104 protein-coding genes and 1 tRNA gene (1 of these 105 cut by a window edge) are annotated in these 111937 nt (G+C 64.8%); 44 read left to right on the forward strand and 61 right to left on the reverse strand.

What is annotated here, in order from left to right:
• The 6 genes from FG99_RS32645 to cyoE form a co-directional block, all read left to right on the forward strand.
• Positions 1-224, forward strand: a 224-nt coding sequence (locus tag FG99_RS32645) for a hypothetical protein (protein ID WP_218187151.1), incomplete at its 5' end; no start/stop codon positions are given.
• A 1160-nt stretch (positions 225-1384) separates the two neighbouring features.
• Positions 1385-2311, forward strand: coding sequence for a ubiquinol oxidase subunit II (gene cyoA, locus FG99_RS21340; RefSeq protein WP_009617601.1), 927 nt, complete (start codon positions 1385-1387; stop codon positions 2309-2311).
• A gap of 8 nt (positions 2312-2319) precedes the next feature.
• Positions 2320-4296, forward strand: a complete 1977-nt coding sequence (cyoB, locus tag FG99_RS21345) for a cytochrome o ubiquinol oxidase subunit I (RefSeq protein WP_009617603.1) — start codon at positions 2320-2322, stop codon at positions 4294-4296.
• Positions 4297-4299: 3 nt separating this feature from the next.
• On the forward strand, positions 4300-4929 hold the full coding sequence (cyoC, locus tag FG99_RS21350; RefSeq protein WP_009617605.1) for a cytochrome o ubiquinol oxidase subunit III: 630 nt from the start codon (positions 4300-4302) through the stop codon (positions 4927-4929).
• The gene (gene cyoD / locus FG99_RS21355) at positions 4929-5267 is read left to right on the forward strand and encodes a cytochrome o ubiquinol oxidase subunit IV (protein WP_009617607.1); all 339 of its coding nucleotides are present in this window, start codon (positions 4929-4931) and stop codon (positions 5265-5267) included. Before cyoC ends, cyoD begins: the two co-directional genes overlap by 1 nt.
• Before the next feature lie 10 nt (positions 5268-5277).
• Positions 5278-6165, forward strand: coding sequence for a heme o synthase (cyoE, locus tag FG99_RS21360; protein ID WP_043272262.1), 888 nt, complete (start codon positions 5278-5280; stop codon positions 6163-6165).
• Between the two features lie 384 nt (positions 6166-6549).
• Here the strand turns inward: cyoE and FG99_RS21365 are convergent, their stop codons facing one another.
• The 3 genes from FG99_RS21365 to FG99_RS21375 form a co-directional block, all read right to left on the reverse strand.
• A complete protein-coding gene (locus FG99_RS21365) occupies positions 6550-7848 on the reverse strand; it encodes an NAD(P)/FAD-dependent oxidoreductase (protein ID WP_043272263.1) in 1299 nt (432 codons plus the stop codon).
• 46 nt (positions 7849-7894) lie between these two features.
• Positions 7895-8068: a DUF3094 family protein gene (locus tag FG99_RS21370; RefSeq protein WP_009617611.1), complete on the reverse strand. Its 174-nt coding sequence runs from the start codon at positions 8066-8068 to the stop codon at positions 7895-7897.
• A gap of 69 nt (positions 8069-8137) precedes the next feature.
• Positions 8138-8767 (reverse strand): DUF1780 domain-containing protein, encoded by a 630-nt coding sequence (locus tag FG99_RS21375; RefSeq protein WP_009617612.1) that lies wholly within the window; start codon positions 8765-8767, stop codon positions 8138-8140.
• Positions 8768-8899: 132 nt separating this feature from the next.
• Between FG99_RS21375 and FG99_RS21380 the strand changes: the two genes are divergently transcribed.
• The 4 genes from FG99_RS21380 to FG99_RS21395 all read left to right on the forward strand — a co-directional run bounded on the left by FG99_RS21380 (position 8900) and on the right by FG99_RS21395 (position 10831).
• Positions 8900-9316 carry a GNAT family N-acetyltransferase gene (locus tag FG99_RS21380; protein ID WP_043272264.1) on the forward strand — a complete coding sequence of 139 codons (417 nt, stop codon included), beginning with the start codon at positions 8900-8902 and terminating at the stop codon, positions 9314-9316.
• Between the two features lie 2 nt (positions 9317-9318).
• Complete coding sequence (locus FG99_RS21385) at positions 9319-9795, forward strand: hypothetical protein (RefSeq protein ID WP_043272265.1); 477 nt, start codon at positions 9319-9321, stop codon at positions 9793-9795.
• Positions 9792-10508 carry an energy-coupling factor ABC transporter permease gene (locus FG99_RS21390; protein WP_009617616.1) on the forward strand — a complete coding sequence of 239 codons (717 nt, stop codon included), beginning with the start codon at positions 9792-9794 and terminating at the stop codon, positions 10506-10508. The genes FG99_RS21385 and FG99_RS21390 overlap by 4 nt, the downstream gene beginning before the upstream one ends.
• 107 nt (positions 10509-10615) lie before the next feature.
• The gene (locus FG99_RS21395; protein ID WP_043272266.1) at positions 10616-10831 is read left to right on the forward strand and encodes a hypothetical protein; all 216 of its coding nucleotides are present in this window, start codon (positions 10616-10618) and stop codon (positions 10829-10831) included.
• A gap of 6 nt (positions 10832-10837) precedes the next feature.
• Here FG99_RS21395 and FG99_RS31505 read toward each other — a convergent pair whose 3' ends face one another.
• From FG99_RS31505 to pilB, 7 genes are all read right to left on the reverse strand, one after another.
• Positions 10838-11113 carry a type II toxin-antitoxin system RelE/ParE family toxin gene (locus tag FG99_RS31505; RefSeq protein WP_024128153.1) on the reverse strand — a complete coding sequence of 92 codons (276 nt, stop codon included), beginning with the start codon at positions 11111-11113 and terminating at the stop codon, positions 10838-10840.
• The gene (locus FG99_RS21405) at positions 11113-11307 is read right to left on the reverse strand and encodes a type II toxin-antitoxin system RelB family antitoxin (RefSeq protein WP_009617620.1); all 195 of its coding nucleotides are present in this window, start codon (positions 11305-11307) and stop codon (positions 11113-11115) included. Before FG99_RS21405 ends, FG99_RS31505 begins: the two co-directional genes overlap by 1 nt.
• 265 nt (positions 11308-11572) lie before the next feature.
• Positions 11573-11782, reverse strand: coding sequence for a DNA gyrase inhibitor YacG (gene yacG, locus FG99_RS21410; protein ID WP_043272268.1), 210 nt, complete (start codon positions 11780-11782; stop codon positions 11573-11575).
• Positions 11779-12387 carry a dephospho-CoA kinase gene (coaE, locus tag FG99_RS21415; RefSeq protein ID WP_009617624.1) on the reverse strand — a complete coding sequence of 203 codons (609 nt, stop codon included), beginning with the start codon at positions 12385-12387 and terminating at the stop codon, positions 11779-11781. Before coaE ends, yacG begins: the two co-directional genes overlap by 4 nt.
• A gap of 73 nt (positions 12388-12460) precedes the next feature.
• On the reverse strand, positions 12461-13333 hold the full coding sequence (locus tag FG99_RS21420; protein ID WP_043272269.1) for a prepilin peptidase: 873 nt from the start codon (positions 13331-13333) through the stop codon (positions 12461-12463).
• Positions 13334-13335: 2 nt separating this feature from the next.
• Positions 13336-14553 carry a type II secretion system F family protein gene (locus tag FG99_RS21425; RefSeq protein WP_043272270.1) on the reverse strand — a complete coding sequence of 406 codons (1218 nt, stop codon included), beginning with the start codon at positions 14551-14553 and terminating at the stop codon, positions 13336-13338.
• Positions 14554-14556: 3 nt separating this feature from the next.
• A complete protein-coding gene (gene pilB, locus FG99_RS21430; protein ID WP_043272271.1) occupies positions 14557-16260 on the reverse strand; it encodes a type IV-A pilus assembly ATPase PilB in 1704 nt (567 codons plus the stop codon).
• 231 nt (positions 16261-16491) lie between these two features.
• Between pilB and FG99_RS21435 the strand changes: the two genes are divergently transcribed.
• The 8 genes from FG99_RS21435 (at position 16492) to FG99_RS31530 (ending at position 24513) form a co-directional block, all read left to right on the forward strand.
• Positions 16492-16911 (forward strand): pilin, encoded by a 420-nt coding sequence (locus FG99_RS21435; RefSeq protein WP_043272272.1) that lies wholly within the window; start codon positions 16492-16494, stop codon positions 16909-16911.
• 66 nt (positions 16912-16977) lie between these two features.
• On the forward strand, positions 16978-18936 hold the full coding sequence (locus FG99_RS21440) for a hypothetical protein (protein ID WP_043272273.1): 1959 nt from the start codon (positions 16978-16980) through the stop codon (positions 18934-18936).
• A complete protein-coding gene (locus tag FG99_RS30860; RefSeq protein ID WP_051879110.1) occupies positions 18926-19780 on the forward strand; it encodes a glycosyltransferase family 2 protein in 855 nt (284 codons plus the stop codon). Before FG99_RS21440 ends, FG99_RS30860 begins: the two co-directional genes overlap by 11 nt.
• Before the next feature lie 68 nt (positions 19781-19848).
• The gene (locus FG99_RS31510) at positions 19849-21135 is read left to right on the forward strand and encodes an oligosaccharide flippase family protein (protein WP_081884690.1); all 1287 of its coding nucleotides are present in this window, start codon (positions 19849-19851) and stop codon (positions 21133-21135) included.
• A gap of 8 nt (positions 21136-21143) precedes the next feature.
• On the forward strand, positions 21144-21890 hold the full coding sequence (locus FG99_RS31515) for a methionine biosynthesis protein MetW (RefSeq protein ID WP_081884691.1): 747 nt from the start codon (positions 21144-21146) through the stop codon (positions 21888-21890).
• A complete protein-coding gene (locus FG99_RS31520; protein WP_081884692.1) occupies positions 21877-22854 on the forward strand; it encodes a glycosyltransferase family 2 protein in 978 nt (325 codons plus the stop codon). The genes FG99_RS31515 and FG99_RS31520 overlap by 14 nt, the downstream gene beginning before the upstream one ends.
• Positions 22851-23243 (forward strand): FAD synthase family protein, encoded by a 393-nt coding sequence (locus FG99_RS31525; RefSeq protein ID WP_081884693.1) that lies wholly within the window; start codon positions 22851-22853, stop codon positions 23241-23243. Before FG99_RS31520 ends, FG99_RS31525 begins: the two co-directional genes overlap by 4 nt.
• A 28-nt stretch (positions 23244-23271) precedes the next feature.
• On the forward strand, positions 23272-24513 hold the full coding sequence (locus tag FG99_RS31530) for a CDP-glycerol glycerophosphotransferase family protein (protein WP_083369931.1): 1242 nt from the start codon (positions 23272-23274) through the stop codon (positions 24511-24513).
• Between the two features lie 4 nt (positions 24514-24517).
• Here FG99_RS31530 and FG99_RS31535 read toward each other — a convergent pair whose 3' ends face one another.
• The 3 genes from FG99_RS31535 to FG99_RS21455 are packed head-to-tail and all read right to left on the reverse strand — an operon-like array spanning position 24518 to position 28069.
• On the reverse strand, positions 24518-25600 hold the full coding sequence (locus FG99_RS31535) for a glycosyltransferase (RefSeq protein ID WP_081884695.1): 1083 nt from the start codon (positions 25598-25600) through the stop codon (positions 24518-24520).
• Positions 25597-26778, reverse strand: a complete 1182-nt coding sequence (locus FG99_RS21450; RefSeq protein ID WP_141766055.1) for a glycosyltransferase family 4 protein — start codon at positions 26776-26778, stop codon at positions 25597-25599. The genes FG99_RS31535 and FG99_RS21450 overlap by 4 nt, the downstream gene beginning before the upstream one ends.
• Positions 26762-28069 (reverse strand): nucleotide sugar dehydrogenase, encoded by a 1308-nt coding sequence (locus FG99_RS21455; RefSeq protein WP_043272276.1) that lies wholly within the window; start codon positions 28067-28069, stop codon positions 26762-26764. Before FG99_RS21455 ends, FG99_RS21450 begins: the two co-directional genes overlap by 17 nt.
• 171 nt (positions 28070-28240) lie before the next feature.
• On the opposite strand from FG99_RS21455, the gene FG99_RS21460 reads away from it, so the two are divergent.
• Positions 28241-28316: transfer RNA gene (locus tag FG99_RS21460), tRNA-Thr, on the forward strand.
• 236 nt (positions 28317-28552) lie between these two features.
• Here the strand turns inward: FG99_RS21460 and FG99_RS21465 are convergent.
• The 12 genes from FG99_RS21465 to FG99_RS21510 form a co-directional block, all read right to left on the reverse strand.
• Complete coding sequence (locus FG99_RS21465; RefSeq protein WP_043272277.1) at positions 28553-30907, reverse strand: hypothetical protein; 2355 nt, start codon at positions 30905-30907, stop codon at positions 28553-28555.
• Positions 30908-30916: 9 nt separating this feature from the next.
• Positions 30917-31399, reverse strand: coding sequence for an HK97-gp10 family putative phage morphogenesis protein (locus tag FG99_RS21470; RefSeq protein ID WP_043272278.1), 483 nt, complete (start codon positions 31397-31399; stop codon positions 30917-30919).
• 70 nt (positions 31400-31469) lie between these two features.
• Entirely contained in the window at positions 31470-31814 is a 345-nt protein-coding gene (locus FG99_RS31540) for an HNH endonuclease (RefSeq protein WP_081884696.1), read from the reverse strand.
• Positions 31815-31823: 9 nt separating this feature from the next.
• The gene (locus FG99_RS21480; protein WP_043272279.1) at positions 31824-32024 is read right to left on the reverse strand and encodes a hypothetical protein; all 201 of its coding nucleotides are present in this window, start codon (positions 32022-32024) and stop codon (positions 31824-31826) included.
• 158 nt (positions 32025-32182) lie between these two features.
• Positions 32183-33409 carry a phage major capsid protein gene (locus tag FG99_RS21485; protein WP_177330915.1) on the reverse strand — a complete coding sequence of 409 codons (1227 nt, stop codon included), beginning with the start codon at positions 33407-33409 and terminating at the stop codon, positions 32183-32185.
• A 170-nt stretch (positions 33410-33579) separates the two neighbouring features.
• Positions 33580-34311 (reverse strand): hypothetical protein, encoded by a 732-nt coding sequence (locus FG99_RS32190; RefSeq protein WP_156060092.1) that lies wholly within the window; start codon positions 34309-34311, stop codon positions 33580-33582.
• Positions 34312-34430: 119 nt separating this feature from the next.
• Positions 34431-34823, reverse strand: coding sequence for a hypothetical protein (locus FG99_RS31545; protein WP_218187152.1), 393 nt, complete (start codon positions 34821-34823; stop codon positions 34431-34433).
• A gap of 53 nt (positions 34824-34876) precedes the next feature.
• The gene (locus FG99_RS21495; protein ID WP_156060093.1) at positions 34877-35113 is read right to left on the reverse strand and encodes a helix-turn-helix domain-containing protein; all 237 of its coding nucleotides are present in this window, start codon (positions 35111-35113) and stop codon (positions 34877-34879) included.
• Positions 35114-35200: 87 nt separating this feature from the next.
• Positions 35201-35494 (reverse strand): hypothetical protein, encoded by a 294-nt coding sequence (locus tag FG99_RS21500; protein WP_043272282.1) that lies wholly within the window; start codon positions 35492-35494, stop codon positions 35201-35203.
• The gene (locus FG99_RS21505; RefSeq protein ID WP_043272283.1) at positions 35491-35760 is read right to left on the reverse strand and encodes a hypothetical protein; all 270 of its coding nucleotides are present in this window, start codon (positions 35758-35760) and stop codon (positions 35491-35493) included. The genes FG99_RS21500 and FG99_RS21505 overlap by 4 nt, the downstream gene beginning before the upstream one ends.
• Complete coding sequence (locus FG99_RS32935) at positions 35757-35885, reverse strand: hypothetical protein (RefSeq protein ID WP_256204891.1); 129 nt, start codon at positions 35883-35885, stop codon at positions 35757-35759. Before FG99_RS32935 ends, FG99_RS21505 begins: the two co-directional genes overlap by 4 nt.
• A complete protein-coding gene (locus FG99_RS21510) occupies positions 35882-36082 on the reverse strand; it encodes a helix-turn-helix domain-containing protein (RefSeq protein ID WP_043272284.1) in 201 nt (66 codons plus the stop codon). The genes FG99_RS32935 and FG99_RS21510 overlap by 4 nt, the downstream gene beginning before the upstream one ends.
• Between FG99_RS21510 and FG99_RS32195 the strand changes: the two genes are divergently transcribed.
• Positions 36081-36776, forward strand: coding sequence for a hypothetical protein (locus tag FG99_RS32195; RefSeq protein ID WP_156060094.1), 696 nt, complete (start codon positions 36081-36083; stop codon positions 36774-36776). The two genes, FG99_RS21510 and FG99_RS32195, sit on opposite strands and share 2 nt — an antisense overlap.
• Here the strand turns inward: FG99_RS32195 and FG99_RS21515 are convergent.
• Positions 36773-37987, reverse strand: coding sequence for a site-specific integrase (locus FG99_RS21515; protein WP_043272285.1), 1215 nt, complete (start codon positions 37985-37987; stop codon positions 36773-36775). The two genes, FG99_RS32195 and FG99_RS21515, sit on opposite strands and share 4 nt — an antisense overlap.
• Positions 37988-38305: 318 nt before the next feature.
• Between FG99_RS21515 and FG99_RS21520 the strand changes: the two genes are divergently transcribed.
• From FG99_RS21520 to FG99_RS21540, 4 genes are all read left to right on the forward strand, one after another.
• Positions 38306-39379, forward strand: a complete 1074-nt coding sequence (locus tag FG99_RS21520; protein WP_043272286.1) for a diguanylate cyclase — start codon at positions 38306-38308, stop codon at positions 39377-39379.
• Positions 39380-39625: 246 nt separating this feature from the next.
• A complete protein-coding gene (locus FG99_RS21530; protein WP_043272288.1) occupies positions 39626-39877 on the forward strand; it encodes a type II toxin-antitoxin system HicA family toxin in 252 nt (83 codons plus the stop codon).
• Complete coding sequence (locus tag FG99_RS21535) at positions 39874-40215, forward strand: type II toxin-antitoxin system HicB family antitoxin (protein ID WP_043272289.1); 342 nt, start codon at positions 39874-39876, stop codon at positions 40213-40215. The genes FG99_RS21530 and FG99_RS21535 overlap by 4 nt, the downstream gene beginning before the upstream one ends.
• 65 nt (positions 40216-40280) lie before the next feature.
• Positions 40281-40508 carry a DUF433 domain-containing protein gene (locus tag FG99_RS21540; protein WP_043272290.1) on the forward strand — a complete coding sequence of 76 codons (228 nt, stop codon included), beginning with the start codon at positions 40281-40283 and terminating at the stop codon, positions 40506-40508.
• A gap of 188 nt (positions 40509-40696) precedes the next feature.
• Here FG99_RS21540 and FG99_RS21545 read toward each other — a convergent pair whose 3' ends face one another.
• From FG99_RS21545 to nadC, 3 genes are all read right to left on the reverse strand, one after another.
• Entirely contained in the window at positions 40697-41893 is a 1197-nt protein-coding gene (locus FG99_RS21545) for a type II toxin-antitoxin system HipA family toxin (protein ID WP_043272291.1), read from the reverse strand.
• On the reverse strand, positions 41893-42144 hold the full coding sequence (locus FG99_RS21550) for a helix-turn-helix transcriptional regulator (RefSeq protein WP_043272292.1): 252 nt from the start codon (positions 42142-42144) through the stop codon (positions 41893-41895). Before FG99_RS21550 ends, FG99_RS21545 begins: the two co-directional genes overlap by 1 nt.
• A 294-nt stretch (positions 42145-42438) precedes the next feature.
• The gene (gene nadC / locus FG99_RS21555) at positions 42439-43287 is read right to left on the reverse strand and encodes a carboxylating nicotinate-nucleotide diphosphorylase (RefSeq protein ID WP_043272293.1); all 849 of its coding nucleotides are present in this window, start codon (positions 43285-43287) and stop codon (positions 42439-42441) included.
• Positions 43288-43557: 270 nt separating this feature from the next.
• On the opposite strand from nadC, the gene FG99_RS21560 reads away from it, so the two are divergent.
• From FG99_RS21560 to FG99_RS33335, 4 genes are all read left to right on the forward strand, one after another.
• Complete coding sequence (locus FG99_RS21560) at positions 43558-45840, forward strand: DUF1631 domain-containing protein (protein ID WP_043272294.1); 2283 nt, start codon at positions 43558-43560, stop codon at positions 45838-45840.
• An 861-nt stretch (positions 45841-46701) separates the two neighbouring features.
• A complete protein-coding gene (gene ampD / locus FG99_RS21565) occupies positions 46702-47262 on the forward strand; it encodes a 1,6-anhydro-N-acetylmuramyl-L-alanine amidase AmpD (RefSeq protein ID WP_043272295.1) in 561 nt (186 codons plus the stop codon).
• Positions 47259-48098 (forward strand): regulatory signaling modulator protein AmpE, encoded by an 840-nt coding sequence (gene ampE / locus FG99_RS21570; protein WP_009617658.1) that lies wholly within the window; start codon positions 47259-47261, stop codon positions 48096-48098. The genes ampD and ampE overlap by 4 nt, the downstream gene beginning before the upstream one ends.
• Before the next feature lie 1477 nt (positions 48099-49575).
• Positions 49576-50280, forward strand: a complete 705-nt coding sequence (locus tag FG99_RS33335; protein WP_370311529.1) for a methyl-accepting chemotaxis protein — start codon at positions 49576-49578, stop codon at positions 50278-50280.
• Positions 50281-50644: 364 nt separating this feature from the next.
• Here the strand turns inward: FG99_RS33335 and FG99_RS21580 are convergent, their stop codons facing one another.
• Entirely contained in the window at positions 50645-51424 is a 780-nt protein-coding gene (locus tag FG99_RS21580; protein WP_043272547.1) for a TatD family hydrolase, read from the reverse strand.
• Positions 51425-51429: 5 nt separating this feature from the next.
• Complete coding sequence (gene cra / locus FG99_RS21585; protein ID WP_043272548.1) at positions 51430-52422, reverse strand: catabolite repressor/activator; 993 nt, start codon at positions 52420-52422, stop codon at positions 51430-51432.
• A 228-nt stretch (positions 52423-52650) separates the two neighbouring features.
• Here cra and ptsP point away from each other — a divergent pair, with 228 nt between their 5' ends.
• From ptsP to FG99_RS21600, 3 genes are read left to right on the forward strand one after another with little or no spacing between them, the layout of a single operon-like run.
• Entirely contained in the window at positions 52651-55527 is a 2877-nt protein-coding gene (gene ptsP, locus FG99_RS21590; RefSeq protein WP_043272297.1) for a phosphoenolpyruvate--protein phosphotransferase, read from the forward strand.
• Positions 55527-56489, forward strand: coding sequence for a 1-phosphofructokinase (gene pfkB / locus FG99_RS21595; protein WP_051879115.1), 963 nt, complete (start codon positions 55527-55529; stop codon positions 56487-56489). Before ptsP ends, pfkB begins: the two co-directional genes overlap by 1 nt.
• 14 nt (positions 56490-56503) lie before the next feature.
• A complete protein-coding gene (locus FG99_RS21600; protein ID WP_043272298.1) occupies positions 56504-58231 on the forward strand; it encodes a PTS fructose-like transporter subunit IIB in 1728 nt (575 codons plus the stop codon).
• A 275-nt stretch (positions 58232-58506) separates the two neighbouring features.
• Here FG99_RS21600 and FG99_RS21605 read toward each other — a convergent pair whose 3' ends face one another.
• From FG99_RS21605 to arnB, 8 genes are read right to left on the reverse strand one after another with little or no spacing between them, the layout of a single operon-like run.
• Positions 58507-59883, reverse strand: coding sequence for a UDP-glucose dehydrogenase family protein (locus FG99_RS21605; protein WP_043272299.1), 1377 nt, complete (start codon positions 59881-59883; stop codon positions 58507-58509).
• Between the two features lie 17 nt (positions 59884-59900).
• On the reverse strand, positions 59901-60356 hold the full coding sequence (arnF, locus tag FG99_RS21610; RefSeq protein WP_043272300.1) for a 4-amino-4-deoxy-L-arabinose-phosphoundecaprenol flippase subunit ArnF: 456 nt from the start codon (positions 60354-60356) through the stop codon (positions 59901-59903).
• The gene (gene arnE, locus FG99_RS21615; protein ID WP_043272301.1) at positions 60353-60697 is read right to left on the reverse strand and encodes a 4-amino-4-deoxy-L-arabinose-phosphoundecaprenol flippase subunit ArnE; all 345 of its coding nucleotides are present in this window, start codon (positions 60695-60697) and stop codon (positions 60353-60355) included. Before arnE ends, arnF begins: the two co-directional genes overlap by 4 nt.
• Positions 60694-62340: a lipid IV(A) 4-amino-4-deoxy-L-arabinosyltransferase gene (gene arnT / locus FG99_RS21620; RefSeq protein ID WP_043272302.1), complete on the reverse strand. Its 1647-nt coding sequence runs from the start codon at positions 62338-62340 to the stop codon at positions 60694-60696. Before arnT ends, arnE begins: the two co-directional genes overlap by 4 nt.
• Positions 62337-63221 (reverse strand): 4-deoxy-4-formamido-L-arabinose-phosphoundecaprenol deformylase, encoded by an 885-nt coding sequence (gene arnD, locus FG99_RS21625; RefSeq protein ID WP_167543660.1) that lies wholly within the window; start codon positions 63219-63221, stop codon positions 62337-62339. Before arnD ends, arnT begins: the two co-directional genes overlap by 4 nt.
• Positions 63218-65221: a bifunctional UDP-4-amino-4-deoxy-L-arabinose formyltransferase/UDP-glucuronic acid oxidase ArnA gene (arnA, locus tag FG99_RS21630; protein WP_043272304.1), complete on the reverse strand. Its 2004-nt coding sequence runs from the start codon at positions 65219-65221 to the stop codon at positions 63218-63220. Before arnA ends, arnD begins: the two co-directional genes overlap by 4 nt.
• On the reverse strand, positions 65218-66231 hold the full coding sequence (arnC, locus tag FG99_RS21635) for an undecaprenyl-phosphate 4-deoxy-4-formamido-L-arabinose transferase (RefSeq protein ID WP_043272305.1): 1014 nt from the start codon (positions 66229-66231) through the stop codon (positions 65218-65220). The genes arnA and arnC overlap by 4 nt, the downstream gene beginning before the upstream one ends.
• A 4-nt stretch (positions 66232-66235) precedes the next feature.
• On the reverse strand, positions 66236-67375 hold the full coding sequence (arnB, locus tag FG99_RS21640) for a UDP-4-amino-4-deoxy-L-arabinose aminotransferase (protein WP_043272306.1): 1140 nt from the start codon (positions 67373-67375) through the stop codon (positions 66236-66238).
• A 360-nt stretch (positions 67376-67735) separates the two neighbouring features.
• Between arnB and FG99_RS33105 the strand changes: the two genes are divergently transcribed.
• From FG99_RS33105 to FG99_RS21660, 4 genes are all read left to right on the forward strand, one after another.
• On the forward strand, positions 67736-69751 hold the full coding sequence (locus FG99_RS33105) for an aminotransferase class I/II-fold pyridoxal phosphate-dependent enzyme (RefSeq protein ID WP_043272307.1): 2016 nt from the start codon (positions 67736-67738) through the stop codon (positions 69749-69751).
• Between the two features lie 71 nt (positions 69752-69822).
• Positions 69823-70611 (forward strand): transporter substrate-binding domain-containing protein, encoded by a 789-nt coding sequence (locus FG99_RS21650; RefSeq protein WP_043272308.1) that lies wholly within the window; start codon positions 69823-69825, stop codon positions 70609-70611.
• Positions 70612-70662: 51 nt separating this feature from the next.
• Positions 70663-71373 (forward strand): ABC transporter permease, encoded by a 711-nt coding sequence (locus FG99_RS21655; RefSeq protein ID WP_009617684.1) that lies wholly within the window; start codon positions 70663-70665, stop codon positions 71371-71373.
• 10 nt (positions 71374-71383) lie between these two features.
• Positions 71384-72133, forward strand: a complete 750-nt coding sequence (locus FG99_RS21660) for an ABC transporter permease (RefSeq protein ID WP_043272309.1) — start codon at positions 71384-71386, stop codon at positions 72131-72133.
• Here FG99_RS21660 and FG99_RS21665 read toward each other — a convergent pair.
• Positions 72130-72753: a TetR/AcrR family transcriptional regulator gene (locus FG99_RS21665; protein ID WP_009617686.1), complete on the reverse strand. Its 624-nt coding sequence runs from the start codon at positions 72751-72753 to the stop codon at positions 72130-72132. The genes FG99_RS21660 and FG99_RS21665 overlap by 4 nt on opposite strands.
• Before the next feature lie 104 nt (positions 72754-72857).
• Between FG99_RS21665 and FG99_RS21670 the strand changes: the two genes are divergently transcribed.
• The gene (locus FG99_RS21670) at positions 72858-73871 is read left to right on the forward strand and encodes a M14 family metallopeptidase (protein ID WP_043272310.1); all 1014 of its coding nucleotides are present in this window, start codon (positions 72858-72860) and stop codon (positions 73869-73871) included.
• A 341-nt stretch (positions 73872-74212) separates the two neighbouring features.
• Here the strand turns inward: FG99_RS21670 and FG99_RS21675 are convergent, their stop codons facing one another.
• Positions 74213-75796 carry a peptide chain release factor 3 gene (locus FG99_RS21675; protein ID WP_043272311.1) on the reverse strand — a complete coding sequence of 528 codons (1584 nt, stop codon included), beginning with the start codon at positions 75794-75796 and terminating at the stop codon, positions 74213-74215.
• Between the two features lie 113 nt (positions 75797-75909).
• The gene (locus FG99_RS21680; RefSeq protein ID WP_043272312.1) at positions 75910-77181 is read right to left on the reverse strand and encodes a cation:proton antiporter; all 1272 of its coding nucleotides are present in this window, start codon (positions 77179-77181) and stop codon (positions 75910-75912) included.
• A gap of 654 nt (positions 77182-77835) precedes the next feature.
• Here FG99_RS21680 and FG99_RS21685 point away from each other — a divergent pair.
• Positions 77836-78999, forward strand: coding sequence for a type III PLP-dependent enzyme (locus FG99_RS21685; RefSeq protein ID WP_009617704.1), 1164 nt, complete (start codon positions 77836-77838; stop codon positions 78997-78999).
• Between the two features lie 803 nt (positions 79000-79802).
• Here FG99_RS21685 and FG99_RS21690 read toward each other — a convergent pair.
• The 3 genes from FG99_RS21690 to FG99_RS21700 all read right to left on the reverse strand — a co-directional run bounded on the left by FG99_RS21690 (position 79803) and on the right by FG99_RS21700 (position 83185).
• The gene (locus FG99_RS21690; protein WP_043272313.1) at positions 79803-81593 is read right to left on the reverse strand and encodes a phosphoethanolamine transferase CptA; all 1791 of its coding nucleotides are present in this window, start codon (positions 81591-81593) and stop codon (positions 79803-79805) included.
• Positions 81594-81708: 115 nt separating this feature from the next.
• Complete coding sequence (locus tag FG99_RS21695) at positions 81709-82503, reverse strand: tetratricopeptide repeat protein (protein ID WP_043272314.1); 795 nt, start codon at positions 82501-82503, stop codon at positions 81709-81711.
• Between the two features lies 1 nt (position 82504).
• Entirely contained in the window at positions 82505-83185 is a 681-nt protein-coding gene (locus tag FG99_RS21700; protein WP_043272315.1) for a Fe2+-dependent dioxygenase, read from the reverse strand.
• A gap of 203 nt (positions 83186-83388) precedes the next feature.
• Here FG99_RS21700 and FG99_RS21705 point away from each other — a divergent pair, with 203 nt between their 5' ends.
• The gene (locus FG99_RS21705) at positions 83389-85638 is read left to right on the forward strand and encodes a TonB-dependent receptor (protein WP_043272316.1); all 2250 of its coding nucleotides are present in this window, start codon (positions 83389-83391) and stop codon (positions 85636-85638) included.
• Between the two features lie 90 nt (positions 85639-85728).
• Positions 85729-88272, forward strand: coding sequence for a PepSY domain-containing protein (locus FG99_RS21710; protein WP_232244747.1), 2544 nt, complete (start codon positions 85729-85731; stop codon positions 88270-88272).
• A 60-nt stretch (positions 88273-88332) separates the two neighbouring features.
• On the opposite strand, the gene lpxO is transcribed toward FG99_RS21710, so the two are convergent.
• The gene (gene lpxO / locus FG99_RS21715) at positions 88333-89232 is read right to left on the reverse strand and encodes a lipid A hydroxylase LpxO (protein WP_009617712.1); all 900 of its coding nucleotides are present in this window, start codon (positions 89230-89232) and stop codon (positions 88333-88335) included.
• A gap of 144 nt (positions 89233-89376) precedes the next feature.
• On the opposite strand from lpxO, the gene FG99_RS21720 reads away from it, so the two are divergent.
• Genes FG99_RS21720 through FG99_RS21730 form a run of 3 tightly spaced genes read left to right on the forward strand, consistent with a single transcriptional unit; the run spans position 89377 to position 91723 of the window.
• Complete coding sequence (locus tag FG99_RS21720; protein WP_043272318.1) at positions 89377-90132, forward strand: 5-oxoprolinase subunit PxpA; 756 nt, start codon at positions 89377-89379, stop codon at positions 90130-90132.
• Positions 90129-90806 carry a 5-oxoprolinase subunit PxpB gene (gene pxpB, locus FG99_RS21725; protein ID WP_043272319.1) on the forward strand — a complete coding sequence of 226 codons (678 nt, stop codon included), beginning with the start codon at positions 90129-90131 and terminating at the stop codon, positions 90804-90806. The genes FG99_RS21720 and pxpB overlap by 4 nt, the downstream gene beginning before the upstream one ends.
• Positions 90803-91723 (forward strand): 5-oxoprolinase subunit C family protein, encoded by a 921-nt coding sequence (locus FG99_RS21730; RefSeq protein WP_141766142.1) that lies wholly within the window; start codon positions 90803-90805, stop codon positions 91721-91723. The genes pxpB and FG99_RS21730 overlap by 4 nt, the downstream gene beginning before the upstream one ends.
• On the opposite strand, the gene FG99_RS21735 is transcribed toward FG99_RS21730, so the two are convergent.
• Positions 91720-92202, reverse strand: coding sequence for an Lrp/AsnC family transcriptional regulator (locus FG99_RS21735; protein ID WP_009617716.1), 483 nt, complete (start codon positions 92200-92202; stop codon positions 91720-91722). The two genes, FG99_RS21730 and FG99_RS21735, sit on opposite strands and share 4 nt — an antisense overlap.
• Positions 92203-92339: 137 nt before the next feature.
• Between FG99_RS21735 and FG99_RS21740 the strand changes: the two genes are divergently transcribed.
• A complete protein-coding gene (locus FG99_RS21740) occupies positions 92340-92966 on the forward strand; it encodes a LysE family translocator (protein WP_043272320.1) in 627 nt (208 codons plus the stop codon).
• Positions 92967-93193: 227 nt separating this feature from the next.
• Here FG99_RS21740 and FG99_RS21745 read toward each other — a convergent pair whose 3' ends face one another.
• The 9 genes from FG99_RS21745 to FG99_RS21780 form a co-directional block, all read right to left on the reverse strand.
• The gene (locus tag FG99_RS21745; RefSeq protein ID WP_043272321.1) at positions 93194-94165 is read right to left on the reverse strand and encodes a peptide ABC transporter ATP-binding protein; all 972 of its coding nucleotides are present in this window, start codon (positions 94163-94165) and stop codon (positions 93194-93196) included.
• Positions 94165-95136 carry an ABC transporter ATP-binding protein gene (locus FG99_RS21750; RefSeq protein WP_009617719.1) on the reverse strand — a complete coding sequence of 324 codons (972 nt, stop codon included), beginning with the start codon at positions 95134-95136 and terminating at the stop codon, positions 94165-94167. Before FG99_RS21750 ends, FG99_RS21745 begins: the two co-directional genes overlap by 1 nt.
• Positions 95133-95300: a hypothetical protein gene (locus FG99_RS32200; protein ID WP_009617720.1), complete on the reverse strand. Its 168-nt coding sequence runs from the start codon at positions 95298-95300 to the stop codon at positions 95133-95135. Before FG99_RS32200 ends, FG99_RS21750 begins: the two co-directional genes overlap by 4 nt.
• Positions 95301-95311: 11 nt before the next feature.
• Positions 95312-96223 carry an ABC transporter permease subunit gene (locus tag FG99_RS21755; RefSeq protein WP_009617722.1) on the reverse strand — a complete coding sequence of 304 codons (912 nt, stop codon included), beginning with the start codon at positions 96221-96223 and terminating at the stop codon, positions 95312-95314.
• A gap of 10 nt (positions 96224-96233) precedes the next feature.
• Positions 96234-97244 carry an ABC transporter permease subunit gene (locus FG99_RS21760; RefSeq protein WP_043272322.1) on the reverse strand — a complete coding sequence of 337 codons (1011 nt, stop codon included), beginning with the start codon at positions 97242-97244 and terminating at the stop codon, positions 96234-96236.
• Positions 97245-97308: 64 nt separating this feature from the next.
• Entirely contained in the window at positions 97309-98892 is a 1584-nt protein-coding gene (locus FG99_RS21765) for an ABC transporter substrate-binding protein (protein ID WP_043272323.1), read from the reverse strand.
• A gap of 10 nt (positions 98893-98902) precedes the next feature.
• On the reverse strand, positions 98903-100282 hold the full coding sequence (locus tag FG99_RS21770) for an OprD family porin (RefSeq protein ID WP_043272324.1): 1380 nt from the start codon (positions 100280-100282) through the stop codon (positions 98903-98905).
• A 145-nt stretch (positions 100283-100427) separates the two neighbouring features.
• A complete protein-coding gene (locus tag FG99_RS21775; RefSeq protein WP_043272551.1) occupies positions 100428-102029 on the reverse strand; it encodes an ABC transporter substrate-binding protein in 1602 nt (533 codons plus the stop codon).
• Positions 102030-102250: 221 nt separating this feature from the next.
• A complete protein-coding gene (locus FG99_RS21780) occupies positions 102251-102814 on the reverse strand; it encodes a helix-turn-helix domain-containing protein (RefSeq protein WP_009617731.1) in 564 nt (187 codons plus the stop codon).
• A gap of 182 nt (positions 102815-102996) precedes the next feature.
• Between FG99_RS21780 and FG99_RS21785 the strand changes: the two genes are divergently transcribed.
• On the forward strand, positions 102997-104214 hold the full coding sequence (locus FG99_RS21785) for a M24 family metallopeptidase (protein ID WP_043272325.1): 1218 nt from the start codon (positions 102997-102999) through the stop codon (positions 104212-104214).
• A gap of 295 nt (positions 104215-104509) precedes the next feature.
• On the opposite strand, the gene FG99_RS21790 is transcribed toward FG99_RS21785, so the two are convergent.
• From FG99_RS21790 to FG99_RS21810, 5 genes are all read right to left on the reverse strand, one after another.
• A complete protein-coding gene (locus tag FG99_RS21790; protein WP_043272326.1) occupies positions 104510-105898 on the reverse strand; it encodes an OprD family outer membrane porin in 1389 nt (462 codons plus the stop codon).
• Between the two features lie 265 nt (positions 105899-106163).
• Positions 106164-107546: an OprD family porin gene (locus tag FG99_RS21795; RefSeq protein WP_043272327.1), complete on the reverse strand. Its 1383-nt coding sequence runs from the start codon at positions 107544-107546 to the stop codon at positions 106164-106166.
• A gap of 877 nt (positions 107547-108423) precedes the next feature.
• A complete protein-coding gene (locus FG99_RS21800; RefSeq protein ID WP_141766141.1) occupies positions 108424-110049 on the reverse strand; it encodes an ABC transporter substrate-binding protein in 1626 nt (541 codons plus the stop codon).
• Between the two features lie 33 nt (positions 110050-110082).
• Positions 110083-111684 carry an ABC transporter substrate-binding protein gene (locus tag FG99_RS21805; protein WP_043272328.1) on the reverse strand — a complete coding sequence of 534 codons (1602 nt, stop codon included), beginning with the start codon at positions 111682-111684 and terminating at the stop codon, positions 110083-110085.
• Between the two features lie 199 nt (positions 111685-111883).
• Positions 111884-111937: the 3' end of an SIMPL domain-containing protein gene (locus FG99_RS21810; RefSeq protein WP_043272329.1), read on the reverse strand. The gene runs 660 nt beyond the window's last position; the window shows 54 of its 714 coding nt (coding positions 661-714); the start codon falls outside the window, past its right edge; the stop codon is at positions 111884-111886.

The raw sequence follows: 111937 nt of genomic DNA on the forward strand, positions 1-111937 counted from the left end.
CTTTTAACCAATTGGTCGTAGGTTCGAATCCTACACGACCCACCATCTTCCAGCCGGTCGCCCAGGTGAACGGCAATCGAAAAGCCCGCAGTCTCGTTGAGATTGCGGGCTTTTTCGTTTTTCGGTATGAAGTTTGCCTGGTGCTGGGATTTGTAGGAGCGAGCTTGCTCGCGAACCGGCCGGTGACTTCTGCGCTCGGGTTCAACTCCGTCCCCTCTCCCTAACCCTCTCCCTGAAGGGAGAGGGGACTGTTCGGAGTGCGTGGGTATTCCTGAGTTAGCCGGCAGCGCCGAAGGTTTCCAGCTGAAACCATTCCTCCTCGCGGCACGGACAAGCCCCCTCTCCCTTCAGGGAGAGGGCTGGGGAGAGGGGCTCTTGAGAACCCGTCCGGTATCCCTCCATTCGCGAGCAAGCTCGCTCCTACGAAGAGCTGAACCATCCCTCCAGTGCCGGCTGGTGCGACTGAAACCTCGCTGAAATACAAAACCAATCACGCTGTCATTTCGCCGGGCTAATGTTTTTCGCCGTTTGTACTCATCGCGAAATCAGTCATATCCGGCCGGATTTTGCCCAGTCAAAAACGGCCACGCCGTTAGAATCTGAAACGCTTTTCCCGCCCGAATCGCTTGCTGCGGCGATGTGTCGCACTCTGCGCAGGGCGTTTGCGACAGCTTTTCCAGCTCTCTTGATCGAGATCATTTCCAGCCTTGCGAGGTTGTTCTAGGGCACCTCGACAAGGCACCTTCCGATGCGGCTGGATGCCGCGCCAGCCGGGGCATTCAGCCCTCCTGGCGAGGGCTTTCGGAGGGCTCCGGAAAGCGCCTTTCAAACCTTGCATTTCCTGTGGGAATTGCTCGTTTTTCGAGCACTCGCGGCGGCCACTCTTAACCCTGGCGAGATAATGTCTTGTTAAAAATGAGACCGTCAGGCCTTGCCAGTGGTTTCTGAAATGTCTTGTAATATCGCCCGCCCATTCCTGACCCCATAGCGCCTCGGTTCCAGCGTCGCAGAACCTTGGCAGGCACCCGCCGCAGGCGGTGCTGGAATAACAACGAGGGGCTGACTGTGGTGGGTTTCCGCTCAACAACGAGTAGGGCAATCCGCTCGTGAACAGGTGTCGGCCAGGCAGGCTTCCGAGGAAGCGGCAGGGCAGGCGCCAACACGCTGAATAACACGGAACGAATCAGCACACGGATCGGTTTCGCTACGCGAAAGCCGGGCTGGGTTCCTTTTGCCTTGTTTTCTTGCAGCGCCGATTCGCTACCCCATGGATCCACTAAGACGTCTCGCCTTGGAAGGCGCGGCGGGCAGTTCGTCGAGCATGAACCCTGCGTGGGTAAATCTCATGGGCGGTGTAGCTATGTTCATCCATTAAGGCCGCAAGATGAAAATAGACCAGTACTCTGGATACCTGAAGAGATTGTCCGTGCTGCTCCCCCTGCTCTCGCTGGGTGGCTGCAACATGGTCCTGTTCGACCCCAAGGGGCAGATCGGCGTCGACGAGAAGTCGCTGATCATCACCTGCACCCTGCTGATGCTGCTCGTGGTGGTGCCGGTCATCGTCATGACCCTGGCATTCGCCTGGAAATACCGCGCTTCCAACACCAAGGCCACCTACATGCCCGACTGGGCGCACTCCACCCGCATCGAGGTGGTGGTGTGGCTGGTGCCCTGCATCATCATCGCCATCCTCGGCTGGCTGACCTGGGAATCCACCCACAAGCTGGACCCCTATCGCCCGCTGGATTCCGACGTCAAGCCGATCACCATCCAGGCCGTCTCGCTGGACTGGAAATGGCTGTTCATCTATCCGGAACAGGGCATCGCGACCGTCAACGAGATCGCCTTCCCGAAAGACACCCCGGTGAACTTCCAGATCACCTCGGACACCGTGATGAACTCCTTCTTCATCCCGCAACTGGGTAGCCAGATCTACTCGATGACCGGGATGCTGACCAAGCTGCACCTGATCGCCAACGAAGAAGGCGTGTTCGACGGTATCTCCGCGAACTACAGCGGCAGCGGCTTCTCCGGCATGAAGTTCAAGGCCATCGCCACTTCCGAGCAGGGCTTCCAGGACTGGGTCGCCAAGGTCAAGTCCGCCCAGGCCGGCCTCACCGAGGAAGGCTTCCCCGAGCTGGCCAAGCCGAGCGAGAACGTTCCGGCTACCTACTTCTCCTCGGTCACCCCGGACCTGTTCCAGCACATCCTGACCAAGCACGAGCGTGCCGGTCTGGCCATGGGCAAGGGCAAGGCCGAGCACGCCGAAGGCGAAGCAGAATCGCAATCCAATCCGAGTATCCAGGAGTAACCGCGCAGATGTTCGGGAAACTGACTCTGTCGGCCGTGCCTTATCACGAGCCGATCATCATGGTCACGCTGGCGGTCGTTGCCCTGTTGGGCATCGGCGTCTTCGGCGCGATCACCTACTACCGCAAGTGGACCTACCTGTGGACCGAATGGCTGACCTCCATCGACCACAAGAAGATCGGCGTGATGTACATCATCGTCGCCCTGATCATGCTGCTGCGCGGCTTCGCCGACGCCATCATGATGCGCGGCCAACTGGCCCTGGCCGAAGGCGCCAACCACGGCTTCCTGCCGCCTGAGCACTACGACCAGATCTTCACCGCGCACGGCATGATCATGATCATCTTCATGGCCATGCCCTTCATGACCGGCCTGATGAACCTGGCCGTGCCGCTGCAGATCGGCGCCCGCGACGTGGCCTTCCCGTTCCTGAACTCCCTCAGCTTCTGGCTGCTGGTGGTCAGTGCGATGCTGGTCAACGTGTCCCTGGGCCTGGGCGAATTCGCCCGTACCGGCTGGGTGGCCTACCCGCCGCTGTCCGAGCTGGCCTACAGCCCGGGCGTGGGTGTGGACTACTACATCTGGGCCTTGCAGATATCCGGCATGGGTACGCTGCTGACCGGTATCAACTTCCTGGTCACCGTGTTCAAGATGCGCACCCCGGGCATGAAGCTGATGCAGATGCCGATCTTCACCTGGACCTGCACCTTCGCCAACATCCTGATCGTCGCGTCCTTCCCGATCCTGACCGCGGCCCTGGGCCTGCTGTCGCTGGACCGCTACCTGGACATGCACTTCTTCACCAACGAGCTCGGCGGCAACGCCATGATGTACATCAACCTCTTCTGGGCCTGGGGCCATCCTGAGGTGTACATCCTGATCCTGCCGGCCTTCGGTATCTTCTCCGAAGTCACCGCCACCTTCGCCGGCAAGCGTATGTTCGGCTACACCTCGATGGTGTGGGCGAGCGCCGCGATCACCTTCCTCGGCTTCACCGTGTGGCTGCACCACTTCTTCACCATGGGTTCGGGCGGCGACGTCAACGGCTTCTTCGGCGTTGCGACCATGCTGATCTCCATCCCCACCGGGGTGAAGCTGTTCAACTGGCTGTTCACCATCTACCGTGGCCGCCTGCGCTTCGACACCCCGATCCTGTGGACCCTGGGCTTCATGATCACCTTCACCATCGGTGGCATGACCGGCGTTCTGCTGGCTATTCCGGGCGCTGACTTCCTGCTGCACAACAGCCTGTTCCTGATCGCCCACTTCCACAACACCATCATCGGTGGCGCGGTGTTCGGCTACCTGGCCGGCTTCGTCTTCTGGTTCCCGAAAGCCTTCGGCTTCAAGCTGGACGAGAAGTGGGGCAAGCGTTCCTTCTGGTGCTGGCTGGTCGGCTTCTACATGGCCTTCATGCCGCTGTACATCCTCGGCTTCATGGGCATGACCCGTCGCCTGAACCACTACGACAACCCGCTGTGGAAGCCGTACCTGGTGGTGGCGTTCTTCGGCGCCGTGCTGATCCTGTTCGGCATCCTCAGCCAACTGATCCAGCTGTTCGTCTCCATCAAGAATCGCAAGCAACTGGCCGACGTGACCGGCGACCCGTGGGGCGGCCGTACCCTGGAATGGTCCACTTCCTCGCCGCCGCCGTACTACAACTTCGCCGAGCTGCCGGTGGTGCGTGATGTCGACGCCTTCCACGAAATGAAGCAGAACGGCCGCGCCTACCAGGCCCCGGCCTCGTACAAGCCGATCCACATGCCGAAGAACACCGCCGCTGGCTTCTCCATCGCGCTGTTCGCCTTCATCTTCGGCTTCGCTGCGATCTGGCACATCTGGTGGCTCGCGGGCATCGGCTTCGTCGGCATGATCGCCTCCGTCATCGTGCGCAGCTACGTCACCGACCTGGACTACTACGTCCAGCCGGACGAGATCGAGCGCATCGAGAACCGCCACTTCCAGCAACTCGCCAAACAGGTCTGATCCATGTCTACGGCAGTATTGAGCAAACACTCGGTCGCCCACGAAGCGGGGCATGACCACGATCACGAACACCACGACGCGGGTGGCATGACGGTCTTCGGCTTCTGGCTGTACCTGATGACCGACTGCATCCTGTTCGCCAGTGTCTTCGCCACCTACGCTGTGCTCGTCGGCCATACGGCCGGCGGCCCCAGCGGCAAGGACATCTTCGAACTGCCCTACGTGGCCGTCGAAACCGCGATCCTGCTGATCTCCAGCTGCACCTACGGCCTGGCCATGCTGGCCGCGCACAAGGGCGCCAAGGCCAAGGCCATCGCCTGGCTGGGCGTGACCTTCCTCTGCGGCGCCGCGTTCATCGCGATGGAAGTCAACGAGTTCCATCACCTGATCGTCGAAGGCTTCGGCCCGAGCCGCAGCGCGTTCCTGTCGTCCTTCTTCACCCTGGTCGGCATGCACGGCCTGCACGTGACCGCAGGCCTGCTGTGGATGCTGGTGCTGATGGCGCAGATCGGCAGCCGTGGCCTGACCGCGCAGACCAACACCCGCATGATGTGCCTGAGCCTGTTCTGGCACTTCCTGGACATCGTCTGGATCTGCGTATTCACAGTCGTCTACCTGATGGGGGCCGTGTAATGAGCGCCGCTGCACACGACAACCACGGCGCCGGCCACGGCAGCCTGGGTTCCTACGCAATCGGTTTCGTGCTGTCGATCATCCTCACCGCGATTCCGTTCTACATGGTCATGGATGGCGGCTTCACCCGCCACGCGACCATCCTCACCATGGTTATCCTCGGCCTGGTGCAGGTGGTGGTGCACCTGGTGTGCTTCCTGCACATGAACATGTCCTCGGAAGGCCGCTGGAACGTGATGGCGTTCATCTTCACGGTGATCGTCATCCTGCTGGTGGTGGGCCTGTCGCTGTGGATCATCTTCAGCGCCGATGGCCTGATGATGCCGATGGTGAACTGAGGCTGACGACGTGAAGCTGAAGCGTTATCTCCTGGTGACCAAGCCGGGCATCATCTTCGGCAACCTGATCGCCGTGGCGGGGGGCTTCTTCCTCGCCGCGCGCGGCAGTGTCGACCCGATGCTGCTGCTGGCGACGGTGATCGGGCTGTCGCTGGTGGTGGCCAGCGGGTGCGTGCTGAACAACTGCATCGACCGCGACATCGACCGCCACATGGAGCGGACCCGCGGCCGCGTGACCGTGACCGGGCAGATCTCGCTGAAGGCCGCCCTGGCCCACGGCGTGGTGCTCGGCCTGGCCGGCTTCGGCCTGCTGCTGTGGAAGACCAACCTGCAGGCGACCCTGATGGCGGCGTTCGGCTTCGTGGTCTACGTCGGCTTCTACAGCCTGTGGCTCAAGCGCACGTCGATCTACGGCACCCTGGTGGGCAGCCTCTCCGGGGCCATGCCGCCGGTGGTGGGCTACTGCGCCGCGGCCGGTCATTTCGACATGGGCGCCGCGGTGCTGCTGCTGATCTTCTGCCTGTGGCAGATGCCGCACTCCTACGCCATCGCCATCTTCCGCCTGAACGACTACAAGGCGGCGGGTATCCCGGTGTGGCCGGTGGCGCGCGGCATCGAAGCGACCAAGCGGCAGATCCTCTACTACGTGCTGGCCTTCGGCGCCGCCACCCTGCTGCTGACCGTGACCGGCTTCGCCGGCTACGGTTACCTGGTGGTGGCCCTGGCGGTCAGCGCCTGGTGGCTGTTCATCGCTGTGTCGGGCTTCCGCGCCGAAGACGATCGCCTGTGGGCACGCAAGCTGTTCGCGTTCTCCATCATCGCCATCAGCGTGCTGAGCCTGATGATGTCGATCGACTTCCAGGGCCTCCCGGCCCCGGCGTTGGTCGCCGCGCTCTAAGGCAAGCCAGTGGTACGAAAAAGCCGCCTCTCGGGGCGGCTTTTTCATGCCTGGAAAAACATCGCGAACGTTACGCTGCGATCGCGCACGGCTTTTCGTAGGAGCGAGCTTGCTCGCGAACAATAGGCCCACCGCCGAACCCTCCTGTAGGAGCGCGCCCTGCGCGCGAATCGCGGGCAGGGCCCGCTCCTACAGGGAGCACGGGGCGGATCGCGGATGAATCCGCTCCTACAGGCGTACGGGCCCCCTGGCGTAGGATGGCGTTGAGCGAAGCGATACCCATCACCACGACCGCATGGGTTTCGTAAACTCAACCCATCCTACGAAAGGTGCCTCGGCGTAGGGCGCATAACCGTTCGCGGTTATCCGCCGTTTCCCGGCGCGTCAATGCAACTTCAACCGCGGCTCGGTGCTGCGCCCGATGCGGTCGCCGATCATCATCAGCGCCGTGCGGGTGAAGCCATACAGCGCCATCTGGTGCATGCGGTACAGCGAGATGTAGAACATCCGCGCCAGCCAGCCTTCCAGCTTCACGCTGCCCATCAGGTTGCCCATGAGATTGCCCACGGCGCTGAAGCGCGACAGCGAGATCAGCGAGCCATAGTCGGTGTAGCGGTACTCCCCCAGCGGCTTGCCCTCCAGGCGCGCCACCAGCGACTTGGCCAGCAGCGAGGCCTGCTGGTGCGCGGCCTGGGCACGAGGCGGCACGTTGCGTTCGCTGCCGTCGCCGAGCGGGCAGGCGGCGCAGTCGCCGAAGGCGAAGATGTTCTCGTCGCGGGTGGTCTGCAGGGTCGGGCGCACCACCAACTGGTTGATGCGGTTGCTCTCCAGGCCATCCAGGTCCTTCAGCAGGCTGGAGGCGCGGATGCCGGCGGCCCAGACCTTGAGGCTGGCAGGGATGAACTCGCCGCTGGCGGTCTTCAGGCCCTCGGCGGTCACCTCGCTGACCGGCGAGCCGACCATCACCCGCACGCCGAGCTTCTCCAGAGTGCGGTGCACCGGCTGGCTGATGCGCTCGGGCAGCGCCGGCAGCACGCGCGGGCCGGCCTCGATCAGGGTGATGCGCATGTTCTCCGGCTGGATGCCGGTCAGCCCGTAGGCCGCCAGTTCCTGCGCGGCATGGTGCAGTTCGGCCGACAGCTCGACGCCGGTGGCGCCGGCGCCGACGATGGCCACGCTGATCTGGTCGTCCTCGCCCTGGCGGGCATGGGCGCGCAGGTAGTGGGTGAGCAGCTGTTTGTGGAAGCGTTCGGCCTGCTCGCGGGTGTCCAGGAAGATGCAGTGCTGCGCGGCCCCGGCGGTGCCGAAGTCGTTGGTGGTGCTGCCGATGGCCAGGACCAGGGTGTCGTAGTCCAGGGTGCGCGCCGGCAGCAGCTCGCGGCCGTCCTCGTCGAGGGTGGCGGCCAGCTGGATGCGTTGGGTCGCACGGTCCAGCCCGCTCATCCGGCCGAGCTGGAACTGGAAGTGGTTCCATTTCGCCTGGGCGACGTAGTTCAGCTCATCCTCCGAGGAGTTGAGCGAGCCGGCGGCCACTTCGTGCAGCAGGGGTTTCCAGATGTGGGTGAGGTTGGCGTCGACCAGGGTGACCTGGGCGCGGCCCTTCCTACCCAGGGTGCGGCCGAGACGGGTCGCGAGCTCCAGCCCGCCGGCGCCGCCGCCGACGATCACGATACGATGGGACATGGGACGTACTCATAGCTAGGGAATCCTGTGCGGGCCGGCGGCGCTGCTAATGCGCGAGGTAGGCCAGGAGGCGGCTGAGCAGTCCCAGGACGATGACCACGAGGGTGAGCCCGGCCATCATCAGCCAGGGCTTGAAAGGTGCACGCTCGACTTGGTGAACGGGCGAGCTGAGGTACTGCTCGACCTTCTGCTGGTCTTCGGGGCTCAAGCGACTGGGCATGGGCGGCCTCCGTTTCTAATGCCGAGCATTCTAGTCGGCTGTTGGCTCGCGCTCAATCCGACCCGGCGGTCAGAGCCCGACACCGTTGTCCAGCAGCACCACGCGGCCGAGCTGGTCGCGCAGGAAGTCCGGGGCGTCGTCGTGGGCGAAGATCACCCGGGCGAAGTTCGGCCCCACCAGCGACAGCGAACGCCAGCCCTGGCGCAGGAACTCGGTGGGCGGCGGAAAAGGGGTGTTGAAGTCCGGCGTTTCGCGCTTGAGGCTGACGAAGGCGAGCAGGTCCAACTCGCCCGGGTCGATGCCGCGCTCGCTGTAGTTGTGCGCCTTCTTGCGCAGGGTCGGCGCCAGGCGCCGCTGCAGCTCGGCGCAGTTGATCCGCCTGGGCTTCTGCTCGCGACGGATCAGCTGGCGCAGGCTCTGGGCCAGGCGCCGGCGCTGCAGTTCGTCGCGCCATTCCTCGTTGAGCCGGCGGCCCTCGTCGAGGACGAAGAACACCTCGAAACAGGCATCGCGAAACAGCACGTCCGGCGGCTGCTGTTCCGGCGCGATGAACTCGTCCTGGCGAAAGGGCACCTTGAGCGTCTGCAGCAGGCGCTCGCAGGCCCAGCATTCCCGGTCCCACTTGCGCGCGTTGGAGAGGAACTCATTGGCCAGTTCCGCCTGGCGCCGGAGCAGGTGCAGGTAATCGGCTTCATTCATATCAACAGCTTAGCCGCTGCTGGCGCTTCGTTCCTGCTGCGACATGGCGCCTCACCCCGCGGCCGGGCAAAAGCGGCGGAATCGGCGGCGCCCTGTGTACACTGTGGCGATCCTTCCCCGGAGCCCTTCAGCATGTTCCTGCGCAGCGCCTCGACCGCCGACCACCCGCGGCTCATTGCCCTCTGGGAACGCACGCCGGGCATCCAGCTGCGCCGCGACGACGAATTCGAACCCTTCGCCGCCTACCTGTCGCGCAACCCCGATCTCAGCCTGGTGCTTGAGGCCGAGGGGACGCTGATCGGCAGCCTGTTGGTCGGCCACGACGGCCGCCGCGGCTACCTGCAGCACCTGGTGGTGGATGCGCCCTACCGGGGCCGCGGGCTGGCCCGGCGGATGCTCGACGAGGCCCAGGCACGCCTGGCGCGGCTGGGCATTGGCAAGTCCCACGTCTTCGTCCTGCGCGACGCGCCCGAAGCGCTGGCCTTCTGGGAGTGCCAGGCCGGCTGGGGACGGCGCGACGACATCCTGGTCTATTCCGCCGGAGCCTGAGCATGAACATCAGAAGAGCCTGCGCCGCACTGTTGCTATCCCTGGTCCCGCTGCTGGCCCTGGCCGCCGGCGAGGAGGGCGCCCCGGCGGGCTGGACGCTGCTCGACCAGTACGACAAGCCCTACACCCAGAACGATGACCTGAAGGTCCTGCTGGTGGCGCGCGACATGGCCGGCGGCAAGTTGGTGAAGGCAGCATTGGAAGGGCGCCCGCAAGGTTACCTGGAGCAACGCCACGCGGTCTTCGTCGCCGACATCAGCCGCATGCCCTCGCTGATCTCCAGGATGTTCGCCGTGCCGGCCATGCGCGACTACAGCTACCGCGTGCTGCTCGACCGCGAGCCGCGGGTGGCCAGCCACTTCCAGGTGCCGGAAGACAGCGTGCTGTGGATAAGCCTGCAGCAGGGCAGGGTGGTGGCCAGTCAGGCCTATTCCTCGGCGCCCGCGCTGCGCGAGGCGCTGGAGCAGGTCGCCAAGTGATAGCCGCGCAACTGCTCTCGGAAGAGAGTCTGACCCTGGGCTGGGCGATCTACCTGCCCGCGCTGGCGCTCGCCGCGTGGCGCGCGCCCTGGGTGGAAATGGTCAGCGACTTCCGCCGCCAGCACCTGGTGTTCGGCACCATGCTGGCGTTGTTCCTGCTGTGGCTGGTGCGCCGGGACTTCGCTTCGGGGCTGTCGTTCCATTTCATCGGCATGACCGCGGTGACCCTGCTGCTGGACTGGCCGCTGGCGCTGCTCGTCGGCCTGGTGGCGCAGCTCGGCCTGTGCCTGCTGGGGCGCCAGGACTGGGTGGCGATCGGCGTCAACGGCGTGCTGCTGGTGCTGGTGCCGGTGTTCATCACCGAAATGGCAGCGCTGTTCGTCGAGCGCCGCCAGCCGCGCAACCTGTTCGTCTACATCTTCTGCTCGGGCTTCTTCCCCGCGGCGCTGGCGGCCCTGTGCTGCATGCTGCTGGGCCTGGGCCTGCTGTGGGTCGACGGCATCTTCCCGATGCCGCCCTGGCTGGACGACTTCATCGGCTACCTGTGGCTGATCATGTTCCCCGAGGCCTTCATCAACGGCACCGTGGTCACCGGCCTGGTGGTGTTCTACCCGGACTGGCTGGAAACCTTCAACCGCACCCGCTACCTGCAGGCACCCTGGAAGGAAGAGAAGAAGGAAGAGGGCAAGGACGACGAGGATGAGCCGCGTTGATGACAGCCAATTCGCCGCTGTCATCCTTTTCCTCGGATTGATCCAGGTCAGTTCGCCGTGATCGCCACGCCGGGACACTCTGCTGCCCCACAGCAATGGAGAACGGCATGAGCATTCACAGTTGGGCCGAACAACGTCTTCACGAACTGCTGCTGGAAGCCGAAGCGGCGGGCATGGACACGCAACTGGTCCTGCGCGCCCTGCTCAGCTCGGTGGTGCGGGCCAACGCCCAGGTCCGCACGCAAGAAGACCTGGCGCACGAACTGCACTTCCTCGCCGAGAACCTCGACGAGGAGCGTGACTACGCGTTCATGCGGCCGTGAAGACGATCAGGGATATTCCTGGCGCGAATGCAGGACGCTGACTACTTCGATGCATTCAGCGTCGATCCGGTAAACCAGGATGTAGTTGGGGTGGATCACGACTTCTCGTGTGCCGGGTACTCGTCCATGACGGTAAAGGTAGGGATGCTGGGCCAACGGCAGCACGGCAGACTCCACGCGTTCCTTGAGGCGCCTTGCTGCTTGGGGATCCTCGTTGGCTATATAGGCGAGAATGGTCGCGAGGTCATCACTGGCACTCCTGCGCCAGATGATCGATAGCACTAGTCGTTGCCCTGGCGCCGGGCTTCGGCCTGGGCAATGATGGCGTCCATGTCGACCATTACCTCGTCATGGGGACGCCCTGGTTGGTTGTCTGTAAGGGACTTCTGCACCTTTTGGCGGAACCAGCGATCATGGCTGGCTGCCTGCTCCGGGGTTTCGAACTCGGAGACTATGGGGGAAAGTCGGGCGCTCATGATTCGGGCCTCTGCTGCAATTCTCGTCAGTCTACACCCCGGCGTGGGCCAGGGCGCAACCGTGAAGTCTCTGGTTGGTTCGTAGGAGCAACAGTCTTGCCGACTGCGCCGAGATGCTCTTTGTAGGATGGGTTGAGCTTGCGAAACCCATGCGGTCGCGGTGATGGGTATCGCTTCGCTCAACACCATCCTACGGGGGAAGGTGTAGGAGCGGATTCATCCGCGATGCCGGCCAACAGGCCGGCCCATCCAACTCGGCGAACCCTCAATGCCCCCGCAGCGGCGGGGCATCCAACTCCCCGGAGAACACATCGTCCTCCAGATCGTTGCCGGGAATCGCATGCTCCTCGGCGGCCCAGGCGCCCAGGTCGATGAGCTTGCAGCGCTCGGAACAGAAGGGGCGGTAGAGGCTCTTGGCACTCCACTCCACCGGGGCGCCGCAGGTCGGGCATTCAACGGTCAGGGGCTGGCTCATGGGCGTCCTCCGCGCAGGCTGAGATAAAAGTCGTGCAGGCGCTCCACTTCGCGCTGCAGGTGGCCGAGATCGCGGTCGTTCAGCAGTATGTCATCGGCATGCTTGAGGCGGTCGTCGCGCTGCGCCTGCGCCTGGAGAATGGCGCGCACCTGTTCCTCGGAAACGTTGTCCCTGCGCACGGTGCGCTCCAACTGCAGGTGCTCGGGCGTGTCCACCACCAGCACCCGCTGGGCCATGCGATGCTGCCCGGATTCCACCAGCAACGGCGAAACCAGGATGGCATAGGGCGACTCGGCCTGCGCCAGGTTGCTGGCGATCTCCTGGCCGATCAGCGGGTGCAGCAACTGCTCCAGCCAACGGCGTTCCTCCGCGGACTGGAAGATGCGCTCGCGCAGGGCGGCGCGGTTCAGGGTGCCGTCGGGCTGCAGCATGGCTTCGCCGAAGCGCTCCACGATGCTCGCCAGCGCCGGCCGGCCGGGCTCGACGACCCAGCGCGCGGCATGATCGGCATCCACCATGTGCACGCCAAGGTTGGCGAAGTGGGCGGCGGCGGCGCTCTTGCCGCTGCCGATGCCGCCGGTGAGGCCAAGGATCCAGGGTTTCATCGTACTCCTCGCGCCAGGCTCCCCGTCGCCCCGCGAACACGGGGGCCCGGGCGAGCCAGCGTTCGAGCAGGAGCTACCGGAAACCGGCGAACTGCAGATAGGTAGTGGTTATTTGATCACCCCAGAGCAGCGCAATCCAGCCGGCGATGGCCAGATAGGGCCCGAAGGGGATCGGCGTGCTGGTCTCGGCATTGCGCAGGCGCAGCAGAATGAGGCCCAGCACGGCCCCGACCAGGGACGAGAACAGAATGGTCAGCGGCAACACCTGCCACCCACCCCAGGCGCCGAGCATGGCCAGCAGCTTGAAGTCGCCATAACCCATGCCTTCCTTGCCGGTCAGCAGCTTGAACAGCCAGTACACCGACCACAGGCTCAGGTAACCGAACACCGCACCCCAGAGCGCATCGCCCAGGCTGGCAAAAAGCCCGAAGTAATTGACGATCAAGCCTAGCCAGAGCAGCGGCAGCACCAAGGCATCCGGCAGCAACTGGTGGTCGACGTCGATCAGGCTCATGGCCAGCAGCCCCCAGGTCAGCAACAGCATGGCCCCGGCCTGCCAGGTAAAGCCGAAGTGCCAGGCAACGAAACCGGAAAGCAGGGCGGTGGCCAGCTCGACCAGCGGATAACGCGCACTGATCGGCGCCTTGCAGGCCGAGCACTTGCCGCGCAGGGCCAGGTAACTGACCACGGGGATATTTTCCCAAGCGTGTATCTCATGGCCGCAATGAGGGCACTGGGAGTTGGGCAGGACCAGGTTGTAGGTGGCCTTTTTCTCGGGCTGGGGCAGGGAAAGCGCATCACGTGCCTGCTGTTGCCATTCCAGTTCCATCATCTTCGGCAGGCGGTGGATAACTACGTTGAGGAAGCTGCCGATCAGGAGACCGAGCAGGGCGGCGCATAAAACAAAGGCCAGCGCGTGGCTGGCCAGGAAGTCGAGTACAGGCATGCTTAGACGACGGAGCCCAGTTGGAAGATGGGGAGATACATAGCGATGATCAGGCCGCCAACCAGTACGCCGAGAACTGCCATGATCATGGGTTCCATCAGGGTGGTGAGGTTGTCGACGGCGTTGTCGACTTCTTCTTCGTAGTAACTGGCGACTTTATCCAGCATCGAATCCAGGGAGCCGGATTCTTCGCCAATGGCTGCCATTTGCACTGCCATGCTGGGAAAGACCCCAGTGGTTCGCATGGAGAAGTTGAGCTGGGTGCCTGAAGAAACGTCTTGCTTGATTTTGTTTACTGCATTGCGGAAGACCACGTTGCCGGTGGCACCGGCAACCGAGTCCAGTGCTTCCACCAAGGGAACGCCAGCGGCGAATGTGGTGGATAGCGTCCGTGCATAACGGGCCACGGCGGATTTGTAGACGATGCCGCCGACAATCGGTAGTTTCAGAATGCCGCGATCAACCGAGTCCCGGAATTTTTCCGACCGTCTATGGGCCTCTCTAAGAGCGAAGGCAATGGCGAACAGCGCTATCAGTACAATGAACCACCACGCCTGTAAGGCCTCAGATAGACCAATAACCATCTGTGTAAAGGCGGGAAGCTCGGCTCCAAAGTTAGCAAAAACAGACTGGAACTGGGGAACTACCTTAATCAAAAGAATTGCTGAAACTACAACGGCTACAACTACAACGGCGATGGGATAAGTCATCGCCTTCTTGATCTTGGACTTCAGGGACTCAGTCTTTTCTTTGTAGGTTGCTACTCGGTCCAGCAGTGTTTCCAATGCACCAGACTGCTCACCTGCATCCACAAGGTTGCAATAAAGATCATCGAAATATTGCGGTTTCTTGCGCAATGAGTTGGCCAGGCTATTACCAGCAGCGACCTCCTGCTTGATGTCTTCGACCAGCTTCCTCATGTTGGGATTGTCGAAGCCCTCAGCGATGATGTCGAAGGATTGCAACAGGGGAACACCCGAGCCCATCATGGTAGCCATCTGCCGAGTGAACAAGGCGATGTCCATGGGCTTGATCTTCTTGCCCTTGCCCAGCAGCGAAATGCCTTTCTTGCGTACCTTGGTCGGGTTGATACCTTGCTTGCGCAATTGTGCCTTGACCAGCGCAGTGTTGGTGCCGGAAAGCTCCCCTTTTACCTTCCCGCCCTTGCGATCCGTACCCTCCCAGGTAAAGACGCTCATCTTCAGTGCTTTTTCCGCCATGGATTAATCCTTGGTCACGCGGTTGACTTCCTCGAGGCTGGTAATGCCTTGCATGGCCTTGAGCAGGCCCGAGGTACGCAGGTCATTGAAGCCTTCCTTGCGGGCTTGCTCCGCGATCTGAATGGAGTTGCCTTCCTCCATGATAATCCGCTGCAGCGCCGGCGTGATTTTAACCACTTCATAAATCCCCACGCGGCCCTTGTAGCCGTTCTTGCAATTTTCACACCCCACGGGGGAATACAGCTTGAAGCTGCCGATCCTGTCCTCCGGGAAGCCTTCGTGGAGGAGGGTTTCGTTGGGGATGTCGTGTTCCTTCTTGCAGAGCGAGCAGAGCTTACGGGCCAGGCGTTGGGCAATGATCAGGTTGGTGGAGGTGGCCAGGTTGAAGGAGGCAACGCCCATGTTCAGCAGGCGCGTAAGGGTTTCCGCGGCACTGTTGGTGTGCAAGGTGGACATCACCATGTGGCCGGTCTGTGCGGCTTTGATGGCAATCTCGGCGGTTTCCAGGTCGCGGATCTCGCCGACCATGATCACGTCCGGGTCCTGGCGCAGGAAGGCGCGTAGCGCCTGGGCGAAGTCCATGCCTTGGCGAGGATTGACGTTGACCTGGTTGATGCCTTCCAAGTTGATCTCCACTGGGTCCTCGGCGGTGGAAATATTGATGTCCGGGGTATTGAGGATATTCAGACCGGTATAAAGGGAGACCGTCTTGCCCGAGCCGGTGGGACCAGTCACCAGGATCATGCCTTGGGGCTGCTTGAGAGCCTCCAGATAGAGTTCTTTCTGGTTTTCCTCATACCCCAGCGCATCAATGCCCATCTGCGCGCTGGCTGAATCGAGGATCCGCATTACGATCTTTTCGCCCCATAGTGTGGGTAGGGTATTGACGCGGAAATCGATGGATTTGGACTTGGATACCCGCATTTTGATACGGCCGTCCTGAGGCTTGCGCCGTTCGGAAATATCCAGGCCGGCCATTACCTTGAGGCGTGCAGAAATCCGACTCGCTAGTTGAATTGGTGGCTTGGCTACCTCATGCAGCATGCCGTCGGTGCGGAAACGTACCCGATAGATCTTCTCGTAGGGTTCGAAGTGCAGGTCGGAAGAGCCCCCCTTGATGGCGTCCAGCAGCATTTTATTGACGAAGCGCACCACTGGCGCATCGTCTGCGTCGCCGCCGATGGCCTCCTCCTTGCGGTCGGCTTCCCCGCTTTCGATATCCAGGCCTTCCAGATCGACATCGCCCAGGTCGTCTAGTCCTCCGGTGGCGCTTTCGAAAATCTTCTCGATCGCGTCTCCGAGTTTGTCGTCCTCAACCAGGATTGCTTCGGTGGTCAGGCCTGTACTGAATTGGACATCAGTGATGGCTTGGTGATTGGTTGGATCGGAGATGCCGACAAACAGCTTGTTGCCACGACGCCACAGAGGAATGACTCGATGCTGGCGAACCAGTTTTTCGCTGATCAGTTCCCTGGGGATGCCTTCCTTGTCTATGGCCCCTAGATCGCAGAAGGCTATACCGAACTGATCCGCCGCCAGTTCGGTCAGTGGCCGGCTTTTGACCAGCTTGTTCTGCACCAGGTAGGTCACTAACGAAAGCTTGTTTCGATGAGCCTGCTGTTGGGCCTGCTGGGCGCTTTTTTCATCCAGCAGCTCAGCAATTACCAATTGGCGGGCGAGACCGGAAAGCACGGCTTGATCGTTCATTGGGAGGAATATACGAGTTGATTTGGATAGGTCTTATAACGCACGGGCGCGATGGTGCCAAATACCCACCACTGGGGGTGTCATTTTTTGTCAGAACATGCCCTCAGGAGGCGTCCTTTTCTTGAGTCTATGTCTGTAGGTCTTAGCCTTCGGCGCGTGTCGGTATCTGGCACGATCTGTGCTTTTTTTCTGACAGGTCGATAGACCTCTTCCCATTTCAAGGAGAGTTTCATGAAGGCTCAAAAAGGTTTTACCCTGATCGAATTAATGATCGTCGTTGCGATCATCGGTATTTTGGCTGCTATCGCCCTGCCGGCGTATCAGGACTACACCAAGCGTTCTCATGTGGCTGAAGGTCTGTCTCTGGCCGGCGGTGCCAAGGCTTCCGTGACTGAGTTTTTCTCTTCCCAAGGCAAGTTCCCGCCGTCTCAGACTTCCGCTGGTTTGGCTGCCGCTTCTGACATCAAAGGTAATGCTGTCAAGTCGGTAGGGGTGACAGCTAATACCGGCCTTATCACTATTACCTTCAACGACAAGGTTGATGATGGCAAAACTCTGCTGCTGAGCCCGACTACCAGTTCTGGCTCCATTACTTGGAAATGTAAAGGTGGCACCGTAGAGACCAAGTATCGTCCGGCTAGCTGCCGTTAATTCTTGGCTTTTGCTGTATGAACGCCCACCTCTTGGTGGGCGTTTCCATATTTTGGATTCATTACGATGCGCCTGATGTCTCGCCATCTTCCTTTGGCTATGCTTCTGCTGATTATGGGGCTGGCGGTCTTCTGCTATTCCCCAGGATTGAAAGGCGGCTTTCTCTTCGATGATTTCCCTAATCTCAGTGATCTTTCCGCCTACGGTGGAGTAGTGGACTGGGAAACCTTCAAAAGCTTCGTGTTCAATGGCTGGTCTGGTCCCAGTGGGCGTCCAGTTGCATTGGCTAGTTTTTTATTGAATGACAATGCATGGCCCAGTCAAGGGGCCTATTTTAAAACTACGAATCTTCTAATTCATTTGCTGTGCGGCTTGTTTTTGTGTTGGTCTACTTTTCTTTTGCTGCGCTTGTATGGCTATTCAAGTCGTAAGGCAGAATGGATTGCCATTCTTACTTGTGCATTCTGGCTGCTACATCCGTTCTTTGTTTCTACTACCCTTTATGTTGTTCAGCGGATGGCACAGTTGGCTGCGTTGTTCAGCCTTGTTGGTGTGGTTGGTTATTTGAAGGGGCGATTGGCGCTGCAGCAGGGGCTTGTCAAGCAAGGGTACTGGTTGATGAGTATCTCGCTCATCCTGGGGACTGTGCTGGCAACTTTGAGTAAAGAGAATGGTATACTTCTGCCGCTTCTTATAGGAGTGATTGAGTTTTGTAATCCGAGTCAAAATAGGCTTGATTGGCGCTGGCGGTTGCTTTTCATTTGGGCGCCTTCGCTTCTCGTTATGGGCGTCCTGCTGAGTTACCTGAATCTTTCGGCGGCACCATGGCCTAATCGCTCCTTTAATCAGGTTGAGCGCTTATATAGCGAATGTCGTATCGTTACCGAGTATCTAGTTAACCTGATAGCTCCGCGTATAGAGGGGCGCGGGTTGTTTCAAGATGGTTTTTCGGTGTCTAGCTCGCTATTGCATCCGCTATCAACGCTTTACTCTCTCTTGTTATTGCTCTGCTTGTTTGCTCTGGCCTTATTGGTGCGTAGACGTATTCCTGTGCTGGCCTTGGCAATTATTTTCTTCTTTTGCGCACATATAGTGGAATCGACCCTCATTGGGCTTGAGTTATATTTTGAGCATCGAAACTATCTGTCTGCACTATTCTTGTTTCTTCCGTTGGCATTGTTCATCGTTTGGTTGAAAGATAAAATCAGTGTCTCCATCTCTGTATTAATGGCTGCATCGATAATCTTATTGTTAGCCAGTATGACTTGGCAGCGCGCGGAACTGTGGGCTGATACTGATCACCTGGAAATGTACTGGGCGAACAACACTCCGGAATCCCCTAGAGCACAGAGCACAATTGCCTGGCGTTTGAATCGGCTTGGCCGAGGAGATGATGCTCTTGTATTTATTGATCAGGCTTCAAAGCGTCTACCCGATAGTGCTCTGTTGACCATCAACTGGCTACTGCTGCGAGTTGAGCAAGGAATCGCTATTGACGCAGACTTCCAGGCTGCTGCGCTCCGCCTTTCGCAACAGCCTTTTGATGCTCAGGCAGTTAGGGGAATGCGTTCACTTGCTGAAGTTATTGCTCGCGAAAGAAGTCTGGCCCGCTATCGCGAGCCCAGCGTGGAACTTTTGGAACGTATGGAAGCCAGTTCTCGTTATGGGCGCTTTGCACTTTTCCGCCGACTGACGCCATATCTGAAAGGGAAGTTGCTCCTGTCGCAAGGGAAGCGCCAGCAGGCATTGGCGAACTATTCCCTTGCTATTAGTCGCTACAATGACACCGACGCAGCCATGATGATGGTCGCAGAGGTGGCTAGTAGCGGTTATGCAATGGGCGCTTTGCAGTTGCTGGATCAAGCAGAGAAAGTCTATCGACAGCAACCAATTTTCAAGCTTAAAAGGTCTCCTCAAATATATGAGGCGGAGTTCGAGCGCGTGCGTGCTCTTATACTTGAGTCCACCCAGGTGCAGTCGCCGTACTCAGAATTTCATCCAATAGGAATTGTCGATGAAACTTAGTGTTGTTCTTCCGGCGAAGAATGAGTCGGAGGCAGTCGCTGCTGTGGTTGGTGGTGTTCGAAAGTTGTATGCTGATGCAGAGATTATCGTAGTTGACGATGGTTCTACCGACGCTACCGCTAAAGTTGCTGAAGAGGCTGGTGCTAAGGTTATCCGGCATTTATATTCGAAAGGAAATGGTGCGGCGATCAAGTCGGGGGCAAGACAGGCCAGAGGTGAGGTTATTGTTTTCATGGACGCTGATGGCCAGCATTCCCCATCGGATATTCCGAGGTTGCTAGAGGCGCTGGAAGAGGGCCATGACATGGTGGTCGGTGCGCGTCAAAGCGGTTCTCAGGCCAGTATGGGGCGGGGGTTGGCTAATGGCTTCTATAATAGCCTGGCTACCTACATGACCGGGCATCGTGTCGAGGACCTGACTTCTGGGTTTCGTGCCGTGAGGGCGAAAAAATTTAGGGAGTTCCTTTATCTCCTACCAAATGGTTTTTCCTATCCCACTACCTCGACTATGGCGTTTTTCCGGGCAGGCTATTCAGTTATTTATGTTCCCATCCATGCTGCGAAAAGGGTTGGAACTAGCCATATAAAGCCATTCAGGGATGGCGTGAGGTTTTTGCTAATAATTTTCAAGATCGGCACGCTTTATTCGCCCTTAAAGCTGTTTGCTCCCATCGCGGCTCTGATAATGGCCTTGGCGACATTTTGGTATGGATATACCTATGTTGCACATGGGCGCTTCACCAATATGAGTGCTCTTCTCTATACTGGTGGAGTAATGATATTCCTGATGGGGCTGATTTCAGAGCAAATCACAGCGCTTATGTATAAGGATTCGTCAGAGTAGGAGCGGGCTGTTTCGTGCGCCGATGAGCGGATGAGAGATCTGTCGTGCTTGGTAAGGTGTTACCTTTCATGAGCAAGGGATTACAGAGAGAAGGTGACTCATCCTCTGGGTGGGAAGCACCATTGCGTGCTGCATGGCTGGGCACATTGCTGAAGCTGCTTTCAGCTGCTACGGCGTTCTGCTCCAGTATCGTTTTTGCTCGTGCCTTGGGAGCGAGTGAATTTGGTATGTATTCCTTCGTCAATGCATGGGTGTCGTTACTTGCGATCCTGGCGGGACTTGGTTTTCCCCAGTATCTGATTCGAGAGGGCGTACGAGCCCCGCACAGTCTAGGTTGGATGCGAGTTTTTGCTGATCATCGGACTTCTCTGTGTGGTGGAGGATGCGGCCTCATACTTATTATATTCAGCACGTTCGCTCTGCCTGGATTCGATAAAAATATCTTCCTGGCTGCAGCACCGTTGCCGTTGCTCTTGGGATTGGGCAGTGTCCGTCAGGCATTGTTGCAGGCTCAAGGCTGGCTGGTACGTAGCCAATGGCCGTCCTTGCTTCTGATACCGGCAACATCCTTTCTTCTCTGCTCAGCTTTATGGTTGTTGCAAGGTATGGTGAGTGCCGCGCAGCTTATGTCGATTTCGACAATTTCTGCGGCAATGGCTTTATGTGTCAACCACTTGCAGCTTCGTCAGGCTTTATCTCCTAACGCGAAACAGGAGGTTGCCACACTGCGAGTTGGGCAGGCCTTTCCATTTATGCTGCTGGCTTGTACTTATTTTCTTTCCAGTCGAATCGACCTGATTATGCTGGGGATCAACAGCAAGCCGCAGGTGTTAGGAATATATAGTGTTTCCTCCAGAGCTGCAGAGTTGCTGGTTTTTTTGAGTATGGCTTCGGTCACAGCGGTGGCCCCAAGTTTTGCTCGGCTCTTGGCGTCGGGGAAAAAGAATGAGTTGCAATTACTAGTGACATCGTTGGGGCGACGACTAACTCTGTTGACAGTGCCGCCGGCATTGATCATGTTTATTTTTGCTTCTCAATTGGTGCCATTAATTTATGGGCACAGCTATGCCGAGGGGGCGACCATCTTACAGATATTGGTTGTTGCCCAGCTCATTGCTGTGCTTGGTGGCCCTCTAGGGACTTTGCTAAATATGTCGGGTAACGAGAAATCTCACCTGTTTGGTGTGGTGTCGGGCGTTCTATTGAATGTCCTGCTCAATACTTTATTGGCTCCGTATTACGGAGGCATTGGCGCGGCTGTCGCAACCTGCAGCAGTATTCTGTTTTCACGTATTATTCTACTGCTACAAGTTCGCCGGCGACTGGGCATACGGCCTACGGTCTTGGGGGTTTGAGGCGTCTAATGAAAATCTTCAAAAAAATACCAGTGCTCCGGGTTCTTCATAGATATTGGCGTGAGATCACCCGTCCGGCTCCATTGCAGGAGTTTGAGGACTATGACACCTACTGGCAGATGCGGGTCCGGGAGCAGCGTACCGCCAAAGAGATGGATCGGTATCGCCTGATTGCCAGCGTATTACCGGTCAATGCATCTGTTTTGGATATCGGTTGCGGTGAAGGGAGCTTTTTACGCTACTTGTCGCGCAACCGCCCGGACTGTAAGGGGAGTGGAGCGGATATTTCCATTTCTGCTCTAGAGGAGTTAACTGCTTCGGGTATTAGTGTGACTAGAATCGATCCGCAGCGGCGACTCGTAGAGCAATTAGCCGGAAGCTGGGATGTTGTTGTATTAATGGAGGTGATTGAGCATGTTGTCGATGCGGAGGATCTGGTTCGGCAGGTTATCGAACTCGGGCCGCGTAGGATTTTTATAACGATTCCCAATGCCGGTTTTCTATTGCATCGACTCAGGTTATTGTTCGGCGGTCGATTTCCTATTACTACGATAGTTTATCACATGCGCGAACATATTCGCTTTTGGACGGTAAAGGATTTCGAGCAGTGGGCGGATGTATTGGGAATGCATATTCATACTTGCCGGGCTCAGGTGGACAGACCCGACAGACTGGTACGCTGGCTCAGCAACTGGCATCCCGCACTGTTTGCGGCCCAGGTTGTTTATGAGCTAAGTCCTAATGTCCGGGGCTAACCGTTTGACTAAGGAAAATTCCCGGGGGCGGGTGTCAGTGGTGATGCCTGCTTACAATGCCGCAACTACTGTACTCGCCGCGGTTGAGTCTGTGCTGATGCAGACCTACCAAGATATCGAAATAATTATCTGTGACGACGGGTCAACCGACGATACCCGGCAGCGCCTTCAATCATTGTCCGACTCTAGAGTTCGGCTCTTATATAACGATAGAAACTGCGGGCCAGGTATTTCCAGGAATCGGGCCATAGATGTATCTAACGGGCGCTGGCTTGCATTTTTAGATGCTGATGACCAATGGATGCCGCAGCGTCTGGAAAGGTTGGTTGAGGCAGCAGGTGATGAGGTCTGTGCCATAGTCTTCGACGATATCCTTGAATGCCTCTCTACTGCTCATGGTTTGAGGCCTTGGCGGCGTATGCGTGGGCCAAAAGCCTTTGGCGCCGGGCTTGAGGTTCAAGTGCAGGATATTCCTGGCGCAGCCTGGGCTGGCTCTTCTCGGCTGTTGATAAAGCCTCTGATTTCCCGTGCAATGCTAGAGTCCTCAGGTGTGCGCCAAGGAGGCAGGCCCTATGCCGAGGACTCGGAGTTTATTTTTCGATTGCTGGCCGCAGGAGCATTTTTGCGATATGTGCCCGAGCCGTTGTATCTGTATCGTGTGCTGTCTATGTCGGCCAGTTCGGATCAGTCTCGTCACGCTCATATGCGAGAGCTTCTTGATTCGGCGCTGGGGTGGTTTGTCGATAGACCGGATATGTATATGGCCATACGGCGTCGCCTTGCGCTGGAGGTTCGCTTGGAGGCCTATTTCCTATTTCTATGGGCTTGCCAGTCCCGGAACTTCTGTTTGGCAGGACGTTTGTTCTTTCGACGGCCGGTTGCTGTTGCGTTGGAGTTCTCGCGCAGATTCATGCGGGAAGCGCCCGTTTGGGTTTCAAGATCATTATCCAAGGTAAGTAAGTGAAGAAAACAGTCATCACTTTTGGGACCTTCGATGTCTTGCATGTTGGACATCTAAATCTCCTTGAGCGCGCCGCAAAACTGGGGGAGCGCTTGATTGTCGGCGTTTCGACCGATGCTCTGAATATCTCGAAGAAAGGGCGTCATCCTGTATATGCTGAGGATGAGCGTGTCAGATTGGTTCAGGCGTTGCGCTGTGTTGATGAAGTGTTTCTCGAGCACTCCTTAGAGGAGAAGTTGGAGTACGTTCGAGAGTATCGTGCTGACATACTGGTCATGGGCGATGATTGGTTAGGGAGGTTCGATTGGCTGTTGCCTTGGTGTGAGGTTATTTATCTGCCACGCACGCCGTCGATCTCTACAACAGAAGTGATCGAACGTATACGTACTTAGCCCTGCTTCTCGTCGAGGTAATCTCTTGATGTTTCGCAAAGCGATTTTTGCAGCAGGCGCTGTATTATTGGCGCTATTATCTAGGGTTTTTGCCTATCCACTCACATTAGTGGTACCTCGTGATGCATTCAGTGTCCTCGTTTTAGGGCGTGAGCACGGAAAATTCTTGGACAATGCCAAGCATTGTTTCTGTTACTTGCAGGATAATGCGGCGGGATGGCGTTGTGCGTTTCTGACTGAATCAAACGCCACCGCATCCATGCTACAAAGGCAGGGTATTGATGTATTGCGCTATCCGAGTTGGCCAGCATTTATTAGATTGCTCCGTACCGGCATTTTGGTGGTCGACTCCATGGACTATGGAGAACATGGACGGATAGGGTTGATTCGTGGTGCTCGCGTCATCCAATTGTGGCATGGCGCACCACTGAAGGAGATTGAGCTGGATCTTCATCATCGTCGTTTGGCTCGGCTATCGCCGCTGAAACGATGGCTGGTGATCGTATACAAAAGCGTCTTGGGACGGTATCGAAGGACCGATCTGTTGGTCTCCACGTCCGAATATTTTACCGAGCAGGCATTCCGTCGGAGCTTTCACGCGAAGAGCATTCTAGCTCTGGGTTACCCAAGGAACGATGCCATGCTCGACCCCCAAAGACAGTCTGGTGGTTTGGTAAATTGCAATGTGGATGTCGTAGCGCGACAGCGAATTCATGCACACCGCGAGTCGGGTGGCAAGGTCATAGCCTATATGCCGACTTTTCGTAAAAACAAAATCTCTCCCTTTGAAACTGGCCACATGGACTTGCAGCGACTATCCATTTTTTGCGAGCGTGTTGGTGTCTTGTTCGTACTAAAGCTACATCCGCTCATGCATGGGCGTTATAGGATGGAAAACTCTCCCTTCTTGGTAAATATCGATCCTGATTCGGATATTTATCCTCTCTTGGCTAGTGTCGATATTCTGATAACTGACTATTCATCGATCTACTTCGATTTTCTTCTACTTAATCGCCCTGTTGTTTTCTATCCATATGATTTGGATGAGTATCTGCGAGACGACAGGTCTCTTCTCTTCTCTTATCCGGAAATGACTCCGGGAGCTCATGCACATACGTTTGATGATTTGCTTGCTTGTCTGGAGGAGCAGGTTGTCGGCGTCGATGAGTATGTGGAAAAACGGGAACGGGTCTTACGCCTCACTTTTGACCATCGTGATGCTGCTGCATCAGTTCGTCTGCTTAAGCACTTAGGTTCGATGTCGTTATGAGGTATCAGCGTATAGGCAGCTCTCGAAGGACCCTCTTGGCAATGTGTTGCCAGTTCATTTCCAGCGGCGAGCTAGCCAATATCGGCGTCATAAGCTGTTGGGCTATGCTCGTGGCTAGACTAGTAGGGTCATTTGGAGTTGCTAGTACATTTTCGAGTTGCAGGGCTTGTGTCGGAAAGTTTTTCGTAAAGTTTGGTGTTCGGGTTGCTGCGATAGGAATCTGAACAGCTAGATATTCAGCAATCTTACAGGATGAGGCCATGTCCAAGAAACTGGAGTTTCTATAGGGTAGAGAGAGTACATTACAGCAGTTGAGTGCTATAGCTACTTTTTCATGAGGAATGTTGCCTAGATAGTCAATCCAGCTGGCGCTTATATTTAAGTTGGCAGGTTTTTCTCCTGCTAGGAGTAAGCGAATTTCAAGGCCGTTTGAGCGGAGATAATGGATTGCAGTGAGTAAGTCAGTTAGACCTCGATCTGGCTCCATACTTCCGAAGTAGCCTACATATAATGATTGCGTGTTGAGTTTCAAGGCTCTTCGACAATAAGCGCGGCATCTTGGATGGAATATTCCAGAATCGATACCGTTCGGGGCTATGCTGAATGTGGCTTTTGGGCTTTGATGTGGAGTGGTCTCGACGGCCAACGCTGTGCTAGCAAAGAGTAGATGGTCTGAATTCTTAACTAGAAATTTGAATGGATCGATACCTATAAGCTTGTGGTATCCAGAAAAGGTGGTGTACTTGTCGTAAATATCGAAAGTAAATCCTGCACCGCTCAGGCGAGCAATAATGTACCCCAGAAGTCCGATATAGCAGTCGCCGCTGGCAACTACATTTCGTGGTCTACGTTGCAGGCTGCTGAGTAGGTGCTTCAGGCTATGCAAGCTGAAGACCGGGAATGAATGAATTTTCAGGCTCTGGTGATGCTCGCTGATCCGTTCCTTGGTGTGATAGTCGATCAGCCAGAGATTAACTTCCATGCCAGCTTCTGCCCAGAACCGCGGAAGCTGGTAAATTCTACCGAATTGGTCCTTCAGAGCATCTCTGTTGGTATAAAAGCGCTTGCCGATGAAGAGTGTGCTCATGATCGGCGCGAGGGAGTGGATAACTCAAGTTGATCGAGCACATTTCTGCCAAATTTCTCCCAGGCGAAGGTTGCACTATGACGCAAGCAGGCGGCACGCATACTGCCAGGTGACTTTATTACGCGAAGAGCCAACCGGGCCAGGCATTCATAGTCCTCGGGTGGGGCCAGGTAACCCGACTCTCCCTCAGCGACAGCATCTGTAATGCCTCCCGTGGCGAATGCTACAGTGGGTACACCGTTGGCTGCCGCTTCGATCGCTACCATACCGAACCCTTCCGTATCATTGGGAATATGACGAACAGGAAAAATGTGCGCGATCGCTGATTGGTATGCAGTGAGCAACTCGTCCATATCAGTGATCTGCCCGATTAGCCGAACATGGTTGGCAACACCTGCAGTTCGTGCTGCTTCTTCAATGCTTTCGGCCGTCTGGATATGAGCGTGAAGAGCATCACTTGGGACTGAGCCTACTATCAATAGGAGTACATCCGGGCGCTCGGCGACGATACGAGGAAGTGCCAACTGTACAAATTCGCGCAATCCCTTTCGAGTGCTAAGTCGGCCGACTGAGATGAGCACATTTCTCCCCTCGAGATTGTACTTTGCCCTGAAGTTTTTCAGTTTATCGTTAGAGCTTGGGGGCGCAGGCACCGTTACACCGGGATGTACTAAGCCGATACGGTGTTGGCTGATTCCTGCTAAACGAGCAAACTCCGCAGTAGAGTGGCTATTCGCGATTATGCGGTCCATCCGTCGAAGTGCAGGAAGCCACAATGCTCTGTAGATTGGGTTTTGGATTGTGACGTCCAATCCATGTACATACGCCACTGCCTTTGCGCCACAGGTTCGGGCGGCTAGTAGGGCAATCGGAGCCGTAAGGCCACTGCCAGCCATGATGATATGGGGACGCCATCGCCGAGCAGTGGATAGCGCTTGCCTGAATGCAGTTAGGAGGAAGCGCCAGAGCGGTCGTAGTGGCACTGGGTTGAAGATGGTATTGCTTGGCGCCAATACGGCCGCGTCATGTGGGCCGATGGTCACAACCTGCTCAGTCTTGGCTAGCTCTTGGATAAGATGCCAATTCAGGCGCTCCATACCGCCCACTAAAGGAGGGAGATTGCGGGTGATTAGGAGAATCTTCCAACCTCTACGCATTTGCTCAGGCACTGATGACATTGGCCGCCCCGGTTAGACGTCCACGGGTATCGACTAACAAGGGTGAGTGCTTCTGCAGCAGTTCGTAGTCGAAGGTATCGTGATCGGTTGTTAGTACCATGCAATCGAAGCCTCGCAAGCTTTGTTGCGTTAGCTCCACTGATTCGAGGTCAAATGAGTAGTCCCGTTTGCGTGGAAACTTGGGCACGTGAGGATCTGAGTACTCCACATGTGCTCCTTTGCTCTCCAGTAAAGACATGATTTCCACGGCGGGAGACTCACGCGTATCGTCAATATTCTTTTTATATGCTAGGCCTAGCACCAGAATGCGGCTGCCCTTGATAGCTCGGCCACGGTCGTTGAGAGCGTCTGCAACCTTCTGGACGACCCAATGCGGCATGTAATGATTGATTTCGCCGGCCAGCTCGATGAAGCGGGTGTTGATGCCGTATTCCTTTGCTTTCCAGGTCAAGTAGAACGGATCAATGGGGATGCAGTGACCGCCGAGACCGGGGCCGGGTGTATAGGGAACGAAGCCGAAGGGTTTGGTCGCCGCTGCGCGGATCACCTCATGGATGTCGATTTTCATCTTGTCGCAGACGATCTTCATCTCATTGACCAAGCCGATGTTCACTGCTCGGTGGATATTCTCGAGCAGCTTGGTCATTTCCGCCACTCGTGGGCTGCTGACAGGCACTAGCGTCCTGATGGCATAAGCATAGGCCGCCTGCCCCAGCTCAAGGCAGAGAGGGGTTTGCCCCCCAATTACCTTGGGAATGTCACGGGTGCCGTAGGTGGGGTTACCTGGGTCTTCCCGTTCCGGAGAAAAGACCAGCGCGCAGTCTACTCCGGGTTCGAAACTGCGTTCGCGAAGGCGGGGGAGGAGGACTTCCTCGGTGGTGCCGGGCCAGGTCGTGCTTTCCAGGCTGAGCAGTTGGCCTGCGCGGAAGTGCGGCAGGATGGCTTCTACTGTGTTCACCACGAAGCTCAGGTCCGGCTCATGGTGACGATCGAGGGGGGTTGGAACACAAATTATCAGTACGTCGGCCTCTATGCTGCGAGAGAAGTCGTCCGTTGCCTCGAAGCCGGTTTGTAGGGCTTGGGTAATCTGATCGGCTCCCAGTCGCTCAATGTAGCTCTGACCTGCATTGAGCTTGTGGACCTTTTCCGCATCAACGTCGAAACCTATGACCCGTACACCAACCTCGGCAAACCGGAGCGCCAACGGCAGGCCAACGTAACCAAGTCCATAGATACCGACAGCAAAGTCGCCGTTAGCGATTTTCTGACGGAGCAGGCCTAGCGCATTCATATCCGAATTCCTAAGGGGATCGACGCACTATTCTGTCGGACTTTGTCCTGTGGAGGAAACGTGGCGTGGCCGCGCGCGGAAAACTGTGATGGTGCTCTCGCCAGTGCCGGTTCACTGATAAATTCAGAGCAATTGATTTGGCTTTTTTAGAGTGCTAGCTTACGCCGCGCCGCCGGTGTAGCTCAGTCGGTAGAGCAGCTCATTCGTAATGAGAAGGTCGGGGGTTCGATTCCTCTTACCGGCACCAGTAAAACCGGGCCTTTCAGCCATTCAGTACCTTGCACCTTCAGACGCTGTGGGTGCAGGGTGGGTGCAAAAGGCCTAAAAAAGCCCCGCTCTGATTCGTTCAGGCGGGGCTTTTTCTTTCCAGTGACCGCCTCAGCTATACCTCCCGGCCGCATCGACTGCGGAGCAGCGGACTGACCGGCGAGAAGTCATAACCCTCTCGCAAGGCGCAGGGAAGGTCTGCGGGATACTCGATCACTATCCACCTCTCCGCTTCAGTGAATATGGGGCTTCAACTGCCTTTGGATACTTTCCAGTTCCAGACGCCATCTTCCCAGCAAAATCATCCTCGACTCTATCAAGAATGATCTTCATGGTGTTGCCATCTATCTCTTGACGGGCACGCATCGGCTCGCCGTTATTGATTACCTGGATGTTTGAATAGCCGGATGTTCCAGCCTGAACTCGATCAAGCGTCTTATCGAGTTTGGCGCTGGTAGATGCGGTGGTTACTCGCTCTCCCTTCTGCAGGAGCCAGGTGCCGGTTTCAGGTACTGCGTCAATGCCGTCGTGGGCCATGCCGATAGCGGCGATGTTCCCGACTATGCTGGCTGTCTCTGCCGCTACCGTGGCCATCGCTGCCAGGTTCAGCGGGAAAGGATTCGCGGCAGCCAGGGCGATACCCTCCTGAATGGCGACGGCAGCTCGGGCAATGGCGATGCCCTTCTCTACGGCGAACATTGCCTTGTAGATCCCTGAGGATTCGCCAGCATAGGACTTGGCCATTTCTGCCAGGCTGCCGAAGGTACTCTCCGCAGCTGATATCTGGACGAGTTGGCGGTTCCTTTCGATGTTCGCCAATGCGTCTTCGTGCTGGCGCTTCAGATCAAGCTCCTTGGCATCCCACTCGGCATTGAGGTCGGCGCGCGCTTCACGATTTTTATCCAGCATTTCGAGCTGTTGTTCGTACCATTTCTCCAGCTCTTCCTGTGCCTTGTCCACCTTCATCAGTTCCCCGGCCGGACCGGCAACCGAGGCATCCACGCCGCCGAAATCGGGGGCTTTCGTGAAGGCCGCATTTACTGCCCGAGCTGCTTGAGTGTGTCGCTCGGAATCGCTGAGGTCGGGCATCGCGTCGATGATCTTCAGCCGCTCCTTGAGCTGGTCATTGAGCTTCTCCTCCTCGGTGCGCAGATCGGCGACCAGGCTCTTGTAATCCTCCTGTTCCTTGGCGTGCTTCTCGAAGGCGGCGACGGTATCCAGATAGGCCTTGGCCTGGCTGATCTGGGCCTCGGTCGCGCCATCCAGGGCTAGCTTGTAGATCGTCTGCTGGTCGGCCGTCATGCCCAGCGTTGCGGCCTGGAGCTTCAGCGCCTCGATCTGGGAATTGATGGCGTCCGCTGCTTGCTTTGCTGCCAGGGCCTGATTGGCGGCGTTCTGGTCGAACACGATGCCGGCGTTGGTGCCATTCTTCTGCAGCAGTTCCATCAGCTCGGCAATCTCCTTGACCTTGTTACTCGGCTGATTGGAGATCGGTGTGTTGAAGCTGGTGATCAGGTCGGCATAACCGTTGGCCAGACCGTCGAACTTCACCCCGGCATCGGTCAGAACCTTCTCGATCTCGTCGAAGTTCTGCCACGTCCGATAGAAGCGCGCCGGCGGCACGAACTTCTCCCAGTAGGACGAGCCTTTCATCGAGGCGTCATCCAGGTCGGAGAGTGTTTTCAGGCCGGTGTAAAGCATGTGAACGCCAGCCACGGCGCCGACCGCTCCCTTGGCCAAGGTGGTGAAGCTCGCGGCCAGGTCATCCGAGACGGAGCGGCTCAGCGTGCCGTTGATGGCGGTGTCGCTCAGCTTGCCAGCGAAGTTGGAGAGGACCGGCAACAGGGCCTTCTCGATCTGATTCTTCATGCCGGCCGAGCTCTTCTCGATGAGCCAGATGGCGGCATTCAGTTCGTTGGCCGACTTGATCGTGTCGTTGTCGAGAACGGCGCCAGCAGCAGAGGCGGTATCGGCCAGAGTCTTGAAGCCGGCAGCGTTGTTCTTCAGCAGGGGCAGGAGCGCAGTGGCGTCACTCGCAATTGCCTCTAGGTAGAAGGTCATATCCTGCTGACTGGCGCCAGCCTTCTCCAGGCTGGACACATACAGGCCCAGGGCCTGGGGGCCAGAGAGCTTGCGGAACTCATCGGCGGTAACGCCAACCTTGGGCGCCACATTGTCGAAGAAGTCCTTCAGCGCGCCGCCCTTGGTATTCAGGAAGTCGCCGACCTTATCGTTCACATCCTTGAAGATGTCGGCGAGCTTGTCCTGCTCGACGCCCATCGTCTCGGCGGCCAGGGCATACTTCTGGAATTCCGTCGTACTGGCGTTGGCTACCTGGGAGAGCCGCGTTATCTCGGCCGCGGATTTGACGGTGCTCAGCGTCAGCGCGGTAAGGCTGCCTGCCGCGGCAACGGTGAAGCCGCCGATTGCCTTGCCGGCCGCCTCGGCGTTCTTCCTGATGTTCTGCATGCGCTGCTGGGCGTCACGCTCCGCCTTGCTCAGGGGGCCGGTGAAGCCGCCAGTCTTGGCAATGAGGTCCAGCGTGAGTTGTCCGAGGGATCGGCTGGCCATTGGGGCCTCCTATTGGGCGAGCTTGTCGATGGCCTTGTTCAGCTCGACAGCCATGGTTTCGGTGACGTTCTCGGTGTTCTCTTCAAGGGCCGGGCGCATGAAGGGCTGGGCGGCCTGATGCTCGGTGCCGAACTCCATGAACCGCCAGTACCAGGTGTCGCCACCCGGGTTTTCCTTCAGGTTCTTCTTGCCGATCAGGCCACCCGCCTTGGCATTCTGAGCGCCGCCCAGGACACCCACCCGCATGACCACACCGCCCACGGCCTTGCTGCGCCGGCTGGACTCCTGGACGACGATGTTCTTGGCGATGTTCTCGGCGGTCTTGGGGTTGTCGGTGGGTTTGACGCGAGCCTTGGCGTCATCCTTGACGATGTTCATGGCCTTGCGCGCTGCGCGCCGAAGGTAGGTGCGCTCCAGCTTTGGCCCCAGCTCGCGGAGCTTTTTCATGATCTCGTCGAGGCCTTTGAGATTCACTTCGAATGCGTCGGCCATAGGGCCTCCTGAACCTGAATTCTGTGGAAATGAAAGCTCTTAGGGGCGGGCGGTCTGGAAGCCAGAGTCCTCAAACTTTCACCCCGCCCTCCCGTTGTTTGTTGCCGAAGCCGCCGTCTTCGCTCGCCGTTTTGGCCGAGTGACAGGGCTTGCAGAGGCCTTGCCAATTCGACTCGCTCCAGAACAGCAACTGGTCGCCCTTGTGTGGCCTGATATGGTCAACCTCGGTGGCCAGCTTGATCTTTCCATGGCGCTCGCACTCAGCGCACAGTGGATTGCGTGCGAGGAAGGCAGCGCGAGCCTTCTGCCATTTGTAGCCATAGCCACGTTGAGCAGCAGTGCCACGTGCAGAGCGAGGCTTGTGCTTCTGGACCGTGCTGCTGCTGGCGCTGTGCGAGCGAGGAAGGTCAGGCATGGCAGGCACTCAGTAGTTCGGATTGACAATCGGCGGATTGGCGCGCAGGTGTTCCAGCGCGTCGGCGTGGCTCATACCGCGGGACAGCAAGTCATCGATCTCACGACGCAGGCGATCACGCTGGCTTACTTCATGGAGCAGGGCGCGAGCGTGGGCGATGGTGTTGAGTGCGCGCTGTACGTGCTTGGGCAGTTCGTTGGTGGTGGTCATTGGTTCTCTCCCGAGTATTGGTAAAAGGCCCGCCTGGCGCGGGCCTAGTGCCTGATCACTGCGATCCTCCTTACAGCTCAGGCTGCGGCGGTTTTCTTGACCGTGGCACTCACCGCTAATCCACGCCGAGCCCGTCGCGAGACAGGCCCGGCCTGCTATCAGCTGCTGGTGGCGTCTTCCAGGTCCACCAGGTAGATGGCTTGGCCATCGAGGACTTCCAGGCCGGCACGCAGTTCACCCAGGATCAGCACCAGATTGCGGGTGAAGTAGTCCTTGTGGCTGTTGCTCACCATCACGCTGGCGGCTTCACGGTCCAGGACGGTGATGTACGCTGTGTCGAGTACCAGCACCTGACCCTGCGGGATCTTGCTGCTAGTCACGACAGGGCTGTTCCACAGCGTCATGCCGGCCGGGGAGAGCGGGCTGCCGAACTGGTAGTTGCCGTCGGCGTCCTTGGTGATACCCAGCTTCAGCCAATCCCACACGTTCATCACGATGACATTCGGGTTGTAGCCGTTGGCGCGCATTGCGGTGACGGTCTCGCCGATGCGGTCGGCGGGCGTGGTGGTAAGCGACGGAACCATCACTGTGGCCAGGTGCAGAAGGCCCTCGATGTCGTCGCCACCCTGGCCGTTCAGGATGTGGTCCTCCAGCTTGCTCATCACCTTGGAGCGGATCACCAAGTCGATTTGGCTCTGCAGGGCGCCGTTGTCAGACAGAACCTGCTTGGACGCGGTGGTATGACCGGCCACGGTGATGACGTCGGCACGGACCAAGGTGCCCTCGAAGTCCAGTTCAGCTTTCTCGTCGCCTTCCTTGACCTGCTGGGCAGCATCGCCGGTTACGTTCAGGCGGACGTGCTCAACGGCATCGCTGGTGGTCGGGCGGGACGGCAGCACCTGGATCAGGCTCAGAGGTGGCAGTGCCGGGCCGACGATGCCGGAGCGTTCCGGGTTGCTCGGCATGGTGCTGCTGTTCGAATCGCCGCGGCCTTCGGTGACGATGGCGCGGATGCTGGCGCTGAGCTTGGTACGAGCGGTGCCGTGGTTCCATTCCTTCAGCGCGGCGAAGGCGGTGGACTCACCCAGGGAGCGGACGACCTCGCCGGACACGTCGCGCAGGGTGCCGTGCTGACGCTGTTGGCCGTCACCACCAGCCAGGAAGGACTGTTCCAGGGCCAGCAGTCGGGAATTCACTTCAGCGCCGTGCTGCTTGATGGCTTGGTTGCTTTCGGTGAAGACCTTGATGGTTTCGCTCAGGTCATTCCCCAGGGCGCTGACCTCTTCGCTAATGGCCGCCAGAACACGGGGATCGGCAGCGCCGCCAGCATTCAGATGGGCACGCAGTCGGCTGGTTCGAGCAGCAACGGTCTCATGGATGGGCATATCAGGGACTCCAGTCAGATAGGGAGATGGGCTTTCACCCGTCCCGCCAGCGCCAAGCATGACGGAGCCCCAGCGCCAAGCATGAGGCCATGGCAACCAATCTACGCGCGCGCCAATCCCCTGATCTACTGGTGATTTTTGGTGTTTGTCCCGTTCTGTCCCATGCCGTTTCAGAGCCTTAACTCATCCGACGAACGGTATTTGAATCGAGCATTGAGCGGATCGAGATACCCGGAATCCCGGGGATTTAAATACCTCGAATCAGAGGGATTTAAAGGTGAGGTGGGGTCACTTTTGACGCCGGATTTTCCGGTATCAGCCATCGTCACCAGGCGTACACGTTTCGTTCTGGAAGGAACTGGGCTCGCTTCCCTTTCAAAAGGAAGCGAGGGCAAGGCGCGCTGGCGGCGGCGTTGTGGAGCGGTTTTCTCTCCTGAATGAGGATCAAGCTTACTTCCTCTAAAGCCGGGATTCCGACCTTTAGGAAAAGGTGAGGATCTGCACACTTTCCAATCCGGGGCGGAAACCCGGAAGAAACCCAGCCGGTTAGCACTGGGTTCCAAGTTCCGTTTGAAACGGCAGTTCGGAAGGGTAGCATTTGAAATGCGGATCTTTGGAACGACTGGCGGCCGGTTGGCCTGCTTCGCCCCACTGTGGCGAAAACGCCTCACTGAGACCAAATCGCCACACTGGGCCGCTCCCTGTGGACGCTTCACCGCCCGCGTTTCAAACGCCACCAGTGGGCTAACACCAGATCTGGCGTTTGCTAACTCTTCCAGCCAGCAGAATTGGCACCCAAATTTGCGCACCGCGGGGGCCGCGCGCACTTCTGAGCCCTCTTTGGAGCTGTAGAAGAGGTCAGAGAAGAATCGGTAGGAGGTGGTTAAGTAGGAGTGGTTCATTTTTGATACCTGTGGCATCAGAAAACAGCCTCCACAGGTACTAAAAATGATACCTGTGGAGGCTAAATAAGGCAGCAATGGTTCATTTTTGATACCTGTGGGTTGGCCATAGGTATCGTTTATGAACCGGTAGAAATCGAAATTCGGCGTCCTTCCCAATCGTTCGTGGGAGCCCGGTTATTCCAACAGGGCATCCAGGTAAGGCGCCAGGTTCTCGTCTTCGATTGCGTCCTGCTGCAGAACAAGCTGTCGTCCACCAGCACGATGAATCCCGCTTCCTCCAGTTCCTTGAAAGTCCTCAGTGCCACGACACGAGAGCAAGGGATTTCCTCCTCTGCCTGACGCACGCCGAACCCAACCGGGCCGGAGGGAGTCCAGTGGCGTTGCAGAAGGGTGAGCAGCACTTTCGCTTGTGCGGTGAGAGCGAGATATTCAGGCGACGACAGCAGGCGGCGCTGGATCGCTACAACGCCGCCGCGCTTATCAAAAGGAAGATGACTCTTCTTAGCCATTCGTCGGCTCGCGGGCAGGAACCAGCGGGCCGAAGCCCGCCGGTCGATCACGACTAGGACGCTTCACGCAACAGGACATACTGGGCTACCCGGTGGGGCGGACGCCCAGGGTCAGTAGCCTGATAGGTCCAGTGCGTGATGATCTCGTGCCCTTTGTTGCGCAGGCGGCGGATCGTGTTCGGCGGGTGAACGATGTCCAGGTCGTTGGCCGCTTCCAGGGTGGTGATGGGGCCTTTACGCAGCGCCTCCATCATTTTGCGGTCTTGCTCAGTGGACGAGTGTGATGCCATAGTCTCAACCTCACTTGGTGCCAACCAATGTGTACTGCCCGGGCGGAGTTGCAGCTCCGCTTTGGGCACTCTTCTCTCCCTTCTTCATCACTGCGCGCTCTCCTTTGCACGCCCTTCAATCGTCGCCGTCGCGGCCGTTTCGGACTGTTCCGAGTGCTGCAGGAACTCGCTGAATCGCTCTCCACATTCCTGCAGACTCTGACCGGCAACGGTGAGTGCTGCGAGCAGGCCGCCAAGGTCGTAGTCGCTGAGATAACCCTCCCGATCGCGATCAGATTTCCGGCACTGGTCCTCAAGGATCAGTTTGCTGATCACGTCAACGGCGTAGCCGGCTTCGCTCATAAGCCTTGCGGACTCATGGCCCAAGGGATGGATGTTCATTCCGCACCACCTTGCGCTTGCATGGAGGCGAGCTCCTTCTCCATTTTGGAGGCGCAACGCTCCGAGTAGTGGGTGAGGTCGTAGGCCAGGTAGCAGATCAGGCTGGCCAGCTCTTTGGCGCGCTCTGCCCGGATCTCAGGGCTGGCCTTACCACCGACCAGTGCGTCGCAAATGGACGTGCCCAAGGCATTCAGCCAGCGGGCTTGTTCAGTGCAATAACGGGCGTGCTCGATGCCGTCGTCGGCGATGCTTTCCACGGTGTTCATTGGATTACCTCCACCCGGGTGGCACCCAGGATGCGAAGGGTTGCGAGGTCTGCCAGGCGGGTGGACGCCGGCAGGGTGAGCTGGCCGAGAACAGCGCCAGCGTGGTCGAAGAGGCGAATGGTCAACGTGCGTTCTCCTTCGCCATGCGGTTCAGCCAGGCCTCCAGCTCCTTGATGAGGATCAGCCGGCGCTTGCCTGCCTTGAAGCTCAGCAGGTCGCCGCGGGCGATTGCTTCGTATACGGCGGAACGAGTAGTGCCAGAGGCGCGCGCAGCGTCTTCCGGGCCTACGGCGAGCGGTGGGATGGGTGCTGCTTGGGTCATGGGTAGCTCCTTTCTGGCGCGAGATTTTCGCCAGGCACAGCTAGGCTATTGGCAGTACATTTCTGTGTCAATACGGTTTCGTGTCATTGCATCCGACTTGCTTGTCATGACGCGTTTTGCGATGCTCTGTGACTTCGGAGAGGGGAAAGTGATGGCAAAACGAAAACGCTCACAGACGATCTCGCTAAGAATTCATCCTTTTGTAAGGTCTGGTTTGGAGCTTCTGGCGGGGGTCGAGCAGAAATCACTTACTGGAGTGATTGAGGATAGGCTTTTGAGCAGCCTTAAAGAGGCAAAGATTCCTCGGCCGGCTTTTTTAAATGACAATGTAGAGCTTGGGCCAGAGATAAGTCTTTTTAGGTTTCTTCAGCTTGTTTGGCATGAAGACGAAGCAATATTCAAGACAAGATTGCATATTATGCTTCCCGAGGCTCTTGACGAAGTTAGTGCATTAGCAACTAGCACGGTTTTTCATAATCTTGATCTGTTTGAAGGGGGTGATGATCTTTTCGATGGTTGCGCTATTGTTCTTGACTCTCCTGCTATACCAAAATTGAATGTTGATAAGCTAAATGATATGTGGGTTCCTTTGCTTAGGTATGCTCAGTTTCTTATCAAGAACAGGGGCATAAAGCTGGATTTCCAGCAGTACATAACTGCGATTGATGACACGCCAGTGGATGGATATGATTAGATGAGTTCAACTGCCGTCGCCTTACTGTCCGGCGCCAGATGGGCATAGCGCAGTGTCATCGCAATATCCGAGTGCCCCAGTAATTCCCGCACGGTGTTCAGGGGCACGCCAGCCATAACCAACTTCGACGCAAACGTGTGGCGCAGATCGTGCCAGCGGAAGCCCGTGACCTTGGCGAGTTTCAATAGCCCCTCCCAAGACTTCTTTACGTTATCCAGGCGCTCGCCTTTCTTTCCAGGGAATACAAAGCCGACTTCCTTGGGATATTGTTTCCGCCAGCCCTTCAGGGTCTCCAGGGCCTCCTTGTTCAGCGGGATATGCCGCGTCTGGCCAGACTTCGCACCTTCGCCCTCGACAGTGACCAGCTTATTGGTCAGGTCAATATCGGCCCAAGTCAGGTTGAATACTTCGCCACGGCGCATCCCGGTATTGAGCGAGAGAAGCACCAAGGGCTTGAGGTGATCGACGAATAGCACTTCTCGCAGGTTTGCCAGTAGCTCTTTCTTGCGCTCGGTGCGCCACTGGTTCGCGCTATCACGGTCGGTTCTGATCGACTCTTGGCGGTCGTCCATAGCTTGGCGCAGGCGCTTTTCCTCATCGGGTAGGAGGTAGCGAACGCGGCTGGCCCGGTCGGTCTTGATCTGTTTCAGGCGTGCCATCGGGTGGTCATCGAGGAATCCCCATTCCACAGCCCGGGACAGGGCGCCACGCAGCGAAGCCATCTTGCGGTTAGCAGTGCTGTCGGTATTACCCCCGGCCTGCCAGGTAATGCGCAGCGTCTCAAGATCGCGCTGGGTGATCTCGGTCAGGCGCTTGTTCATGATCTCGGCGAAGCCCACGTTGATCAGGTTCAGCGTCTTGCTGGCGCTCTTCAGGTGGGTGTCCATCCACGGCGAATAGTGGTCGTCGATGAAGTCGCGCAGAGTGGGGGTGGCGGAGTTCTTTCGGCCCAGGGCGACGGCCAGGGGCTCGCCGTGTTCGCGAGCTTCGGCCAGATCCTGCAGTGCCTCCTTGCGGGCTTGGTCCAGCGTCAGTACGCCTACGCGGCCCAAGGTGCGCTTTTTCCCCCTGGCCCACCTCAGCACGTAGGCTTTGTGTCCATTCGCTGTGACGCGCACAAACAGGCCTACCACGGTGGTATCGTGAACCTCATAGGTGGCGCCGGTCGTCTGCAGGGAGTTCAGCAGGCTCTGAGTCAGCTTAGCTTTCATGGCTTCCCGTGGGTGCGTGGTGGGTGCAAAACCCACTATACGGACCATCTTAATCGGACTCAATGAGACGCTAAGCTGCTGATTTTGTTGGCAACTACCTGAGGCGATTGGGGCTTAAATCGCTTTCGTAATGAGAAGGTCGGGGGTTCGATTCCTCTTACCGGCACCATCTCTGGCAAAGGCCCCGCTTCGGCGGGGCTTTTTGCTTTCCGGCTCCGAAGCCGCCGTACTTGCCGCTCGGACGCTATCGAACTGCCACCATTGCCAGACTATACTCCCGCTGCCCAGGGAAGCTTTCGGTGAGGAAGGGAGCGGTCTGTGAAGCAGTCGAGTGAGTCCGCCAGGTTCAGCCGTTCCTATGCCCAGCGCGTGCTTTTGCCGCGCGCGGTGGGTTTGGCCGTGGGGTTCTTCTGTGTCGCCGGCGTGCTCTGGGGGAAGGGGCATTCGCCTTGGCTGTGGGGGCTGCTGTTGTGGTTCTGCTATCTGTGGCCGCTGATGGCCTACCAGATCACTTCGCGTTCGTCGCGGCCCAAGGAGCTGGAGCGGCGTTTCGTGCTCTTCGATTCGCTGATGGGCGGATTCTGGATCGCCACCATCCAGTTCAACGTGCTGCCCTCGGTGATGATGCTTTCCATGCTGGCGATGAACAACACCGCGGCGGGCGGGGCGCGGTTCGTGGTCCAGGGGTTCGTGCTGCAGGCGCTCGGCATGTTGCTGTCCGGCCTGGTGCTGGGCTTCGGTTTCTCGCCTGACACCTCCCAGGCTGAGCTGTATGCCTGCATTCCCATGCTGGTCATCCACCCCATGACCATCGGCCTTGTGCTCTATCGCCTGGCCATCCAGCTGTCGCGGCACAAGAAGGCGCTGCGCGACCTGAGCCGCACCGACAGCCTGACCCAACTGTTCAACCGCGGCTACTGGAAGGAGCGCCTGCAGCAGGCCTTCGAGCATTGCCGGCAGGCGCAGCAGCCCGCTTCGCTGGCGTTGATCGACGTCGACCACTTCAAGATCACCAACGACCGCCATGGGCACGTGATCGGCGACCTGGTGTTGCGTCGGCTCAGCGAGTTCATGCGCAGTCACCTGCGCGCCGAGGACCTGGCCGGGCGCTATGGTGGCGATGAGTTCTGCGTGCTGTTGCCGGGGCTGCAGCCGGAGGCGGCGCGGGAGGTTCTGGCGCGACTGTCCCGCGAGCTGGCCGGGGAGGACTGGGAGCGGGTGCCGGAATTGCGTGTCAGCCTCAGCATCGGCATCGCCGGCTTCGATCCGGCCATGCCCGACGCCACCGAGTGGCTGCGTCGGGCCGACCAGGCGCTGTACGAGGCCAAGGGGCAGGGGCGCGATCGCATTGTCCTGGCTTCCGAGCTGGACGCCGCGGCGCGCCGGGCCTAGCCGAAGGTCCTGGCGAAAGGCTCGGCGCTGTGCTGGATGGCGGCCACCACCTGGGGCGCCTGCTCGCAGAGCCCGGGGTGGCTCGCCAGCACCTTTTCCACCGCTTGCAATTGAGCGCGTATGACTTCGGCCGGCCGGGCCACATCACAGGCCCTGGCAAGGTCCAGGGCAAGCAAGTCTATGGGGTAGAGGACCGTTGACGATCAAATGGCATGCAACTATTTTTAGTTGCATGAAAGGGGCTCCATGTCCAAGAACGAGAAACTGCTGGCCAAGCTACTCAACGAAAGCACCAGCTTTACCTGGCAGGAGCTTGTGACACTACTGCGTTGGTTGGGCTACAGGCAGTTGGAGGGCAGCGGGAGCCGGGTCAAGTTCGACAACGGCGACCCGCAGGCGTTGATCAACCTTCACAAGCCGCACCCGTGCAACGAGCTGAAAGCCTATGTCCGGCGCCAGATCATCGAGCACCTCAAGGCGGGGGAACTGATTCCGTGAACAACCTGCTGCAATACCGGGGCTATTACGGCTCCATCGAAGCCAGCACCGAGGACAACTGCCTGTTCGGCAAGCTGCTCTTCATCCGCGCGCTGGTCAACTACGAAGGCGAGACGGTGGCCGAACTGCAGGCCGCTTTCCGCGAGGCGGTGGACGACTACCTGGCCACATGCCAGGCGCAGAGGCAGGAGCCGGAAGTGCCTTGCAAGGGATCGTTCAACGTGCGGGTCGGCCATGACTTGCATCTGGCAGCGAGCCTGGCAGCCAACCGGCAGCACATGAGCCTGAACGACCTCACCCGGCAGGCGCTGAGCGAGTATTTGCAGCACCACGGCTGAGGCGTAAACGAAGCGGATTCGGATGGCTCCCGGATCATCGAACGAACATAAGTCGAGACAGAGCCATGGCGGATGAATCGAGGATTACCCTGGAGCCCGGCAGGCGTGGCGGGAAGCCCTGTGTGCGTGGGCTGCGGATAACCGTGGAGGATGTCCTGAGCTGGCTGGCCGCCGGAATGAGCCAGGAAGAAATCATCGCTGACTACCCGGAGCTCGAGCGTGAAGACATTCTCGCTTGCCTGGCCTTCGCGGCGGCCCGCATGAAACATTCGGCCAGGATCGAGGCGGCATGAAGCTGCTGCTGGACGAGAATCTTTCCCGGCGCATGTTGCCCTTTCTGAAGAAGGGCAGCAGTTCGAACCAGGCGATCGCCCAAATTCGACAGAGCAATTGAAAAAGAGCCTGGAAGACGAGCGTATCGGCCTGGTGGAGCTGATCTGACCTGCTGCGCCGTTACAGGCTCAACCGCCGCGCGCCGGGCCTAGCCGAAGGTCCTGGCGAAGGGTTCGGCGCTGTGCCGGATGGCGGCCACCACCTGGGGTGCCTGTTCGCAGAGCCCGGGGTGGCTCGCCAGCACCTTTTCCACCGCTTGCAATTGAGCGCGTATGACTTCGGCCGGCCGGGCCACATCACATACCCTGGCAAGGTCCAGAAGCCCTTGCCGCGACGCGAACAGCGACTTGTTGCCGGCAAGGTCCAGGGCAAGCACGTCCTCTGGGATATAGGCGGTGGTATTGACGATGTCATAGGCCGGCGCCAGCCGCGCGTCGGCTTGTGTCGGATCCGAATAGAGCAGGCCGAAATTCTTCAGGTGCGCGTCGCCATTGCCGACGATGCAGCTCAGGGACACGATGCCGAAAAGCTGTTCCAGGGAGGCCGGCACATGCTCGGGAGGACAGAACAGCCGGATGGCCTTGGCAATGGCCGCATAGCTCTTGCTGTACTTCTGTTGCGCCGAGAGCCCCATCAGGGCCGCCATGTCCTCGAAGCCGATGGGGTCGAGTTGCTCGTCCCTGTCGAAACGTCTCATGACGAACAGCCTGGCGTTGTCTGACAGGTAGAACTCCGGAACGGGAATGCCGCATGCCTTTGCCATGGACATGCAGAGGAATTCATTGATCGCCAGCCCCGGGAATTCCGCACGGCCGCTCTTGACGATCAGGTCGGAGGTTTTCGAGGTGAACCGCTGCGGTAGCGAATCCCGGTGTTCCGGAACCAGCACCTTGGGCTGTACGCCCGATATGCCGGCCCGCAGGATGTAGCGGTCCACCAGTTCGGCAAAGATATCGTCCGTGCCATCCCAGGCCAGGATTTCCTCCAGCTTCTCACCTGGAAACTGCCTGCGTTGCAGCAGCGCATCGACCTCTTGCGAACTCACCAGGACCCGTCCGATAGGCGCACTGCTGCCAGACAGGGCCAGCAACAGCATCGGGTCCACGTTCACCACCTTGGCCAGGCGGTTGCGCAGTTGTTCCAGGACATAGCCCTCGGGCAGGTTCATCTGGAAAATCGGGTGCAACTCGCGATGGCGATACTCTTCCAGGCGCACGGGCATGAGCAGGCTGACCGCGGCGCGCGCGTCCGTCCCTTCCTGATAGCGGAACAGGTAGTCATTCGCGCTACTGAAGAGCCTTCCGCTCGGACCTTCTGGCGTCGAAACCTTCAGCGTCGCCGGCATCAGTCGAACACTCCCTGGATTTCCTCCAGCGTAGGCCTCGCTGCCGGCACGAGCGCGAACTCGCAGTCCAGCGCGCCGAGGATGCGGGCGTAGGCCATCATGGCGACCGACAGGCTGCCTTTCTCGGCGGCGATGATCTTTTGTCGGGTGAGCCCGGCCATGGAGGCAAGCGCGGCCTGGGTCAGCCCGCGATTCTGGCGCCTTTGTCGAATCTGCTCACCCAGGCGGGTCGAGATGAGGGAATAGTCCATGTTCTGAATACGTGACAAGTCATGTGTTATGTAACGTATACGGAACCTGCTGGAAAGGCAAAGTCCTGGGTCGCCGACGCCGCCCCACCCGCACCATTCCCTTGTAGGAGCGCGCCCTGCGCGCGAATCGCGGGCAGGGCCCGCTCCTACAGATAGCCGGGAAGCACGGTATTCCTCCCCCGTAGGATCTTGTCCGCGATGACCGGGAATATCGGCGCGATTCGCGGATGAGATCCTACGCTGCCCCACCCACGCCATTCCCTTCTGGTGGATCTGATCTGACCCGCCGCGCCGTTACAGACTCAACCGCATCGACAGGTCCAGCGCCTTGACGTCCTTGGTCAGGGTGCCGATGGAGATGTAGTCCACGCCGGTTTCGGCGATGCCGCGCAGGGTGCTTTCGTCGATCCCGCCGGAGGCTTCCAGCTTGGCGCGGCCGGCGGTCACCCGCACGGCGGTGCGCATGTCTTCCAGGCTCAGTTCGTCGAGCATGATGATGTCGGCGCTGGCGGCCAGGGCCTGGTTCAGTTCGTCCAGGTCTTCCACCTCGATTTCCACCGGCTTGCCGGGGGCAATGCGCCGGGCCTCGGCGATGGCCTGGGCGATGCCGCCGCAGGCGGCGATGTGGTTTTCCTTGATCAGGAAGGCGTCGTACAGGCCGATGCGGTGGTTGTGGCAGCCGCCGCAGGTGATCGCGTACTTCTGCGCCAGGCGCAGGCCGGGCAGGGTCTTGCGAGTGTCCAGCAGCTTGACGCCGGTGCCTTCCACCAGGTCGGCGTAGTGGCGCGCGCGGGTGGCGGTGCCGGACAGCAGCTGGAGGAAGTTCAGCGCGCTGCGCTCGCCGCTGAGCAGCGCGCGGGCCGGGCCCTGCAGGCTGAACAGCGTCTGGTCGGCGCTGACTCGCTCGCCGTCGCGCACCTGCCATTGCACCTGCACGCGCGGGTCGATCTGCCGGAATACCTCGTCGACCCAGGCGCTGCCGGCGACGGTGGCGTCTTCGCGGGTGATGACGCGGGCCTGGGCCTCGCGCTCGGCGGGGATCAGTTGCGCGGTGATGTCGCCGCTGCCGATGTCTTCGGCCAGGGCGGCGCGGACGTTGGCCTGGATTTCCCCGGAAAGGTCGGCAAGGGTGAGGTTCGGCATGGCGGACTCCTGATTCGCGGTGGCGGGATTATACGGGGCGCGGCGGCCGCCGTGTGCATCCGCGGTGGGCGGTCGGGAGTCGGACGAACGGTGGCTGTTCTTGTGTGAATTTCATCAAGAATGCCTTCTAAGGGTCTTGGTTGTCATAGGCGCTTCTCTATAATGACTAAGAATATTCTTATTTTGGCGTCAGACGATTGACATTCCGAACGACGCTTACCCGATTGGTGTCATCGGGCCTTTGGTAGGCCCGGCGGCAGGAGACTAGCGATGCAGAACGACGCGAACGTAGTGCCGCTGAACAAGGCGGCCCAGGGCCAGTCGCCGACTGCTATCCCCGGGCGTTTGCCCGCGGCGCTGGTCAACGTCCGCGACAAGGCTTCGGTGCAGCTGCGCCAGGCGCTGCAGGTGTTGTTCGACAATGCCGACGACACCCTCTTCGAGATGGCCGACCGCGCCACCAGCAACGCCGAGCAGAGCGCCTTCTTCGAGGCCATGCGCGACCTGCGCCTGAAGCGCAAGGGCATCGAGCGCGGCTTCGTGCAGAAGTTCTTCGAGGGCTTCGCCAACCTCAACCAGTACCAGATCGGCAAGGCGCCGCAGCTGGACGCCGTCTCCTTCGACAACCTGTCGCTGGTGCAGAACGACGAACTGGAAGAGACCGTGGCGATGGATGCCATGGTCGGCAAGGTGCTCAGCCGCGACGGCCTGGCCCTGGGCCACCTGACCACGCGCCTGAACACCCTGGTCAGCAACAAGGTCGAGGACAAGACCAACCCGCTCGGCCCGCGCCCGCTGTGCGAGGCCTTTCTCGAGGCCTGCCAGGGCCTGGGCGTGGAGATCAAGGTCAAGCTGATCGTCCTCAAACTGTTCGAGAAGTACGTGCTTGCCGAGCTCGAGCAACTGTATGCCGAGGCCAACGAGATTCTCGTCGCCCATGGCGTGCTGCCGGAGCTGAAGTCCGCCCCCGTGCGCCGCCCGCCGCGTCCTGCCGCCGAGGCCCCGGCCAGCGCCGGCTACGCCGGTGCCGCCGCCCAGGCCGCCGCTTCCGGCGCCTACCTGGATGCCGAGAGCCAGGAAGCCTTCGGCGCGCTGCAGGAGCTGATGTCCCAGGTCCGCGGCAGCCTGGCCGCGCGCCGCCAGGTGCCCGCCGACGCGGTGCCGATTTCCAGCAACGACCTGATGCGCCTGCTCTCGCACCTGCAGGACCACCTGCCGGCCCAGGGCATGGACGAGGTGGACGTGCGCCACCACCTGGACCACCTGCTCACCCGCGTCAGCCACAAGAGCGGGCGCTCGCGGGTGGTGGGGCAGGTCGACGAGGACGTGATCAACCTGGTGTCCATGCTCTTCGAGTTCATCCTCGACGACCGCAACCTGCCGGATTCGCTCAAGGCCCTGATCGGCCGCATGCAGATCCCCATGCTCAAGGTCGCGGTGCTGGACAAGACCTTCTTCAGCCGCGGCAACCACCCCGCCCGGCGCCTGCTCAACGAGATCGCCTCGGCGGCGCTCGGCTGGGCGGAGCAGACTGACCTGCAGCGCGACAGCCTGTACCAGAAGATCGAGCAGGTGGTGATGCGCCTGCTGAACGACTTCGTCGACGACACGGCGATCTTCGGCGTGCTGCTGGAAGATTTCATCGCCTTCACCGGCGACGAGCGTCGCCGCAGCGAACTGCTCGAACAACGCACCCGCGACGCCGAGGAAGGTCGAGCCCGCGCCGACGCGGCCCGGCGCGAGGTGGCGCAGGTGCTCAACCAGCGGCTGTTTGGTCGCACCCTGCCCGAAGTGGTGGTGCGCCTGCTGCGCGAGGCCTGGAGCAAGGTGCTGCTGCTGACCTGCCTGAAGCACGGCAGCGATTCGCAACCCTGGCGCGACGCCGTGGCGACCATGGACGACCTGATCTGGAGCGTCGAGCCCCACGAAGACCCGGAGTCCCGCACGCGCCTGCTGGAAATGGTGCCGCAACTGCTCAAGTCGCTACGCGAGGGCCTGACCAGCGCGGCCTTCGATCCGTTCTCCACCGGCGAGTTCTTCAGCCGCCTGGAGAGCCTGCACGTGCAGGCCTTCCAGCGCTTCAAGCAGGCGCAGGAAGCGGCGGCCGACGACGACCTGCTCGATGGCATTCCGCTGCTCGACGACGCTGTCGAGACGCCTGCGGCCCAGACCAGCGGCCAGCCGGAGATGGTCGCCGTGGTGGAGGAAATCGTCCTGGCGACGCCCGGCGAGGAGCGCGCGCCTGAGCCGGAAGAACTGCTGGCGGACGACGACGAGTCGCTGCGCAAGGTTGACGAGTTGCGCGTCGGCAGTTGGGTGGAAATCCTCGAGGATTCCGAGCACAAGCTGCGTTGCAAGCTGGCCGCGGTGATCAAGCCGACCGGCCGCTATATCTTCGTCAACCGCACCGGCATGAAGGTGCTGGAAAAGACCCGCATGGGCCTGGCCGTGGAATTCCGCCGCAACGCCGTGCGGCTGCTGGATGACGCGCTGCTGTTCGACCGGGCGTTGGAGTCGGTGATCGGCAACCTGCGGCGGTTGAAGAACGGCTGAGTCGGCTTCCCTGGAAATATGTAGGAGCGCGCCTTGCGCGCGAATCGCGGGCAGGGCCCGCTCCTACAGGGGATGCCGGGCTGCGGCGTATAACCGCGAACGGTTGTACGCCCTACGACTTGGGATCGAGCGAGCAGGCCTGCGGCCCCCTCACCCTAACCCTCTCCCGGAGGGAGAGGGGACCGTTCGGCAGACGCTGGTGTTCCTGAGTCAGCCGGCTGGCACGGCGGCTACCGGCTGAGGCCAGGCCTTCTCTCGGCACGGACAAGCCCCCTCTCCCTCTGGGAGAGGGGACCGTTCGGCAGACGCTGGTGTTCCTGAGTCAGCCGGCTGGCACGGCGGTTACCGGCTGAGGCCAGGCCTTCTCTCGGCACGGACAAGCCCCCTCTCCCCCTGGGAGAGGGCTGGGGTGAGGGTGATGGACTTCGACGACGCTCCGGAGCACGGCCGAGCTCCGCTCCCTCACCCTAACCCTCTCCCGGAGGGAGAGGGGACTGTACGGCAGACGCTGGTGTTCCTGAGTCAGCCGGCTAGCACGGTGACTACCGGCTGAGACCAGGCCTTCTCTCGGCACGGACAAGCCCCCTCTCCCTCTGGGAGAGGGCTGGGGTGAGGGAGCGGAGTCAACCCAACGCACCAGCGCCCCCGGGAAACGCCATTCGCAAGCAAGCTAGCGGATGGAGCCCAGCAGCACCCTCGTAGGATGGCGTTGAGCGAAGCGATACCCATCACCACGACCGCATGGGTTTCGCAAGTCAACCCATCCTACGAAGAGCGCGGCAAGACTGTCGCTCCCGCACCGCAGCGGCCGTTCTCTTCCGCCGCAAGCTGCTTTAGAGTGGGCCCAATCAAGGAGCCCCTATGCAGTTCGATCCCCGCAGCGGCTGGTGCCAGGGCGTCAGCCACTGTCCTTCGCCCAATTTCAATGCCCGCCCGGAGGGGGAGGTGGTCTCCCTGTTGGTGATCCACAACATCAGCCTGCCGCCGGGGCAGTTCGGGACCGGCAAGGTGCAGTGCTTCTTCCAGAACCGCCTGGATGCCGACGAGCACCCCTATTTCGCCGACATCGCGCAGATGACGGTGTCCGCGCACTTCCTCATCGAGCGCGATGGCAGCGTGTTCCAGTTCGTCTCCTGCAACGACCGCGCCTGGCATGCCGGCGTGTCGCGCTTCGACGGCCGGGAGAACTGCAACGACTTCTCCATCGGCATCGAGCTGGAAGGCACTGACGATGAGCCCTACAGCGATGCGCAATATGCCGCCCTGGCGGAGCTGGGCCGGCAGCTGCTGCGGGCCTACCCGGCCATCACCCCTGGGCGCATCCAGGGCCACAGCGACATCGCCCCGGGGCGCAAGACCGACCCCGGCCCGGCTTTCGACTGGCAGCGTTTCCTCGCCGCCCTCTGCAAGGAGTCGACATGAGTTTCCTGGTACTGCTGCTGGCCCTGCTGGTAGAGAAATTCTCCGGCTGGCGCGCGCGCCTGCAGAGGGATGGCGCCTGGCTCGCCTGGCTGGGCCTGGTGCAGGGGCTGCCGGGCGTGGCGGCGCGGCCCTGGCTGGCGCTGCTGGTGGCCCTGCTCGGGCCCTTGCTGGTGCTGGCGTTGGTCCTGACCTTGCTGCAACCGCTGGCCTACGGCCTGCTGGCGCTGCCGGTGCACCTGCTGGTGCTGATCTGGAGCCTGGGCCGCGGCGACGTGCACCAGGCCATGGGGCCGTTCCGCGACGCCTGGCGCCGCGAGGACCTGCAGGGCGCCTACCACGTCGCCGAGCGCGACCTGGGCGTGCAGGCCGATTCCGATGCCGAGCTGTTCGCCCAGGTCCAGGGCATGCTGGTGTGGCAGGCCTTCCAGGGCTTCTTCGCGGTGATCTTCTGGTACGCCCTGCTGGGCCCGGCGGCGGCCCTGGCCTATCGCCTGCTGTCGCTGACCGAGGTGCACCTGGGCCGGGGCTCGGGCCTGGGCGAGCGGGCCGCGCTGCTGCGCCACGCCTTCGACTGGCTGCCGGCGCGGGCCCTGGCGCTGAGCTTTGCCTTCGTCGGCAACTTCGTCGCCGTGGCCCGGGTGCTGCTGCACCACCTGCTGGCCTGGGACTACCCGGCGGCGCGCCTGCTGGCCCAGGCCGCCTGCGTCGGCGAGGACCTGTGCGACGCCACTCCCGGCCCGGCCGGGGTGGCCAGCCTGGATGCGCTCTGGCAGCTGCTGGTGCGCACGGCGGTGCTCTGGTACGCGGCCTTTGCCCTGTGCGCGATTTTCCTCTGAGTACCGCACGTCGCCACTGATGGCGTTTTAACCTTAAGTTACAGAACGTCCCGCCGATATCGGGTACACAGGAGCCTGCGCCAAGCGCGGGCTCATAGCCCGCCTCGGCCATCCCACACAAGAACAACAACGGGAACAGGAGACGTCTTACGTGAAGACCGTGCTCTATCCAGCTATCGCACTGATGAACCGCCTGAGTTTCGGCATGAAGTTCAGCCTCATCAGCGTGCTTTTCTTCCTGCCGATGCTGGTGACCAACTTCTATCTGGTGCGCGACTCCTACCGCCAGTTCGTCAGCACCCGCGCCGAGCTGCAGAGCCTGCAGCTGATCGCCTCGGGCATGCAGATCCGCCGCGACGTCGAGGCCTACAACGATCTCCTGCAGATCAACATCGGCATCGGCCAGACGCGCACCACCGGCGACCTGGACAGCCGCATCGGCCAGCTGCAGCAGCGCCTGCACACGGCGCTTTCGGCGCTGCAGCCGGTGGCGCGGGACAGCGAGCAGGTGGCCGCCTTCACCGCCAAGCGCGACGAGCTGCTCGCCGCCCTCAAGGCCGTGGAGACCGAAGGCTCGATGCAGAGCAAGGCCGGCATGGCCATGCGCCTGCTGAGCAACGTGCAGATCTTCAACAAGCTGCTGGCCACGCAGTCCGGGCTGAGCCAGGACGACAGCGCCGAAGTGCGGCAGATGGCCGACCTGATCAGCAGCGTCACCCCAGCGGTCACCGAGACCATCAGCCGCGGCCGCGTGCTGGGCACCGCGGCGCTGGGCCAGGGGTTCCTCAATTCCTCCACCAGCGGCAAGCTCGACGACCTGCTGCAGGACCTGGAGAAGCTCCACGCCGAATACGCCCTGAAGCTGCAGGAGGCGCTGGGCGCCAGCAGCGCGGCGCAGCAGGCGCTGGCCGGCGAGGCCGAGGCCAGCCGCGAGACGCTCAAGAGCCTGGGCAAGCTGATCGAGGACAAGGTGGTGATGGCCGACTCCCTCGACCTGCCCTGGGCGCAGTTCTACGACCAGGTCAGCCAGGGCATGGACAAGACCTACCAGCTCAACGACAAGGTGCTCGGCTACCTCGGCGGCCAGCTGGAGCAACGCCTGACCGGCAAGCAGGCGCAGATGGTCCTGCTGGTGGTGGCGCTGCTGGTGGTGTTCCTCGCCATCGTCTACCTCTACGGCGGTTTCTACGTCTCCACCCGCTCCACGCTCAAGAGCCTGGGCGCGATGATGGAGCGCGTCGCCGCCGGCGACATGACGGTCAACTACCAGGCGCAGAGCCGCGACGAACTGGGCGAGCTGGGCCAGGCCTTCAACGAGACGGTGCGCCGCGTGCACGACCTGATCGAGCAGGTGGGCCGCACCGTGGCCGAGGTGGAGCGGCAGACCGGCCGCGTGGAAGTGGTATCGGCGCAGAGCAACCAGGCGGTGGCCGGCCAGCGCGACCAGATCGAGCAGGTGGCCACGGCGATGAACCAGATGGCCGCCACGGCCCAGGAAGTGGCGCGCAGCGCCGCCGCCGCGGTGGGCAGCGCGCAGAGCGTGAATCAGGAGACGGTCAGCGGCCGCGACCTGGTGGAATCCCAGGTGGGCAGCATCCAGCGCCTGGCCGCGGAGATCGACCAGTCGGTGGAAGTGATCAACCAGTTGGCCGCCGACAGCGCCTCCATCAGCCGCGTGCTGGACGTGATCAAGGGCATCGCCGAGCAGACCAACCTGCTGGCGCTCAACGCCGCCATCGAGGCGGCCCGGGCCGGCGAGCAGGGCAGGGGCTTCGCGGTGGTGGCCGACGAGGTGCGCACCCTGGCCAAGCGCACCCAGCAGTCCACCGAGGAGATCGAGCAGATGATCTCGCGCCTGCAGAGTGGCGTGGGCGCCGCGGTGAAGGCCATGGGCAGCAGCCACCAGACCGCCGATGGCACCGTCAGCCAGTCGGCGCAGGTGCAGCAGGCGCTGGACAACATCCTCGGCGCGGTGGGCATGATCGTCGACCAGAACCAGCAGATCGCTGCCGCCGCCGAGCAGCAGACCACGGTGGCCCACGACATCGACCAGAACATCGTGCAGATCAACCAGGCCGGCGAGCGCACCGCCCTGGGCGCCAACGAGACCGAGCGCGCCAGCCGCGAGCTGTCCGAGCAGGTGGTGGAGCTGAAGCGGCTGATCGGCGCCTTCAGGGTCTAAGGGGGTTCACCAGCAGCCCGGCACCCGCGCGAGCGCAAGGATGCTTCCCCGTCTCGCGGGTGCCGGGTTGTCGGTGAAAGGCTGTCGCCGGGAGCGTAGGGCGTATAACGCTCCGCGTTATACGCCGTTTGGCCTCGCCCCCGGCGGCTCCGGGGTTGACCTTGGCGTTGGCTGTGGCCCCGGTGTATCGGCGGATAACCGCGAACGGTTATGCGCCCTACGCTATGGGTGGGCCTGGCGTAGGGCGCATAACGCCTACGGCGTTATCCGCCGTTTGGCCTTGATTCCCGGCGGCTCCGAGGTTGACCTGGGCGTTGGCTAGGGCCTCGGCGTAACGGCGTACAACCGCGAACGGTTGTACGCCCTACGTCCAGCCGAAAACCTCCCTCGCATTCCGCGTACTAACCTCCGCCAACTCCTCCGCACTCACCCCCCGCAGCTCCGCCAGCGCCTTGCAGATCGCCGGCAGGTGCTCCGGGCTGTTGCGCTGGCCGGGGAACATCGCCGGGGCCATGTCCGGGGCGTCGGTCTCCAGCACTATCGACTCCAGCGGCAGTTCCGCCACCGTCTTGCGCAGGCGGTTGGCTTGTGGCCAGGTGGGCGCGCCGCCCAGGCCCAGGCGGAAGCCCAGCTTGATGTATTCGCGGGCTTCCTCGCGGCTGCCGGCGAAGGCGTGGACGATGCCGCGGCGCGGCGGGCGGAAGCGCTTGAGGGTGGCGATCATCGCGGCGTGGGCGCGGCGCACGTGGAGCAGCACCGGCAGTTCGCAGTCGATGGCGATGCGCAGCTGTTCCTCGAACAGCGCCTGCTGTGCCTCCCGGTCCAGGTCCTCGAGGTAGTAGTCCAGGCCGATCTCGCCCACCGCGCACAGCTTCGGGTGGCCGGCCAGGCGTTGCAGGTGCTCGCGCAGGTCGCGCAGGTGTTCGGGGCGGTGCTGCGCCAGGTAGATCGGGTGCAGGCCCAGGGCGGCGTAGAGCGCGTCGTTCTGCTCGGCCAGTCGCAGCACCCGCTCCCAGTTCTCGCGGAACACCCCCAGCAGCACCTGGCGCTCCACGCCCAGCCGGGCGCAGCGTTGCAGCAGGGCGGCGCGATCGGCGTCGAAGTCCGGGAAGTCGATGTGGTTGTGGGTGTCGACCAGGCGCATGGCGGTCACCCGGCGCGCAGCTTGAGGGTGCGCGGGATGGGGTGCACACCGGGTTGGTAGTGCTCGTGTTCCACGGCCTCCAGGGCCAGGTCCAGCGCGCGGGCGGCGATCAGCGCGTGCTGCTGGGAAATGGCGTTGACCTTCAGCGGCACGAAGTCGAGCAACTGGGTGTCGCCGAAGGTGCCCAGGCGCAGGTCGCGCGGCCAGCCGCCGGGCAGCGCCTGGAACACGTCGAACACGCCTTCGAGCAGCACGTAGGACGTGGTGATCAGCGCGTCCGGCAGGTAGCCCAGGCGCTGCAGCAGGCCTTCCATCAACTGGCGGCCGCACTCGCGGCTGAAGCTGGCGCCCTGCTCGATGAAGCGCTCGCCGCCAAAGCCCTGCAGGGCCTGTTCGAAACCGGCGCTGCGTTCCTGGCTGATGATCAGCTCCGGGCGCGCGCCGAGCAGGGCGATGTGCCGCGGCGCGGGTTGCAGCAGGGTGGCGGTGAGGCGCTGGGCGGCGTCGCGGTCGTCGCTGACCACCGAGCAGAAGCGCCGAGGGTCCAGCTGGCGGTCGATGGCGATCACCGGCACGCCCTTGTCCAGCAATAGCTGGTGGCTGTCGTCGTCGGCCGGCAGGCAACTGGCCACCACCAGGGCGTCGCAGCGCCGCGCGCGGAACAGGTTCAGGGCCTGGCGCTCGCTTTCCGGTTCGTCGTCGGAGCAGGCGATCAGCAACTGGTAGCCGCGGGCGCGGGCGCCCTGTTCCAGCAGCTTGGCGATGCGCGCGTAGCTGGGGTTCTCCAGGTCCGGGAGGATGAAGCCGAGGGTGCGCGTCTGCCCGCGGCGCAGGCTGGCGGCCTGCTGGTCGGGGTGGTAGCCGTGGGCCTCGATCACCGCGCGCACGCGCTCCACGGTGGCCGCGCTGATGCGCCGCTGCACGGCCTTGCCGTTGATGACGTAGCTGGCCGTGGTCACCGAGACCCCGGCCAGACGGGCGATATCACTGAGTTTCAACACATACCCCGGCACTGCTGACTGACAACTGGAGGCTTCCAAGGATCACGCATTATCGGGTAACGTGCCAGTCTCAATAGGTGAAACGATTCAGCAGAAGCTGTCCCCCTGCCTGCGGCCACTATGCTGGTCACCAGGGACAGCCTCGCTGTTCACCCCAACAAGCGGATAACCGCCCCGTTTCGGCAGCCCGGCCTTCCTCCCGGGCCAGCCGCTGAGGAGAACGATGTGCTCGAACTGACCGCGCAGCAGGTCCGCATGCAACAGCGGGCCGCGGACAAGCCGGCCGCCCTCGAACTGCTCTGCCAGGCCCTGGAGGCCGACGGCCTGGTCGAGCCGGGCTACCTCGCCGGGCTCAAGGCCCGCGAGGCCCAGGGCTCCACCTACCTCGGCCAGGGCATCGCCATCCCCCACGGCACTCCGCAGACCCGCGACCTCGTGCTCCGCACCGGCGTGCGCCTGCTGCATTTCCCCGAAGGCGTGGACTGGGGCGACGGGCAGATCGTCTACCTGGCCATCGGCATCGCCGCGCGTTCGGACGAGCACCTGAACCTGCTGCAACTGCTGACCCGCGCCCTGGGCGAGGGCGACACCGGCGCGGTGCTGCGCGAGGCGCAGGATGCCGAGCAACTGCTGAAGGCCCTGAGCGGCGCCCCGCAAGCCCTGGCCCTGGACGCGCAACTGGTGGCGTTGGGGCAGGGCGCCGAAGACTTCGACGAACTGCTGCTGCTCGCCGCGCGCCGGCTCAAGGCCTCCGGCTGCGTGGAGAGCGGCTTCCTCGCCGCGCTGCAGCAGGGCGAGGCGCTGCCGCTGGGCGAGGGGCTGTGGTGGTTGGGCGGCGGCGAGAAGGTCAGCCGGCCCGGCCTGGCCTTCGTCACCCCGCAGCGCGAACTACAGCACGCCGGCCAGCCCCTGCGCGGGCTGTTCTGCCTGGCCGAGCGCGGCGATGCGGCGCGCGTTGTGCTGGAACGCCTGTGCGACCTGCTGGTGGACGGCCGTGGCGCCGAACTGGCCCGTGCGACTTCGGTGCGCGCCGTGCTGGAGGCCCTGGGCGGCGAGCTGCCGGTGGACTGGCCGAGCCTGCGCGTGCCCCTGGCCAACCCCCATGGCCTGCATGCGCGGCCGTCGCAGGTGCTGATGCAGATGGCCCGCGACTTCGACGGCGAAATCCGCGTGCGTGTCGCCGACAGCGAGGCTGCGCCGGTGTCCATCCGCAGCCTGAGCAAGCTGCTCAGCCTGGGCGCCCGGCGTGGCCAGGTGCTGGAGTTCTTCGCTGAGCCGGCGATCGCCGAGGCGGCGCTGCCGGCCCTGCGCGAGGCAGTGGAGCAGGGCCTGGGCGAGGAAGTCCTGCCGCTGGCGGACGCACCTGTGGAACCCGAGGCGCCGGCCGAGCCGGAAGCGCCCTTGCCCGAACTGGTCCGGGGCGAGTGGCTGGGCGCCATCGCTGCGGCCCCGGGCATCGCCAGCGGCCCGGCGCATCTGCAAGTGGAGCCGAAATTCCAATTCCCGGCCCGCGGCGAATCCCCCGAGATCGAGGCGCAGCGCCTGGCCGAGGCCAAGGCCGCCATCGCCACGGAGATCGAGGCCCTGGTGGAGCACAGCCGAAGCAAGGCGGTGCGCGACATCTTCGTCACCCACCAGGCCCTGCTCGACGATCCCGAACTGGGCGCCGAAGTGGCCGTGCAATTGGCCGACGGCGCCAGCGCCGAAGCAGCCTGGCACGCGGTGATCGAACGGGCCGCCAGCCAGCAGGAGGCCCTGGGCGATGCCCTACTCGCCGAGCGCGCGGCGGACCTGCGCGACCTCGGCCGCCGGGTGCTGGCGCGCCTGTGCGGGGTGAGCCTGGCCACCGCGCCGGCGCAGCCGTACATCCTGGTGATGGACGAGGTCGGGCCTTCCGACGTGGCGCGCCTGGACCCCGAGCGCGTGGCCGGCATCCTCACCGTGCGCGGCGGCGCCACCTCGCACAGCGCCATCATCGCCCGCGCCCTGGGCATTCCCGCCCTGGTCGGCGCCGGCGAAGGCCTGCTGGCGCTGCCGCCGGGCACGCCGCTGCTGCTCGACGGCGAGCGTGGCCGTTTCGTGGTGGCGCCTGCGGACGAGGTGCTGGAACAGGCCCTGCGCCAGCGTGAGGAACACCAGCGCCGCCAGGCCCTGGCCGAGGCGCGCCGGCATGAACCGGCGCGCACCCGCGACGGCCATGCGGTGGAAGTCTGCGCCAACCTCGGCGACAGCGCCGGCGCCGCCCAGGCCGTGGAACTGGGCGCCGAAGGCGTGGGCCTGCTGCGCAGCGAGTTCGTCTTCCTCGACAGCCCGCGCGCGCCGGACCTGGCGGCCCAGGAAGCCGAGTACCGCCGCGTGCTCGACGCCCTCGACGGTCGCCCGCTGGTGGTGCGCACCCTGGACGTGGGCGGCGACAAGCCGCTGCCGTACTGGCCGATCCCCGCCGAGGCCAACCCCTACCTGGGCGTGCGCGGCATCCGCCTGACGCTGCAGCGCCCGCAGATCTTCGAGACGCAGCTGCGCGCCCTGCTGCAGGCGGCCGCCGGGCGGGCGCTGCGGATCATGTTCCCGATGGTCGGCCAGGTCGAGGAATGGCGCCGGGCGCGCGACCTGGCGCTGGCCCTGCGCGAGGAATACGACTGCGCCGACCTGCAGCTGGGCATCATGGTCGAGGTGCCCTCGGCGGCGCTGCTGGCGCCGGTGCTGGCGCGCGAGGTGGACTTCTTCAGCGTCGGCACCAACGACCTGACGCAGTACGCCCTGGCCATCGACCGCGGCCACCCGACGCTGTCCGCCCAGGCCGACGGCCTGCACCCGGCGGTGTTGCAACTGATCGACATGACCGTGCGCGCCGCCCATGCCCACGGCAAGTGGGTGGGCGTGTGCGGCGAGCTGGCCGCCGACGCCCAGGCGCTGCCGGTCCTGCTGGGGCTGGCGGTGGACGAACTCAGCGTGTCCGCGCGCAGCATCCCGCTGGTGAAGCAGGGCGTGCGCGAACTGGACCTGAGCCAGGCCCGCGAACTGGCCGGCGCCGCCCTCGGCCTGGCCTCGGCGGCGGAGGTCCGCGCCCTGGTGGCGCGGGCCCTGGGGGAGGCGCGCTGATGGCCCGCATCCTCACCCTCACCCTGAACCCGGCGCTGGACCTCACCGTGCGCCTGCCGAGCCTGGAACTGGGCGCGGTGAACCGCAGCGAGGCGGTGCTGGCCCAGGCCGCCGGCAAGGGCCTGAACGTCGCCCAGGTGCTCGCCGACCTCGGCCATGAGCTGAGCGTGGGCGGCTTCCTCGGCGCCGACAACGCCGAGGCCTTCGACGCGCTGTTCCGCCGCCGCGGCTTCCGCGACGCCTTCGTCCGGGTGCCGGGCGAGACGCGCAGCAACATCAAGCTGGCCGAGCGCAGCGGGCGCATCACCGACCTCAACGGCCCCGGCCTGGAAGTGGGTGCCGAGGCCCAGCGGCGCCTGCTGGACGGCCTGGACGAACTGGCCGCCGATCAGGATCTGGTGGTGGTGGCCGGCAGCCTGCCGCGCGGCGTGCAGCCGCAGTGGCTGTATGAGCTGCTGCTGCGCCTGAAGCGCCTGGGCCTGCGCGTGGCCCTGGACAGCAGCGGCGAGGCCCTGCGCCAGGGGCTGGCGGCCAAGCCCTGGCTGGTCAAGCCGAACGCCGAGGAACTGGCCGAGGCTTGCGGCCCGGCGGGCGAGGGTGGCGTCGATGCCCAGGCCCGCGCCCTGCGCGCCGGCGGCATCGAGCACCTGGTGCTCTCCGAGGGCGCCGAGGGCGTGCGCTGGTACGGCCCGGACGGGCTGTGGCAGGCGACGCCGCCGAAGGTCGAGGTGGCCAGCACCGTGGGCGCCGGCGACTCGCTGCTGGCGGCCATGGTCGACGGCCTGCTCGCCGGCCGGCCCGCCGCGCAGGTGCTGCGCCAGGCCACCGCACTGGCCGCCCTGGCCGTGACCCAGTTCGACTTCGGCATCGCCGACCGCGAGCGCCTGGCCCGCCTGCAGGAGCAGGTGGCGGTGCGCACGCTGGATCGATCCGCCCGCCCGCAGCGCCGGGCGGAGCCATGACAAGAGGTACGACGATGAACCTTGCCCTGATCACCGCCTGCCCCAACGGCCAGGTCACCAGCCTGCTCAGCGCGCGCCTGCTGCGCGCCGCCGCCGAACGCCTGGGCTGGTCGGTGTGCGTCGAGAGCAACGAGCCGCAGCGCCCCGAGCAGCGCCTGAGCGCCGAACAGATCGGCTCGGCCGACCTGGTGCTGGTGGTCAGCAGCCAGCCGCTGGACTTGTCCCGCTTCGCCGGTAAGCCGCTGTTCCAGGCGCGCCCGGCCGAGGCCCTGGCCGAGCCCGCGGCCTTTCTGCAACGCGCCGCCGCCGAGGCGCAGCCCTGGCAAGGCACGCAGGCCGAGGCCAAGGCGGTGCGGGTAGTGGCGGTGACCGCCTGCCCCACAGGCGTGGCGCACACCTTCATGGCCGCCGAAGCGCTGCAGCAGGCCGCCGAGCGCCTGGGCTGGCAGCTGCGGGTGGAAACCCAGGGCTCGGTGGGCGCGCGCAACCCGCTGTCGGCCGAGGACATAGCCGCCGCCGACGTGGTGCTGCTGGCCGCCGACATCGAGGTGAACGCCGAGCGCTTCGCCGGCAAGCGCATCTTCCGATGCGGTACCGGCGTGGCGCTGAAGCAGCCCGAGGCGACCTTGCGCAAGGCCCTGGAGGAAGGCGCCACGGAAAGCGCCGTCGCCGCCGCTGCGCAGAAGCCGGGCAAGGGCGAGGCGCGCGGGCTGTACAAGCACCTGTTGACCGGCGTGTCGTTCATGCTGCCGATGGTGGTGGCCGGCGGCTTGCTGATCGCGCTGTCCTTCGTGTTCGGCATCCAGGCCTTCAAGGAGCCGGGCACCCTGGCCGCGGCGCTGATGCAGATCGGCGGCGAAAGCGCCTTCAAGCTGATGGTGCCGATGCTCGCCGGCTACATCGCCTGGTCCATCGCCGACCGCCCGGGCCTGGCGCCGGGGATGATCGGCGGCCTGCTGGCCAGCAGCCTGGGCGCCGGCTTCCTCGGCGGCATAGTGGCGGGCCTGCTGGCCGGCTACTCGGCGCGCGCGGTGAGCCAGTGGCTGAAGCTGCCGCAGAGCCTGGAGGCGCTCAAGCCGATCCTGCTGATCCCGCTGCTGTGCAGCCTGTTCACCGGGCTGGTGATGATCTACGTGGTGGGCCAGCCGGTGGCCGGGCTGATGAGCGCGCTCACCGACTTCCTGGCCGGCATGGGCACGGCCAACGCCATCCTCCTCGGCCTGCTGCTCGGCGGCATGATGTGCGTCGACCTCGGCGGGCCGATCAACAAGGCCGCCTACGCCTTCTCCGTGGGCCTGCTGGCCTCGCAGAGCTACGCACCCATGGCGGCGACCATGGCCGCCGGCATGGTGCCGCCGATCGGCATGGGCCTCGCCACCCTGCTGGCCCGGCGCAAGTTCGCCCAGAGCGAGCGCGAGGCGGGCAAGGCGGCGCTGGTGCTGGGCCTGTGCTTCATCTCCGAGGGCGCCATCCCCTTCGCCGCCAAGGACCCGCTGCGGGTGCTGCCGGCCAGCGTGGTGGGCGGCGCGCTGACCGGGGCGCTGTCGATGTACTTCGGCTGCAAGCTGCTGGCGCCCCATGGCGGGTTGTTCGTGCTGCTGATTCCCAATGCGATGAATCATGCGCTGGCGTATCTGCTGGCGATCGTCGTGGGGAGTGTGGTGACGGGGGTGATTTATGCGCTGCTCAAGCGGGATGAGGTGCAGGGGATGGTGGGGGTGCCTGTGCGGGCTGCTGAGTGATTCCGTTGGGCAATGCACCGGTGCCAGTTCCAAGAGCGCCCTCTCCCTAACCCTCTCCCTGAAGGGAGAGGGGACCGTTCGGAGTGCTTGGATGTTCTGGAGTCAGCCGGCTAGCACGAAGTTTCCGACTGACGCCAGGCCTTCTCTCGGCACGGACAAGCCCCCTCTCCCTTCAGGGCGGGGCGCGCAGCCGAGGGCTGGGGAGAGGGAGCGGAGTCAATCCAACGCACCAGCGCCGCCGGGAAACACGGTTCGCGAGCAAGCTCGCTCGCCCCTCAGGCACTCCGCCGCAACGGCTGCTCCTGCGCCGGCACCGGCAGCCGGTGCGAATCCCCCCGGCCCATGGCGAAGTATTCGAAGCCATAGCGCGCCATCCGCTCCGGATCGTAGAGGTTGCGCCCATCGAAGATCACCGGCGCCTTCAGGCGGCTGGCCAGCAGCTCGAAGTCCGGGGCCTTGAACTGCTGCCACTCGGTGCAGATCACCAGGGCATCGGCGCCGCCCAGCGCTGCCTCGGGGGTGCCCATCAGCGTCAGGCGTTCGTCATGGCCATACAGGCGCTGGGCCTCGGGCATGGCTTCGGGGTCGAAGGCGCGGACCTTGGCCCCGGCCGCCCACAGCGCCTCCATCAGGGCGCGGCTGGGGGCGTCGCGCATGTCGTCGGTGTTGGGCTTGAACGACAGGCCCCAGAGGGCGAAGGTGCGGCCCTTGAGGTTGCCGCCGAAGTAGGCGGCGATGCGCTCGAACAGCTTGTGCTTCTGGCGCTGGTTGATGGCCTCCACCGCGCGCAGCAGGTCGCTGGAGCAACTGGCGTCGTCCGCGCTGTGGATCAGGGCCTGGACGTCCTTGGGGAAGCAGGAGCCGCCGTAGCCGCAGCCGGGGTAGATGAAGTGGTAGCCGATGCGCGGGTCGGCGCCCATGCCCTGGCGCACCGCCTCGATGTCGGCGCCCAGGTGCTCGGCCAGCTCGGCGATCTGGTTGATGAAGCTGATCTTGGTGGCGAGCATGCAGTTGGCGGCGTACTTGGTCAGCTCCGCGCTGCGCAGGTTCATGCACAGGATGCGGTCGTGGTTGCGGTTGAACGGCTCGTAGATCTCGCGCATCACGTCCAGCACCTCGGGCCGCTCGCAGCCGATGACGATGCGGTCGGGGCGGCGGCAGTCGGCCAGGGCCGAGCCTTCCTTGAGGAATTCCGGGTTGGACACGATATCGAAGTCCAGGCTGCGGCCATGCTGGCTCAGCACCTTGTGGATGTGCGCCTTGACCAGGTCGCCGGTGCCCACCGGCACCGTGGATTTCTCGACGATCACCACCGGCGCCTTGCGGTGCAGGGCGATGCCCTCGGCCACCGCGAACACCGCGCCGAGGTCGGCCGAGCCGTCGGCGAGCGGCGGCGTGCCCACGGCGATGAACTGCACCAGGCCGTGGGCCGCGGCGACTTCCACCTCGCTGGTGAAGCGCAGTCGGCCGGCCTCCAGGTTCTCCTTCACCAGCTCGGCCAGGCCCGGCTCGTAGATGCTCACCTGGCCGCGCTGCAGCTTGGCGACCTTGGCCTGGTCGATGTCCATGCAGACCACGTCGTGGCCCACTTCGGCCATGACCGCGGCCTGCACCAGGCCGACGTAGCCGATCCCGAATACGCTGATTTTCATGGTTGTGTCCCTGGTGGTTACGGGTGATTCGAGCGCACCGCCGTGCTGCCGCCCTGGCTGGATCCAGCATGCCGGTGCTTCGTTACGGTTCTTTTGCCGCGCGGCGCGTTGATGGTCAGCACGCCGGCGATCACCAGGGCCACGCCGAGGGCTCCGCGGGCGCTGAGCGGTTCGCCGAAGCCGGGCAGCGCGGCGGCGCCCAGGTAGACCAGGGCGTAGCTGATGCTCAGCAGCGAATAGGCGCGGCCCAGCGGCAGCTGGCGCAGGGCGCCCAGCCAGCACAGCAGCGACAGCGCGTAGGCCAGCACGGCGGCGGCGAGCACGCCCAGCAGCGGCAGGTGATAGGTGCTCAGCGCTTGCAGCCAGTGCGCCGGCTCGGGCAGGCGCACCATGGCCCAGCGCATCCCCAGCTGGGCGCTACTGACCAGGGCCACGCTGCCCAGGGCCAGGGCGAAACCGGTGATGCGGCTCATGCCTGCGCCCCCAGCAGCGCCACGCCGGCGCCGATCAGCAGGATGCCCAGCCAGTGGCGCGCATCGACGCTTTCGCCGAAGAGCAGGCGCGCGGCCAGGGTGACCAGCACGAAGTTCAGGCTCAGCATCGGGTAGGCCAGGCCCACCGGCAGGCGCTGCAACAGCAGCAGCCAGAGCAGCAGGGCGGCGCCCAGGCAGGCCACGGCCAGCAGCAGCCAGGGCGACAGCAGCTTGCCCAACAGGCTCAAGTCGCGTTCGCCCCAGCCGTCCACGGCGAGCTTCTGGGCCACCTGGCCGAGGCAGGTGAGCAGGCACACGGCGGCGAGCAGCAGGGCGGTCATGGCGCAGCCTGCGGGATCAGCAGGAACACCAGGTGGTTTTCCCGGTAGCTGGTGACATCCCGCGGCATCAGCGCCAGCTCGGCTTCGTCGCCGGGGCTGTTGATGCGCAGGATCACGCCCACCGGCCCCTTGCGGCGCGCATCGGCGAGCCAGGCGGGGAAGCCCTCCAGGCTCAGCGAGCGGCCCTGGGCGTCGGGGTAGCCGAGGCCGTACTTGAGCTCGCCCTCGGTGTTGAGCAGGAACACCTCGCTGCGCCCGGTGCGCCAGGCCAGCGCCGAGGCGCTGCCCAGGTCGTTGCTCAGCAGGGTGCGGGCGCCGGCCAGTTCCTCCAGGTGCTGGGCGATGAACTGGTCGGGCATCTTGCTGTTGATCATGCGCTCGGGCAGCGCCGCCGGCGCCGCGGCCACCAGCAGCCAGGCGGCCAGCGCCGGGGCGGCCCACAGTTGTTGCGGGCGCAGCCATTGCAAGGCGCCGCACAGGGCCCAGAGGGCGCAGACCAGGCCGATCAGCAGCAGGCTCGGCAGTTGCTGGTGGTACAGCGCCTTCTTCGCCTGCAGGAATGCCAGCGCGGCCAGGCCGAGCAGGCCCAGCAGCAGGTTCAGCGCGCCGTTCAGGCGCAGCGTCCGCAGGCGCCCGCTCTCCAGGGCGCAGGCCAGGGCATCGGCCATCAGCAGGGCCAGGGGCGCGAAGCAGGGCATGATGTAGGTCGGCAGCTTGCCCCTGGCCAGGCTGAAGAACAGGAAGGGCATGGCGAACCACAGCAGCAGGAACACCGCGTGGGGCGTGCGGCGCGCCTGCCAGCCGCGCTGGAAGGCGGCGGGGACCAGCAGCGTCCAGGGCGCCGCGCAGGCGAACAGCAGCGGCACGAAGAACCAGAACGGCCGCGCGTGCTGGGCGTCGCTGCCGGCGAAGCGCTGGATGTGCTCGTGCCAGAAGAAGAAATGCCAGAAGTCCGGCTCGCGCAGGTGCACCGCCAGCACCCAGGGCAGGCTGGCCAGCAGCGCCACCAGCACCGCCAGCGGGCCGAGCAGGAAGAGTTCGCCCAGGCGCCGGCGCCACAGCGCATAGGGCAGCGCCACCAGCACCGGCAGCAGGCCGGCGAGGAAGCCCTTGGTCATGAAGCCCATGGCGCAGGCCGCGCCCAGCGTGATCCAGGCGCCGAGGCGGGCGCGGTGCGAGGTGGCCTCGAAGGCGAACCACAGGGCGAACAGGCTCAGGTTTACCCACAGGGTGAATTGCGGGTCGAGGTTGGCGTAGCCGGCCTGCCCGGCGATCAACGCGAAGCTGGCGTAGAGCAGCGCGGCCATCCACGCCCGGCCCGGCTGCGGCCACAGCCGCCGGCCCAGCAGCCAGACCAGCAGGGTGCTGCAGGCGCTGACCAGCACCGAGGCGAAGCGCACGCCGAACAGGTTCTCGCCGAACGCCGCCTGGCCGAGGGCGACCAGCCAGTAGCCGGCGATGGGCTTCTCGAAGTAGCGCAGGCCGAGGAAGTGCGGCGTCACCCAGTCGCCGCGCTGCAGCATTTCCTGGGCGACCTGCGCGTAGCGCGTCTCGTCGGGTATCCACAGGCCGTGCAGGCCCAGCGGCACGAGGAAGAACAGGACCAGCACGGCCCCGGCCAGCAAGCTATAGCGCCGGTTCATCGCTGTACGCCCAGCCAGCCTTCGCGGCCCGCCAGGCTGCCGCGGCGCAGTTCGCCCAGCGGCAGCGTCGCCGGGTCGGCCGGCAGCAACTGGCCGAGGGGGCGGAAGCGGATGCCGCCCTCGCGGGCATGGCCCAGCAGCGCGCGGAAGACGTCGGCCATGACGATGCCTTCCACCTCGGCGTGCACGGTGTAGACGTTCAGCGCCCGCGGGCGGAAGCGGGCCATGATGAAGTCGTTGAAGGCGTCGGCGGAAAGGTCCGGGCCCACCACCTCGTCGAAGGTCGGCAGGTCCACCGGCACCTGCGGGGTGCCTGGGCGGCCGTCGGCCAGGCGCGGGCGGAACGGCGAGGCGCCGCGGCAGTCGCTGTTGTAGCGGAAGCCGAAGGCCTCTTTCGCCTGCACGGTGCGCTCGTCGGCGCGCCAGCCGGCCACCGCCGAGCAGTCCACGCGCTGGCCGAGGATGTCGCTGAGGCTGTCCACGCCCAGGGCGATCTGCCGGTGCAGCTGCTCGGCGCTCCAGTGGCCGGCGTTGGCCTGCCAGCCGTGGTGGTCCCAGGCGTGTAGGCCGACCTCGTGGCCGGCGGCCAGGGTGCGCCGCATCAGCGGGCCGAGGTCGCGGCCGATGGGCCGGCCGGGCCAGGCGGTGCCGGCCAGGAGGATGTCCCAGCCATACAGGCTGGCGGCTTTGGAGCGCAGCATCTTCCACAGGAAGCGCGGCCGCGCCAGGCGCCACAGGTGGCGGCCCATGTTGTCCGGGCCGACGCTGAAGAAGAAGGTCGCCTTCACCCCGGCCTCGTCGAGCAGCTCCAGCAGCCGCGGCACGCCGTCGCGGGTGCCGCGGTAGGTGTCGACGTCGATGCGCAGCCCGGCCTGCATCAGCTGGCGACCCTCAGCTTGCCGGCCTGCTGCTGCTCGGCGATGGCTTCGCGCAGGAAGAAGTCGAGGGTCTTGGCGATGGTCTCGCGCATGTGCACCTTCGGCTCCCAGTCCAGCAGGCGGCGGGCGTTGTCGATGCTCGGCTTGCGGTGCGCCACGTCCTGGTAGCCGTCGCCGTAGAAGCTGCGGCTCTCCACCTCGCGGAAGCCGGCGAAGGGCGGGAAGTGCGCGCGCAGCGGGTGGGCCTCGAACTGGCGCAGCAGTTCCTCGCCCAGCTCGCGGATGCTCGCCTCGTTGTCCGGGTTGCCGATGTTGACGATCTGCCCGTCGCAGCGCCCGCCGTCGTTGTCGACGATGCGCGCCAGGGCCTCGATGCCGTCGTCCACGTCGGTGAAGCAGCGCTTCTGCGCGCCGCCGTCGACCAGGCGGATCGGCGTGCCTTCCACCAGGTGCAGGATCAGCTGGGTGATGGCTCGCGAACTACCGATGCGCGCCGAGTCCAGGCGGTCCAGGCGCGGCCCCATCCAGTTGAACGGGCGGAACAGGGTGAAGCGCAGGCCCTTCTGGCCGTAGGCCCAGATCACCCGGTCGAGCAGCTGCTTGGACACCGAGTAGATCCAGCGCTGCTTGTTGATCGGGCCCACCACCAGGTTCGAGCTGTTCTCGTCGAAGCTGGCATCGCTGCACATGCCGTACACCTCGGAGGTGGACGGGAAGATCACCCGCTTGCCGTACTTCACGCAGTAGCGCACCAGCTTGAGGTTTTCCTCGAAGTCCAGCTCGAACACGCGCAGCGGGTTGCGGGTGTATTCGATGGGGGTGGCGATGGCCACCAGCGGCAGCACTACGTCGCACTTCTTGATGTGGTACTCGATCCACTCGGTGTGGATGCTGATGTCGCCCTCGACGAAGTGGAAGTCCGGGTTGCTCTTCAGCCGTTCGACGGCGTCGGAGCCGATGTCCAGGCCGTACACCTCGTAATTGCCGTCGCGCAGCAGGCGCTCGGAGAGATGGTTGCCGATGAAGCCGTTGACGCCGAGGATCAGCACCCGCGTCTTGCGCCGGGGCTTGCCCACCGCGTGCAGTCGCGAGCCGGTCACCAGGCCCATCTCGCGGGCCAGTTGCGCGCCGGCGAGGAACAGCCCGGCGTCGCCCTGCTGGCCGGCGACTATCTCCAGGCTGTCTTCGCCGCAGGCGATGCGCAGCGGCTCCACGCTGAGCACGGCGCCGGCCGGGCGGCCCTGGTTGCCGGGCACCACCTTCGACTGCCAGACGATCAGCTTGCGCTCGCCCACCGGGGCGAAGGCGCCGGGGTAGGGCTGCGTCACCGCGCGCACCAGGTTGTGCAGCGCGCCGGCCGGGCGGCGCCAGTCGAGCTGGCCGTCGGCGGGGGTGCGGCGGCCGAAGTAGCTGGCCTGGCTTTCGTCCTGCTCGCGCTCGACGAAGTCGCCTTCGAGCATCGCCGGCAGCAGCCGCTCGAGCAGTTCGCCGGCGGCTTCGCGCAGCTTGCCGTGCAGGCTCAGGGCGGTGTCTTCGGCGTCGATGGCCACGCGCTGCTGGGCGATGATGGCGCCGGCGTCGGGGCGCTTGACCATGCGGTGGAGGGTCACGCCGGTCTCGCTTTCGCCGTTGACCAGCACCCAGTTGGCCGGGGCGCGGCCGCGGTAGCGCGGCAGCAGCGAGCCGTGCAGGTTGAAGGCGCCGCGGCGGGCGCAGGCCAGCAGTTCCTCGCCGAGCAGGTGGCGGTAGTAGAACGAGAAGATGAACTGCGGCTGCAGCTCGCGGATGCGCGCGATCCACAGCGGGTGGTTGACGTCCTCCGGGGCGTGCACCGGGATGCCGCGCTGCGCGCACAGCTGCGCCACCGAGCCGAAGAAGCGGTTTTCCCGCGCGTCGTCGGCGTGGGTGAACACCGCGTCGATCTGGTAGCCGGCGGCCAGCAGGGCTTCGATGCCGGCGCAGCCGATGTCGTGGTAGGCGAATACGAGGGTCTTGGCGCTCATTGGGCTAGGGACTCGACGGCAGGGGTAGGGGAGATCGACGCGGTGCTGGCGGTGGGCAGGGCCGCGCCGCGCGCCACGCGCTCGATGAAGAAGCGCGGGCGGGCGCGCACGTCGTTGTACATGCGGCCCAGGTACTCGCCGAGCAGGCCCATGCCGACCAACTGCACGCCGCTGAACAGGAAGAGGATGGCGAACAGCACGAACAGGCCGTCGCCGGCCCAGGCCGCGCCGAACAGCAGGCGCAGCGCCAGCAGCAGGACGCCGAAGGCCGTCCCGGCCAGGGCCATGCCGGCGCCGACCAGGCTGAGCAGGCGCAGCGGGCTGGTGGTCATGCAGGTGACCAGGTCGAACATCAGGTTGACCAGGCGCAGGAAGCCGTACTTCGACTCGCCGTGCTCGCGCTCGGCATGGCCGACCACGATCTCGCTGGTGTGGCGGGCGAAGCTGTTGGCCAGGATGGGGATGAAGGTGCTGCGCTCGCGGCAGGCCAGCATCGCCTTGACGATGCCGCGGCGGTAGGCGCGCAGCATGCAGCCGTAGTCGCTCATGGCCACGCCGGTGGAGCGCTGCACGGCCAGGTTGATCAGCTTCGACGGCCAGCGGCGCAGGGCCGAGTCCTGGCGGTCGCCGCGCACCGTGCCGACCACGTCGTAGCCCCTGGCGGCCTGCTCGACCAGCCGCGGGATTTCCTCCGGCGGGTTCTGCAGGTCGGCGTCGAGGGTGATCACCAGGTCGCCGCGGCACTGCTCGAAGCCGGCCATGATCGCCGCGTGCTGGCCATAGTTGCGGTTGAGGATGACCGCCAGCACGTGGCTGTCGGGCGCCTCGGCGGCTTCCTGGAGCAGCTCGGCGGAGCCGTCGCGGCTGCCGTCGTCGACCAGCACGATTTCGTAGGCGCGGCCGAGCTGGTGGCAGGCGGCGTCGGTGCGGCGCAGCAGTTCGGGCAGGCTGTCCTGCTCGTTGTACACCGGGATGACCACGGAGACGCAGTCGATGGCATAGGGTTTCACGGGTTCACCGAAGAAGGGTTTCGCAGGCCCCGACCACGCGCTCCAGGTCGGCGTCGGTCATGTCGGGGAACAGCGGGATGGAACACAGGCGCGCCGAGTTCCATTCGGTGGCGGGCAGGCTGACGCCGGGGAAGCGCTGGCGGTACCAGGTGTGCAGGTGGGTGCCGATGAAGTGGATGCCGCTGCCGATGCCGCGCTGCTGCAGGGCCTGCATGAAGGCGTCGCGATGCATGCCGCAGGCCTGCTCGTCGATGCGCAGGATGAACAGGTGCCAGGCGTGCTGCTGCGGGTAGCCGGGCACGCTCAACGGCTGCACCGGCAGGTGCGCCAGGCGCTCCAGGTACTGCGCGGCGAGTTCGGCGCGGTGGGCGTTGAGCGCGTCCAGGCGCTCCAGCTGTATCAGGGCGATGGCGGCGTTGATGTCGGTGAGGTTGTACTTGAAGCCCGGCTCGATCACCTGCGCCTGGGGCTTGCGGCCGTGGCTCAGGCGGTCGTAGGCGTCCACCCCCAGGCCGTGGAACTTCAGGGTGCGCACGCGGTTGGCCAGGGCTTCGTCGTCGCTGACGAACATCCCGCCCTCGGCGCAGGTCATGTTCTTGATGGCGTGGAAGGAGAAGATCGCCGTGCCGCGTGAACCGACGTGGCGGCCGCGGTAGCGGGTGCCGGCGGCGTGGGCGGCGTCCTCGATCACCGCGATGCCGTGTTTTTCGGCCAGCGCGTAGAGCGGGTCGAGGTCGAAGGCGGCGCCGGCGTAGTGCACCGGGATGATCGCCTTCGTGCGCGGGGTTATGGCCGCCTCGATGCGCGCGGCGTCGGTCATCAGGGTGTCGCGGTCGACGTCGACGAACACCGGCGTGGCGCCCAGCAGGCAGATCATGTTGGCGGTGGACACCCAGGTCTGCGACGGGGTGATCACCTCGTCGCCCGGGCCGATGCCCAGCGCGAGCAGGGCGATGTGCATGGCGCCGGTGGCCGAGGCCACGGCCACCGCGTGCTTGCAGCCGACGTAGTCGGCGAAGCGCTGCTCCAGCAACTGGTTCTGCGGGCCGGTGGTGATCCAGCCGGAGCCGAGCACCTGGCTGACGGCCTGGATTTCCTCGGCGCCGATGCTGGGCCGGGAGAAGGGGAGGAACGCGTTGTCCATGCGGGTCACGGGACTGTGGCCATTGAATGCATCCATGCTCGCCGAGCAATCGTTAAGAACCCGTTATGAGCATGTTCGGAAAATGTCGCGGCCCTGCCTGCACCCTGGCGGGGCAGGGCAGACGGGTGGGAAGGGATCGTTGCGGGCCCTTCGCCAGGAGTGCCGGTGGCTGCCGCGCAGGGCGCCGAAAATGGGCCCGCAGGCCGCGGTCGCTCTATTCCGGGGCAAATTGAACGAGCGCTCGATTTGGCCGGAAAACACTGTTGAACACTCGTTCATTCGTGGTTATGGTGATGCCACGCCCCGCCGCCGAACGCCGTTCCAGCCGCGGGTTCTCCGTCATTCGGGTGAGGTCCGTGCATGCGTTATTCGTCGCTTGTGGACAGGATGGTCGGGCCAGGCGCAGCCGCCTGGGATATCCACTACGCCGCTGTGGCGGCGCAACGCGCCGGGGAGGATGCGATCGTCCTCAGCGTCGGCGATCCGGACTTCGCCACCCCGGCCTTCATCACCGACGCCGCGGTGGCCTCGCTGCAGGCCGGCGACACCCACTACAGCGACGTGGCTGGGCGTCCGGAACTGCGCCAGGCCATCGCCGACCTGTACCGGCGGCGCTTCGACCTGCAGGTGGGCGCGGACAACGTCATCGTCCTCGCCGGCGCGCAGAACGCCCTGTTCGCCGCCGCCCTGTGCCTGCTGGAGGCCGGCGACGAAGTCATCGTCTTCGACCCGGTCTACGTCACCTACGAGGCCACCTTGAAGGCCACCGGCGCCAAGCTGGTGGCGGTGCCCACTCCCGCCGACAACGGCTTCCGCCTCGACGCGACGGCCCTGGAAGCTGCCATCACCCCGCGCACCCGGGCGATCTTCTTCGCCAACCCGAACAACCCCACCGGCGTGGTCATGCGCCCCGACGAGCTGCGCGCCATCGCCGCCGTCGCCGAGCGCCACGACCTCTGGGTGGTGGTGGACGAGGTGTACGAGGCGCTGACCTTCGAGCAGCCGCACCAGAGCTTCGCCGCGCTGCCGGGCATGGCCGCGCGCACCCTGAGCCTGGGCAGCCTGTCCAAGTCCCACGCGATGACCGGCTGGCGCGCCGGCTGGATAGTCGCCGAGCCGAAGCTGGTCGGGCACATCGAGAACCTGGCGCTGAACATGCTCTACGGCCTGCCCGGCTTCGTGCAGGAGGCCGCGTTGGCGGCGGTGCGCCGTCACGACGAGGTGGCCGCCGGGATGCGCGAGGTCTACCGCCGGCGCCGCGACCTGGTGCTGCGGCAGCTGGCGCGCAGCCCGCGGCTGAAGGTGCTGAGCCCCGAGGCCGGGATGTTCGTGATGGTCGACGTGCGCGGCACGGGCCTGAGTTCCCTGGACTTCGCCTGGCAGCTGTTCCGCGCCTGCGGCGTGTCGGTGCTCGACGCCGCCGCTTTCGGGCCCCAGGCCGACGGCTTCGTGCGGCTGTCCTTCACCCTGGCCGACGAGACACTGGCCGAGGCCTGCGAGCGCATCCTCGCCTTCGTCGAGGGTTTGCCCGCGGCATCCCCTGTAGGAGCGGGCCCTGCCCGCGAATCGCGCGCAGGGCGCGCTCCTACACAGAGCGTGCTCGCCAGCAAACCCGTGATCGAAGTCCGCGACCTGCACAAGCGCTTCGGCCAGTTCGAGGTGCTCAAGGGCGTCTCGCTGTCGGCCCGCGAGGGCGGCGTGGTGTCGCTGATCGGCGCCAGCGGCTCGGGCAAGAGCACCCTGCTGCGCTGCATCAACATGCTGGAGGTGCCCAACGCCGGCAGCGTCAGCGTCGACGGCGAGATCATCCGCCTCGACCAGGACCGCCACGGCGAGCCGCGGGTGGCCGACCAGAAGCAGCTGACGCGCATCCGCTCGCGGCTGGGCATGGTGTTCCAGAACTTCAACCTGTGGCCGCACCGCACCGTGCTGGAGAACCTGATGGAGGCGCCGACCTTCGTCCTCCATGAGAGCCGCGCAGAGGCCCGCGAGCGCGCCGAGGCGCTGCTGGCGCGGGTGGGCTTGGCGGAGAAGCGCAACGAATACCCGGCCTTCCTCTCCGGCGGCCAGCAGCAGCGCGTGGCCATCGCCCGCGCCCTGGCGGTGCGGCCGAAGGTGATGCTGTTCGACGAGCCGACCTCGGCGCTGGACCCGGAGCTGGTCGGCGAGGTGCTGCGGGTGATCCGCTCGCTGGCCGAGGAGGGCCGCACCATGATCCTGGTGACCCACGAAATGGCCTTCGCCCGCGACGTCTCCAGCCACGTGGCCTTCCTCCACCAGGGCCTGATCGAGGAGGAGGGCACCCCCGAGGAGGTCTTCGCGCGGCCGCGCAGCGAGCGCTGCCGGCAGTTCGTCAACGCCCACCAGAATCGTTGAACCGGCCGCCCCGCGCGGCCACCCGGGCAAGCTTCTAGCACGACAAACCACAAGAAAGCGGAAGGGGCATCATGAACAGACAGGGTCTTTGCGGTTGGTTGGCGGGTGCGGCATTGCTGGCGGCGGGCATGGCCAGCGCGCAGGCGGAGACATTGCGCTTCGCCCTGGCGGCGGAGCCCTACCCGCCGTTCTCGGTGAAGCAGCCGGACGGCCAGTGGACCGGCTTCGAGCCGGACCTGATCCACAAGGTCTGCGCCGAGATGAAGGCGCAGTGCGAGATCGACGAGGTGGCCTGGGACGGCATCATCCCGGCGCTGATGGCGAAGAAGATCGACGTCATCTTCAACTCCATGTCCATCACCGACGAGCGCGAGAAGCAGATCGCCTTCAGCGTGCCCTACTACGACACCCCGGTGGCGGTGGCCGCGCCGGCCGCCAGCGACATCAGCGTCAGCCCCGAGGGCCTGAAGGGCAAGGTGATCGGCGTGCAGATCTCCACCGTCAGCTCCAACTACCTGAAGAAGTACTACGAGAAGATCGCCGACGTGCGCTACTACGACACCCAGGACTCGGTGAACGCCGACCTGGTGGCCGGGCGCATCGACCTGATGATGGCCGACGGCATCGCCGTGAAATCCTTCCTCGATTCCCCCGACGCCAAGGCCGCGGGCATCGTCAGCAAGGGCGAGGTGCCCCACGACCCGCTGTTCGGCCGCGGCGTGGGCGCCGGCCTGCGCAAGGACGACACCGCGCTGAAGGCCAGGCTCGACGAGGCCATCGGCAAGCTGCTGGCCAGCGACGACTACAAGGCGCTGTCGGACAAGTACTTCGGCCTCAGCGTCGCGCCCAAGCAGCAGTGATGAGCCGGCGCCGCCCCTGCCCGGGCGGCGCCGTCGTTCGAGGAATTCACCATGCAATCCTATCTCGACCTCGTCGGCTTCGGCGCCCAGGGCTGGGGGCCGGCGCTGCTGCGCGGGCTGCTGGTCACCCTGCAGATTTCCTTCGGCGCCTTCCTGGTCGGCATGCTGATCGGCCTGGGCGCCGCCAGCGCCAAGCTCAACGGCCCGCGCCCGCTGGCCGCCGCCGCGCGCGGCTACACCACGCTGTGCCGGGCGGTGCCGGAGCTGCTGCTGATCCTGCTGCTGTACTACGTCGGCTCCATGGGCCTGAACCAGCTGTTCGCCTGGCTCGGCTACGGCGACGTGAAGCTCAACGGCACCATGGTCGCCATCGCCGTGCTCGGCCTGGTGCAGGGCGCCTACGCCTCGGAAATCTTCCGCGGCGCCATCCAGGCCATCCCCTACGGCCAGATCGAGGCGGCGCGGGCCTACGGCATGCACGGCTTCGGCCTGTTCCGCCGCGTCACCCTGCCGATCATGGCGCCCAACGCCCTGGCCGGGATGGCCAACCTGTGGGTCAACCTGATCAAGGACAGCGCGCTGATCAGCGTGGTGGGCACCAACGAGCTGCTCTACACCGCCAAGCAGGCCGCTGGATCGACGCGCCACTACCTGACCTTCTACCTCACCGCGGCGGCGCTGTACTACCTGCTCACGGTGCTCTCCAACCTGTTCTCCGGCTGGCTCGAGCGGCGCTTCCGCCGCTGGATACCGGCGGTATGAGGGGCGCGCGATGAGCGATCACTGGATATTCGCCTACGCCAGCCTGCTGCTGCGCGGCCTGGGCACCACCCTGTCGCTGCTGCTGGTCAGCGCCGTGCTCGGCTTCGCCCTGGCGCTGCTGATGGCGCTGGCGCGGATGTCGCGCAACCTGTTCGTGGCCAAGGCCAGCCTGGCCTTCACCAGCGTCATCCGCGGCACGCCGCTGCTGGTGCAGATCTACACCTGCTACTACGGCCTGGGCAGCCTGTTCGCCGCCTACCCGCCGATCCGCAGCAGCTTCCTCTGGCCGTACCTGCGCGACGGCTACTGGTACATAGTGCTGGCGCTGGTGCTGTCGGTGGGGGCCTATGTCGGCGAAGTGGTGCGCGGCGGCCTCAAGGCCGTGCCGCGCGGCGAGCTGGAGGCCGCCGCGGCCTTCGGCATGCACCGCCGCCTGGTGCTCTACCGGGTGTGGCTGCCGCGGGCGATCCGCCTGCTGCTGCCGACCCTGGCCGGGGAAACGGTGCTGCTGCTCAAGTCCACCGCGCTGGCCTCGACCATCGCCGTGGTCGACCTGCTGGGCGCGGCCAACGTGGTGCGCGCGCAGACCTTCCAGGTGTATCAGCCGCTGCTGCTGGTGGCGGCCATCTACGTGTGCCTGACGTTCATCATCGAGGGCTGTTTCAACCTGCTGGAGCGCACCACGCCGGTCCGCCGCGAGTCCGTCGCGCCGCGTTCGCGCGCCGGCTGGGTGTTCTGGCGGCGCAAGGCGAAGGTCTAGGCGTAGGCGCCGCGGCGCAGGCCCTCGACCCAGTGGCGGCTGAGCTGCAGGCCGTCCTCGGCGCTGAAGGTGGTGGGGTTCAGGCACCACTCCAGCCACAGGCCGTCGAGCATGGCCGACAGGCCGATGGAGGCCAGGCGCGGGTTGGCGATGGCGAAGCCCTCGCTGCGCGCAAGGTCGGTGATCAGGCCTTCGAGCAGTTGCAGGTAGGCGCGGTAGCCGCGCTCGTGGGCGTCGTTGACCGGCGTGGAATGGCGGATGAGGCTCCAGAACACCACCCAGGGGCTGAGCAGGTCGGGGTCGAGCACGCCCGGGGAGAAGGAGCCGACCAGGAAGGCGTCCAGGCGCGCGGCGGGGTCCAGGCCGGCGGCGGCGACGCTCTCGCGCAGCGACTGGGTGACGCCGGCGGCGAGGCTTTCATAGGCCTGTGCGACCAGCGCCTCGATGCTGCCGAAGTGGTGGTTGACCAGGCCCACGGCCACCCCCGCCTCCTTGGCGATGCGCCGCACCGAGATGCCGGCGTGGCCATCGGCGACCAGGCACTTGAGGCAGGCGCGCACCAGGTCCTCGCGGCGTTCCTCGGGCGTGGCGCGGCGGGCTTTCTGGCGGGGGCTGTCCACGCGGGGGAGTTCCTTGTGCGGGGCGCCGGGGCGCGGTGGGTGGAATCGATACTAGGGGGCGCCGGGCAAGTTTGCCATGCCCCGCGACGAGGGAGGAGGCAAGCATGATCGAAGACGTATCGCTGCGGCTGAGCGGGGATTCCGGCGCGCCATTGACGGTGCCGGCCTGGCGCATCGATGCCGGCCGGCCGGGGCCGCGGGTGCACCTGCAGGCCGGGGTCCACGCCGACGAAATCGCCGGCATGCTGGTGTTGCACCAGTTGCTGACGAGGCTACGGCGGGCGGCGGAGCAGGGGCTGCTCAACGGCAGCGTGACGCTGGTGCCCCAGGCCAACCCCTTCGGCATCGGCCAGTTCCGCCAGGGCCGGATTCTCGGCCGCCATCACGAAGCGACGGCGCGCAACTTCAACCGTGGCTTCCCGGCCTCGGCGAAAGCCACGGGCACGCTGGACAACCTCAGCGACTGGCAGCGCCAGCTGGCCGCGCTGGCGGCGCCGGCGGACATCGTCCTCGACCTGCACACCGACGACGAGGCGCTGCAATACCTCTACGTCCACGAACGCCTGTGGCCGGCGGCGCAGGACCTGGCCGCGGCGCTGCGCGCCGAGCTGGCGATCATCTGGGAAGGCGACAGCGACGGCGCCTTCGAGGAAGTGGTGATCGAACCCTGGCTGGCCGAGGATCGCTTCGACGGGCGCCTGGTGGCCACGGTGGAACTGCGTGGCCAGGGCGACGTCAGCGACGCGCTGGCGCAGCAGGATGCTGACGGGCTGTGGGCTTTTCTCTGCGGGCGCGGGGTGATCCAGGAGGCGGTGGAATTGCCGGCCTGGCAGGGCGTGGCGGTGCCCATGGGCTTCATGGAAACGGTGTTCGCGCCGGTGGCCGGGGTGCTGGTGTTCGAGCGCGAGTTGGGTGAGGTAGTGCAGGCTGGCGAGCGCTTCGCCCGCATCGTCGCGAGGCCGGGGGATGCCGGGAGCGAAGTGGTGCTGCGGTCGCCGCAGACCGGGTTGTTCGTTACCCGCTATCGCGACCGGTTGATCCCGCGCGGGGCGATTGCGGCGAAGTTTACCGGGGCGGCGCCGTCGAGCACCTGGACCTCCGGTGCGCTGGATCCGTGATCGTGTCTCGGCAGAAAGGCTCGCACACACGCCCCGTAGGATGGCGTTGAGCGAAGCGATACCCATCACTGATGTCCGCATGGGTTTCGCAAGCTCAACCCATCCTACGAAAAGCGCCCTGTCTGCGTTCGCGTAGGGCGAATAACCGTTCGCGGTTATCCGCCGTTTGCCCGGCGTCGCGGTCGAGCTCGGAGTGCCCGGAAAGAGGTGCTCCATGGCCGAACCCGAAGCGCGCCTGGGATCAAGGTCAAACGGCGGATAACGCCGTAGGCGTTATGCGCCCTACGGCTGGAAACGAAAACGCCCACACAACGGCGGGCGTTTTCACGAAGGCACCGAACTCAGTGATGCTCGCGCGTGGCGCGGAAGGTGATGTCCGGCCAGCGCTCTTCCATCAGGCTCAGGTTCACCCGGGTGGGGGCCAGGTAGGTGAGGTGGCCGCCGCCGTCCACGGAGAGGTTCTCGAAGGCCTTGTCCTTGAACTCCTTGAGCTTCTTCTCGTCCTTGCATTCGATCCAGCGCGCCGACCAGACGTTGATCTGCTCGTAGGCGCACTCGACCTTGTATTCCTCCTTCAGGCGGCTGGCGACCACGTCGAACTGCAGCACGCCCACGGCGCCGAGGATGATGTCGTTGTTGCGCTCGGGGAAGAACACCTGGGTGGCGCCTTCCTCGGCCAGCTCCTGCAGGCCTTGGCGCAACTGCTTGGACTTCAGCGGGTCCTTCAGGCGCACGCGGCGGAACAGTTCCGGGGCGAAGTGCGGGATGCCGGTGAAGCCCAGGTTCTCGCCTTCGCTGAAGGTGTCGCCGATCTGGATGGTGCCGTGGTTGTGCAGGCCGATGATGTCGCCGGCGTAGGCCTCTTCCAACTGCTCGCGCTCGCTGGAGAAGAAGGTCAGGGCGTCGGCGATCTTCACGTCCTTGCCCAGGCGCACGTGGCGCATCTTCATGCCCTTCTCGTACTTGCCCGAGCAGATGCGCATGAAGGCGATGCGGTCGCGGTGTTTCGGGTCCATGTTCGCCTGGATCTTGAACACGAAGCCTGTGAACTTCTCCTCGGTGGGCTCGACGATGCGCTCGTGGGCAGCGCGCGCCAGCGGCTGCGGGGCCCAGTCGACGATGCAGTCGAGCACCTGGTCGACGCCGAAGTTGCCCAGCGCGGTACCGAAGAACACCGGGGTCATCTCGCCCTTGAGGAAGGCTTCCTTGTCGAACTCGTGGCAGGCGCCCTGCACCAGCTCCAGCTCTTCGAGGAAGTTGTCGTAGAGGTCGCCCAGGTGCGCGCGGGCCTCGTCGGAGTCGAGCTTGTCGATCACCTGGGTCTCGATGCGCTCGTGGCCGTGGCCGGGCACGTAGACGATGATCTTGTCCTCGGCCAGGTGGTACACGCCCTTGAAGTCCCGGTAGCAGCCGATCGGCCAGGTGATGGGCGCGGCCTTGATCTTCAGCACCGCCTCGATCTCGTCGAGCAGCTCGATGGGGTCGCGGATGTCGCGGTCCAGCTTGTTGATGAAGCTGACGATGGGCGTGTCGCGCAGGCGGCAGACTTCCATCAGGGCGATGGTCCGCGGCTCTACCCCTTTACCGCCGTCGAGCACCATCAGCGCCGAGTCCACCGCGGTCAGGGTGCGGTAGGTGTCTTCGGAGAAGTCTTCGTGGCCGGGGGTGTCGAGCAGGTTGACCATGTGCTCGCGGTAGGGGAACTGCATCACCGAGGTGGTGATGGAGATGCCGCGCTGCTTCTCCATCTCCATCCAGTCGGAGGTCGCGTGGCGGTCGGACTTGCGCGACTTCACGGTGCCGGCGACGGCGATGGCCTTGCCCATCAGCAGCAGCTTCTCGGTGATGGTGGTCTTACCGGCGTCGGGGTGGGAGATGATCGCGAAGGTACGGCGCTTGGCGACTTCGGCGGCCTGGTTGGTCATGGGTGCGTGCCTGCTGGAGTTCGGTGACGGCGGGCGCGGTCGGCCCGGAAAAGCGCGGGATTATAGCCCAAAGCCTTGCGTCGCCGGCAGGTGCGGCGACGCAAGGCCCCGCCTCAGTGGCCGTCGTCGGCCGTGGGCGCCGCATCGCGGTAGAGGGTGCGCACCAGCGGGCCGATGGACAGGCCCTGGAGCAGGATGGACACCAGCACCACCACGTAGGTCAGGCTGAGGATCAGGTCGCGCTGCTCGCCCAGCGGCAGCGACAGCGCCAGGGCCACCGAGACGCCGCCGCGCAGACCGCCCCAGACCAGGATGCGGATGGTCCCGCTGGGCACCTGGCGGCGCCCGGCCTCGGTCTGGCGCAGCACCAGGATGGCCGGGGCCACAGTGAGCAGGCGCGAGGCCAGCACCGCGCCGCCGAGGACCAGGGCGGCCACCACGTGCAGCCAGTTGAACGGCAACAGGAGCAGTTCCAGGCCGATCAGGGCGAACAGCAGGGCGTTGAGGATTTCGTCGATCAGCTCCCAGAACTTGTCGATATAGCGCCGCGTCTCGTCGGACATGGCGTACTGGCGCGCCTGGTTGCCGATGATCAGCCCGGCCACCACCATGGCGATCGGCGCCGACACGTGCAGGCGCGCAGCCAGGGCGGCGCCGCCGATGACCAGGGCGAGGGTCAGCATCACTTCCACCTGGTACTGGTCGATGCCGCGCATCATCAGGAACACCCCGTAGCCCAGCGCCGCGCCGAACAGCACGCCGCCCACCGCTTCCTGCAGGAACAGCCAGGCGGTGGCCGAGACGGTCGGCGTCTCGCCGGCCATGAGGATGCCCAGGAGGATGGTGAACACCACCACCGCGGTGCCGTCGTTGAACAGCGACTCGCCGACGATGGTGGTGGCCAGCGGCTTGGGCGCGCCGGCCGAGCGCAGGATGCCGAGCACGGCGATGGGGTCGGTGGGCGAGATGAGCGCGCCGAACAGCAGGCAATAGATGAAGTCCACGTGCCAGCCGAACAGGGCGAAGGTGTAGTAGGCCAGGTAGCCGATCACCGTGGTGGCGATCAGCACGCCGAAGGTGGCCAGCAGGCCGATCGGCCACTTGTAGTTGCGCAGGTCGCCGAGGTTCACGTGCAGGGCGCCGGCGAACAGCAGCGCGGGCAGGAACCAGGTCATCAGCACTTCGGAGAAGTCGATGCGGCGGATGATCTGCTGCATCTCCACCTCCAGCACCGGGTAGCCGGCCATCGACAGGCCCTGGGCGAGGAGCGAGAACACCAGCGCCGTGGCCATCACGCCGATGGTCGGCGGCAGCCGCACGAAGCGGTAGTTCACGTAGGTGAGCAGGGTGGTCAGCGTGATGAACGCCGCGGCGAGGTCGAGCATGTCGCAGGTACTCCTTGGCAAGGCAAGTGGGCCGGCCCCAGTGACCTATCCCTGGGTCGGGGGCACGCGGAAAGAGACCGGATGATAACCGGATATGGCGGACATATTGGCGAGCGCCGAGGTTTCGTCCGACAGGGGCGGGGAGTATGGGGTCCAGCCGTGGTTCGGGTTTCCGAGCCTGGTGCGCGAACTTTCCCCAAAACCTGGAGCGTGATGATGCCGCCGATGAACCCTCGTCGCTGTCCCCGGTCTGTCAAAAAGAAGGGGGATGATTGGGCCGTTCCGAACCCCTGGAAGCCCCGTGCTGTGCGGTATTCCGTGCATTTTGTCGAGTATCTAGAACAGTCAACCGGCAAGGCGACAAAGGGATTCGGGAAAGCGGCAATTTCTGGTTGAACTCACGGACTTCAGGTCCTAAAGTTCGCGCCCGAACGTCCATGCTGGAAACGATCCATCCGGCTCAAGTACTGACGACGAGAGTCTGCCTGACTAATCAGTTCAGCGGTTTCTGCGAGTCCTTCGCAGAAAGCGCCGGGCACCAGGTGATACTCGGCGACATGCCTTGGGAAGTAGGCGAACCAAAGTGGGGAAACGGATTAGACGTTCAGCTTCACCCCTACGTATCCATGTGTTTTGCCATTGGGAGTCCCAACCATGTCCATCAAGGTCGAGGATTACTTCGCCCCTGAAACCTTCCAGCGTATGAAGGCATTTGCCGACAAGCAGGAAACCCCCTTCGTCGTCATCGACAAGCAGACCATCGCCGACGCCTACGACCAGCTGACCCACTGCTTCCCGTTCGCCAAGGTGTACTACGCGGTCAAGGCCAACCCGGCCACCGAGATCACCGAGCTGCTGCGCGACAAGGGCTCGAACTTCGACATCGCCTCGATCTACGAGCTGGACAAGGTGATGAAGACCGGCGTGGGCCCGGAGCGCATCAGCTACGGCAACACCATCAAGAAAGCCAAGGACATCCGCTACTTCTATGAGAAGGGCGTGCGCCTGTTCGCCACCGACTCCGAAGCCGACCTGCGCAATATCGCCAAGGCCGCGCCGGGCGCCAAGGTCTACGTGCGCATCCTCACCGAGGGTTCGACCACCGCCGACTGGCCGCTGTCGCGCAAGTTCGGCTGCCAGACCGACATGGCCATGGACCTGCTGATCCTCGCCCGCCAGCTGGGCCTGGTGCCCTACGGCATCTCCTTCCACGTCGGCTCGCAGCAGCGTGACATCTCCGTGTGGGATGCGGCCATCGCCAAGGTCAAGGTGATCTTCGAGCGCCTGAAGGAAGAAGACGGCATCGAGCTGAAGATGATCAACATGGGCGGCGGCTTCCCGGCCAACTACATCGCCAAGACCAACGACCTGGAAACCTACGCCGAGGAAATCATCCGCTTCCTCAAGGAAGACTTCGGCGACGACCTGCCGGAAATCATCCTCGAGCCGGGCCGCTCGCTGATCGCCAACGCCGGCATCCTGGTCAGCGAAGTGGTGCTGGTGGCGCGCAAGTCGCGCACTGCGGTGGAGCGCTGGGTGTACGCGGACGTGGGCAAGTTCTCCGGCCTGATCGAAACCATGGACGAATCCATCAAGTTCCCGATCTGGACCGAGAAGAAGGGCGAGATGGAAGAAGTGGTGATCGCCGGCCCGACCTGCGACAGCGCCGACATCATGTACGAGCACTACAAGTACGGCCTGCCGCTGAACCTGGCCGCCGGCGACCGCCTGTACTGGCTGTCCACCGGCGCCTACACCACCAGCTACAGCGCGGTGGAATTCAACGGCTTCCCGCCGCTGAAGGCCTTCTACATCTGAGCCGCAGCTGAACCGAAGAAACCCCGCCGATGCGGGGTTTTTTCTTTGCCCCGGCCAATGCCTTCCCCACTGCGCCGAGGGGCTTTTCGTAGGATGGGTTGAGCTTGCGAAACCCATGCGGTGGTGATGATGGGTATCGCTTCGCTCAACGCCATCCTACGAAAAGCTGTGCTTCCTGGCACCGTAGGAGCGGACCTTATCCGCGATAGCCGGAGGTATCGGCGCGATTCGCGGATGAGATCCACTCCTACGCTGCCCCACCCACACCATCCCCGGGACGCACGTCATGCGCACGAAATCGCGGGCAGGGCCCGCTCCTACAGTTCCAGGAAAGCAGGGGCGTAGGAGCGGACCTTGTCCGCGATAGCCGGAGGTATCGGCGCGATTCGCGGATGAGATCCGCTCCTACGCTGCCCCGCCCACGCCATTCCCATGTAGGAGCGCGCCCGGCGCGCGAAATCGCGGGCAGGGCCCGCTCCTACAGTTCCAGGAAAGCACGGGCGTAGGAGCGGACCTTGTCCGCGATAGCCGGAGGTATCGGCGCGATTCGCGGATGAGATCCGCTCCTACGCTGCCCCGCCCACGCCATTCCCATGTAGGAGCGCGCCCTGCGCACGAAATCGCGGGCAGGGCCCGCTCCTACAGTTCCAGGAAAGCACGGGCGTAGGAGCGGACCTTGTCCGCGATAGCCGGGGGTGTCGGCGCGATTCGCGGATGAGATCCGCTCCTACGCGACCCCACCCACGCCATTCCCATGTAGGAGCGCGCCCTGCGCGCGAAATCGCGGGCAGGGCCCGCGCGGCTCAACCCTCGTTGGCCTGGCGCACCTGGACGGCGGCCGGCGCCTTGCTGGCCCTGGCCAACTGCTGGTCGCCCATGGCGTTATCCAGCGGCAACTTGTCGAACTCGTGCAGGCCGTTCTTCGCGTAGGGATCGCCGATCCAGCGCGGCGCCGCGACGAACTCGGGGCTGACCAGGCTCTTGCCCGGCTCGTAGCGGTCGTAGCTCAGGCCGGCCAGGTCGGACAGGGTGTGGATCAGGTGCGAGCTGCTGTAGGGGCGTCCGCTCAGCGCCTGCAGGTCGCGGGGGTGGGCCTGCTGCCAGCTCGGCGAGGTCCAGAGCAGGAAGGGGATGGTGTACATCGGCCGCGTCGGGTCGCCCTCGTTGCGCCCCAGGCGGTCGTGCTTGCCGGAGCTGAAGACTTCCTCGCCATGGTCGGAGAGGTACACCAGGAAGCCGTTCGGCTCGCTGGCGGCGTAGCGCTTGATCAGGCTGGCGACCACGAAGTCGTTGTGCAGCACCGCGTTGTCGTAGGCGTTGTAGGTGTCCGCCTGGTCGTCCGAGAGCCCGGCCGGCACGCCCTGGCGGTCCTTGAAGCGGGCGAACGCCTCGGGGTAGCGATAGCGGTAGTCCATATGGGTGCCCAGCAGGTGCACCACGATGAGTTTCTTCGGCGCCGGGTCCTTGAGCACCTGTTCGAAGGGCGCGAAGACCACGTCGTCGTACTGGCGGGCGTTCTGGTTGCGCTGGTTGTTCAGGTAGAACTGCTCGTCCGTCTGCTGCGAGAAGGTGGTGAGCATGGTGTTGCGCTTGGTCATCGTCTGCTGGTTGGTGATCCAGAAGGTCTTGTAGCCGGCCTGTTTCATCAGGTTGATCAGCGACGGGTCGGTGAGGAAGCGGTCTGGGTGCTGCTCGTCGCCGAAGGTGAGGATCTGCTGCATCACCTCGATGGTGTAGGGGCGCGGCGAGACCACGTCCTTGAACACCGTCAGGTTGCGGTCGCCGGCGGCCAGGGCGTCGAGGTTCGGCGTGGTCGGCCGGTCGTAGCCGTACAGGTGCATGTGCTCGCGGGTGGTGGATTCGCCCAGCACCAGCACCAGGGTGCGCGGCGCCTCGCCGCTGTCATCCTTGAGGTTCTTCAGCGGCGGCAGGGCGGCGTTGCGCTGCAGCAGCTTCTGCATGTTGTCCAGCTGCTGGCGGTACTGCGCGTAGCCCACCACCAGTTGCCAGGGCACCGCCGGTTCCATGCGCTGCTGCACCTTCTCCAGGGCCTGGGCGAAGCTGCGCTCCTGGCTGACCATCTGCTTGTAGAAGGGGTAGGCCAGGTTCGCCGCCACCAGCAGCACGGCCAGGGCCACCCGGGCCGGCGCCGGCATGCGCAGCGGGCGCACGCGCCGCCACAGCAGCACCGCCACCGCGGTATAGAGAAGCAGCGCCAGGCACAGCCAGGTGCTGAAGTACTGGCTGAAGTATTCGCCGGCCTCGGCCGTGTTCGACTCGAACATGACGAAGATGACGCTCTGCGAGAACTCCTGGTGGTAGATGCCGAAGTAGCTCAGGCCCACCAGCGAGGCCGCCCACAGCACCAGGCCGATCAGCGCCGCCAGGCCGCGGGTGAAGCGCGGCAGCAGCAACGGCGGGGCCAGCCACAGGCTGCTGAGGAAGAAGGCGTCGCGGAAGCCGGCGAAGCCGGTGGTGCCGCTGAACAGGATCAGCGCCTGGGTGACGCCGGAGAAGTACCAGAAGAACAGCAGCAGCCAGCCCAGGCCGGCCCAGTCCACCTTGCGGCGGGAGGGGTTGGTTGCAGTCGACACGCTTGCCTCGTCTTGCAGGGGCCGCCCGTGCGGGGCGGTCAGTTGGGCAGCGAGCCTAGCGGGGAGCGTGTGAAGGGCGGGGCAAGGACGTGTGAAAAAAACGTCAAGAAAGCGCTTACAGGCGTTTGAGCGCCGCGGCGAACAGGTCGGCGTCGGCCGTTTCGCCGAGTTCCGCGGCGCGCCGGTAGTAGGCCAGGGCCAGGCCGCGCAGTTGCGGCTGCGGCGCCCGTTCCAGCTGCTCGCGGGCCACCCGCAGGAAGTTCAGGTTGCCGCCCTCCAGGGCGCGCAGCAGCCAGTAGCGCGCGTCCTCCACCTCGCCCCGTTCGGCCAGTGCCGCGGCGTGGCTGAACTGGCCGCGGAAGTCGCCGGCCACCGCCGAGCGGCGGTACCACTCGCGGGCCTGCTCGGGGTCGCGCGGCACGCACAGGCCTTCCTCGTAATGGCGGCCGACCAGGTTCATCGACTTGGCGTGACCGAGGTCGGCGGCGCGCCGGTACAGCGCCAGGGCATGGGCCGCGTCGCGCGGCACGCCGCGGCCGGTGGCCAGCAGGTTGGCCAGGTTGTACAGGCCCCAGTCGAGGTCCACCGCCGCCGCGCGGGCGTAGTGCTCGGCTGCCTCGGCGGGGTTGGCGGGCACGCCCCAGCCGTGCTCCAGGCAGCGCCCGAGCATGTTGCGCGCCATGGCGTGGCCGCGCTCGGCGGCGATGCGGAACCAGGTCGCCGCCAGCGCGGCGTCGCGCTCGATGCCCTGGCCGTCGAGGAGGATCTGCCCGAGCAGCGCCTGGGCCTCGACGTCGCCCTGGCGCGCGGCTTCGAGGATGGCCGCCGCGGCCTGGCGCGGGTCGCTGGCCAGGCGGGCGCGCAATTGCTCCACCGAGAGCTCTTCGCGCCGGCGCAGGACGAACGCCATGTCAGACCTCGACCCAGCGCCGCAGCAGGTTGTGGTAGGTGCCGGTCAGCTCGACCAGGGCCGGGTGCTCCGGCACGTCGGCGCTGAGCTTCTGGATCGCCTGGTCCATCTGGAACAGCAGGGCGCGCTGGCTGTCCTCGCGCACCAGGCTCTGCGTCCAGAAGAACGAGGCGAAGCGCGCGCCGCGGGTCACCGGCTCGACCTTGTGCAGGCTGGTGCCGGGGTAGAGCACCAGGTCGCCGGCCGGCAGCTTCACGCGCTGCTCGCCGTAGGTGTCCTGGATGACCAGCTCGCCGCCGTCGTAGTCCTCGGGGTCGCTGAAGAACAGGGTGGAGGAGAGGTCGGTGCGCACCCGTTCGCGGCCGCCCTGCACGTCGCGCACGGCGTTGTCGATGTGGAAGTCGAAGTTGCCGCCGCCGGTATAGCAGTTGAACAGCGGCGGGAACACCTTGTGCGGCAGGGCCGCGGACATGAACAGCGGGTTCTGCCACAGGCGCAGCAGCATGGCCTCGGCGATCTCGCGGGCCAGCGGGTGGTCCTGGGCCAGCTGCAGGTTGTGCTTGGCCTTGGCCGACTGGTAGCCGGCGGTGACCTTGCCGTCGCCCCACTCGGCCTGCTCCAGGGCGGTGCGGATGCGGGTCACCTCGTCGCGGGTGAACAGGCCGGGAATGTGCAGCAGCATGGCGGGGCTCGGTCAAATGAAAATCCGACGCCGATGATAGACATTTGCATTTGCAGCGTATAGCGGAGGTGGCGAACGGTCGCACGGGGTAAATGTAAATGTTGTAAATAAAGTGCGTCTGATAATATTTACTAATTGATACAGATTCTCGTTTTGCACTAGATTGCGCCGCCTTCAGCAAGTCCCTGGGGAGGGAACTTTCGATGTCGCGTCAATCTGTCGAAGCCACCAGCGCTCCGCGCCTGCTGGTCTCCGCCGTCGGTGTGGCCATCACCGCCATGTCCGGCAGCCACTTCGCCCAGGCGGCGGAGTCCACCGAGAAGAAGCCCGCACAGGATGTGCTGTCGCTGGATGCCGACACCGTCGTCGGCCAGCAGGGCGAAGAAACCTACAACGTCCAGCAGTCGGCCTCGCAGAAGTACACCGCGCCGCTGCTCGACACGCCCAAGACCGTCACCGTGATCCCGCAGCAGGTGATCAAGGACACCGGCGCCCTGACCCTGGTCGATGCCCTGCGCACCACGCCCGGCATCACCTTCGGCGCCGGCGAGGGCGGCAACCCGGCGGGCGACCGTCCGTTCATCCGCGGCTTCAACGCCGAGAGCGACACCTTCCTCGACGGCATGCGCGACGTCGCCTCGCAGACCCGCGAAGTGTTCAACATCGAGCAGATCGAAGTCAGCAAGGGCCCGGGCTCGGCCTACACCGGCGCCGGCTCCACCGGCGGCAGCCTGAACCTGGTGAGCAAGACCGCCAAGCTGCAGGACTTCAACGACGCCAGCTTCACCTACGGTTCCGACCAGACCCACCGCACCACCCTGGACGTCAACCACACCCTGGGCGACAACGCGGCCTTCCGCCTGAACCTGATGAAGCACGAAGCCAACGTCGCCGGCCGCGACGACGTCAGCGTCAGCCGCTGGGGCGTGGCGCCGACCATCACCTTCGGCTTCAACACCCCGACCCGCGCGACCCTCTCCTACTACCACCTGGCCACCGACGACATCCCGGACTATGGCCTGCCGCTGACCAACGTCGACCGCAGCAAGCACAATCCGAGCAAGCCGGCCTCGGTCGACCGCGACAACTTCTACGGCCTGACCCACCGCGACTACCGCAAGAGCACCACCGACAGCGGCACCTTCCGCATCGAGCACGACCTCAACGACGACCTGACGCTGTCCAACAGCTTCCGCATGGTCCGCACCACGCTCGACTACGTGGTCAGCAACCCCGACGACAGCCGCGGCAACGTCGCCAACGGCTACGTCTATCGCTCGTCGAAGAACCGCAATTCCACCTCCAAGGGTTGGGTCAACCAGACCGACCTGAAGGCCAACTTCGAGACCGGCTTCATCAAGCACAGCCTGGTCACCGGCCTGGAGTTCAGCTACGAGGACGTGCACAACCGCCCCTACGTGGTGACCCCGGGGGCCGCGGGCAACACCTGCAACGCCGCCCTGCTGGCCAGCGGCGACTGCACCAGCCTGGCCAACCCGACGCCCAAGGACCCCTGGACCGGCAGCATCGTCGACAGCCAGGCCTACACCGACACCGATACCAAGACCTCGGCCGTCTACGTGTTCGACACCCTCAAGCTCAACGAGCAGTGGGACCTGAACCTGGGCCTGCGCTACGACGACTTCGACACCGAGTCCAGCGGCTACAGCACCGGTGGCCGCGGCTCGGCGCCGGGCAACTTCAAGCGCGAGAGCAACACCCACTTCTGGAACTACCAGACCGGCCTGGTCTACAAGCCGCTGCCCAACGGCAGCATCTACCTGGCCTGGTCCACCTCCAGCAACCCCAGCGGCGAGACCGCAGGCGAGGGCGGCCAGGAAGTCAGCGCGGCCAACACCAGCCTGGACCCGGAACGCAACCGCAACCTGGAGCTGGGCACCAAGTGGGACTTCTTCGACGAGGCGCTGTCGCTGAACGCCGCGCTGTTCCGCACCGACAAGACCAACGCCCGCGTCGCCGACCCGGACAACAGCTCCTTCCAGGTGCTCGACGGCGAACAGCGCGTGCAGGGCGTGGAACTGGGCTTCAGCGGCCAGCTGACGCCCAAGTGGAAGGTCTTCGGCGGCTACACCTACCTGGATAGCGAGATCCGCAAGTCGACCACCAAGTCCGACGAAGGCAACCGCATGCCGCAGGTGGCGCCGAACAACTTCACCCTGTGGACCACCTACGAGGTGCTGCAGGACCTGACCATCGGCGGCGGCACCACCTATGTGGACAAGCAGTTCGGCAACACTGCCAACTCGACCTACATCCCGTCCTACTGGCGCTACGACGCCATGGCCAGCTACAAGCTGAGCAAGAACGTCGACCTGCAGTTGAACGTGCAGAACCTGACCGACAAGCGTTACTTCGACCAGGTCTACAGCACCCACATGGCCCACGTGGCCCCGGGCCGCACGGCGCTGCTGGGGGTGAACCTGCACTTCTGATCGCACGGCCTTCCGTGCACCCCGCCCGTTGCTCCTTCGGGCGGGGTTTTCTATTGTTTGGCGCCCCGCGCCCGAGGTGAGAGCAAGGTGTTGAAGAAAGTCTGGTTCCAGCTGCACTGGTTCTTCGGCATAAGCGCCGGCCTGGTGCTGGCCCTGATGGGCGTGACCGGGGCGGCGCTGTCGTTCCAGGACGAACTGCTGCGCGCCTTCAACCCTGCCAGCCTGACGGTGCAGGAGCAGCCCGGCGGCACCCTGGCGCTGGACGAACTGGTGCGGCGGGTGGAGTCCGCCGAGCCGGGCAGGAAGGTGTCCTTCGTCTGGGCCAAGGTCGACGGCGACGAGGCCGCGCGCATCTTCTTCACCCCGCCGCCGGGCCAGCGCCGCGGCGAATCGCGCTACGTCGACCCCTACACCGGTGCCTCGCTGCCGGCGCCGTCCGGGGAAGGCTTGTTCATGTTCATCATGCAGCTGCACCGCTTCCTGGCCCTGGGCGAGTTCGGCAAGCAGGTGACCGCTGCCTGCACCCTGATCCTCATCTATTTTTGCCTCTCCGGCCTGTACCTGCGCTGGCCGCGCAAGACCCTGAGCTGGCGCGCCTGGCTGGCCCTGGACTGGCGCAAGAAGGGCCGCGCCTTCAACTGGGACCTGCACGCCGTGGCCGGCACCTGGTGCCTGGCCTTCTACCTGCTGGCCTCGCTGACCGGCCTGTACTGGTCCTACGACTGGTACCGCGGCGCGCTGTTCAAGCTGCTCGACGACGCCCCGGCCGGCCAGCAGCGCCAGGGCGGCCGCGGTGGCCGTGGCGGCGAAGCGCCCAAGGGGCCGCCGCTGGAAGTGGACTACAGCGCTCTGTGGAACACCCTGCGCAGCACCGCCGGCCCTGGTCTTGAGGCCTACAACCTACGCCTGCCGCCGGTGGGCGGGCAGCCGGCCACGGTGTTCTACCGCCTGGACGACGCCGCCCACGAGCGCGCCTTCAACGAAATGCGCATCGACCCGAAAAGCGGCCGCCTGCTGGGCGACAAGCGCTACGCCGACAGCAGCTTCGGCAAGCAACTGCTGACCAGCGTCTACGCCCTGCACGTGGGCAGCTACTTCGGTATGCCCGGGCGCATCCTGATGATGCTGGCGAGCCTGGCCATGCCGCTGTTCTTCGTCACCGGCTGGCTGCTCTACCTGGACCGCCGGCGCAAGAAGAAGGCCGCCCAGGCCGCCCGCGTCGAACTGGCTGGCGCCGGCGGCGCCGATGCCTGGCTGGTGGGCTACGCCAGCCAGAGCGGTTTCGCCGAGCAACTGGCCTGGCAGAGCGCCGGGCAGCTGCAGGCCGCGGGTCTGGCGGTGCGCGTCGAGCCCCTGGCGCGCCTGGACCGCCAGCAGCTGGAGCAGACGCGCAACGCGCTCTTCGTGGTCAGCACCTTCGGCGACGGCGAGGCCCCGGACAGCGCCCGCGGCTTCGAGCGCAAGCTGCTCGGCGAAGCCGCCGGCCTCGGCCAGCTGCGCTTCGCCATGCTCGCCCTGGGCGACCGCCAGTACCAGGCCTTCTGCGGCTTTGCCCGGCGGATGCAGGGCTGGCTGCAAGGGCAGGGCGCGCAGCCGCTGTTCGACGGCGTGGAAGTGGACAACGGCGACGCCGCTGCCCTGCGCGAGTGGCAGCAACACCTGGCGCAACTGACCGGCGTGGCCGCGCCGACGCCCTTCGCCGCGCCGCAATACGAGCTGTGGAGCCTGGCCGCCCGCGAACACCTGAACCCCGGCAGCCAGGGCCAGTCCACCTGGCTGCTGCGCCTGCAGGCGCCGGCCGGCAGCAGCGCCGACTGGCGCGCCGGCGACCTGGTGGAAATCCTTCCGCAGCACCCGCGCGAACGCGTGCTGGCCTGGCTGGAGCATCTGGGCGTGGACGCCGAGGCCAGCGTCGAAGTCGAGGGCGGCAGCATGGCCCTGGCCGATGCCCTGACCGGGCGCGAGCTGCCGGCCTCCCTCGGCCACCTGGTCGGCCTGCACCCGCAGGCGTTGCTGGACGCCCTGGTGCCGCTGGCGGCGCGGGAATACTCCATCGCCTCGCTGCCCAGCGACGGCGCCCTGGAGCTGATCGTGCGCCAGGAGCGCCACCCCGACGGCAGCCTGGGTGTGGGCTCCGGCTGGCTCACCGAATACCTGCAACCCGGCGCCGGCCTGGCCCTGCGCCTGCGCCGCAACGCCGGCTTCCACCTGCCGGAGGAAGACCGCCCGCTGATCCTGATCGGCAACGGCACCGGCCTGGCCGGCCTGCGCTCGCTGCTGCGCGCCAGCATAGGCGCGGGCCGCCGGCGCAACTGGCTGCTGTTCGGCGAACGCAACCGCGAGCACGACTTCTACTGCCGCGAAGAGCTGGAAGGCTACCTGCTGAGCGGCGAACTCCAGCGCCTGGACGTGGCCTTCTCCCGCGACCAGGCGGACAAGGTCTACGTGCAGGACGTCCTGCGTGAACGCGCCGTGGAATTGAGGCAGTGGCTGGAAGAGGGCGCGGCGATCTACGTCTGCGGCAGCCTGGAAGGCATGGCCGGCGGCGTGGACGCGGTGCTGCGCGAAGCGCTGGGCGACCTGGCGGTGGAAGCGTTGCTGGAAGAAGGGCGCTATCGGCGGGATGTTTATTAAAGAGGCTGAAGGCTGAAGGCTCTTACCTCCAGCCTTCAGTCTCTAGCCTCCAGCGGCTCTTCAAACCCAGAGAATGAACGCCAGGATCGCCCCGAAGAACGCCCACTTCTGCAGGTAGTACAGCTTGCGGTTGCGCTTCTTCAGCGCCTTGCCCTGCAGGCGGATCTTGTACAGCGTGCCGAAGGCGCGGTTGATGCCGCCGGTCTTGTCGCCGTCGTCGTTGGGCGAGGCGGCGGCGGCCATCACGTTGCGGCTGAACCAGCGGTTGAAGGCCTGCGCCCAGCGGTACTTCAGTGGCCGCTCGACGTCGCAGAAGAGGATCACCCGGTCATGCTCGGTGGTGTTCTCGGCGTAGTGGATGTAGGTCTCGTCGAACACCACGGCCTCGCCGTCCTTCCACGCATAGCGCTGGCCGTCCACCTCGATGAAGCAGCCCTCGTCGTTCGGCGTGAACAGCCCCAGGTGGTAGCGCAGCGAGCCGGCGTAGGGATCGCGGTGGCGCACCAGGCGCGAGCCCGGCGGCAGTTCGGCGAACATCGCCGCCTTCACCGAGGGAATCTCCCGCAGCAGCGCGGTGGTTTGCGGGCAGACCACGTCGGCCGAGGGGTGGGCGTCGTCGTACCACTTCAGGTAGAAGCGCTTCCAGCCGGTCTTGAAGAAGGAGTTGAAGCCGACGTCGTTGTACTGCTCGGAGCGCTTGATGCTGCCGGCCTCGCGCAGGCGCAGGGCCTCGGCGCGGATGACTTCCCAGTTGTCGGTGAGCTTCTGCATCTCCGGGAAGGCGTTGGGCGTCAGGTACGGCGTGTTGGGTACCCTGGAGAACAGGTACATGAAGCAGTTCAGCGGGGCGAGGAAGCTGGAGTGGTCGCTCAGCTGCCGGGACAGCTTGTGGCGGACCTTGCCGCGTACGTGCACATAGGCGATGCAGGCCGCGTAGGCAGCCAGGATCAGGGCTTTCATCTTCGAGTCGATGGCTTTCGGCGGGAGGAAGCGGAGGATATTACTCCCCTGAATCGTTACTGAATATTCCTAAGACTAAATGATGGCCCTCTGGTTTACCCTAGGGATGTTTCCGAAACTCGCCGGCGAAGTCGAGGCAGTATCATGACCGATCAGTCAACTCGCATCCTGCTCAACTGCGACATGGGGGAAAGCTACGGCGCCTGGCGCATGGGCGACGACGTCCACGCCATGCCGCTGATCGACCAGGCCAACCTGGCCTGCGGCTTCCACGCCGGCGACCCGCTGACCCTCCAGCGCACCGTGCGCCTGGCGGTGGAGCAGGGCGTGAGCATAGGCGCGCACCCGTCCTACCCCGACCTGGCCGGTTTTGGCCGCCGTCATCTGAGCTGTTCGCCGGAAGAGGTGCAGGCCCTGGTGCTGTACCAGGTGGGCGCGCTGGACGCCTTCTGCCGCGCCGCCGGCACCCGCGTCGACTACGTGAAGCCCCACGGCGCGCTGTACAACGACCTGGTGCGCGACGACGCCCTGCTGGCGGCGGTGCTCGATGCCTGCGCGGTCTACCGCAAGGGCCTGCCGCTGATGGTCCTGGCCCTGGCCGACAACCGCCGCGAACTGGCCCTGGCCGACGCTGCCGACGTACCGCTGATGTTCGAGGCCTTCGCCGACCGCGCCTACCTGCCCGACGGCCAGCTGGCCCCGCGGCGCCTGGCCGGCGCGGTGCACCACGAGCCGCAGCGCATCCTCGACCAGGCCTTGGCCATCGCCCGTGGCGAGCCCTTCCCGGACATCGACGGCAACCCCCTGCGGCTGCGCGCCGACAGCCTTTGCGTGCACGGCGACAACCCCGAATCCCTGGCGGTGCTGCGGCGCCTGCGTGGCCTGCTGGACGCCGCATGATCCGCGTCGAGCCCTTCGGCGCCGAAGCCCTGCTGCTGACCCTGGCCGAACGCCCGGACGCGCACCTGCCGTTGCGCATAGCCGCCCTGGCCGAACGCCTGCGCTCGGCCTTGGGCGAGGTGCTGACCGATTTGGTGCCGGGCTGGACCACGCTGCTGCTGCACTACGACCTGCGCCGCACCAACCCCCTCGACCTGCAGCGCCGCCTGGCGCCGCTGCTGGCGGACTGGCCCGGCCCAGAGCCAAGCGACGCCGCCGGGCGCCTGCATGAAATCCGCGTGTGGTACGCCGGCGAGGACCTCGACGAGGTGGCCCGGCGTTGTGGCCTGCGGCGGGACCAGGTGATCGAGCTGCACAGCGCCCGCGAGTACCGCGTCGGCGCCATCGGTTTCGCGCCTGGCTTCGCCTACCTCGGCGAGCTGGACGAGCGCCTGGCCTTGCCGCGCCGGGCCAACCCTCGCACCCGCGTGGCGGCCGGCAGCCTGGCCATCGCCGAGCGGCAGACCGCGGTCTATCCACAGGCCTCGCCGGGCGGCTGGCACCTGCTGGGGCTCACCGCGCAGCGTCTGTTCGACCCACACCAGGAGCCGCCGTGCCCGCTGGCGGTGGGCGACCGGGTGCGTTTCCTGCCCGTCGACGAGGCTGCCTTCCGCCGCGCCGGAGGCCGCCCATGAGCGGCCTGCGGGTGCTCAATGCCGGCCCGCTGAGCCTGCTGCAGGATGCCGGCCGCCACGGCTGGCAGCATCTGGGTGTTTCCACCGGCGGGCCTGTGGATATCCATGCCGCGGCCTGGGCCAACCATCTGCTGGGCAACGCCTGGGGCACGCCGCTGCTGGAGGTGGCCCTCGGCGGACTGCGCCTGCGGGCCGAAGCGGACTGCTGGCTGGCGCTGTGCGGTGCGCAAGTGTCGATTCGCGTGGACGGCGAAGCGCGCCCTGGCTGGTCGCGCTTCACCCTGCGCGCCGGGCAGGAACTGGAACTGGGCTTCGCCGCCAGCGGCCAGCGCGCCTACCTGGCGGTGGCGGGCGGCTTCCGCGTCGAACCCGTGCTGGGCAGCGTCGCCACCCAGCGCCGCGAGGGCCTGGGCGGCTTGCACGGCGACAGCCGGGCGCTGGAGGAGGGCGACCTGCTGCCTTGCGCGGCTGGCGGTGCAGCCTTCGAACGCGGCGCCAGCGTGCCCTGGCCCTACGTGCCGGACTACCGCGAGACGCCGGTGCTGCGCGTGCTGCCTGGCGGCGACGCCTTCGAGCCGGAGCAGCGGGCGGCCTTCTTCGAGCGCACCTGGCAACTCAGCCCGCAATCCGACCGCATGGGCGCGCGCCTGCACGGCGAGCCGATCCGCGCACCCCGCCGGCAATGGTCGCTGGGCGTGGTCCGTGGCGCCATCCAGGTGCCGCCGGATGGCCAGCCCATCGTCCTGCAGGCCGACCACCAGAGCATGGGCGGCTACCCGCTGCTCGGCTTCGTCCACCCCCTGGACCTGGGCCGCCTGGCGCAGTGCCCGGCCCACGCCGAGGTGCGCTTCGCCGAGACGACGCTGGAAGCGGCGCAGGATGAACTGCGGCGCTTCTACCGTTTCTTCCGCGCCTAGCGGGGCAGGTGCTGCAAGGGCAGCGGCGCCGATTCCTTGAGGGTGCTGATGGCGAAGTTGCTGCGGATGTCGCTCACCCCCGGCAGCTTCAGCAGGGTGCCGGTGAGGAAGTGCTCGTAGGCGCGCAGGTCCGGCACCACCACCTGCAGCAGGAAGTCCGCTTCGCCGGAGACCAGGTGCACCGAGATCACCTCGGGCAGGTCGACCACCGCGCGACGGAAGGCTTCGGCCTGTTCCTCGTGGTGGCGCTCCACCTTGATCCCGACGAACACCGTCAGGCCCAGGCCGACCTGGTCGCGGTCCAGGTCGGCGCCGTAGCGGCGGATCACCCCGGCCTCTTCCAGCAGGCGCACGCGGCGCAGGCAGGGGGAGGGCGACAGGCCGATGGCCTCGGCCAGTTGCACGTTGCTCAGGCGGCCGTCGCGCTGCAGGGCGGCGAGGATGCGGTGGTCGTAGGCGTCCAGTTTGTGGTTTGGCATATCTGACCAGCTTTCAGGATTTGGATTGGCAGATCATGCCAAAACTACCCAGACTGGCAAGCCGAATACGCAAGCACCTGCCCTGGCCTTCGGGCATAGAATCCTTGACCGGAGTCCCTTGCTGCGGAGTGCGAACCATGGATTTCGGCGTCTTCCTGCTGGCCCTGGCGATGGTCTACCTGCTGCCTGGGCCGGACATGCTCCTGCTGTTGCACACCGGCGCCAGCCGCGGCGGCCGCACGGCCCTGGTCACCGCCCTGGGCCTGGCCACGGCGCGGGGCTGCCATGTGGTATTGGCCGGTGCCGGGCTGGCCTTGTTGTTCCGCAGCGTGCCCTGGACCTTCGATGTGGTGCGTTTGGCTGGCGCGGCCTACCTGGCGTGGCTGGGGCTGCGCATGTTGCTGGCGCGGCCGTCGTTGGCGGGCATCGGGCCTGTGGCCGAGGTGCAGGCGCGGAGTTGGCGGCGGGCCTTTGGCAATGGGTTGCTGACCAATCTGCTCAATCCCAAGGCGTTGTTGTTCTGTTCGGTGCTGTTGCCGCAGTTCGTGCGGCCGGATGCGGGGCCGTTGGTGTTGCAGTTCGGCGTGCTGGGGGCGGTGTTGGTGGGGGTGGGGTTGGCGTTCGATAGTTTCTATGCGTTGAGCGGGGCGCGGTTGGGGCGTTGGCTGGAGCGGCATGCCTTGGCGCAGCGGGTGCAGCAGTGGGCTTTTGCTTCGTTGCTGATCGGGTTCGGGGCGCGGTTGGCTTTGTTGAGGGCGGTGTAGGAGTGTGGGGGAGTTGTGGAGTACAGGGATGCTTCGTTCCCCTCACCCCAGCCCTCTCCCGGAGGGAGAGGGGGCCGTTCGGAGTGCGCTGATAATTCGGCGTTAGCCGGACGCTGTGCTATCCGGCTGAAACCTTACCTCCAGCCGGCACGGACAAGCTCCCTCTCCCTTCAGGGAGAGGGTTGGGGAGAGGGAACGGGACCCAGCACGAGCACCACCGTCCCCGGCTACCCCAGAAACTGCTCCGCATGATGGCAAGCCACCTGCCGCTCATCCAGCAGCCGCAGTTCCGGCACTTCCGTCTTGCAGCGCTCCGTCGCATAGGGGCAGCGCTTGTGGAAGGCGCAGCCGCTGGGCGGGTTGAGCGGGTTGGGCAGTTCGCCCTGGATCTTGATCTTCGGCTTGCCCGGGTCCGGGTGGATCGCCGGGGTGGCCGAGAGCAGGGCGCGGGTGTAGGGGTGCAGCGGGCGTTCGTAGAGCTTGTCCGCCGGGCCCATTTCCGCCGGGCGGCCGAGGTACATCACCAGCACGTCGTCGGCCACGTGGCGCACCACCGCCAGGTTGTGGGAGATGAACACGTAGGCGGTGCCGAACTCCTGCTGCAGGTCCATGAACAGGTTGAGCACCTGGGCCTGGATGGACACGTCCAGCGCCGAGGTCGGCTCGTCGGCCACCAGCACCTTGGGCTGCAGCATCATGGCGCGGGCCAGGGCGATGCGCTGGCGCTGGCCGCCGGAGAACATGTGCGGGTAGCGCTGGTAGTGCTCCGGGCGCAGGCCCACCTGCTGCATCATCGCCTGCACCCGCTCGCGGCGTTCGCTGCGCGACAGGCCGGTGTTGATCAGCAGCGGCTCGCCGAGCTGGTCGCCGATCTTCTGCCGCGGGTTGAGCGAGGCGTAGGGGTTCTGGAACACCATCTGCACGTCGCGGCGCAGTTGCTTGCGCTGCTCGTGGCTGGCGCCCTTCACTTCCTGGCCGGCGATGCGCAGGGAGCCGGAGGTGGGCTCCTCGATCAGCGTCAGGGCGCGGGCCAGGGTGGACTTGCCGCAGCCGGACTCGCCGACCACCGCCAGGGTCCTGCCGGCCTGCAGTTCGAAGGACACGCCGTTGAGGGCGCGGACCAGGGCGTGGGGCTTGAACAGACCCTGGGCGATGTCGTAGTGGCGGGTCAGGTCGCGGGCGGTCAGTACGGCTTCCATCAGACCACCTCCTTGAGGTTCAGCGGGTAGTAGCAGCGCACCGCGCCGCGGACGTGGGGTTCCAGGGCCGGGCGGACGGCGCGGCAGTCGTCCTGCACGTAGGGGCAGCGCGGCGACAGCAGGCAGCCCTGCGGCCGGTCGTAGCGCCCGGGGACGATGCCGGGCAGGGTGGCCAGGCGTTCCTCGCCTGCGCTGTGCTCGGGAATCGCCTTGAGCAGCGCCTCGGTGTAGGGATGGGTGGGCAGGTCGAACAGCGCCGGCACCTGGCCGATCTCCACCGCCTGGCCGGCGTACATCACGCAGACGCGCTGGGCGGTCTCGGCGACCACGGCGAGGTCGTGGGTGATCAGGATCAGCGCCATGCCCTGGTCGCGCTGCAGGTTCAGCAGCAGTTCCATGATCTGTGCCTGTATGGTCACGTCCAGGGCCGTGGTGGGCTCGTCGGCGATCAGCAGCTTGGGCTCGCCGGCGATGGCCATGGCGATGGCCACGCGCTGGCTCATGCCGCCGGAGAGCTGGTGCGGGTAGGCGTCCAGGCGCTGGGCGGCGCCGGGGATCTCGACCTTTTCCAGCAGTTCCAGGGCGCGCTGGCGCGCGGCCTTGCCGCGCAGGCCCAGGTGCAGGCGCAGCACTTCCTCGATCTGGAAGCCCACGGTGTAGCTGGGGTTGAGCGCGGTCATCGGGTCCTGGAAGACCATGGCGATGTCCTTGCCGACGATGCGCCGGCGCTCGCGGCCCTTGAGCTTGAGCATGTCGCTGCCGTCGAAGCGCAGGGTGTCGGCGGTGATGCGCCCGGGGGCGTCGATCAGGCCCATCAGCGCCATCATGGTCACCGACTTGCCGGAGCCGGACTCGCCGACGATGGCCAGCACCTCGCCCTTGTCGACGTTCAGGTCGAGGCCGTCGACCACGGGCACGGCGTCGGCGCCGCCGAAGCGCACCGAGAGGTTGCGGATTTCCAGGAGGCTCATACGGCGGTCTCCATCAGGCGCTGCACGGGAACATTCATCGTTGCGGGGGCGGGCATGCGGGGCGCGTAGGATGGGTTGAGTGCAACGAAACCCATCGGCTTGGCGCTGGAATGATGGGTATCGCTTCGCTCCACCCATCCTACGAGGAGCATGAAGTTCTTCATCTGCATGCTCCTTACGCCGCGCTCTTGAGTTTCGGATCCAGCGCGTCGCGCAGGCCGTCGCCCACCAGGTTGATGGCCAGCACGCTGAGCAGGATGGCCAGGCCCGGCAGGCTCACCACCCACCAGGCGCGCTCGATGTAGTCGCGCGCCGAGGCCAGCATGGTGCCCCACTCCGGGGTCGGCGGCTGCACGCCGAGGCCGAGGAAGCCCAGGGCGGCGGCGTCGAGGATGGCCGAGGAGAAGCTCAGGGTGGCCTGGACGATCAGCGGCGCCATGCAGTTGGGCAGCACGGTGACGAACATCAGCCGCCAGAGGCCGGCGCCGGCCAGGCGCGAGGCGGTGACGTAGTCGCGGTTGACCTCGCCGAGCACCGCCGCGCGGGTCAGGCGCACGTAGGAGGGCAGCGAGACCACGGCGATGGCGATCACGGTGTTGAACAGCCCCGGGCCGAGCACCGCGACGATGGCCACCGCCAGCAGCAGCGAGGGCAGCGCCAGCATGATGTCCATCAGGCGCATGATCACCGGGCCCAGGCGGTTCGGCGAGAAGCCGGCGACCAGGCCCAGCACCAGCCCCGGCAGCAGCGAGATGACCACCGAGCTCAAGGCGATCAGCAGCGACAGGCGGGCGCCGAAGATCAGCCGCGAGAGCATGTCGCGGCCCACTTCGTCGGTGCCCAGCAGGAACTGCCCGGTGCCGCCTTCCAGCCACACCGGCGGGGTGAGCAGGAAGTCGCGGAACTGCTCGCTGGGGTCGTAGGGCGCCACCCAGGGCGCGAACAGCGCGCAGAAGACGATCAGCACCATGAAGGCCAGGCCGCCCACCGCACCCTTGTTGTGCGCGAAGGCTTGCCAGAACTCTTTCAGGGGCGAGGGATAGACCAGGCTCGGGTCGCCGGCGGGAGCGTTTTGCATGGAATTCATCGCGGGCTCCTCAGCGTTGGTGGCGGATGCGCGGGTTGACCAGGCCGTAGAGGATGTCCACGGTGAAGTTGACCAGGATCACCAGGGTGGCGACCAGCAGGATGCCGTTCTGCACCACCGGGTAGTCGCGGCGGCTGATGGCGTCGATCAGCCACTTGCCGATGCCTGGCCAGGAGAAGATGGTCTCGGTCAGCACGGCGCCGGCCAGCAGCGCGCCGACCTGCAGGCCGAACACGGTGAGCACCGGGATCATGGCGTTGCGCAGGGCGTGCACGAACACCACGCGGGCCGGCGACAGGCCCTTGGCGCGGGCGGTGCGCACGTAGTCCTCGCGCAGCACTTCGAGCATGGCCGAGCGGGTCATGCGGGCGATCACCGCCAGCGGGATGGTGCCCAGCACGATGGCCGGCAGGATGAGGTGGTGCAGGGCGTCGAGGAAGGCACCCTGCTCGTCGGAGAGCAGGGTGTCGATGAGCATGAAGCCGGTCACAGGCGGAATGTCGTAGAGCAGGTCCAGGCGCCCGGACACCGGCGTCCAGCCGAGGGTCACGGAGAACAGCATGATGAGGATCAGGCCCCACCAGAAGATCGGCATCGAGTAGCCGGCCAGGGAGATGGTCATCACCCCGTGGTCGAAGATCGAGCCGCGCTTGAGCGCCGCGATGACCCCGGCCAGCAAGCCGAAGGTGCCGGCGAAGAGCATGGCGGCGATGGCCAGCTCCAGGGTCGCCGGGAACAGCGTGAGGAACTCGTGCCAGACGCTGTCGCGGGTCACCAGGGATTCGCCGAGGTTGCCCTGGGCGAGGTTGCCGATGTAGTCCAGGTACTGCTGGTACAGCGGCTTGTCCAGGCCCAGGCGGTGCATGGCCTCGGCGTGCATCTGCGGGTCGACGCGGCGCTCGCCCATCATCACCTCGACCGGGTCGCCGGGGATCATGCGGATCAGCGCGAAGGTCAGCAGCGTGACGCCGAAGAAGGTCGGAATGAGCAGGCCGAAACGGCGTGCGATGAAACTCAGCATGGTGGGGGCGGACTCCTCATCACGCGGCTGCCCGCGGGGATAACGCGGGCGCCCGTTTTTATTGTCACTTCACCCGGGTTTCGGCGAAGTTGTTATTGCTCAGCGGGCTGATGGTGTAGCCCTCGATATTGCTGCGGCGCACATTGAACAGCTTAGGATGCGCCAGGGGAATCCAGGGGGCCTGTTCGTGGAATATCTTTGTCGCCTTTTCATAAAGTTCCTGCCGTTTCGACCGCTCGTCGGTGCGCCGGGCCTGCTGGATCAGTGATTCGAAGGCCGCGTCGCACCAGCGCGCCTGGTTTTCCCCGGATTTGGCCGCCGCGCAGCTGAGGTTGGGGCTGAGGAAGTTGTCCGGGTCGCCGTTGTCGCCGGCCCAGCCGAGCAGCGAGAGGTCGTGCTCGCCGGCCTTGGAGCGCTTGAGCAACTCGCCCCATTCCAGCGAGCGGATCTGCAGCGCGATGCCGACCTTGGCCAGGTCCGCCTGCATCATCTGTGCCGCCAGCGCCGGGTTGGGGATGGTCGGCGAGCTGCCGTTGCGGATGAACAGCGTCAGCTTCAGGCCGTCGTCTACCCCGGCTTCCTTGAGCAGGGCCCGGGCGCGCTCGGGGTCGTGCGGCCAGTCCTGCAGTTGCCGGTTGTAGCCGAGCAGCGTCGCCGGGTAGGGGTTGATCGCCGGGGTCGCCGCGCCGGGGCCGAACACCGCCTCCAGCAGCGCCGGCTTGTCGATGGCCAGGTTGATGGCCTGGCGCACGCGCGCATCGTCCAGCGGCTTGTGCTGGGTGTTGAGGGCCACGTAGGTGGTCAGCAGGGCGTCGGTGCTGTCCACCGCCAGGTGCGCTTCCTTCTGCAGCTGCGGCACGTCGGCCGGCTTCGGGTAGAGCGCCACCTGGCACTCGCCGCGGCGCAGCTTCTGCATGCGCACGTTGGGGTCGAGGGTGATGGCGAACACCAGGTTGTCGATGGCCGGCTTGCCGCCGAAGTAGTCCGGGTTGGCCTTGTAGCGCACCTGGGCATCGCGGGCGTAGCGGCTGAAGACGAAGGGGCCGGTGCCGATGGGCTGGGTGTTGAGCTGCTCCTGCTTGCCGGCCTTGAGCAACTGGTCGGCGTATTCGGCCGAGTAGATGGAGGCGAAGCCCATGGCCATGTCGGCGAGGAAGGGCGCTTCCGGGTGGTTGAGGGTGAAGCGCACGGTCAGGTCGTCGAGCTTGTCCACCGACTTGATCAGCTCGCCCATGCCCATGGCCTCGAAGTAGGCGTAGCCGCGCGGCGCCGAGGCGTGCCAGGGGTGTTGCGGGTCCAGCGCGCGCTGGAAGCTCCAGAGCACGTCGTCGGCATTCAGCGTGCGGCTGGGCTTGAAGTACTCGGTGCTGTGGAACTTCACCCCCGGGCGCAGGTGGAAGGTGTAGGCCAGCCCGTCGGGGCTGACCTCCCAGCGCTGCGCCAGGGCCGGCACTACCTCGGTGGTGCCCGGGCGGAACGCCACCAGGCGGCTGAACACCGTCTCGGCGGCGGCGTCGGCGGTGACCGCGCCGGTGTACTGGACGATGTCGAAGCCCTCCGGGCTGGCCTCGGTGCACACCACCAGGTTCTGCGCCAGCGCGGGGCCGGCGCCGAGCGCCAGGAGCAGGGGCAGGTAGCGCGGGATCATGGGGGTTCTCCTACAGCAGGTCGAAGGGGAAGGTGCTGACCAGGCGGACCTCGTCGACGCTGCCGTCGACCTGGTTCTGGCTGGCCAGGTGCTTCATGTACATCAGGCGGAACTTGCTGCGCTTGAGCGGGCCGTCCTGGACCACGTAGGTGCCCATCAGGCCCAGTTCGTGGTGCTTCTCGCCGTCCTGGCCGCGGACCTCGGCGTAGTTGCCATAGGCGCCGTTGCGATCGCCGTCGTAGTGGGTGCCGTCGATGTCCCAGCCCTTGGCGTACCACACCGCGGTGCTCAGGCCGGGCACGCCGTAGGGCGCGAAGTCGGTGCCGTAGCGCAGCTGCACGGACTTTTCGTTGGGACCGTTGTAGTCCGACAGCAGCGAGTTGGCCAGGTAGATGGCCGAGGTCTCGTGCACGTAGTCGAAGTACTCGTTGCCGTCCACCTGCTGCCAGCCGAGCATCAGGCTGTGGGCGCCATGGCTGAGGGTGAAGGCCAGGCTCCAGGTGTCGTTGTCGATGTAGCCGGCCTCGCGGTTGCCGGTGTCGCGGGTGCTGTAGAGGTTGAAGCTGGTGTTCAGGGCCAGGCTCTGCGCATCGCCCAGGTCGTGGGAGAAGCCGAGGTAGTACTGGTTCCAGACGTCCTCGAAATGCCCGCCGTAGGCGCTCACCGAGAGGTTGTCGGCGACCTTGTAGGTGCCGCCGAGGTAGCTGTAGCGGTCGCCCTTGACCTGGCGCGTGCCGTATTCGGTGGTGAAGTCCTCGTCGCCTGCCCCGGTGCGCGGGCTGGCGCGGGTGAAGCTGCCGGCCTGCAGCGAGAGGCCGGCCAGCTCCTCGCTGAGCAGGCCGACGCCGTTGAAGCTCGACGGCAGGGCGCGGTTGTCGATGCTGTTGAACACCGGCGTCTCCACCTGGAAGCGCCCGGCCTTGAGCTCGGTGTTGGAGACGCGCAGGCGCAGGTTGGCGATGCCCAGCTTCGACCACTCGTCCACCGCCTCGCCGTCGCTGTGGGCCAGGGTGCGGTTGCCGCCGCCGCCGATCACGCCCTTGCCGCGCTCCAGGTTGATGGCGTTGAAGCCGGCCACGTCGAGGCCGAAGCCGACGGTGCCCTGGGTGTAGCCGGAGCTGTACTGGAGGATGGTGCCCTGCACCCAGGCGCGGCGGCTGTGGGTGAATTCCGAGCCGCCTTCCTTGGGAATGCGGAAGCCGAAGCTGTCGTGCATCTGCTCGCGGGAAAAGAAGTTGCGCGTGCTGAGAGTCAGTTTCTGGCCCTCGATGAAGCCGCTGGCGCCGGCCTGGCCCTTGTTCGCATCGTCCTCGGCGGCCTGCGCCTGGCCGAGCAGCCCGGCGCCGATCGCCAGGCCCAGTACAGCGGGTTTGAGGTAGGGACACTGCATGGATTGCTCCTTTTTCTTCTTCGTTGTTGTTCGAGACGGCAAACGCATCCCGCCGCGCCTGCCTGGGCGCGCGCGCGGGGTGTGGGGCAGTGGCGAAACGAAGGGCCGCCCGGTCTGCGCCGGGTCGGCGGGCCGAAAGCCTCGGCTAGGGCTGGTTGCTCACGCCGTAGAAGGTGTTACGCCCGAAGGGGCTGATGAGGAAGCCCTGCACCGACTTGCGCATGGGCTGGTACACCGTGGAGTGGGCGATGGGGCTGATGGGCAGCTGCTGGGCGAGCAGTTGCTGGGCCTGCTGGTAGAGGGCGACGCGCTGGGCGTGGTCGGTGGTGGCCTTGGCCTGCTTGACCAGCTTGTCGTAGGCCGCGTCGCACCACTTGGAGATGTTGTTGCCGTTGACCGCATCGCAGCCGTAGAGGGTGCCGAGCCAGTTGTCCGGGTCGCCGTTGTCGCCGGTCCAGCCGAACAGGGCGGCGTCGTGCTCGCCGGCGTGGGCGCGCTTGATGTACTCGCCCCACTCGTAGCTGACGATCCTGGCCTTGATGCCGACCTTGGCCCAGTCGGCCTGGATCATCTCGGCCATCAGCTTGGCATTGGGGTTGTACGGGCGCTGCACCGGCATGGCCCAGAGGGTGATCTCGGTGCCTTCGGCGATGCCGGCCTGCTTCAGCAGTTCCCGGGCCTTCGCCGGATCGTAGGCCTGGCCCTTGATGGATTCGTCATAGGACCACTGCGTCGGCGGCATGGCGTTCACCGCCAGCTGGCCGGCGCCCTGGTAGATGGCGTCGATGATCGCCTGCTTGTTCACCGCCATGTCCAGCGCCTGGCGCACCTCGACGCGGTCCAGCGGCTTGTGGGTGACGTTGTAGGCGATGTAGCCGAGGTTGAAGCCCGGCTGCGAGGGCATGTTCAGGTTGGCGTCCTGCTTCAGCGAGGCCAGGTCCGCCGGGCGCGGGTTGAGGCTGATCTGGCATTCGCCGGCCTTGAGCTTCTGCATGCGCACCGAGGCGTCGGTGTTGATGGCGAAGATCAGGTTGTCCAGGCGCACGTCCTCGGGCTTCCAGTAGTCCTTGTTGCCCTTGAAGCGGATCAGCGCGTCCTTCTGGTAGCGGCTGAGCACGAAGGGCCCGGTGCCGATGGGCTTCTGGTTGATCTCGCTGGCCTTGCCTTGGGCGAGCAACTGGCCGGCGTACTCGGCGGACTGGATGGCCGCGAAGCTCATGGCCAGGTTCTGGATGAAGGCGGCGTCGACCTCGTTGAGGACGAACTTCACGGTGTAGTCGTCGAGCTTCTCCACCCTGGCGATGTTGCGGTCCAGGCCCATGTCGGTGAAGTAGGGGAACTCGGTGGGGTAGGCCTTGCGGAACGGCTGGTCCTTGTCGAGCATGCGCTCGAAGGTGAAGACCACGTCGTCGGCGTTGAACTCGCGGCTGGGCTTGAAGTAGTCGGTGGTGTGGAACTTCACGCCATGGCGCAGGTGGAAGGTCCAGGCCTTGCCGTCGGCGCTGGTCTCCCAGCTTTCGGCCAGGGCCGGCACGGCCTCGGTGCCGCCGCGCTCGAACTGCACCAGGCGGTTGAACAGGGTTTCCGACGTGGCGTCGTAGTCGGTGCCGGTGGTGTACTGGCCCGGGTCGAAGCCGGCCGGGCTGCCTTCGGAGCAGTACACCAGGGTGTTGCCGGCGAAGCTCGCCGAGCTGGCCAGCAACAGGCCGCCGGCGACCAGTGAATGCATGGAGTTACGACGCTTCATACGCATGCCTAACCTCGTTGTTCTTTTTCTGAGGGAGCCGGGCGCGGGCCTGATGGACCTGTGCCGGCTCGGGCGCCACCGCTCCCCCGTGGGCGATGGTCGGATGCCGCCGGGGTAGCCGGCGAACGTCGAACGCGAAGTTAAGTCAGGCTGAAATTAAGGTCAACTTAAATTCAGTGCTACTGCAAAAATCAGAAGCGTCCTAATACCTAGGGAATGTCTCAGGTACCCGGATGCTCGCCGAACAGCGGCATGGTGGTGACGGTCAGCACCTCGGCGGTTTCCTCGCCGGCATTGCGCAGGCAGTGGGGCTTGCCGGCGTCGAAGTGCACCGAGTCGCCGGGGCCCAGGGGGTAGCTGCGGCCGTCGATGGTGTAGACGATGCTGCCGCTGAGCACGTAGGCGAATTCCGCGCCCTCGTGGGCGATCAGCTCGGACTGGTAGCCGACCGGCATGTTCATCTTCACCGCGTTGAGCTGGTTGCCGGGGAAGGAACTGGACAGGCGTTCGTAGCCCAGCGGCTGGCCCTCGATGGCATAGCGCACGCGCTCGCCCTGGTGGGTGTCCGGCTGCGCTTGCTGCGGCTGGTCGAACAGTTCGTTGAGCGGCACCCCCAGGGACTTGGCGATGCTGGCCAGGGACGAGATGGAAACCCCGGTGAGGTTGCGTTCGGCCTGGGACAGGAAGCTGGCGGTGAGGCCGGATTCGCTGGCCACCTGGTTGAGGGTCTTCTTCGCGGCGCGCCTATAGCGACGCAGGCGCTCTCCGATTCGATCGACGGTCATTGGCTGGGCTCTTGGAGGATGCCGGCAGTATACCGGCGAAGGAAGGCGGAGGAAGAGGGCCGGAAAGGTTGGCTTGCGAAGAGGGCTTTTGCTGTGATTTTAAGTGGTGCTTAAAATTCGTTTGGCACGGATTTTAAGTAATGCTTAAATTCCGCCGGAATTTTCAGGATGGGAGTTGGGCGATGACGTTGGGCGTTGGGGGCAGTAGCCCCGAGCAGGCTCTGGCGGGGCTGCGCGACATGAGCGGCGGCGTCGAGCCGATCGGGCTGGACGAATACCGGGCCCGGGTGGCCGGCCTGCAGGCGCGCCTGCGCGAGCAGGGCATGGCCGCGGCGTTCGTCGATGCCGGCAGCTACCTGCGCTATTTCAGCGGGGTGAAATGGAACCCCAGCGAACGCCTGGTCGGCCTGCTGGTGCCCGCCGAGGGCGCGCCGCAGTACCTCGCCCCGGCCTTCGAGGAGGGCACGGTGCGCGACTTCCAGGTGCTGCCCGGGGCGATCTGCACCTGGCAGGAACACCAGAGCCCCTACCGCCTGCTGCTGGACATGCTGGTGGAGCTGGGCGTGCCGGCCAACGCCCGCCTCGGCCTGTGCCCGAGCCTGCCGTTCGGCATGGTCGAGCGCCTGCGCGAGGTTGCCGGCGCCCTGCGCCTGGTGGATGCGAGCGCCGCCGTCGACCATGGGCGGCAGCGCAAGTCGGCCGCCGAGCTGGCGCTGATGCAGCGCGCCAAGGACATGACCCTGGAAGTGCACAAGGCCGCCGCCAGCATCCTCCGCGAAGGCATCAGCACCACCGAGGTGGTGCGCTTCATCGAGGCGGCGCACCGCCGCGTCGGCGCGCCCGGCTCGACCTTCTGCATCGTGCTGTTCGGCGAGGACAGCGCCTTCCCCCACGGCGTGCGCGAGCCGCGCCCGCTGCGCGAAGGCGACATGGTGCTGATCGACACCGGCTGCCAGTTGCACGGCTACAACTCGGACATCACCCGTAGCTACGTATTCGGCACCCCCAGCGAGCGCCAGCGCACCTTATGGAACCTGGAGAAGGCCGCGCAACTGGCCGCCTTCGCCGCCGCCGTGCCGGGTGCGCCCTGCCAGGCGGTGGACGCCGCCGCGCGGCGCTGCCTGGAAGCCGGCGGCCTGGGCCCGGACTACGCCTTGCCCGGCCTGCCGCACCGCACCGGCCACGGCATCGGCCTCGACATACACGAAGGCCCCTACCTGGTGCGCGGCGACGAAACCCCGCTGGAGGCCGGCATGTGCTTCAGCAACGAACCGATGATCTGCGTGCCCGGCGAGTTCGGCATCCGCCTGGAAGACCACTTCTACATGAGCGCCGAAGGCCCGCGCTGGTTCACCCGGCCGAGCCATTCCATCGACGATCCGTTCGGTCTGGCGGGGTAGGGCCTACCTACAGGGGATGCCATGGCTGGTGCGGCGTAGGGCGCATAACCGTTCGCGGTTATCCGCCGATACACCGAGGCCATAGCCAACGCCCAGGTCAACCTTGGCGCCGCTGGAAGCCAAGGCCAAACGGCGGATAACGCCGTAGGCGTTATGCGCCCTACGGGTTGTGGGAACACCGTCGTAGGATGGTGTTGAGCGAAGCGATACCCATCACCACCACCGCATGGGTTTCGCAGGCTCAACCCATCCTACGAAAAGCGCTTCGGCACGGCTGGCAAGACAGCTGTGGCTACTAGAGCAACTCGAAGGGAAAGGTACTGACCAGCCGCAGCTCGTCGACGCTGCCGTTGCTCTGTTTCTGGCTGGCGCGGTGGCTGACGTACATGAGGCGGAAGTGGCTGCGTTTGAGCGCCCCGTTCTGCACCACGTAGGCGGCCGACAGGCCCAGTTCGCGGTGCTTCTCGCCGTCCTGCTCGCGGCCCTTCGCGTAGTTGCCGTAGGCGCCGTTGCGGTCGCCGGTGTAGCCCGTGCCGTCGATGTCCCAGCCCTTGACGTACCACACCGAGGTGCTCAGCCCCGGCACGCCGTAGGCCGCCCAGTCGGTGTTGTAGCGCAGCTGCGCGGATTTCTCGTTGGGCCCGTTGTAGTCGGCGAAGGCCACGTTGCTCAGGTGGATGGCCTTGGTCTCGTGCACGTAGTCGAAGTATTCGTCGCCTTCGACCTGCTGCCAGCCGAACATCAGCGAGTGGGCGCCGCGGCTGAGGGTGAAGTCCAGGCTCCAGGTGTCGTTGTCGATGTAGCCGGCGGCGCGGCGGCCGGTGTCGCGGGTGCTGTAGAGGTTGGCGCGGGTCCGCAGGGCGAGCTTCTGCGGGTCGCCCAGGCTGTGGCTCAGGCCCAGGTAGTACTGGTTCCAGACGTCCTCGAAGTGCCCGCCGTAGAGTGTCGCCGACAGGCCGCCGGGGGCCTTGTAGCTGCCGCCGAGGTAGCTGTAGCGGTCGCCCTTGGCCAGGCGGGTGCCGTATTCGGTGGTCAGGTCTTCCTCGCCGGCGCCGGCGCGGGGGCTGGCGCGGGTGAAGCTGCCGGCCTGCAGCGCCAGGCCCGGCAGTTCCTCGCTGAGCAGGGCGAAGCCGTCGAAGCTGGCGGGCAGGACGCGGTTGTCGTGGCTGTTGAACACCGGCGTGTCGACCTGGAAGCGGCCGCCCCTGAGTTCGGTGCTGGAGACGCGCAGGCGCAGGTTGGCGATGCCCAGCTTGGACCATTCGTCCACCGCGTTGCCGTCGCTGTCGGTCAGGGTGCGGTTGCCGCCGCCGCCGGCGATCACGCCCTTGCCGCGCTCCAGGCTGAGGGCGTGGTAGCCGGCCACGTCCAGGCCGAAGCCGACGGTGCCCCGGGTATAGCCGGAGCTGTACTTGAGCAGGGTGCCCTGCACCCAGGTGCGGCGGTTGTGGGTGAACTCCGAACCGTCTTCCTTGGGGATGCGGAAGCCGTTGCTGTCCTGGGCCTGCTCCAGGGCGGCGAAGTTGCGGGTGCGCAGGCTCAGGCTCTGGCCTTCGACGAAGCCCTTGGCGCCGGCCTGGCCGCGGGCCTCGCGGCGGTCGTCCTCGGCGGCCCAGGCCTGGCCGAACAGGCAGGCGCCGAGGGACAGGCCCTGGGCGGTGGGGCGGATGTGCTGCTGGATCATTGGCTGTTGCTCCCTTCTTGTTCTTGTTGGAGGGGCTAGGCCGATGACGCCGTGGGTGCGCTGGCCCCTGTGAGGGGCCGAAGCTAAGTGGGGGCGGGAAGGGCGATCAAGGCGGATTCGGCCGCGCTGCGAAAAACGGAAAATTCCGAATATTCAGGGGATTGCATTCGGGCGACGGGGTACTCGTCGAAGGTAGGCGCGGGGGCGATGGAGGGCGCCTACCTGCCCGGCGCCGCCTCTGGCGGGGCGGCGCCGGGGTGGGTGGCTACAGCAGGTTGAAGGGCAGGGTGGTGATCAGGCGCACGTCGTCGATGCTGCCGTCGGCCTGGTTCTGGCTGGCCCGGTGGCGCCGGTAGGTCAGCTTGATGCTGCTGCTCTTGAGCGGGCCGTCCTGGATCTTGTAGGCGATGGTCATGCCCAGTTCGCGATGCCTTTCGCCATCCTGCTTGCGCACCTCGGCGTAGCTGCCGTGGGCGCCGTTGCGGTCGCCGTCGTAGCGGGTGCCGTCGATGCCCCAGCCCTTGGCGTACCACAGCGTGCTGCTCAGCCCCGGTATGCCGTAGCGGGCCCAGTCGGTGCCGTAGGCCAGCTGGGCGGACTTCTCGTTGGGGCCGTTGTAGTCGGATTGCAGGTAGTTGACCAGGTAGATGGCCGCGGTCTCGTTGACGTAGTCGAAATACTCGTCGCCATCGACCTGCTGCCAGCCCGCCATCAGGCTATGGGCGCCGCGGGCGAGGGTGAAGGCCAGGCTCCAGGTGTCGTTGTCGATGTAGCCGGCCTTGCGGCTGCCGGCATCGCGGGTGCTGTAGCCGTCGAAACGGGTGTGCAGGGCCAGCACGTCGGGGTCGCCGAGGTCGTGGGAGAAGCCCAGGTAGTACTGCCGCCAGATGTCCTCGAACTCGCCGCCGTAGGCGCTGAGGCTGAGGTTGGGCGTCGCGCGGTAGGTCCCGCCGAGGTAGCTGTAGCGGTCGCCCTTGGCCTTGCGGTCGCCGTAGGTGGTGGTGAGTTTCTCGTCGCCGGCCCCGGTGCGCGGGCTGACACGATCGAAGCTGCCGGCCTGCAGCCTGAGCCCGGTGAGTTCGCTGCTGGTCAGGCCGACGCCGCGGAAGGTGGAGGGCAGGGCGCGGTTGTCGATGGTGGCCAGCACCGGCGTCTGGACCTGGAAGCGGCCGGCGCGCAGTTCGCTGTTGGACAGCCGCAGGCGCAGGTTGGCCACGCCCAGCTTGGACCACTCGTCCAGCGGCCGCCCGTCGCTGTCGGTCAGGGTGCGGTTGCTGCCGCCGGCGACCACGCCCTTGCCGCGCTCCAGGTTGAGGGCATGGAAGGCGCCGACGTCGAGGCCGAAGCCGACGGTGCCCCGGGTGTAGCCGGAGCTGTACTGCAGGATGCTGCCCTGCACCCAGGTGCGCCGGCTGTGGGTGGGCTCGTAGCCGTCGTCCTTGGGGATCTTGAAGACGAAGCGCCCATGTTTTTGCTCGCGGGAGGCGAAGTTGCGGGTGCTCAGGGTCAGGCTCTGGCCTTCGATGAAGCCCTTGGCGGCGGCCTGCCCCCGCTGCCTGTCGTCCTCTTCGGCCGCCCAGGCCTGGCCGGTGATGCCGGCGAGCAGCGCCAGGCCGATGGCGGTGGGGCGGAAGTGTGGATTGGTCATCTGATTGCTCCTCGTTTCTAGTGCTGTGCGCAACGGCGGGCACCTGGGCGCGCGCCGGGAACGGCCGGTGGCCGGCTGCAAGGCGGAAAGCGAGTGCGGTGGGATGATTGTTGGAAGAGCCTGGCCGGTCGGGCCTGGCTCATGGCTGCCCGCAGCGGATGGGGCGGGCGCAGGGACGGCAGCGGCGGGTACGCCGTGCCGTAGAAGGCGTGGGGGCCGGGGCTGCCGGACCTTCAGGGGGGAAGCTAAGCCATGCCTGGCGGCCGCGACAATGAAAAAATGCCTGGTGCTTCACTACGCCGCTTCTCGCCGATGCCCGGAATAGAGGCTTCGCAGCGTTTTTGGGAGGCGGCGTGGTGGGAATCTTGGTACCCACCTGTAGGAGCGGGCCCTGCCCGCGATTTCGCGCGCAGGGCGCGCTCCTACATTGGAATGGTGTGGGTGGGGCGGCGTAGGAGATCTTATCCGCGAACCGCGCCGGAACCTCCGGCTATCGCGGACAAGGTCCGCTCCTACGGGGGAGGCATGCCGTGTCTCTCGGTAACCTGTAGGAGCGGGCCCTGCGCGCGATATCGCGCGCAGGGCGCGCTCCTACATTGGAATGGTGTGGGTGGGGCGGCGTAGGAGCGGATCTTATCCGCGAATCGCGCCGGAACGCCCGGCTATCGCGGACAAGGTCCGCTCCTACGGGGGAGGCATGCCGTGTCTCTCGGTAACCTGTAGGAGCGAGCCCTGCCCGCGATTTCGCGCGCAGGGCGCGCTTCTACATTGGAATGGTGCGGGTGGGGCGGCGTAGGAGCGGATCTTATCCGCGAACCGCGCCGGAACCTCCGGCTATCGCGGACAAGGTCCGCTACAGGGGGCGGGAAATACGGGCTCAGGGCCCCAGTTCGACGTGGGTGAAGTTGTTCGAGCCCAGCGGGCTCAGGGTGAAGCCCTTCACCCTGGGGCTCAGCACCACGAACTGTTTCGGGTAGGCCAGGGCTATCCAGGGCGCTTCGCGCTGGAAGATCGCCAGGGCCTGGCGGTACAGCGCGGCGCGGGCGTCCTGGTCTGTGCTGGCGCGGGCCTGGCGCAGCAGGTCGTCGAACTGGGCGTTGCACCAGCCGGCCATGTTCTCGCCGCTCTGCGCGGCGGCGCAGGACAGGTTGGGGGTGAGGAAGTTGTCCGGGTCGCCGTTGTCGCCCACCCAGCCCATGAACACCAGGTCGTGCTCGCCATGCTTGGCACGGCGGATCAGCTCACCCCATTCGTAGACGCGGATGTCGGCGCGGATGCCCAGCTTGCCCAGGTCGTTCTGCAGCATCTGCGCGCCTATGCCGGGGTTGGGGTTGGCCGGGCCGCCGCCGGGGCGGGTCCAGATGCTGAGCTTCTGCCCTGGCTGCACGCCGGCCTCGGCCAGCAACTGGCGGGCCCGTTCGAGGTCGCGCGGCCAGCCCTTCAGGTCCGCGTCCGAACCCCACAGCGTCGGCGGGTAGGGCGCCACCGCGGGGCTGGCGCCGCCCTCGCCGAACTGCGCCTTGCGGTAGGCGTCGCGGTCGAAGGCGAGGTTGATGGCCTGGCGCACACGCACGTCGTCCAGCGGCTTGTGCCGGGTGTTGATGGCGACGTAGGCGACCAGCAGGGAGTCCAGTTCCTCCACCTTCAGGCGCGGGTCCCTGCGCAGTTCGGGGATGTCCGTGGGCCGCGGGTACACCGCCACCTGGCAGTCGCCGGCGCGCAGTTTCTGGATGCGCACGCTGGGGTCGGGGGTGATCGCCAGCAGCAGGCGCTCGATCTTCGGCGTGCCGCCCCAGTAGTCGGGGTTGGCGGCGAAGCGCACCTGGGCGTCCTTCTGGTAGCGCTGGAAGACGAAGGGGCCGGTGCCCAGGGGCAGGTTGTTCAGTTGCTCGGGCTTGCCGGCCGCCAGCAGCAGGTCGGCGTATTCGGCCGAGTAGATGGAGGCGAAGCCCATGGCCAGGTCGGCGAGGAAGGGCGCCTCGGGATGGCGCAGGGTGAAGCGTACTGTCAGGTCGTCGACTTTCTCGACGCGCTCGATCAGCCCCGGCAGGCCCATCGACTGGGCATAGGGGAAGCCGCGCGGGGCCAGCCTGTTCCATGGATGCGCCGGGTCGAGCTGGCGCCGGAAGCTCCAGAGCACGTCGTCGGCGTTGAAGGTGCGGGTAGGCGTGAAGTAGTCGGTGCGCTGGAACTTCACGCCGGGGCGCAGGTGGAAGGTGTAGGCCAGTCCGTCGGCGCTGATGTCCCAACTCTGCGCCAGCGCGGGGATCACCTTGGTGCTGCCGGGGGCGAACTGCACCAGGCGTTCGTACACCGTCTCCGCCGTGGCGTCGGCGGTGGTGGCGGCGGTGTACTGGGTGATGTCGAAGCCTTCCGGGCTGCCCTCGGTGCACACCACCAGGGGCCGGGCCAGGGCCGGCGCGGCGGCGAGCAGCAACGCCAGGGCCGCCCACGCGGGGCGGCCCGGACGTCTATCGGTAAGCGGCTGTAGCCAGCGCAGCATGGCGTGACGGCCGCCTCGCGGCGGCCGCGGGCCTTACTTGCCGACGCCCACGCCGTAGAAGGAGTTGAGCGCGAAGGGGCTGATCTTGAAGTCCTCGACCGTCTTGCGCATCGGCTGGTACACGGTGGAGTGGGCGATCGGGGTGATCGGCACCTGCTCCTTGAGGATGTGCTGGGCCTGTTTGTACAGCTCGGTGCGCTTGGCCTGGTCGGGGGTGCGCTTGGCTTCCTTGATCAGCTTGTCGTAGGGCTGGTCGCACCATTTGGAGAAGTTGTTGCCGTTGACCGCGTCGCAGCTGTACAGGGTGCCCAGCCAGTTGTCCGGGTCGCCGTTGTCGCCGCTCCAGCCGATCAGCATGGCGTCGTGCTCGCCGGCCTTGGCGCGCTTGATGTATTCGCCCCATTCGTAGGTGACGATCTTCGCCTTGATGCCGACCTTGGCCCAGTCGGCCTGGAGCATCTCGGCCATCAGCTTGGCGTTGGGGTTGTACGGGCGCTGCACGGGCATGGCCCACAGGGTGATCTCGGTGCCTTCGGGCACGCCGGCCTTCTTCAGCAGTTCCTTGGCCTTTTCCGGGTTGTAGCCGGCGTCCTTGATGCTGTCGTCGTAGGACCACTGGGTCGGCGGCATGCCGTTCACGGCGAGCTGGCCGGCGCCCTGGTAGACGGCGTCGATGATGGCCTTCTTGTTCACCGCCATGTCCAGCGCCTCGCGCACTTCCAGCTTGTCCAGCGGCTTGTGCAGCACGTTGTAGGCGATGTAGCCGAGGTTGAAGCCCGGCTGCGAAGGCATGTTCAGGTTGGCGTCCTTCTTCAGCGACTCCAGGTCCGCCGGGCGCGGGAACAGGGTGATCTGGCACTCGTTGGCCTTGAGCTTCTGCATGCGCACCGAGGCGTCGGTGTTGATGGCGAAGATCAGGTTGTCGATCTTCACCTCGCCGGGCACCCAGTAGTCCTTGTTGGCCTTGAAGCGGATCATCGCGTCCTTCTGGTAGCGGCTGAACACGAAGGGCCCGGTGCCGATCGGCTTCTGATTGATGTCGCTGGCGCGGTTCCGCTTGAGCAACTGGTCGGCGTATTCGGCGGACTGGATGGAGGCGAAGCTCATGGCCAGGTTCTGGATGAACGCGGCGTCCACCTCGTTGAGGACGAACCTGACGGTGTAGTCGTCGACCTTCTCCACCTTGGCGATGTTGGCGTCCATGCCCATGTCGGTGAAGTAGGGGAATTCGGTGGGGTAGGCCTTACGGAACGGGTGGTTCTTGTCGAGCATGCGCTCGAAGGTGAACAGCACGTCGTCGGCGTTGAATTCGCGGGTCGGCTTGAAGTAGTCGGTGGTGTGGAACTTCACGCCGTGGCGCAGGTGGAAGGTGTAGGTCTTGCCGTCATCGGATACGTCCCACTTCTCGGCCAGGCCGGGGATCACCTGGGTGCCGCCGCGCTCGAACTGGGTGAGGCGGTTGAACACGGTCTCGGCGGCGGCGTCGAAATCGGTGCCGGTGGTGTACTGGCCGGGGTCGAAGCCCGCCGGGCTGCCCTCGGAGCAGAACACCAGGTTGCCGGCGGCGTGGGCGAAGGGAGCGCTGGCGATCAACCCAGCGGCGATCATGGAGCGGATGACGGCATTCTTGCGCATGCTGACCTCAGATTGTTGTGGTTGTCATCGAGGCACGTCCTTGTGGGGCGTGTCGCCTGAAACTATGCAGGGCACATGCCGGGCGCAAGGGCCACACCCGCCACAGTGTAGAAGCTGTGGGGAAGTCGTAAGGGAATGTCGCAATAACGCAAGAAGCCCGCCGCGGCGCCCGGGCGGGTGGCGCCGCGGCGGGCCCGCATCAGGGCATCTGCACTTCGATGGTGCCGTCGGCGGTCACCGTGACCTGGCTGGT

It is taken from the genome of Pseudomonas sp. AAC, assembly GCF_000725445.1.
GTDB lineage: Bacteria > Pseudomonadota > Gammaproteobacteria > Pseudomonadales > Pseudomonadaceae > Pseudomonas > Pseudomonas citronellolis.

Excerpts from the sequence above, each read along its gene's own strand:
- FG99_RS21380 (WP_043272264.1), top strand. The coding sequence starts at position 8,900 with ATGTTCCTGCGCAGCGCCTCGACCGCCGACCACCCGCGGCTCATTGCC.
- FG99_RS21545 (WP_043272291.1), bottom strand. The coding sequence starts at position 41,893 with ATGCCGGCGACGCTGAAGGTTTCGACGCCAGAAGGTCCGAGCGGAAGG.
- FG99_RS21805 (WP_043272328.1), bottom strand. The coding sequence starts at position 111,684 with ATGCGCAAGAATGCCGTCATCCGCTCCATGATCGCCGCTGGGTTGATC.
- FG99_RS31540 (WP_081884696.1), bottom strand. The coding sequence starts at position 31,814 with ATGCCTGACCTTCCTCGCTCGCACAGCGCCAGCAGCAGCACGGTCCAG.
- FG99_RS21580 (WP_043272547.1), bottom strand. The coding sequence starts at position 51,424 with ATGCGCCTGGTCGACACCCACAACCACATCGACTTCCCGGACTTCGAC.
- cyoB (WP_009617603.1), top strand. The coding sequence starts at position 2,320 with ATGTTCGGGAAACTGACTCTGTCGGCCGTGCCTTATCACGAGCCGATC.
- FG99_RS21735 (WP_009617716.1), bottom strand. The coding sequence starts at position 92,202 with ATGCCAAACCACAAACTGGACGCCTACGACCACCGCATCCTCGCCGCC.
- arnB (WP_043272306.1), bottom strand. The coding sequence starts at position 67,375 with ATGGACAACGCGTTCCTCCCCTTCTCCCGGCCCAGCATCGGCGCCGAG.
- FG99_RS21720 (WP_043272318.1), top strand. The coding sequence starts at position 89,377 with ATGACCGATCAGTCAACTCGCATCCTGCTCAACTGCGACATGGGGGAA.
- arnA (WP_043272304.1), bottom strand. The coding sequence starts at position 65,221 with ATGAGCGCCAAGACCCTCGTATTCGCCTACCACGACATCGGCTGCGCC.
- FG99_RS21365 (WP_043272263.1), bottom strand. The coding sequence starts at position 7,848 with ATGTCCCATCGTATCGTGATCGTCGGCGGCGGCGCCGGCGGGCTGGAG.
- FG99_RS21680 (WP_043272312.1), bottom strand. The coding sequence starts at position 77,181 with ATGCTCGACCTCGCCGCGGCGTTCATCACGCTGACCACCCTGCTCACC.
- FG99_RS21550 (WP_043272292.1), bottom strand. The coding sequence starts at position 42,144 with ATGGACTATTCCCTCATCTCGACCCGCCTGGGTGAGCAGATTCGACAA.
- FG99_RS21510 (WP_043272284.1), bottom strand. The coding sequence starts at position 36,082 with ATGACCCAAGCAGCACCCATCCCACCGCTCGCCGTAGGCCCGGAAGAC.
- FG99_RS21760 (WP_043272322.1), bottom strand. The coding sequence starts at position 97,244 with ATGCTGAGTTTCATCGCACGCCGTTTCGGCCTGCTCATTCCGACCTTC.
- FG99_RS21495 (WP_156060093.1), bottom strand. The coding sequence starts at position 35,113 with ATGGCATCACACTCGTCCACTGAGCAAGACCGCAAAATGATGGAGGCG.
- yacG (WP_043272268.1), bottom strand. The coding sequence starts at position 11,782 with ATGAGCCAGCCCCTGACCGTTGAATGCCCGACCTGCGGCGCCCCGGTG.
- FG99_RS21730 (WP_141766142.1), top strand. The coding sequence starts at position 90,803 with ATGAGCGGCCTGCGGGTGCTCAATGCCGGCCCGCTGAGCCTGCTGCAG.
- FG99_RS21425 (WP_043272270.1), bottom strand. The coding sequence starts at position 14,553 with ATGGCGGAAAAAGCACTGAAGATGAGCGTCTTTACCTGGGAGGGTACG.
- FG99_RS21370 (WP_009617611.1), bottom strand. The coding sequence starts at position 8,068 with ATGCCCAGTCGCTTGAGCCCCGAAGACCAGCAGAAGGTCGAGCAGTAC.
- pfkB (WP_051879115.1), top strand. The coding sequence starts at position 55,527 with ATGGCCCGCATCCTCACCCTCACCCTGAACCCGGCGCTGGACCTCACC.
- nadC (WP_043272293.1), bottom strand. The coding sequence starts at position 43,287 with ATGCCGAACCTCACCCTTGCCGACCTTTCCGGGGAAATCCAGGCCAAC.
- FG99_RS33335 (WP_370311529.1), top strand. The coding sequence starts at position 49,576 with ATGGCCGCCACGGCCCAGGAAGTGGCGCGCAGCGCCGCCGCCGCGGTG.
- FG99_RS21785 (WP_043272325.1), top strand. The coding sequence starts at position 102,997 with ATGACGTTGGGCGTTGGGGGCAGTAGCCCCGAGCAGGCTCTGGCGGGG.
- FG99_RS21795 (WP_043272327.1), bottom strand. The coding sequence starts at position 107,546 with ATGACCAATCCACACTTCCGCCCCACCGCCATCGGCCTGGCGCTGCTC.
- arnF (WP_043272300.1), bottom strand. The coding sequence starts at position 60,356 with ATGAGCCGCATCACCGGTTTCGCCCTGGCCCTGGGCAGCGTGGCCCTG.
- lpxO (WP_009617712.1), bottom strand. The coding sequence starts at position 89,232 with ATGAAAGCCCTGATCCTGGCTGCCTACGCGGCCTGCATCGCCTATGTG.
- FG99_RS21770 (WP_043272324.1), bottom strand. The coding sequence starts at position 100,282 with ATGCAGTGTCCCTACCTCAAACCCGCTGTACTGGGCCTGGCGATCGGC.
- FG99_RS21695 (WP_043272314.1), bottom strand. The coding sequence starts at position 82,503 with ATGGCGTTCGTCCTGCGCCGGCGCGAAGAGCTCTCGGTGGAGCAATTG.
- FG99_RS21405 (WP_009617620.1), bottom strand. The coding sequence starts at position 11,307 with ATGAGCGCCCGACTTTCCCCCATAGTCTCCGAGTTCGAAACCCCGGAG.
- FG99_RS21650 (WP_043272308.1), top strand. The coding sequence starts at position 69,823 with ATGAACAGACAGGGTCTTTGCGGTTGGTTGGCGGGTGCGGCATTGCTG.
- FG99_RS21600 (WP_043272298.1), top strand. The coding sequence starts at position 56,504 with ATGAACCTTGCCCTGATCACCGCCTGCCCCAACGGCCAGGTCACCAGC.
- ampD (WP_043272295.1), top strand. The coding sequence starts at position 46,702 with ATGCAGTTCGATCCCCGCAGCGGCTGGTGCCAGGGCGTCAGCCACTGT.
- FG99_RS21485 (WP_177330915.1), bottom strand. The coding sequence starts at position 33,409 with ATGCCCATCCATGAGACCGTTGCTGCTCGAACCAGCCGACTGCGTGCC.
- FG99_RS21740 (WP_043272320.1), top strand. The coding sequence starts at position 92,340 with ATGGATTTCGGCGTCTTCCTGCTGGCCCTGGCGATGGTCTACCTGCTG.
- FG99_RS21450 (WP_141766055.1), bottom strand. The coding sequence starts at position 26,778 with ATGTCATCAGTGCCTGAGCAAATGCGTAGAGGTTGGAAGATTCTCCTA.
- FG99_RS21655 (WP_009617684.1), top strand. The coding sequence starts at position 70,663 with ATGCAATCCTATCTCGACCTCGTCGGCTTCGGCGCCCAGGGCTGGGGG.
- FG99_RS33105 (WP_043272307.1), top strand. The coding sequence starts at position 67,736 with ATGCGTTATTCGTCGCTTGTGGACAGGATGGTCGGGCCAGGCGCAGCC.
- FG99_RS32190 (WP_156060092.1), bottom strand. The coding sequence starts at position 34,311 with ATGAACCACTCCTACTTAACCACCTCCTACCGATTCTTCTCTGACCTC.
- pxpB (WP_043272319.1), top strand. The coding sequence starts at position 90,129 with ATGATCCGCGTCGAGCCCTTCGGCGCCGAAGCCCTGCTGCTGACCCTG.
- arnE (WP_043272301.1), bottom strand. The coding sequence starts at position 60,697 with ATGACCGCCCTGCTGCTCGCCGCCGTGTGCCTGCTCACCTGCCTCGGC.
- FG99_RS21755 (WP_009617722.1), bottom strand. The coding sequence starts at position 96,223 with ATGAATTCCATGCAAAACGCTCCCGCCGGCGACCCGAGCCTGGTCTAT.
- FG99_RS21605 (WP_043272299.1), bottom strand. The coding sequence starts at position 59,883 with ATGAAAATCAGCGTATTCGGGATCGGCTACGTCGGCCTGGTGCAGGCC.
- FG99_RS21540 (WP_043272290.1), top strand. The coding sequence starts at position 40,281 with ATGGCGGATGAATCGAGGATTACCCTGGAGCCCGGCAGGCGTGGCGGG.
- FG99_RS21530 (WP_043272288.1), top strand. The coding sequence starts at position 39,626 with ATGTCCAAGAACGAGAAACTGCTGGCCAAGCTACTCAACGAAAGCACC.
- pilB (WP_043272271.1), bottom strand. The coding sequence starts at position 16,260 with ATGAACGATCAAGCCGTGCTTTCCGGTCTCGCCCGCCAATTGGTAATT.
- FG99_RS31520 (WP_081884692.1), top strand. The coding sequence starts at position 21,877 with ATGTCCGGGGCTAACCGTTTGACTAAGGAAAATTCCCGGGGGCGGGTG.
- FG99_RS21480 (WP_043272279.1), bottom strand. The coding sequence starts at position 32,024 with ATGACCACCACCAACGAACTGCCCAAGCACGTACAGCGCGCACTCAAC.
- arnT (WP_043272302.1), bottom strand. The coding sequence starts at position 62,340 with ATGAACCGGCGCTATAGCTTGCTGGCCGGGGCCGTGCTGGTCCTGTTC.
- FG99_RS31535 (WP_081884695.1), bottom strand. The coding sequence starts at position 25,600 with ATGAGCACACTCTTCATCGGCAAGCGCTTTTATACCAACAGAGATGCT.
- FG99_RS21560 (WP_043272294.1), top strand. The coding sequence starts at position 43,558 with ATGCAGAACGACGCGAACGTAGTGCCGCTGAACAAGGCGGCCCAGGGC.
- FG99_RS21515 (WP_043272285.1), bottom strand. The coding sequence starts at position 37,987 with ATGAAAGCTAAGCTGACTCAGAGCCTGCTGAACTCCCTGCAGACGACC.
- FG99_RS32195 (WP_156060094.1), top strand. The coding sequence starts at position 36,081 with ATGGGTAGCTCCTTTCTGGCGCGAGATTTTCGCCAGGCACAGCTAGGC.
- FG99_RS21505 (WP_043272283.1), bottom strand. The coding sequence starts at position 35,760 with ATGAACACCGTGGAAAGCATCGCCGACGACGGCATCGAGCACGCCCGT.
- FG99_RS21465 (WP_043272277.1), bottom strand. The coding sequence starts at position 30,907 with ATGGCCAGCCGATCCCTCGGACAACTCACGCTGGACCTCATTGCCAAG.
- FG99_RS21660 (WP_043272309.1), top strand. The coding sequence starts at position 71,384 with ATGAGCGATCACTGGATATTCGCCTACGCCAGCCTGCTGCTGCGCGGC.
- FG99_RS21455 (WP_043272276.1), bottom strand. The coding sequence starts at position 28,069 with ATGAATGCGCTAGGCCTGCTCCGTCAGAAAATCGCTAACGGCGACTTT.
- FG99_RS21395 (WP_043272266.1), top strand. The coding sequence starts at position 10,616 with ATGAGCATTCACAGTTGGGCCGAACAACGTCTTCACGAACTGCTGCTG.
- FG99_RS32200 (WP_009617720.1), bottom strand. The coding sequence starts at position 95,300 with ATGAAGAACTTCATGCTCCTCGTAGGATGGGTGGAGCGAAGCGATACC.
- FG99_RS30860 (WP_051879110.1), top strand. The coding sequence starts at position 18,926 with ATGAAACTTAGTGTTGTTCTTCCGGCGAAGAATGAGTCGGAGGCAGTC.
- FG99_RS31510 (WP_081884690.1), top strand. The coding sequence starts at position 19,849 with ATGAGCAAGGGATTACAGAGAGAAGGTGACTCATCCTCTGGGTGGGAA.
- FG99_RS21790 (WP_043272326.1), bottom strand. The coding sequence starts at position 105,898 with ATGATCCAGCAGCACATCCGCCCCACCGCCCAGGGCCTGTCCCTCGGC.
- FG99_RS21670 (WP_043272310.1), top strand. The coding sequence starts at position 72,858 with ATGATCGAAGACGTATCGCTGCGGCTGAGCGGGGATTCCGGCGCGCCA.
- FG99_RS21745 (WP_043272321.1), bottom strand. The coding sequence starts at position 94,165 with ATGGAAGCCGTACTGACCGCCCGCGACCTGACCCGCCACTACGACATC.
- cyoC (WP_009617605.1), top strand. The coding sequence starts at position 4,300 with ATGTCTACGGCAGTATTGAGCAAACACTCGGTCGCCCACGAAGCGGGG.
- coaE (WP_009617624.1), bottom strand. The coding sequence starts at position 12,387 with ATGAAACCCTGGATCCTTGGCCTCACCGGCGGCATCGGCAGCGGCAAG.
- FG99_RS31545 (WP_218187152.1), bottom strand. The coding sequence starts at position 34,823 with ATGGCTAAGAAGAGTCATCTTCCTTTTGATAAGCGCGGCGGCGTTGTA.
- FG99_RS21435 (WP_043272272.1), top strand. The coding sequence starts at position 16,492 with ATGAAGGCTCAAAAAGGTTTTACCCTGATCGAATTAATGATCGTCGTT.
- FG99_RS21700 (WP_043272315.1), bottom strand. The coding sequence starts at position 83,185 with ATGCTGCTGCACATTCCCGGCCTGTTCACCCGCGACGAGGTGACCCGC.
- FG99_RS21385 (WP_043272265.1), top strand. The coding sequence starts at position 9,319 with ATGAACATCAGAAGAGCCTGCGCCGCACTGTTGCTATCCCTGGTCCCG.
- cyoA (WP_009617601.1), top strand. The coding sequence starts at position 1,385 with ATGAAAATAGACCAGTACTCTGGATACCTGAAGAGATTGTCCGTGCTG.
- FG99_RS21420 (WP_043272269.1), bottom strand. The coding sequence starts at position 13,333 with ATGCCTGTACTCGACTTCCTGGCCAGCCACGCGCTGGCCTTTGTTTTA.
- FG99_RS21675 (WP_043272311.1), bottom strand. The coding sequence starts at position 75,796 with ATGACCAACCAGGCCGCCGAAGTCGCCAAGCGCCGTACCTTCGCGATC.
- FG99_RS21705 (WP_043272316.1), top strand. The coding sequence starts at position 83,389 with ATGTCGCGTCAATCTGTCGAAGCCACCAGCGCTCCGCGCCTGCTGGTC.
- FG99_RS31515 (WP_081884691.1), top strand. The coding sequence starts at position 21,144 with ATGAAAATCTTCAAAAAAATACCAGTGCTCCGGGTTCTTCATAGATAT.
- FG99_RS21765 (WP_043272323.1), bottom strand. The coding sequence starts at position 98,892 with ATGATCCCGCGCTACCTGCCCCTGCTCCTGGCGCTCGGCGCCGGCCCC.
- ampE (WP_009617658.1), top strand. The coding sequence starts at position 47,259 with ATGAGTTTCCTGGTACTGCTGCTGGCCCTGCTGGTAGAGAAATTCTCC.
- FG99_RS21780 (WP_009617731.1), bottom strand. The coding sequence starts at position 102,814 with ATGACCGTCGATCGAATCGGAGAGCGCCTGCGTCGCTATAGGCGCGCC.
- cyoD (WP_009617607.1), top strand. The coding sequence starts at position 4,929 with ATGAGCGCCGCTGCACACGACAACCACGGCGCCGGCCACGGCAGCCTG.
- FG99_RS31530 (WP_083369931.1), top strand. The coding sequence starts at position 23,272 with ATGTTTCGCAAAGCGATTTTTGCAGCAGGCGCTGTATTATTGGCGCTA.
- FG99_RS21440 (WP_043272273.1), top strand. The coding sequence starts at position 16,978 with ATGCGCCTGATGTCTCGCCATCTTCCTTTGGCTATGCTTCTGCTGATT.
- FG99_RS21800 (WP_141766141.1), bottom strand. The coding sequence starts at position 110,049 with ATGCTGCGCTGGCTACAGCCGCTTACCGATAGACGTCCGGGCCGCCCC.
- FG99_RS21685 (WP_009617704.1), top strand. The coding sequence starts at position 77,836 with ATGTCCATCAAGGTCGAGGATTACTTCGCCCCTGAAACCTTCCAGCGT.
- FG99_RS21470 (WP_043272278.1), bottom strand. The coding sequence starts at position 31,399 with ATGGCCGACGCATTCGAAGTGAATCTCAAAGGCCTCGACGAGATCATG.
- FG99_RS21750 (WP_009617719.1), bottom strand. The coding sequence starts at position 95,136 with ATGAGCCTCCTGGAAATCCGCAACCTCTCGGTGCGCTTCGGCGGCGCC.
- FG99_RS21775 (WP_043272551.1), bottom strand. The coding sequence starts at position 102,029 with ATGAAGCGTCGTAACTCCATGCATTCACTGGTCGCCGGCGGCCTGTTG.
- FG99_RS21500 (WP_043272282.1), bottom strand. The coding sequence starts at position 35,494 with ATGAACATCCATCCCTTGGGCCATGAGTCCGCAAGGCTTATGAGCGAA.
- FG99_RS21375 (WP_009617612.1), bottom strand. The coding sequence starts at position 8,767 with ATGAATGAAGCCGATTACCTGCACCTGCTCCGGCGCCAGGCGGAACTG.